This window comes from Paenibacillus glacialis, assembly GCF_001637205.1.
In the GTDB taxonomy this organism is placed as follows: Bacteria; Bacillota; Bacilli; order Paenibacillales; family Paenibacillaceae; genus Paenibacillus_AQ; species Paenibacillus_AQ glacialis.
This window is the reverse complement of the sequence record NZ_LVJH01000001.1, coordinates 1-83,983: the sequence shown is the minus strand read 5'-3', so window position 1 is coordinate 83,983 and position 83,983 is coordinate 1. Positions and strand designations below refer to the sequence as shown.

The 83,983-nt window shown below is 41.1% G+C and carries 77 protein-coding genes, 2 tRNA genes, 1 rRNA gene and 2 other annotated features; of the genes, 74 read left to right on the top strand and 6 right to left on the bottom strand.

Annotation, left to right across the window (positions count from 1 at the left end):
* The 10 genes from PGLA_RS00400 to PGLA_RS00350 form a co-directional block, all read left to right on the top strand.
* On the top strand, window positions 1-1,023 hold a 1,023-nt coding region (locus PGLA_RS00400), incomplete at its 5' end, for a WIAG-tail domain (RefSeq protein ID WP_145939445.1).
* 185 nt (window positions 1,024-1,208) lie between these two features.
* Window positions 1,209-2,021: a glycosyltransferase family 2 protein gene (locus tag PGLA_RS00390; RefSeq protein WP_084410625.1), complete on the top strand. Its 813-nt coding sequence runs from the start codon at window positions 1,209-1,211 to the stop codon at window positions 2,019-2,021.
* Between the two features lie 3 nt (window positions 2,022-2,024).
* Window positions 2,025-2,912 carry a glycosyltransferase family 2 protein gene (locus PGLA_RS00385; RefSeq protein ID WP_084410623.1) on the top strand — a complete coding sequence of 296 codons (888 nt, stop codon included), beginning with the start codon at window positions 2,025-2,027 and terminating at the stop codon, window positions 2,910-2,912.
* Window positions 2,909-3,673 carry a glycosyltransferase family 2 protein gene (locus PGLA_RS00380; protein ID WP_068527182.1) on the top strand — a complete coding sequence of 255 codons (765 nt, stop codon included), beginning with the start codon at window positions 2,909-2,911 and terminating at the stop codon, window positions 3,671-3,673. Before PGLA_RS00385 ends, PGLA_RS00380 begins: the two co-directional genes overlap by 4 nt.
* 85 nt (window positions 3,674-3,758) lie before the next feature.
* On the top strand, window positions 3,759-4,124 hold the full coding sequence (locus PGLA_RS00375) for a hypothetical protein (protein WP_068527181.1): 366 nt from the start codon (window positions 3,759-3,761) through the stop codon (window positions 4,122-4,124).
* Window positions 4,125-4,342: 218 nt separating this feature from the next.
* Complete coding sequence (locus PGLA_RS00370) at window positions 4,343-5,242, top strand: YhcN/YlaJ family sporulation lipoprotein (protein ID WP_068527179.1); 900 nt, start codon at window positions 4,343-4,345, stop codon at window positions 5,240-5,242.
* Between the two features lie 252 nt (window positions 5,243-5,494).
* On the top strand, window positions 5,495-5,719 hold the full coding sequence (locus PGLA_RS00365; protein WP_068527177.1) for a helix-turn-helix domain-containing protein: 225 nt from the start codon (window positions 5,495-5,497) through the stop codon (window positions 5,717-5,719).
* 292 nt (window positions 5,720-6,011) lie between these two features.
* Window positions 6,012-6,968, top strand: a complete 957-nt coding sequence (locus PGLA_RS00360) for an ABC transporter substrate-binding protein (RefSeq protein ID WP_068527175.1) — start codon at window positions 6,012-6,014, stop codon at window positions 6,966-6,968.
* On the top strand, window positions 6,949-7,725 hold the full coding sequence (locus PGLA_RS00355; protein ID WP_068527173.1) for an ABC transporter ATP-binding protein: 777 nt from the start codon (window positions 6,949-6,951) through the stop codon (window positions 7,723-7,725). The genes PGLA_RS00360 and PGLA_RS00355 overlap by 20 nt, the downstream gene beginning before the upstream one ends.
* Window positions 7,719-8,471, top strand: coding sequence for an ABC transporter permease (locus tag PGLA_RS00350; RefSeq protein WP_068527171.1), 753 nt, complete (start codon window positions 7,719-7,721; stop codon window positions 8,469-8,471). The genes PGLA_RS00355 and PGLA_RS00350 overlap by 7 nt, the downstream gene beginning before the upstream one ends.
* 90 nt (window positions 8,472-8,561) lie before the next feature.
* Here the strand turns inward: PGLA_RS00350 and PGLA_RS00345 are convergent, their stop codons facing one another.
* Window positions 8,562-9,371 (bottom strand): TerC family protein, encoded by an 810-nt coding sequence (locus PGLA_RS00345; protein WP_068527170.1) that lies wholly within the window; start codon window positions 9,369-9,371, stop codon window positions 8,562-8,564.
* A gap of 354 nt (window positions 9,372-9,725) precedes the next feature.
* Here PGLA_RS00345 and PGLA_RS00340 point away from each other — a divergent pair, with 354 nt between their 5' ends.
* Window positions 9,726-10,712, top strand: a complete 987-nt coding sequence (locus tag PGLA_RS00340) for an MBL fold metallo-hydrolase (RefSeq protein ID WP_245699639.1) — start codon at window positions 9,726-9,728, stop codon at window positions 10,710-10,712.
* Window positions 10,713-10,925: 213 nt separating this feature from the next.
* Here PGLA_RS00340 and PGLA_RS00335 read toward each other — a convergent pair whose 3' ends face one another.
* Window positions 10,926-11,657 (bottom strand): methyltransferase domain-containing protein, encoded by a 732-nt coding sequence (locus tag PGLA_RS00335; protein WP_068527168.1) that lies wholly within the window; start codon window positions 11,655-11,657, stop codon window positions 10,926-10,928.
* A 285-nt stretch (window positions 11,658-11,942) separates the two neighbouring features.
* Here PGLA_RS00335 and PGLA_RS00330 point away from each other — a divergent pair, with 285 nt between their 5' ends.
* From PGLA_RS00330 to galE, 3 genes are all read left to right on the top strand, one after another.
* Window positions 11,943-12,716: a hypothetical protein gene (locus PGLA_RS00330; RefSeq protein WP_068527166.1), complete on the top strand. Its 774-nt coding sequence runs from the start codon at window positions 11,943-11,945 to the stop codon at window positions 12,714-12,716.
* A gap of 12 nt (window positions 12,717-12,728) precedes the next feature.
* Entirely contained in the window at window positions 12,729-15,728 is a 3,000-nt protein-coding gene (locus tag PGLA_RS00325) for a glycosyltransferase (protein ID WP_068527164.1), read from the top strand.
* A gap of 111 nt (window positions 15,729-15,839) precedes the next feature.
* Entirely contained in the window at window positions 15,840-16,844 is a 1,005-nt protein-coding gene (gene galE / locus PGLA_RS00320; RefSeq protein ID WP_068527162.1) for a UDP-glucose 4-epimerase GalE, read from the top strand.
* Window positions 16,845-17,109: 265 nt separating this feature from the next.
* On the opposite strand, the gene PGLA_RS00315 is transcribed toward galE, so the two are convergent.
* Entirely contained in the window at window positions 17,110-17,685 is a 576-nt protein-coding gene (locus tag PGLA_RS00315; protein ID WP_068527161.1) for a phosphatidylglycerophosphatase A family protein, read from the bottom strand.
* Between the two features lie 122 nt (window positions 17,686-17,807).
* On the opposite strand from PGLA_RS00315, the gene PGLA_RS00310 reads away from it, so the two are divergent.
* The 3 genes from PGLA_RS00310 to PGLA_RS00300 all read left to right on the top strand — a co-directional run bounded on the left by PGLA_RS00310 (window position 17,808) and on the right by PGLA_RS00300 (window position 20,358).
* Window positions 17,808-18,878, top strand: a complete 1,071-nt coding sequence (locus tag PGLA_RS00310) for a GerMN domain-containing protein (protein WP_068527159.1) — start codon at window positions 17,808-17,810, stop codon at window positions 18,876-18,878.
* A 93-nt stretch (window positions 18,879-18,971) separates the two neighbouring features.
* Window positions 18,972-19,733 (top strand): ribonuclease PH, encoded by a 762-nt coding sequence (rph, locus tag PGLA_RS00305; RefSeq protein ID WP_068527157.1) that lies wholly within the window; start codon window positions 18,972-18,974, stop codon window positions 19,731-19,733.
* 1 nt (window position 19,734) lies between these two features.
* Window positions 19,735-20,358, top strand: a complete 624-nt coding sequence (locus PGLA_RS00300) for an XTP/dITP diphosphatase (protein ID WP_068527154.1) — start codon at window positions 19,735-19,737, stop codon at window positions 20,356-20,358.
* A gap of 80 nt (window positions 20,359-20,438) precedes the next feature.
* Here PGLA_RS00300 and asnB read toward each other — a convergent pair whose 3' ends face one another.
* The gene (gene asnB, locus PGLA_RS00295; RefSeq protein ID WP_068527152.1) at window positions 20,439-22,283 is read right to left on the bottom strand and encodes an asparagine synthase (glutamine-hydrolyzing); all 1,845 of its coding nucleotides are present in this window, start codon (window positions 22,281-22,283) and stop codon (window positions 20,439-20,441) included.
* A gap of 156 nt (window positions 22,284-22,439) precedes the next feature.
* Between asnB and PGLA_RS00290 the strand changes: the two genes are divergently transcribed.
* The 5 genes from PGLA_RS00290 to PGLA_RS00275 all read left to right on the top strand — a co-directional run bounded on the left by PGLA_RS00290 (window position 22,440) and on the right by PGLA_RS00275 (window position 26,469).
* Window positions 22,440-22,769: a hypothetical protein gene (locus tag PGLA_RS00290; protein WP_068527150.1), complete on the top strand. Its 330-nt coding sequence runs from the start codon at window positions 22,440-22,442 to the stop codon at window positions 22,767-22,769.
* A 76-nt stretch (window positions 22,770-22,845) separates the two neighbouring features.
* Window positions 22,846-22,977 carry a hypothetical protein gene (locus tag PGLA_RS29320; RefSeq protein WP_281197246.1) on the top strand — a complete coding sequence of 44 codons (132 nt, stop codon included), beginning with the start codon at window positions 22,846-22,848 and terminating at the stop codon, window positions 22,975-22,977.
* 129 nt (window positions 22,978-23,106) lie between these two features.
* Window positions 23,107-23,180 (top strand) — tRNA-Arg (locus PGLA_RS00285).
* Between the two features lie 594 nt (window positions 23,181-23,774).
* Window positions 23,775-24,746, top strand: a complete 972-nt coding sequence (locus tag PGLA_RS00280; protein WP_068527148.1) for an ABC transporter substrate-binding protein — start codon at window positions 23,775-23,777, stop codon at window positions 24,744-24,746.
* Between the two features lie 106 nt (window positions 24,747-24,852).
* The gene (locus PGLA_RS00275) at window positions 24,853-26,469 is read left to right on the top strand and encodes an AraC family transcriptional regulator (protein WP_084410621.1); all 1,617 of its coding nucleotides are present in this window, start codon (window positions 24,853-24,855) and stop codon (window positions 26,467-26,469) included.
* 573 nt (window positions 26,470-27,042) lie between these two features.
* Here PGLA_RS00275 and PGLA_RS00270 read toward each other — a convergent pair.
* Entirely contained in the window at window positions 27,043-28,209 is a 1,167-nt protein-coding gene (locus tag PGLA_RS00270) for an amidohydrolase (protein ID WP_068527144.1), read from the bottom strand.
* A gap of 335 nt (window positions 28,210-28,544) precedes the next feature.
* On the opposite strand from PGLA_RS00270, the gene PGLA_RS00265 reads away from it, so the two are divergent.
* The 6 genes from PGLA_RS00265 to PGLA_RS00240 all read left to right on the top strand — a co-directional run bounded on the left by PGLA_RS00265 (window position 28,545) and on the right by PGLA_RS00240 (window position 33,733).
* Window positions 28,545-30,002, top strand: coding sequence for an LpqB family beta-propeller domain-containing protein (locus PGLA_RS00265; protein WP_068527142.1), 1,458 nt, complete (start codon window positions 28,545-28,547; stop codon window positions 30,000-30,002).
* Window positions 30,003-30,032: 30 nt separating this feature from the next.
* Window positions 30,033-30,893 (top strand): phosphate ABC transporter substrate-binding protein, encoded by an 861-nt coding sequence (locus PGLA_RS00260; protein WP_068527140.1) that lies wholly within the window; start codon window positions 30,033-30,035, stop codon window positions 30,891-30,893.
* A gap of 80 nt (window positions 30,894-30,973) precedes the next feature.
* Window positions 30,974-31,924: a phosphate ABC transporter permease subunit PstC gene (pstC, locus tag PGLA_RS00255; RefSeq protein WP_068527138.1), complete on the top strand. Its 951-nt coding sequence runs from the start codon at window positions 30,974-30,976 to the stop codon at window positions 31,922-31,924.
* Window positions 31,921-32,802 carry a phosphate ABC transporter permease PstA gene (pstA, locus tag PGLA_RS00250; RefSeq protein WP_068527136.1) on the top strand — a complete coding sequence of 294 codons (882 nt, stop codon included), beginning with the start codon at window positions 31,921-31,923 and terminating at the stop codon, window positions 32,800-32,802. The genes pstC and pstA overlap by 4 nt, the downstream gene beginning before the upstream one ends.
* A gap of 253 nt (window positions 32,803-33,055) precedes the next feature.
* Window positions 33,056-33,508, top strand: coding sequence for a GreA/GreB family elongation factor (locus tag PGLA_RS00245; protein WP_068527134.1), 453 nt, complete (start codon window positions 33,056-33,058; stop codon window positions 33,506-33,508).
* A gap of 27 nt (window positions 33,509-33,535) precedes the next feature.
* A complete protein-coding gene (locus PGLA_RS00240) occupies window positions 33,536-33,733 on the top strand; it encodes a sporulation protein Cse60 (RefSeq protein ID WP_068527132.1) in 198 nt (65 codons plus the stop codon).
* 419 nt (window positions 33,734-34,152) lie between these two features.
* Here the strand turns inward: PGLA_RS00240 and PGLA_RS00235 are convergent.
* Window positions 34,153-34,226: transfer RNA gene (locus PGLA_RS00235), tRNA-Arg, on the bottom strand.
* A gap of 122 nt (window positions 34,227-34,348) precedes the next feature.
* Here PGLA_RS00235 and PGLA_RS00230 point away from each other — a divergent pair.
* The 46 genes from PGLA_RS00230 to PGLA_RS28470 all read left to right on the top strand — a co-directional run.
* Entirely contained in the window at window positions 34,349-35,311 is a 963-nt protein-coding gene (locus PGLA_RS00230; RefSeq protein ID WP_425415324.1) for a hypothetical protein, read from the top strand.
* Window positions 35,312-35,430: 119 nt separating this feature from the next.
* Entirely contained in the window at window positions 35,431-36,762 is a 1,332-nt protein-coding gene (gene tig, locus PGLA_RS00225; RefSeq protein ID WP_068527130.1) for a trigger factor, read from the top strand.
* 227 nt (window positions 36,763-36,989) lie between these two features.
* Window positions 36,990-37,580 carry an ATP-dependent Clp endopeptidase proteolytic subunit ClpP gene (gene clpP / locus PGLA_RS00220; protein WP_068527128.1) on the top strand — a complete coding sequence of 197 codons (591 nt, stop codon included), beginning with the start codon at window positions 36,990-36,992 and terminating at the stop codon, window positions 37,578-37,580.
* A gap of 11 nt (window positions 37,581-37,591) precedes the next feature.
* Window positions 37,592-38,866 carry an ATP-dependent protease ATP-binding subunit ClpX gene (gene clpX / locus PGLA_RS00215; RefSeq protein WP_068527126.1) on the top strand — a complete coding sequence of 425 codons (1,275 nt, stop codon included), beginning with the start codon at window positions 37,592-37,594 and terminating at the stop codon, window positions 38,864-38,866.
* Between the two features lie 119 nt (window positions 38,867-38,985).
* On the top strand, window positions 38,986-40,095 hold the full coding sequence (ispG, locus tag PGLA_RS00210; protein ID WP_068527124.1) for a flavodoxin-dependent (E)-4-hydroxy-3-methylbut-2-enyl-diphosphate synthase: 1,110 nt from the start codon (window positions 38,986-38,988) through the stop codon (window positions 40,093-40,095).
* Between the two features lie 203 nt (window positions 40,096-40,298).
* Window positions 40,299-42,035 carry an ATP-dependent protease LonB gene (gene lonB, locus PGLA_RS00205; RefSeq protein WP_068527122.1) on the top strand — a complete coding sequence of 579 codons (1,737 nt, stop codon included), beginning with the start codon at window positions 40,299-40,301 and terminating at the stop codon, window positions 42,033-42,035.
* Window positions 42,036-42,123: 88 nt separating this feature from the next.
* Window positions 42,124-44,460 carry an endopeptidase La gene (gene lon, locus PGLA_RS00200; RefSeq protein WP_068527120.1) on the top strand — a complete coding sequence of 779 codons (2,337 nt, stop codon included), beginning with the start codon at window positions 42,124-42,126 and terminating at the stop codon, window positions 44,458-44,460.
* 17 nt (window positions 44,461-44,477) lie between these two features.
* Window positions 44,478-45,110 (top strand): ribosome biogenesis GTP-binding protein YihA/YsxC, encoded by a 633-nt coding sequence (gene yihA / locus PGLA_RS00195; RefSeq protein WP_068527118.1) that lies wholly within the window; start codon window positions 44,478-44,480, stop codon window positions 45,108-45,110.
* Between the two features lie 209 nt (window positions 45,111-45,319).
* Window positions 45,320-45,907, top strand: coding sequence for a non-ribosomal peptide synthetase module (locus PGLA_RS00190; protein WP_068527116.1), 588 nt, complete (start codon window positions 45,320-45,322; stop codon window positions 45,905-45,907).
* Window positions 45,908-46,181: 274 nt separating this feature from the next.
* Window positions 46,182-46,583 (top strand): adenosylmethionine decarboxylase, encoded by a 402-nt coding sequence (gene speD, locus PGLA_RS00185; protein ID WP_068527114.1) that lies wholly within the window; start codon window positions 46,182-46,184, stop codon window positions 46,581-46,583.
* Window positions 46,584-46,693: 110 nt separating this feature from the next.
* Complete coding sequence (locus tag PGLA_RS00180) at window positions 46,694-47,215, top strand: hypothetical protein (RefSeq protein ID WP_068527112.1); 522 nt, start codon at window positions 46,694-46,696, stop codon at window positions 47,213-47,215.
* Window positions 47,216-47,422: 207 nt separating this feature from the next.
* Window positions 47,423-48,817: a glutamyl-tRNA reductase gene (hemA, locus tag PGLA_RS00175; RefSeq protein WP_068527110.1), complete on the top strand. Its 1,395-nt coding sequence runs from the start codon at window positions 47,423-47,425 to the stop codon at window positions 48,815-48,817.
* Window positions 48,818-48,833: 16 nt separating this feature from the next.
* Complete coding sequence (gene ccsA / locus PGLA_RS00170; RefSeq protein ID WP_068527108.1) at window positions 48,834-49,661, top strand: cytochrome c biogenesis protein CcsA; 828 nt, start codon at window positions 48,834-48,836, stop codon at window positions 49,659-49,661.
* Between the two features lie 10 nt (window positions 49,662-49,671).
* Window positions 49,672-50,319, top strand: a complete 648-nt coding sequence (locus PGLA_RS00165; protein ID WP_068527106.1) for a precorrin-2 dehydrogenase/sirohydrochlorin ferrochelatase family protein — start codon at window positions 49,672-49,674, stop codon at window positions 50,317-50,319.
* A 3-nt stretch (window positions 50,320-50,322) separates the two neighbouring features.
* Complete coding sequence (hemC, locus tag PGLA_RS00160; RefSeq protein ID WP_068527105.1) at window positions 50,323-51,279, top strand: hydroxymethylbilane synthase; 957 nt, start codon at window positions 50,323-50,325, stop codon at window positions 51,277-51,279.
* A 13-nt stretch (window positions 51,280-51,292) separates the two neighbouring features.
* Entirely contained in the window at window positions 51,293-52,849 is a 1,557-nt protein-coding gene (cobA, locus tag PGLA_RS00155; protein ID WP_068527189.1) for a uroporphyrinogen-III C-methyltransferase, read from the top strand.
* A gap of 316 nt (window positions 52,850-53,165) precedes the next feature.
* Window positions 53,166-54,167 carry a porphobilinogen synthase gene (gene hemB, locus PGLA_RS00150; RefSeq protein WP_068527102.1) on the top strand — a complete coding sequence of 334 codons (1,002 nt, stop codon included), beginning with the start codon at window positions 53,166-53,168 and terminating at the stop codon, window positions 54,165-54,167.
* A gap of 30 nt (window positions 54,168-54,197) precedes the next feature.
* The gene (gene hemL / locus PGLA_RS00145; RefSeq protein ID WP_211269477.1) at window positions 54,198-55,499 is read left to right on the top strand and encodes a glutamate-1-semialdehyde 2,1-aminomutase; all 1,302 of its coding nucleotides are present in this window, start codon (window positions 54,198-54,200) and stop codon (window positions 55,497-55,499) included.
* Complete coding sequence (locus PGLA_RS00140; protein WP_068527100.1) at window positions 55,496-56,395, top strand: RluA family pseudouridine synthase; 900 nt, start codon at window positions 55,496-55,498, stop codon at window positions 56,393-56,395. The genes hemL and PGLA_RS00140 overlap by 4 nt, the downstream gene beginning before the upstream one ends.
* A gap of 128 nt (window positions 56,396-56,523) precedes the next feature.
* A complete protein-coding gene (locus PGLA_RS28695; protein ID WP_068527098.1) occupies window positions 56,524-57,708 on the top strand; it encodes a LysM peptidoglycan-binding domain-containing protein in 1,185 nt (394 codons plus the stop codon).
* Between the two features lie 121 nt (window positions 57,709-57,829).
* Window positions 57,830-58,109, top strand: a binding site (T-box leader).
* A gap of 60 nt (window positions 58,110-58,169) precedes the next feature.
* Entirely contained in the window at window positions 58,170-60,836 is a 2,667-nt protein-coding gene (locus tag PGLA_RS00125; protein WP_068527095.1) for a valine--tRNA ligase, read from the top strand.
* 37 nt (window positions 60,837-60,873) lie between these two features.
* Complete coding sequence (locus PGLA_RS00120) at window positions 60,874-62,250, top strand: bifunctional folylpolyglutamate synthase/dihydrofolate synthase (RefSeq protein ID WP_068527093.1); 1,377 nt, start codon at window positions 60,874-60,876, stop codon at window positions 62,248-62,250.
* A gap of 7 nt (window positions 62,251-62,257) precedes the next feature.
* Window positions 62,258-63,631, top strand: coding sequence for a UDP-N-acetylmuramate--L-alanine ligase (gene murC / locus PGLA_RS00115; RefSeq protein WP_068527091.1), 1,374 nt, complete (start codon window positions 62,258-62,260; stop codon window positions 63,629-63,631).
* A gap of 193 nt (window positions 63,632-63,824) precedes the next feature.
* Window positions 63,825-64,997, top strand: a complete 1,173-nt coding sequence (locus tag PGLA_RS00110; RefSeq protein ID WP_068527089.1) for an SPOR domain-containing protein — start codon at window positions 63,825-63,827, stop codon at window positions 64,995-64,997.
* Window positions 64,998-65,117: 120 nt separating this feature from the next.
* A complete protein-coding gene (locus PGLA_RS00105) occupies window positions 65,118-65,360 on the top strand; it encodes a DUF4321 domain-containing protein (RefSeq protein WP_068527087.1) in 243 nt (80 codons plus the stop codon).
* 23 nt (window positions 65,361-65,383) lie between these two features.
* Window positions 65,384-65,986 (top strand): Maf family protein, encoded by a 603-nt coding sequence (locus tag PGLA_RS00100; protein ID WP_068527085.1) that lies wholly within the window; start codon window positions 65,384-65,386, stop codon window positions 65,984-65,986.
* A 56-nt stretch (window positions 65,987-66,042) separates the two neighbouring features.
* Window positions 66,043-66,717 carry a RadC family protein gene (gene radC / locus PGLA_RS00095; protein WP_211269478.1) on the top strand — a complete coding sequence of 225 codons (675 nt, stop codon included), beginning with the start codon at window positions 66,043-66,045 and terminating at the stop codon, window positions 66,715-66,717.
* Window positions 66,718-66,755: 38 nt separating this feature from the next.
* Complete coding sequence (locus PGLA_RS00090; RefSeq protein WP_068527081.1) at window positions 66,756-67,778, top strand: rod shape-determining protein; 1,023 nt, start codon at window positions 66,756-66,758, stop codon at window positions 67,776-67,778.
* A gap of 54 nt (window positions 67,779-67,832) precedes the next feature.
* Complete coding sequence (mreC, locus tag PGLA_RS00085; protein ID WP_068527079.1) at window positions 67,833-68,705, top strand: rod shape-determining protein MreC; 873 nt, start codon at window positions 67,833-67,835, stop codon at window positions 68,703-68,705.
* The gene (gene mreD, locus PGLA_RS00080) at window positions 68,705-69,235 is read left to right on the top strand and encodes a rod shape-determining protein MreD (RefSeq protein WP_068527077.1); all 531 of its coding nucleotides are present in this window, start codon (window positions 68,705-68,707) and stop codon (window positions 69,233-69,235) included. The genes mreC and mreD overlap by 1 nt, the downstream gene beginning before the upstream one ends.
* Before the next feature lie 81 nt (window positions 69,236-69,316).
* A complete protein-coding gene (minC, locus tag PGLA_RS00075; protein WP_068527075.1) occupies window positions 69,317-69,979 on the top strand; it encodes a septum site-determining protein MinC in 663 nt (220 codons plus the stop codon).
* Window positions 69,980-69,982: 3 nt separating this feature from the next.
* Entirely contained in the window at window positions 69,983-70,780 is a 798-nt protein-coding gene (minD, locus tag PGLA_RS00070) for a septum site-determining protein MinD (RefSeq protein WP_068527073.1), read from the top strand.
* Window positions 70,781-71,060: 280 nt separating this feature from the next.
* The gene (locus PGLA_RS00065; RefSeq protein ID WP_068527071.1) at window positions 71,061-71,867 is read left to right on the top strand and encodes a M23 family metallopeptidase; all 807 of its coding nucleotides are present in this window, start codon (window positions 71,061-71,063) and stop codon (window positions 71,865-71,867) included.
* Window positions 71,860-72,720, top strand: a complete 861-nt coding sequence (locus PGLA_RS00060; RefSeq protein WP_068527069.1) for a M50 family metallopeptidase — start codon at window positions 71,860-71,862, stop codon at window positions 72,718-72,720. The genes PGLA_RS00065 and PGLA_RS00060 overlap by 8 nt, the downstream gene beginning before the upstream one ends.
* Window positions 72,721-72,802: 82 nt before the next feature.
* Window positions 72,803-74,047: an Rne/Rng family ribonuclease gene (locus PGLA_RS00055; protein WP_068527067.1), complete on the top strand. Its 1,245-nt coding sequence runs from the start codon at window positions 72,803-72,805 to the stop codon at window positions 74,045-74,047.
* A gap of 58 nt (window positions 74,048-74,105) precedes the next feature.
* Window positions 74,106-74,191, top strand: a sequence feature (ribosomal protein L21 leader region).
* A 13-nt stretch (window positions 74,192-74,204) separates the two neighbouring features.
* Window positions 74,205-74,516, top strand: a complete 312-nt coding sequence (gene rplU / locus PGLA_RS00050; protein WP_068527065.1) for a 50S ribosomal protein L21 — start codon at window positions 74,205-74,207, stop codon at window positions 74,514-74,516.
* Between the two features lie 14 nt (window positions 74,517-74,530).
* Window positions 74,531-74,863 carry a ribosomal-processing cysteine protease Prp gene (locus PGLA_RS00045; protein WP_068527063.1) on the top strand — a complete coding sequence of 111 codons (333 nt, stop codon included), beginning with the start codon at window positions 74,531-74,533 and terminating at the stop codon, window positions 74,861-74,863.
* A 17-nt stretch (window positions 74,864-74,880) separates the two neighbouring features.
* Window positions 74,881-75,186 carry a 50S ribosomal protein L27 gene (gene rpmA / locus PGLA_RS00040; RefSeq protein ID WP_068527061.1) on the top strand — a complete coding sequence of 102 codons (306 nt, stop codon included), beginning with the start codon at window positions 74,881-74,883 and terminating at the stop codon, window positions 75,184-75,186.
* A gap of 154 nt (window positions 75,187-75,340) precedes the next feature.
* Entirely contained in the window at window positions 75,341-76,081 is a 741-nt protein-coding gene (locus PGLA_RS00035; protein WP_068527055.1) for a Spo0B domain-containing protein, read from the top strand.
* Window positions 76,082-76,094: 13 nt separating this feature from the next.
* The gene (obgE, locus tag PGLA_RS00030) at window positions 76,095-77,405 is read left to right on the top strand and encodes a GTPase ObgE (RefSeq protein ID WP_068527053.1); all 1,311 of its coding nucleotides are present in this window, start codon (window positions 76,095-76,097) and stop codon (window positions 77,403-77,405) included.
* Between the two features lie 147 nt (window positions 77,406-77,552).
* A complete protein-coding gene (locus tag PGLA_RS00025) occupies window positions 77,553-77,990 on the top strand; it encodes an ACT domain-containing protein (RefSeq protein ID WP_068527051.1) in 438 nt (145 codons plus the stop codon).
* A gap of 50 nt (window positions 77,991-78,040) precedes the next feature.
* Window positions 78,041-79,327: a homoserine dehydrogenase gene (locus PGLA_RS00020; RefSeq protein WP_068527050.1), complete on the top strand. Its 1,287-nt coding sequence runs from the start codon at window positions 78,041-78,043 to the stop codon at window positions 79,325-79,327.
* Window positions 79,328-79,534: 207 nt separating this feature from the next.
* On the top strand, window positions 79,535-80,503 hold the full coding sequence (gene thrB / locus PGLA_RS00015; protein WP_068527048.1) for a homoserine kinase: 969 nt from the start codon (window positions 79,535-79,537) through the stop codon (window positions 80,501-80,503).
* Window positions 80,500-81,402: a prephenate dehydratase gene (pheA, locus tag PGLA_RS00010; RefSeq protein WP_068527045.1), complete on the top strand. Its 903-nt coding sequence runs from the start codon at window positions 80,500-80,502 to the stop codon at window positions 81,400-81,402. Before thrB ends, pheA begins: the two co-directional genes overlap by 4 nt.
* A gap of 382 nt (window positions 81,403-81,784) precedes the next feature.
* Window positions 81,785-83,227: a LysM peptidoglycan-binding domain-containing protein gene (locus PGLA_RS00005; RefSeq protein ID WP_068527043.1), complete on the top strand. Its 1,443-nt coding sequence runs from the start codon at window positions 81,785-81,787 to the stop codon at window positions 83,225-83,227.
* A gap of 445 nt (window positions 83,228-83,672) precedes the next feature.
* Window positions 83,673-83,983, top strand: a 16S ribosomal RNA gene (locus PGLA_RS28470); the annotation flags it as partial.

Genomic DNA, 83,983 nt, shown 5'->3' with positions numbered 1-83,983 from the left:
AGTGGGCGGCATCTTCAGCCTAGTTCTGTGTCCTCTGAACATATTGAAGATAATTCGGTCACCCTTTCGCATCTGAGCGATGAGTTGAAATCTGGACAATGGCTTCCTAAAGGTAGTATTGATGGGGATAAATTGCAATCTGCTTCACTAGCTACCTCCCACTTTCAAAGCGGTGTCGTAGACAGTGATATCTTGAAGGAACAGGCCGTAAGCTCGGATAAAATTCAGCCGGGAGCGATTCAATCAGAGCATTTATCGAAAGACATTGTACAAAGTGAGCATCTCAGTAATGGATCAGTTACAGCAAATCATCTTCAGACTCAAGCGATTTATTCGCATCATCTTCAACCAGAGCTGATAACGGAATCTCATCTGCAAGCGGGATTGATCCATTCTAAACATCTTCAGGAAGGTGTCATTCTTTCTCATCATATTCAAGAGCAACTCATTAGTGGGCGGCATCTTCAGCCTGGTTCTGTGTCCTCTGAACATATTGAAGATAATTCGGTCACCTGTGATCATATTCAGGATGAAGCGGTGTATGGTCCCAAAATTGCTGCTCAAGGAATCTATGGTGAGCATTTGGCAATAAATTCGGTAGACAGTAAACATCTTGTGCCTGGAGCTGTAGGAACAGAATCTTTAGCCGATAATAGTATCAATCATGAGAAGTTAGCCGATGGAGCGGTGCAAGGTGCCAAATTGGCGGACAATACCGTGTCCTTGGCACATTTAGCATTTGCTCCAGTAATCAGTAGTATAGGTGCTCCGTCGATGCAGCAGTTTGGAATGACCGCTTTCGTATTCACAGGTGATGAGAGTAGTGTAGAGGTTGATGTGCGGTTCGATCAAGCATTCGACAGTATCCATTATGTTATTGTTGCGATGTGTAGTCATCCCTTCTTCTATGCGGCACTGAAGTCTCAGCAAGAGGACTCGTCAGTTATTGAAGTCGTACGTAATCAAGGTAGCCGCCATAAGTATGGTTTTGTTTCGTGGATCGCCGTAGGTCCGTCTATCTAAGATTCTTCATATAAATGATTAAGCACGGGAAATATGACTCCGTGCTTTTTTTTGCGATCCTCATGTGGGTATTGTTACTAGCTAATTGCACATATGCCGTTACCATACGCGGAGGTAGAAACATAAAATGTGAAGAGAACAGCATAAATATTGCTACCATTTCATGTTGGAGGAGGAAATTGGCCATGCAGAGAAGGCTCCGGTCCAAGACAAGGCATCGGCCTCAGGCAACAATTAAAATTAAACCAGTGGTCATTAGAAATCATAAGTTGCCAGTGGTATCTGTCATTATACCAGCTCTGAACGAGCAAAGAAGGATAGAAGCAGTCATACGTGAAGCGGCTCGTGTTCATCCGAGTACGGAAGTTATAGTTGTAGCCAATGGCTCCACAGATGGTACAGACAGGATAGCTACTAGACTTGGAGCTATCGTCATTCATGGAGAAGATCCATTAGGGCATGATGTGGGACGATTTGTTGGAGCCCAAGCGGCAAAGGGGAAGGTGCTTTTATTTATTGATGGAGATATGGTTATTCCATCATTCCAACTTGCACCGTTTGTTAGGGCAGTATTATCTGGTGTGGATTTCGCACTGAATGATTATAGAGGACCTATTCATCATATACCGGTGCATCGTGTGATATTGTCCAAGCACGTATTAAATGTTATGTTGGGGCGCTCTGATCTAAAAGGAGCCTCACTTACGACTGTTCCTCATGCAATTAGTCGAAGAGCACTAAAGGAGATAGGTGCAGAGTCTTTGGCTATTCCTCCACTTGCTCACACTATAGCGATATCCAAGGGATTGAAAGTTAAGCCAGTTCATTCTATACAGGTCGGGAAATTAAATCCTCGTCGCGTAAAAAAGAATAATGTTGATCCTTTAGAAGCGATGATAACAGGAGATCATCTGGAAGCCATCAACTGGTTGATGAAACAGAAGGGACCTCGTGCAGGGTACTCGGATCTACAACGTAAGCGGGATAAGGTGAGGTGAGAGATGAGAAGGAAACGAATTGCTGTCAAAACACGTATCAAGTTGAGAAGAAGAACGAGATATATTAAACGCCCTTGGCATCAACGCATTAGTAAAGCGCAACCGGAAAATAACCTTCGTATGAAGGAGGAAATGAGTGAATTAACACATTCTGCATCAGTAGTGATATCGGTGTGTAACGAAGATAAGACCATAGGGCAAGTATTACAGGAGCTGGAAAAGCTACCTATTTCCCAAATCGTGGTTGTGTTAAATGGCTGTACAGATCAGAGCTTTCAGGTAGCAAGAAGAAGCTCGAAGGCAATGGTTATTCACTATCCTGATCGAATAGGTCATGATGTCGGGCGGGCAGCAGGAACGAAATTGACGAATACGGATATCGTTCTTTATATGGATGGGGATATAGTCATTAGTGCAAGTGAACTCATGCCGTTCTTGATCGCTGTAGATCAGGGGGTAGACGTTGCATTAAACGATATTTCTGCTTGGGTCCCTCCCTTTTACCGGCAGGATAGTGTAACACGGTGTAAAAGTTTCCTTAATCGAGTATTAAATAGAGATGATTTGCAGGCAAACTCACTAACAGCTGTACCCCATGCATTATCTCGTCGCGCCATTCAAATGGTAGGGGTAACGTCATTGATCGTTCCTCCGAAGGCTCAGGCATTAGCTATTATGAAAGGACTTAAGGTAGCTTGCGTCCACCGAGTTGATGTGGTGAATCATAATCGTGTGAGAGCTAGAAATATAGGTCTGGATAATGACGTTACTCAACTCATTATGGGGGATCATATAGAAGCATTAAGTGCGGTCATGGAAATGACGGGTACGAGGCTTCAATTGCCAAACGAGTCAAGATCTCAACTTGCGAAGCGGAGGAATCTAATATGAGCGTTACTAGTATTATAATTCCAACGTTTGATGGATTACCTTTGTTAATTTCTTGTGTAGAATCTATCCGCTTATATACAGATTTACCCTACGAAATTATTGTAGTTGATAACGGATCGAGTGATGGTACGCTTGAGTATTGTCTAAATGAGAAGATTCTATTCATATCTCTTCCTAATAATACAGGCTTTCCGATTGCGTGTAATCTGGGTATGTCAGCCGCGAGTGGAGACCAGATTCTTTTGCTGAACAATGATGTGATTGTATCACAAGGATGGCTGAATAATATGCTCAATGCTTTGTACAGTGAAGAAGAAATCGGGATTGTAGGTCCGGTAACTAGAAATATGAGCGGGATACAAAAAGTGGCGTGTGACTATGAAGATATGCAACAATTCCACCAATTAGCGAGCCAATGGAACATCCCAGATTGTTCAAAATGGCAAGTTGTGGAGCGAATTGTTGGGTTATGTTTCTTGTTCCGAAGGGAACTCATGGATAGGATTGGCATGCTGGATGAACGCTTTTCTCCAGGACACTTTGAAGATGATGATTACTGCTTTCGTGCACGCTCACATGGATATAAGTTATTAATATGTGGTGATGTTCTTGTTCATCATGAGGGAAGTGCTAGCTTTAAGAAAAGATATCCAGAAGGATGGCACGATCTGATCATAAGGAACCATCAACTATTTATCGATAAGTGGCAAGTCGATCCTTATGATTTTTTATTGCCTAATAAAGAAGAAGATGGAACGTAAAAGATCTCATATTATTTAAAATTCAGGAACCGTCTCAAGACCTCAGCATATGCTATAGCAAGCATGCGCTAGGAGGTGCATTATAATGAGGATGATTAAGAAAAAGGTACAGTCCAGATCGAAAAGAACATATGCCCCATGTAAAGTAAGCACGAGGGCGTTGAAATTAAAGAAGTATAAAGCATGGAACGCTCGATATTATCGAGTATTCGGATCAACTAGAAGAAAACAACAGACGTTACTTAGTAAGAAAAAACGCCATGCCCCAACACCTAAGATTGCTGCAATTCCAGTAGTACCTGTGCAGACAACGACTACTGAGATTGGTAAGGGTTTATCAAATAGTAAAAGTTACGATGAAGCATATAATAAAGGTTTTAATACTGGATTTGCCCAAGGATTTGCCCAAGGATTCGAAGATGGTAACCAGTTAGGATATAAATCTCAATAGCGCTTTTTGTGATAAGCTGCATTCGTGCAGCTTTTTTGATATACAGATTGTCAATCCAAGTGCGACAGAGCTTGATAATCTGTCATATGTATTAAAAAGGACAAGTGCCGTTGTGGTTTTTAGAATAGATACAAAACCTTTCCAGCATAGCTCTGAACAGTAACGAGCATTCTATATGATGTTAACATTAGATTTTTACATCATAAGGAGGCGTTAGAATGCGAGCAAAAACAGTTAGTTTGTCCTTACTATCGGCAACACTTCTTTTGGGAATGACCGTTACTGGATTAACAGGGTGTGGGATGACGAAAAAAACAAACGATACAGTACGTACAAAAAGTGTGAAGTATAATACAAATCATATGATTGACGGTGTCAATCGATACGGTACGAGATCTGTGAATGACGGTGTCAATCGATACGGTACGAGATCTGTGAATGATGGTCTCCATACACGTAGTAATACCACTATGGGAAATCTAAGGCACAGCAAAGAAATATCAGATAAAATCGTTAAATTGAAAGAGGTTAACTCAGCAAATGTCATGTTAACGGACCACAACGCTTATGTTGCTGTATCGATAAATGACCATAATACTTTGCGTGGCACATCAACGAACTTGAATCGGACAAGAGGTACTGGGATAAGTAATTTGGGTAATGACGGAAACATGATGGGCGTTGGAGCACCATCAATATCAGATAGAGGGTCTAATGTGAGAAATCAAACGGGTGGTAATTACCCAGCAAATATAAACAATGGATATGGAACAGTTGGGACCCATAGCAATGGTTTAATGCGCGGGTTAACGACTACTTCCCCTAAATCAGGTAGTAATGTCGTGAGGGATGAGGATCAGTATATGACTCAAGAAGTGAAGGATAAAATTGCCGATCTTGTTAAGAAGAGTGATCCTAGCGTAAAGAATGTTTACGTATCAGCGAACCCAGACTTTGTGGATCGCGTTGGTAATTTTGTAACAGATGTGTCCAATGGTCATCCAATTAGTGGTGCAGCAGAAGAATTTCAAGTGTTGGTTAATCGGATTTTTCCGACTGCATCAGGGAACCATGTGAATAATGCACCTGTAAACAATGTAAACAACATGAGTCGCTAAAACATAATAAGATGAAGGAAATGAAATGCCAAGAATCCTGAGATCATGAATCAGGTGCCTTGGCATTTTTCTATTGCTTCCTGAACATGATTCTATCGAATTCAAATGTGAGATGATGATAGATTAACAATTGAATAAGCCTATTTTTATGTATACAAAGCACCATTACCCCATGCTATTCATAGAATGAGTTGACTGTATCCCTTTACCTTGTTATACCATAAAAAACCCGAGCAAGGAGGGGTGACACCATTGAAGGGAAACGAGCACAATAGCAAATTTTTGTTGACCCACCGTGAACGTGAAGTTTTTGAACTGCTCGTTCAGGACAAAACGACACGCGACATCGCCGGGCTTTTATTTATAAGCGAAAAAACGGTGCGTAACCACATCTCCAATGTCATGCAAAAACTCAATGTCAAAGGCCGTTCGCAAGCTGTAGTTGAGTTAATTAAGCAAGGCGAACTCATTATTTGAATCATGCCTTCAAAAAAGCACCCTCGACCTTCTGCCTGTGTCTTCTTTCGATTTGGAAGGCATAGAGGGAAGGTTTTTTTGTGGTATTGTGGTACCTAAATCGTCAAATTACTTTAAATTAAAATATACAAAATATAACGTTTAGTGTAAAATGGCATTACTTACGCTTCATAGATAAGACATCTAGGGACGACATCTTCTTGCTTGTGAATAAATGCGCAAAGATACAATTGAGAAGCGTAAAAAGATTTATTAGATTGTAATAGACATAATATGGAGGCTAGCGAGAGTTATGGAGAGAAGACAGACGAAAAGGTTTTTGATGTTATTTATGCTGGTGGTTCTTATCAGCGCACTTGGTGTTGGCTGCAGTAAGACTTCGAAAGAGGCAGAAGGTGTATCTTCATTAACGCTGGGCTTGTTACCTTCAATTGATGCCATTCCGTTCATGATTGCTCATGAACAGGGTTTTGATAAGAAACACGGAGTGAATCTGGATATTCAGACGTTCAAGAGCGCAAAAGACCGTGATGTGGCATTTCAAGCGAACAAGCTGGACGGAATCAGCGCCGATCTAATTGCCATTGCCATTTATAATGAGGCAGGACTGGATGTTAAAGTGACCAGTACAACCTTCGGCGAGTTTGATTTATTAACAGGGAATGATGAAATAAAAGAAGTTAAGGATTTAAAGGGCAAGTCCGTTATTCTATCAAAGAATACATCTACGGAATATACGGTTGCTACAATGCTGAAAAAGGCGGGTTTGACTGAAGAAGATATTACTGTAACAGAAGTTCCGCAGATACCGACAAGATTAGAGTTGTTGAAAAACAATAAGGCGGACGCAGCTATTTTGCCTGAGCCTTTTGTCACAATGGGCAGATCAGCGGGTTTGCGCGTACTAAGCTCAACGAAGGATGCTGGAGTGAATCCGTTTGTTCTAGCTTTCCCGCAATCGATCATTGACACGAAGGAGAAAGCTATTCAGGCTATGTATGCGGCATATGATGAGGCAGTTACATATATGAAATCCCATGAACAATCGGAATACATTGATCTCATTATTAAAGAAGTAGGTTATCCTGAGACCCTGAAAGACGATATTATCGTGCCAGACTATCTTCCTTCGAATCAAGTGAACGTACAAGAGGTAGAAGCGGCTTTTACATGGGCGAGGGAAAAAGGATTACTCAGCAAAAATATATCGCCTGAAGAAGTGATCTCTGATGTCGCTTTCAAGAAATAGTGGGCTTAACATTAAGGATCTTACGGTTGCATATAAGGGAGGGCAATTGGCGCTGGAACGTGTCAATTTAACTGTACCAGAGCATAGCATTTACACCATTATCGGCCCTTCTGGTAGTGGGAAGTCAACGTTATTGCGTGCCATTGCTGGCTTAATAAAAGACTATCAAGGAGAAATCCTCTTTCAGGGATCATCCGTGCATACAAAAGAAACGTTGATCGGACTTGTACCACAAAGTTACGGACTTCTTCCGTGGAAAACGGTTCATTCTAACATACACATGGCGATGAAGATTAGTCATCCTGATAGAACTCAGAAACATAATCAAGAACAGACGATCCAACACTGGCTTGAAGCTATGGGTATTGAAGATTTAGCCAAACGCTACCCATTGTCACTCAGCGGTGGCCAGCAGCAGAGGGTGGCGATCGCCAGAGCCTTTGCACTTGTGCCAACGATCATGTTGTTGGATGAACCCTTTTCAGCATTAGATGCAGTCACACGTGAAACGATACAACGACTCTTTTTAGAGAATTGGAAAGCGAATCCGGCTACGACGTTATTTGTTACGCATGACGTAGAAGAAGCTATTCTACTCGGAGAAAAAATAATCGTAATACCTTCTGATAAGGGTAAATCGCCAGTCACTATCGATAATGATCATGTATTTCATATGAAACATGAGGACAAGCGTGATAGTGACGATTTCTTTCAACAGATGAAGAGGATTAGAAAGGTAATACAAGAACAATGGTGAACAAAAAGAAGAGACATCATTTGTTAAGGCTGTTACTCGTGTTTTTCAGTATGAATGTGGTTTGGTATATCGCTTACTTACTGATTAACCATACCATTCTTCCAAGCCCACTTGCTGTATATTCCGCTTTGATTCATTTGGAAGGCAAAGAGATCTGGCTTCATGTTTGTTACAGCCTGTTTCGTATTTTTGCGGGTGTATTATTGGCGTTAATGATTGGAATGTCCATTGGATTGATCATGGGTAGATCTCGTATCTGGAATAAGATTCTAGATCCAGTTGTCTATTTGACATATCCCATTCCCAAAATCGCCTTATTACCTGTAGTGATGCTATTTTTCGGACTTGGTGAGATATCCAAAATTCTGATGATCATGTTGATATTACTCTTTCAAGTCATTATATCTGTACGTGATGGAGTAAAGGCGATTCCAGACAACACATATGATGTCTTAACAAGTATTGGTGCAAGTACAACTCAGAAATTCTGGCATGTAACGTTACCTGGTGCGTTATCCGTAATCCTTAGTACGATTCGTATTTCACTCGGTACGGCTATATCCGTACTTTTTTTCACAGAAATTTATGGAACGGAACATGGCATGGGCTTCTTTATTATGGACGCATGGTTAAGGATGGATTATACAGAGATGTATGCTGGTATTATGCTGTTTAGTCTGGTCGGCTTTGTACTATTCCTATTGGTAGACTATCTCGATTACAAGTTCATGAAGTGGCGGAATTAATGGTTTATCGCGTAACACAAAAGGGATCGATTTCCGCGGGCTAATATCTAACCACGGAAATCGATCCCTTTTGTTTATTTCTGTAAATATTTAATGACCTAGTTGTTTATCAGCTTCAGCGATATTTTCATCACTTTTATCTTCATTCTTACTGCTCGTAAACCAACCAACAACTGCAATCAATATGAGAACAATATAGAATGTCGCTTTCCAAGCTGTACTATGGGCAAATGATTCAGGTAGTACACCGAGCGAAGGGTGAGCAAGTGTAATGATAGCTAACTTCACGCCTACCCAACCGACAATGACAAATGCGGCAATTTCTAGTCCAGGACGGGAATGTAGCAACTTAACGAAATAAGATGCTGCAAAACGCATAATGATTAATCCGATTAATCCACCTGCAAAGATGACAAGGAATTGTCCACCATCCAAGCCTCCAATATTTCGAATTCCACTTGGAGGTAATGCTACTGCAAGAGCTACTGCGGCAAGAATTGAATCAACGGCAAAAGCAACATCCGCTATTTCGACTTTGATTACTGTAATCCAAAATCCAGATTTCTTTTTCTCATTAGAGTTAGCTTCAATGGCGCCATCTGTTTTAGGTTTGGTGATGACCTTTCTAATGATATGATTCACAGCGATAAACAGTAAGTAAAGTGCTCCAATAGCTTGTACTTGCCAGATATCGACTAGGTATGAAATGATAAAGAGTGAGCCGAATCGAAGGACAAATGCCCCCATTAGTCCATAAAACAATGCTTTCTTTCTTTGCTCATCAGGTAGGTGTTTCACCATAATGGCCAGCACCAGTGCATTATCTGCTGCGAGAAGTCCTTCTAATCCTACGAGTACGAGAAGAACCCAACCGTATTCCAATATCAATCCAAAATCCATTTCTTCTCCCCCTTAGTGTCTTTATTATGTTTCAAAATACTATAAGAAAAACGTCAATTGACGTACTTTCAACGATGAACATTAAAAAAGACCTTTACCAAAAAGGTGAAATCCTTCTAAAAATAAAAGGTTTTCCCAAATTGGTAAAGGTCTCGCTAACAATTTCAAAATGACAATTGCCAATAAAGCCGGAGAACAATCTCTCGTATTGACGACTTTATCTAAACAGCTACTCCCCTTTACGGGTATATATATCGTTACCGTATATGTTAGAATAATATAGCAAAATCATATATTTTTTTAGGGTTATTGTCAATAGTGGCTAATAATTTAATGGGAAGAAGGTCATTATAAGTGAACATACCGGAAATAACGACTTGGGATCACGGAATTAGTCAAGTTAAAATATCGATGTCCTACCCGTTGCGATGGATGAACAGTTATGTGTTACACAGCGCATCCGGTGTGGTTATTATTGACCCAGGACCACACAATAGCGTAACGGAAGAAGAGTGGAAGAAAGCGCTCGAGCATTTAGGTTATACACTTGAGGATGTAAGTGGAATATTTGTGACTCATCATCATCCCGATCATTATGGATTGGCGGGTTGGTTTCAATCTCAGTGTGGCGCTCAGGTATACATGTCTCAAAGAGCCTATGATGAGTCTCTGCTTATGTGGGGAACTGATACCGATATCAATGTTAAATTAAAGTTATGGTTGCAACAGCATGGATTGCCTGATGAATTGGCAAGTCAGATTGAGCAACATTTACTTGATTTCATCCCTCAAGTTTCACCAATGCCTGATATTACAATAGTAGAAAAGGAAAGTCATCTGGGTTTGGGTGGTCTTTCTTGGTTAGTCATTGAGACTGGGGGACATGCACCAGGACATCTATCTTTATATAACGAAGAATTTGGTATTATGATGTGCGGTGATGCTGTATTACCCCAGATTTCACCGAACGTCAGCCTCATTCCGGGGAGTGATCCTGAACCGCTGTATAGCTTCATGAATGGTTTGATGAACCTTAAGCAATATGAGGTCAATCAAGTCTTTCCAGGGCATAGGCATCCCTTCTCTACGTTTCAGAAACGAATAGATGATCTACTTGCACATCACGAACAGCGGTTAATTGAAGTCGAGAAGCTTCTCATTCAATCTCCGCAAAATGGTTATGAGATTTGTACTACCCTATTTCCTAATAAACTGTCCCTTCACCAAATGAGGTTTGCTATGTGTGAAGCGCTGGCTCATCTACAGGAATTGGTGCGTCGTGGTAAAGTACAATCGTCAATTTCCATTTTGGATGGGGGCATCATTTTTACCACAACGTAAACTTCCAAGTTAACTTCGAAAAGTGGTGTGGGAGGTTTATTGTTGTTGACCAGACTAACTAGAGCTTTGCTAGCTCCCCTAACTTAATTGAGGGCAATGAAAAAGGATAGGTTTTTCTACAATTGTAGGAAAACCTATCCTTTTTGCTTCCAACGATTTTCAGTGCCCTCAGACATACTTGGTATCCTTATCGCATTCATCTGGGTCAGCGGCTTACTTATCTTTAGCTTTGGCAATATGTGTGATAGAGTTACTAATTTTACTATCATGAGCAATCCAATCATACTCTATATGACTAATGACAGCGAATATGGTGGATAAATGCTTGTCGACCTCGTTATCAATGGTCCAGTCGATGAAGCTGACCCGAAGCTGAAAGTATTCAAGCAATTGTTTAAGTTCGCTTTTACTCCACTCTCTGACATGTGCCGTATTTGTGGGGGGGCCTGTATGTTGATATCCATAAACGAGCTCGCGATCTGGCGTAGAAAGAATGCAGAACTTTGCATGTTTCATTAGTTGGGAAATATTCACTAACAAGGATGAGGGGTCCTTCAGGTGCTCAATGACATCAGCACATACAATCACAGAGGATTGCAATACAGATCTTTCTAGTTGAATGAGAGAGGGCTGCTCTAAATCCTGCTCAATCCATTGGCCAAAGGGGTATTCATGCTTGCAATAATCCAAATTTGATCCGTAATCGACACCAATAATTTGAAATTGAGGATGCCATTGTACTAGCTTAGTGGCGGTCCCACAGCCAATATCAATCATTGAATTGCACGAGAATTGACTACCTAAATATGAAGCGATTTGATATACCTGCGGCTGCCATATTACAGGATAATAATCGTAACAATATTGATTCTCTAATCGTTCTTCATAAGCTCTAGGAAGAAAAAAATCAACTGACTTCGCATTTCGTTCAAACGGTGTACTCACTCTAATTCATCTCCTTTTTATCAAATAAATCAATTAAAAATTAAATGGTATCACCAATATGAATATGTGGATCGAAAAAATAGGTGTGGACTTATTTCTGACAAAAAAGCTAGAACCTAGTTGGTTATCCAGTTCATTTCTGAATGATTGACATATTAATGTTATTAACTTGATAGTTGCAAAAAGATTGTCATGTCGTCAAGCATGTGGCTTATCTACCGTTGTTGCTTTAAAGCGAACCGCAAGATCAGGTTATTCATCCCTTTTAATTAGGAAGGTGTCCTTATGATTTGTTTCCTTATATTGGCTCATTACGCAGAGGACGTATTACAGGATCAAGTGAATAACATTCGTAGGCTAGTTCCGGGTTCTAAAGTGATTGTATACAACGGGGGACTCGATCCTGATTTCGGCAAAAACTGCTCAGTTGATGTTTGTCCTAAAAGCAGTTTTGTTCAAAAACCAAAGTTAGCGAGAGTACTCTACGATACGATGTGTTGGCTGGAAGAAATGGATGAAAACTATGATTATCTTGTCTACATTGATTCAGATATGCTGTTCATTAATGATGGATTCGAGGCTTATATTGAGAAACTGATGTTAAACCATGATTGCATAGCGCTTTATCTGCGGAAAATCGATGAGCTTGACCCTAATGCATGGTGGGGCCCAGCTCGTACGATGTGGCAGGAATGGGAACGCTGGAAAAGCTTCTTTGGAACTGATTATTTCATGGGTTGTCTGAACGCCATGCAGTTATTTCGGAAGTCAATCGTACAGAAGATGCTTTCATCGTTCAATTCCGATGAACTTGAAGAATTATTATTCCATACCGATGTATATGCGCTTGAGGAAATTGTTCACGTCACGTTAGCTGCTAGATGTGGGGCAAGATATCGGTCTTACCCCAAAGAATGTGAAGAGTATATGATCTTAGATCGTTCTTTAACTGTTGAAGATATCCAAGTTGCTATAACTAAAAAAGATGTCTATTTTGTTCATCCTATAAGTAGGGTTATAACCGATGAAGCAAGGGTTTGGATTAATCAAAACGTATAGAAAGGGGTACTCATGAGATCTAATGAGAAGTACGATGATCCGGCTATCTCTGTCGTTATAACCTGTTATAATTATGGCCAGTATGTTGAAGAAGCAGTGGCGTCTTGTTTGAATTCCACTTTTCAAGACTTTGAGATTATCATTGTTAACGATGGTTCTACGGACGCTTATACGCTAGAACTCTTGGAACGATGGAAAATACCGAAAACTAGAGTCATACATCAGCATAACCTAGGATTACCCGCAGCGCGAAATCGAGGAATTCGAGAGGCAAGAGGGAAGTATGTCTTTCCGCTGGATGCGGACGATAAGATCCATCCAACGCTATTAGAAAAAGGTTATTGGATAATGGAGACACGACCAAGTTTAGGATTTGTAACGACTTGGTTAAAGCATTTTGGAGACGAAGACTGGATTTGGAGACCACCTTCTTTTCATTTTTATCAACTTCTACAAGATAATATTGTGGTTGGGAACTCCCTGATTCGTAAATCAGCTTGGGAATCGGTTGGAGGTTATAATGAAAGTATGACTCAAGGTTATGAGGATTGGGATTTTTGGATCAAGTTATCAGCTGCGGATTGGCGTGGTTATCAAATACAGGAACCCCTTTTCTTGTACCGCAAGCACGGGAATACTATGCTGAAGCAATCTAATGTTCTCCGTATGGAGTTAACGAATCGGATCAAAGCTAATCACGCGAACCTTTACGAACCGGATAGGTTGGAGGAAATTAAAAAATTGAATTCTTCAACTTCTACCATTCCATGGAACAAGCCGTTTGTTTACGATGTGAAAAGAAGCTCATTGAAAAAGATTCATGTCTTGTTTATTATGCCTTGGCTTAAGGTGGGTGGAGCAGAGAAAGTTATACTTGATGTCATAAAATCGCTACCTAAAGACCTATTTGAAATATTGATTGTAACGAGTCTTGACGCTACCAATGAATGGGCTACACAGTTTGAAGAAGTTACTTCGGATATTTATTATTTAAACAACTATTTTACAAATAAAATGTCTATGGACAATATCGTTATTCACCTTCTTGAAACCCATGATATTGATATCGTTAATCTATGCAACAGCGAACTAGGGTATGATATCCTCCCTTCTTTAAAGAAAAAGTACCCTCAAATCATCTGTGTATCATTTTTACATGCATATGTACCTGATTTAGATTGGGATTACGTTCGTAAAGCCGTGGCTAAGGACGCGTATCTGGATCATCATATCGTCATTAAACAATCGATAAGGGATATTATGGTAAATAAGTTCTGCATTGACGAGGGTAAAATATCAGTAATTCCAAATAGTGTAAATACGACTTTGTTCTCACCAATCTCAAACGAAGTAGAAAAAAGTAAATTGAAGCAATCGCTTGGATTTTCTAAAGATTCGTTAGTCGTAAGTTTTTTTGGTCGTTTAGAAAGTGATAAAGATCCGCTTACATTTGTTCAAGTGGCTGAGAAGATATCGGAATTAGATAAGGATAACCGAATCCAATTTCTAATGGTGGGAACTGGACAGTTAAAGAAACATGTTATTCAGAAATTACAAGAAAGAATACCGAATCATAAGTACGTATACCTTGAGCATAGCGGTAACATTAACCAACTCTATAAAATTACAGATTTACTTATTTCTACTTCTCCTAGCGAAGGGCTTCCACTTGTAGGCCTGGAAGCGATGTCTACGAGTATTCCTGTATTAGCCTATTGTGTACCTGGATGGGAAGAACTTGTTCAAAATCATAAACATGGTAAACTCATACAGTGCTCTCAACATGGTGTCGAGGAAATGGCTATGTCTGCTATGGAACTACTACAGGATGATGGATTGAGAATGAAAATGGGCGAGCAGGGCAGAATTCATGTGAAAGAGTACTATGATTCTGCTTATTTATTAAACAAGTATCTCTTGTTGTATCAAAAATTGATCAAGGAATCAGGGTCAATATTCAACGCTGAGCAACTTGCGGAACTACCATGGCCCCCTCTTGTTAATGTTGTCATCACTTCTAATAATCCGGGGGCCTATTTATATCATGCGATCCGAAGTGTAATTAATCAATCATCGACTAGTTGGAGAATCATATTAGTCGATGATGCATCAACAGATGACAGCTTGAAGATTATTAGGAATTTACTGAATGATGCCCGTATTACACTTATTAAGAATGAAAGTAACCTCGGACAATCCAAATGTCTTAATATTGGGCTTTCGCTAACAGAAACTCCGTTTATACTTCAATTGGACGCAGACGACTGGCTTGAGTTGGATGCAATTGAAAGCCTCCTTTCGATTGCTACAGTGGAAGGCGTGTCTGAAGACATCGCTGTATTCGGTGGGAATTTACGAATCGTTGATGAAATACATGGAACGACGGGGGAGTTGAAAGGATCTTCGTATACTGACAAGCTGGACTTTCTATTTGCCAGACAGTCGCTTTGGCCTCGATTCTATCGAACATCAGCGCTACGGGAGATTGGAGGATGGCCGACAGACGACCAGTATGAAGGTCGCTATATGGAGGATAAAAGGATATTAATTAAATTAATGGAAAATTATGAAATATATTCAATCGATAAAATGATTTACAATCATAGAAGACATGATGCGAATCTTTCGAATAATGTTCAACAAATGTCAGAAATATATGAACAAACCATTGTGAATACGATTGAGGGCTGGTCCACTTCCTTAAAGCCAGTCTTTGGTAATGATCCTCATGGATACCGAGAATTGCTTTGTATAACCAAGGCGGAGAATCAGGAACGGATCAAAAGACTATTAATTGATAACCGATCCCCTCAAGGTGTAGAGGTGAATCCCAAAAATGAAGCTAGAACTAAAATAAGAAGGAAGAAGATATACAGATATAGCAACACGATGAACAAGATTAAGAAAAAGATAAAAATAAAGGAAAAGAAAAAGATAGAGATAAATAAAAAGATAAAAATAAAGAAAAGGAAAAAGATAGAGATAAAGAAAACAAAGAGAGAAAATCGATAATCTTATAAATCAAGGATTCATGGAAGTACTATAATTGTTTGAGTTACTCTTTTGCCCACATCCGAATCATTCCTGCAGCATATATTGTAGTACGCTAAGGAGGGGGACTCGGTGTCGATATTAGTTACTGGAGGAGCTGGGTACATTGGTAGTCATATCAGTGTTGAATTACTAAATTCTAATTATGATGTCATCATAATAGATAATCTATGTAACAGTAAGATTGAAACAATTCGAAGGATTAAGGAGATAACTGGAAAGGGACTTAAGTTTTATCATAAGGACTTATTGGATCAAAATAGTCTAGACTTACTATTTCAAATGAATAACATCGACGCCGTTATACATCTGGCTGGTTTGAAAGCCGTTGGAGAATCAGTGCAGTTTCCTCTCATGTATTATCGCAAAAACATCGTTAGCACGATGAATTTATGTGAAGCAATGCAAACGCACAATGTAAAGAGGTTAGTTTTTAGTTCATCGGCAACTGTATATGGAGCCGCAGCTCGTGTCCCCATTCAGGAGGACGAGATCATACAACCGACAAATCCTTACGGGCGTACGAAAGCAATCATCGAGCAAATGTTGTATGACCAGTATACATCGGATAAAAGTTGGAGTATTGCTATACTACGTTACTTTAATCCAATCGGTGCACATGCTAGCGGGCTAATAGGGGAAGATCCCAAGAGCATCCCTAATAATTTGTTACCATATATTAGTCAGGTCGCTAGTGGCAAACTAAAAAAATTAAATATATATGGTAGGGACTATCAGACACCTGATGGGACGGGGATTAGAGATTATTTACACGTAACAGACCTCGCCAAAGGCCATTTACGCGCACTAGAGAAGGTAATGTCCAGTACAGGCACAGATACCTATAATCTAGGAACGGGAAACGGATATAGTGTTTTAGACATGATTTTAGTCTTTGAAAAAATATCTGGTATTCCGATTCCTTTTCAATTTGTAGAAAATAGGCAAGGGGATGTAGCGATTAGCTTAGCAAGTCCAGAAAAGTCCAAGATAATATTGGGTTGGGCTGCTGAGAAAGGAATCGAAGAAATGTGTAGGGATGCTTGGCATTGGGAGCTAAATAATTCAAGTGAATAAGGCAGTAGTTTGATAAAGGAGACTTCCAGTGGTCATGGCAGTTTCCTTTTTACGTCCAACGATTTTCAGTACCGACAGTTAATTCGCTTGTTTTTAACTCCATAGTGTCAAACGCGCAAAAAAGGTAGCTATGTCATCAACAAAACGAGTAAGGGATGCTTTAAAGTCCTTACTCGTTTTGTTTTTGTTGTGATCACATCAGGGATTAACTTAATCACCATGCTAATCCTTATTTGTTTCCAACGAATTAATTGCTCACCAAAGATTACTCTGGTGTTCCTTTTGCAAGAGGATCAAATTTGTTACGTTCTTCAGCGTAAATAGCTTCTTTCTCAGCTTGCTTCCGGTGAGCAATACGGCTACTAGCTGCAGCTGCAACTGCACCTACAATATCATCAAGGAAGGTATGCACTTGTCCTGATGTTTTATCATTAAGTCTTTCTAACACGCCAGGTTTCAACTTGTCGACATATCCGTAATTCGTAAATCCGATACTTCCATACACATTGACGATAGAAAAGGCTAATATTTCATCCACGCCATAAAGCCCTTCGTCATTGACTAGCATCTCCTGTAATGGGGAGATTAACTTACCCTCTTCTGCTAATACATCTAATTGGATTCCTGTTAGGACAGCATTCTGGACTTCACGTTTGCTTAGGACCATCTCAACATTATGCACGCATTCCTCGATCGTTAGCGTAGGATAGTACTTTTTTTGTAGCAACATGACGAGTTCAGCAATTTCAAGAATATTGACACCTCGTTTATGAAGCCATTCAAAAGTTGTATCTGAAACTGCTTTGCTATTCAAATAATATGGATTGTGTACATCTGTCATAACCCAACACCTCATTCTTTGTAATGTGATGAAAATTTTCTTTTCCAGTTATTTTTTAGAAAAGGGCTCGTATATATACTAGTACAAACTATATCTAAAATCGTTAGGGAGGTACATAGATTATGTCAAAAAAAATGAAGATTCGCAGCATCTCTGCTGTTGGATTGTTAGCTGTTCCTATTATATTATCTGGATGCGGAGGTTTTACTAAACAATCGATGGACATTGATCCACCACCGGCTCAAATTGAAGCGGAAATGCTACAGGCTGTGAATGGTAGTATTACGCCGACACAACAAGGTACTGCGTTGACACCAACGTCCACTGTCTATTTAGCGGATCAATACGGACTTTTAGCTCCGGTGTCTTTAGGACTTCCACCATTAGAGAATAAAGATAATATGCTCCTCCGTCAATCTCTTGAAGTCATGGTCAAAGACGGACCTTATGCAGCATACTTGCCAGAAGGTTTTAATGCCGTATTACCTAAAGGTACTGAGGTGAAGACGGTCACGATTGAGAAAGAGAAAAAGCTTGCAGTTGTAGAATTTAACAAATCATTTACGCAATATGATGCACAGAATGAACGGAAAATGTTAGAAGCTGTAACGTGGACCCTCACGGGTAATTCTAATATCAATCAGGTTCAATTCTGGGTAGATGGGGAGAAAATTACCGAGATGCCTCTCCAGCATACTCCACTCGATCAACCACTTGGTAGAAGCATGGGAATAAATTTGGAAAAAGGGAACGGGGCAACGTTTACCCGCTCTAGCGCTGTAACGGTATATTTCTCTTCTGAATCACCTGCGGGCGTACAATACTATGTGCCTGTAACTAGGCTAGTGGAACCTGGACAGGATACACTAAAGGCAGCGCTTCATGAACTTATTCGTGGTCCACAACCAAGAGGAGGCTTAGAGCAGGTTATGACATCAGCTACTTCCTTAGAATCAGTGAAGATAGCGAAAGACGGTACAGTCACAGTATCTCTCAAAGAAGATATGTTTATTAAGGGGGAGAAGATTCCTTCTCAATTACTGCAGTCTGTCGTATTAACCGTTACAGAAAATGTAGGAGGCAATAAGGTTAAAATACAAATGAATGGTGATTCTAAAGTTGTAAGTGATGATAATAATAATTACAGTGAGCCTGTATCGAGACCACAGTATATTAACGAAATACCCATTTAAGAGCGATTCCTCCTTCAAAAGGTGCTTTTATTCCTACACTTTGATAAAATAAGGTTTGCAAAATAGGGACGCTAATGATGTAGGAGGCAGATAATAGTGAGATCAAACGGACGGAATAACGATCAACTTCGTACAATGAATATAACAACAAATGTGAATAAATACGCGGAAGGTTCTGTGTATATAGAAATGGGAGATACTAAAATACTCTGCACAGCAACTGTAGATGAGAAAGTACCTCCATTCTTAAAGGGGCAAGGAAAGGGCTGGGTAACAGCAGAATATTCCATGTTGCCTAGAGCAACTCATTCACGTAATCAACGTGAGGCCAATCGTGGTAAGCTAACGGGTCGTACTATGGAAATTCAACGCTTAATTGGGAGAGCCCTTCGTTCCGTAGTGAATTTACACGCTTTAGGTGAACGTACGATCACACTCGATTGCGATGTCATTCAAGCAGATGGGGGTACTCGTACGACCTCTATAACAGGATCCTTTGTAGCGCTCTGTATTGCGGTTAACAAGATTGCTCAGCAGCATAAACTGCCTGTATTCCCAATTACTGATTATTTGGCTTCGGTTAGTGTAGGCGTTGTAGGTGGCCGCACGTTGCTAGATCTGAATTATGAAGAAGACTCCAAGGCTAAAGTGGATATGAACCTGGTAATGACAGGAAGTGGACAATTCGTTGAGCTACAAGGAACGGGTGAAGAAAGTCCATTCTCACGTCAGGAATTAGATTCATTACTTCAGATTGGGGAACAAGGTATCCGCGACATTATCACATACCAACAAGAAGTACTCGGTCCGATTGCTCTTCTTATTGGTTCTGGTACAGTAGGAAAAGGAGTCTAACATGAAGCTAGATCAAGATATCGTCATTGTTGCGACTAAAAACAAAGGGAAAGTCAGAGAATTCGAACATGCTTTTGCACAGCTTGGTAAGCAAGTGAAAAGTATGTTTGACTATTCGGATTTACCAGATGTCATTGAGGACGGACTTACTTTCGCAGAGAATGCTCTTAAGAAAGCTAAGACCGTTGGTGATGCATTGGGACTGCCCGTGCTTGCTGATGATTCAGGTCTATGTGTAGAGGCTTTGGATGGACAACCGGGTGTATACTCCGCTCGTTATTCGGGTGAGCATGCAACTGATCAGTTGAACAACGAGAAGCTATTACAAGAGCTGGGACAATTGAAGTTGGGTGAAGATACAGAACAGTCCTTATTAAGCCCGGCAAGCTTCATTTGTTCCTTGGTACTGTACAACCCTTCTTCAGGTGATCATATCGAGACGAATGGTTCCGTGTCCGGCTGGATCACTTCAGATGTAGCGGGTGTTGGGGGATTTGGTTATGATCCACTCTTTTATCTTTCACAGTATGATAAAACAATGGCTGAGCTATCATTAGAAGAAAAGCAGTCCATTAGTCATCGTGGTGTAGCGTTACGTGAGTTAATAGCGCAATTGAAGAAATAAAGGGATAGTTTAAGCCGAAGTGTATGACAAAGTTATAACTAAATAATAAAAAGGCTGCCTTTGGGCAGCCTTTTTATTATTTAGCGAATGGATACGTGATATGTGCGGAGCCAATAATCAACTTGAGCCAAATAGGCGAATAACTGTGGACCTGACATCAATTGACCGAACCATGGCAGATTCGAAGAAGCATCTGGGGAAGTGGCTATTTCTCGAATTTTGGCAACATCTATGAGGGGGAGTAGTGGAGACGTAGGGTCATCTAGAATGGTGAGTAATTGTTGCTTCACAGTTTTAAGAAAATTAGGATTGTGTGTTTTGGGATAGGGACTCTTTTTACGATAGAGAACATCATCAGGGAGTACACCTTCTAAAGATTTACGAAGGATACCCTTCTCACGATCACCTGTCATTTTGATGTCCCATGGAATATTCCATACATATTGTACTAATCGATGGTCACAATAAGGAACACGTACTTCTAGTCCAACGCCCATACTCATTCGATCCTTACGATCCAGTAATGTAGGCATGAAGCGCGTAATATTAAGATAGGACATGACTCGCATCTTAGCCTGTTGGGCGGTCTCACCTGCAAGCTTAGGTACTTCATTAACAGCTTCTGAGTATTTGTCACCTAAGTAATCAAGCGGAGAAATCCAATTCCTAATTTCAGGAGATAAAAGACTCGCTCTCATATCAGGAGCAACTGCCCAAGGGAATGTTCCAGAATTCAACATTTCTTCACGGTGAAACCAAGGGTAACCACCAAATATTTCATCAGCTGCTTCACCAGAAAGAGCAACGGTAGCCTCTTTTTTGATTTCTTTGCAGAATAAATAGAGAGAGGAATCCACATCAACCATTCCTGGTAAATCACGTGCCCTTGTTGAGGCGTCAAGCGCACCTACTAACTCAGGAGTATCAATCTCAATATAGTGATGCTTGCTTTTAAGCTCATCGACCATTCGTTTTATCCAAGGCGCATCTGCCCCTGGTTGGAATGTATGTGATTTGAAATGTTTATTATTATCCACGTAATCAACAGAATAGGTGTGTAGTTGGCCTTGCCCTGAACGACGATAGTAGTCAACAGCTAATGCAGATAATGCACTGGAATCTAATCCACCTGATAAAAGTGTACATACAGGTACATCAGATATTAATTGACGTTCAAGTGTATCTTGAAGTATTTCCCTTAACTTAAGCGCAGTAGTAGCCTCATCATCTTCATGTATATAGCTTTCTAGCTTCCAATAGGCGTAGGTACGAAGCCCAGAACGGTTAAAGATCATGGCGTGCCCAGGACGAAGCTCATTTACATTCCGGTACACCCCGTGTCCGGGTGTGCGCGCGGGTCCAATAACAAAAATTTCTGCTAACCCTTCAGGACCAACAATAGGTTCCACTTTAGGATGCTGTAGAAGTGCTTTGGGTTCGGAACCAAAAATTAGCGTATCATCGATATGACTATAAAAAAGTGGTTTAACACCTACTCTATCGCGTGCAAAAAAGACTTGTTGTTGCACGCTATCCCATATTCCAAAGGAGAAAATACCATTGAAACGATCAACACAATCGGGTCCCCACTCCATATAAGACACCAACAATACCTCAGTATCGCAACGAGTACGGAACTGATACCCACGATTGCGTAGTTCTTTCGTAAGTTCTGCTGCATTATATAGTTCGCCGTTATAAACAATGGCGTATACGTCATCATCTTGATGTATGATCATAGGTTGAGCACCATTCTCAGGGTCAATGACGCTCAGTCGTCGATGTCCAAAAGCACAAGGATTTGAGATCCATGTTCCGGATGCGTCAGGTCCGCGCTTATCTAAGCTATCAGTCATCTGGACGAGTAATTGCGAATCCTGTGTTAAATCGCCGTTCCATTGTATAAATCCTGTTATTCCGCACATGACGGTTCATCCTCTCCTTGTCGGTTGTCCATATCTGTCCTTTCTTTTACCAAAGTCATATAGAATATGCCGAAGGAAGGCATAAAATGTCTGTCCTTTAAGGAAAACTATAGGCGAGTACAAAGTTCGAAGAGTCAAAAAAAGGGGGAAGTTGTCGTGAATAAACATAAGTATTTTGTATCCGTACATGGAAGATCCGTTCTATTGGACAGAGGTGCGACGACTTATGAATGGGAAATCGAAGCGACAGAAGAACAAGCACAGGAAATTAGGGATTTGATGGGCTTAGTAAAGGAGAACGAAGAAAATGCTTTTCTAGGATTTGTATTTCCGTGGCCAGATGAGCCGGAACGTGTTGTAAATGTGACATATCAGAATGCACTTGATGATGTATATCAGAGAATTTATGAGTATGGGTCGATCGATACTCGCAAGCAGATGAAGGAATCAGGTGTGAACGCATTTCGCCATTCATATGACGGATAGTAACAAAGCATCCAAATAATATTACTCATATCCGCCCCTCGGTGTAACCATACTAAATACATAGGAGGTGATAACGATGGCGGAAAAATTCAAAAAAAATAAAGGGAACAAATATGCACATAATAGTGAATTTGCCGAAGAGGTAGTAGCGAAGAATGCAGCTATGCATACAGAAGATAAAACAAATTGGCGTCGTGGGAATAAATAAGAAATACACGTAATAGATATAAGAATGAAATAATTTTTAAATTAGGTATTGATTTATTCTAGGGATGCGTTATAATAAATAACGCACCCTTTTTAAAAGATATGAATTTAAAAATCTTATCATGATTATGTCTTAGTAGCTCAGCTGGATAGAGCAACGCCCTTCTAAGGCGTCGGTCGGGGGTTCGAATCCCTCCTGGGACGTTACAAAAAAAGTTCTCCTTTATGGAGAGCTTTTTTTTATGTAACAGGGGGTAGGAACCCCCGTAGGGGGCGTCGGAGCATAAGCATCGTTAGCATACGCTTCGCAGTCTCGATCAAAGGGAGAGTATCCCTCCTGGGACATGCAATAAGACATTTTAGAAAATTCAAGAAATTTATAAACCGCTAGAAACGTTGTACTAACAACGTTTCTAGCGGTTTATTGTTTTTGGAGAAGTCGTTAGAAAACGATAAAAAGAGAAATCAGTATACTCAAATTTAACTCGATCACTTCCTCGAAAGTACGATTGCACTCTCACATCACGTATACGAAATTCTTTAATGATGTGTACATAATATTTCAATGTAGTGTCAATATCTTTAGCTTCTTTTTTATGATTGACTTTATTAGGGAGTCTTTTTGACGCACCTGATTTTTGACTCAATCGTTGTATTTGTGCAAAATGTAGTTGGATATGTGCATTGAGATCGTTATATGGAAAGAATACAATGAGAGTTAGGCGGAGTGATAATGATTATCATTGATAAATATATTTATTTCGTTACAACTAGTAACTAGAGGAGTGAGCATATAATATGGCGGTGCAAACAATAGGAAGTATACGGAAGATACGTTGGCTGGTCGTACTGCTGGCCATTATGGTAAGTTTGGCAGGCTGTGGCGATGCAAAGGAAACATCGACGAATGAAGAAAAAAATAAGCAAGAAAACAGTGATACAAGGAAGGTTAATGATGCTTTTGGCGAAGTAGAAGTTCCTGTCAAACCGAAGAGAGTAGCAGGCATTTACTTAGAAGATTATATGTTGGCGTTGGGTGTGGAACCGATTGTGCAATGGTATCATCCAAGCTGGGGTAAACAAGATTATTTAGGACTGACGGATGTTCCGTTATTCGATATCACGGGCAGTTTGGAGGCTATGATTGAAAATAACCCTGACTTAATTATATTGAACGGGGGAATGGATGATAGTTATCAATTGTATTCCAAAATCGCTCCTACTTATCGCCTGCCTGATGAAGTGATTGGGAATGCAGAAGAAACGCTAAAAACAGTTGCTGATTTACTCGGCATTCCAGAGAAGGCTACTAGCGTATTAGAAGACTATAAACAGAAGATTACCGATACCAAAGAGAAGTTAGAAGAGGCTATTGGCCGCCAGACCGTTGCGGTCGTGCGCCTCGATGTCGGGGACAAGCCGGAGCTGCGTCTGTTCGGTCTGAATAATGCATATACAGGTAGTATTTACAGAGACCTTGGTTTGGAGCCGTTCCCGTGGGTGAAGAACATCGAGGCCCACGATGTTATTTCACAAGAAAAAATACCGGAGCTTACTGCTGATCATATTATCATCTTCCCCTCTGATGGTACATGGGACTCCAAGTCCAATGAGAAGGCGGTTGCCCTGCTTGATGACCCATTATGGAAAAACATCCCCGCTGTCAAGAACGGCCATGTTTATCAACTGGAACGATCGCATTGGCAATCAGGGGCGATTACAGCGAATACGATGAAAATGGATGATTTGCTGAAATTTTTAGTGAAGTAAATAGCTTTAGAAATGTTACAAATAAGAAAGCTCTTTAGGTTTTATTGAAGAGCTTTATTTTTTGCGTTACACTAGTAATATTGATTCTCATTATCAAAGGAGGGGCATGATGAGTATTGAGGTAGCATCTTCCTGCTGCCCGTCCATCATTTATATGATGACAGGCATCCGGTATCTCCAATTGGACGTATTGACTAGCGAGGAATTTATTGGGGCTGAGGAGTACATGCTGTTTGCTGTTACGGATGGCATAGCAGAAATAGATACTGGGCATGGTACTCAGGAAATAGTCAGAGCAAGTCTGGCTATTGTGGAACCAGATCAAGCCATTCATATCCATACATATAAAAACAGTATCTCTTTCTACGTTATTACGTTTAAAGCGATTCGGATTCCAGATTTGAACACCTCGGAGCATAAACAACAGCAAGCTATTTTTCCGTATAAGGGTATCTGGAACCGCGTACCGTTCGCACGATGCATTGATTTGCTGGAGGAGATTTACTTGCATAGTCACGATAAAGAAGAATTCATGCGGTTTTTCAATCATGTGCGGTTTGAGGAATTCCTTCGCTATGTGCTACAGCAAAATAGTAGTTTGGCCCCCGTACGGGATTTGAAGAGTGCTGTGAAAAGCTCAATCGATTATTTAAGTGATAACTACGCTGAGCAAGTGACAGTGGCGCAGTTGGCTGCGGATGTGGATGTGTTCCCATGGCAATACTCGCAAATGTTCAAGGAGCTTACAGGTCAAATTCCACTTAGTTTTGTAAATAAACTACGGATCGACCATGCGAAGCAGCTACTCTTAAAAACAGAGGATCGAATTCATGAGATTGCCCAATATGTAGGCTTTAACAATGAATTTTATTTTAACCGCCGTTTTAAGAAGTCGGTCGGAGTGGCTCCAGGTCAGTATCGTAAACAACAGCGAAGTACGGTGCGTGTTGTGTCTCTATATATGGAAGATTTATTGATCACATTAGGTGTTATTCCTGTTGTGCAATGGTCTCATCCCGGATGGGGGCGGCAAGAATATCTTGGACTGAAGCATGTTCCGACATTTAATGTTTTGCAAGATAGCTATGAATCACTTTCAGAGTACGAGCCGGATCTAATTATTGCACGTAGAAGTGATTACGAGCTTCGTACGAATCAATATGAGCAATGCAAGAAATTCTTGGATACCGATGTCATTATACATGATGATATGGACTGGCATTCAACATTACGAACGCTAGCGGAACGGTTGGAACGGGTTGATCAGGCGGAGTATGCCATCCAGCAATATGAGGATAAAGTATCCAGGGCAAGAAAATTATTGTCCGGCTCAATGAGGAATCGGACGTATGTCTTTTTGCGTATTGCAGCCGATTGCATCAGCGTCGATCAGAAATATACGAAGCCATTTCTATGGAAGGATTTAGGTATAACTCCCCATCCGATGGTACAGGCGTTAACCCATGAAGCAGGTAGACAAGGCGTAACGTGGGAATGGTTGAACGGGTTAGATGCGGATTATATTTTCTTTGCGTTCGATAAATGGCATGAACACGTAGCAGGATCAGAAAGGCAGCAGATTGATCATCCCATGTGGCAAACAATTCCCGCCGTTCGAAATCGCCGTGCGTTCGAAGTTGACTTTATGACATGGATGAACCAAGGTCAACTCCTTGCCAATAGCAAAAAAATTGATGATGTTCTGAGAATGGTAGCACATTAAAGGTTCAAAATTGACTGCAAGAGGTTCGGATTTTGTTAAACCTTAATGCCATATTGAAATGGATACCACATAGGGTACTCAATTATAGACGCAAAGAAGCCACAGTTGTCGTAGCTGCGACAACTGTGGCTTCTTTGTGTTTGAAAATAGTTGTGAAGGCAAGCTCTAAAAGAGATTGAAGGAAAGTTTCATCAAAATGAAGTAATAAACGCCCTATTACTTGCTCGCTAATCGAGAATGCGAGGGCCTTCAATTGTTAGCTTATGACAAAGCAACCAAGGCATAGCGAATACACTTATTATTTCAGAAAAAAGGTGAAAAGCCATGTGTCCAATATTTCAAGTGAAATGAATATGCAAGATCGGACAAATGCTGTTGTGTTTGCACTTAAAAATGACTGGGTGTAAACGATAAACTAAATTGGCTCTTAAGCTCTTTTGGTGAGTGCATCTTTTCAACGTTTTCCGGGTAAAGGAATACTAAAACGGAAAGGTTGACAATGATCAATATCATCATAATTTATCTCCCTTGTTTCACAGGTATTCTATTTAATAAGGGGAATGGCTAGGACTTCTATGCTAGCTTCTTCAACGCGGCTTCTGCCAGCAAAGCGAAATAACGTGAAGTGGGTAATAATGCTTCTTCATCTACATCAAACTGAGGATGATGTAGCCCATAAGCCCCATTGGTTCCGATATTGACGAAGGCTCCAGGGATTTGCTGGAGGTAGAAGGAGAAATCCTCACCACCCATTCGTGGAGATAAATCAAGCACCTTATAGTCTGCAAGGGCTGCAATTTCTTTGGTAAAGTCCGCCCAATTCCCATCGTTAACTGTGGCTGGAGGACCTGGATACCAATGTAATTCGGCTTCTGCTCCAGCGGCAGCTGCGATTCCATTAATAATCTGCTTTATTTTCTCTGGGATGAGATGTCGAATTTCTTCATTATAGGTTCTCACTGTTCCTTCTAACTCAACAGCTTCAGGTAATACGTTCCAGGTATTTCCACCGCAGATTCTTGTCACGCTGACAATCACAGGTTCAGTAGCACTTGTGATTCGGCTGGCAATGGTCTGTAACGAAAGGATAATTTGTGCAGCTGTCACGATGCTGTCTACACCGTTCTCAGGGTAGGCAGCATGGGCTCCTATACCTCGAATCGTTATTTCAAACCGATCAACGCCAGCTGTTAAAGCACCTGTCCGAGTTCCAAATGTTCCAACGGGTAAGTCAGGGTTATTATGCAGACCAAAGATGGCGGATACGTCATTAAGACCACCTGAGGCTAATACGGATGTTGCACCATGTCCTGTTTCTTCAGCGGGTTGAAACAAGACACGAACGGTGCCGGTCAACTCCGCTTCGCGAGCTTTCAATAAATAAGCTGCACCGAGGATTGCTGCCGTGTGGAAGTCATGACCACAAGCATGCATTTTTCCATCAATCTCTGAAGCAAATGGCAAATTGGTCTGTTCTTTAATGGGTAAGGCATCGATATCACAACGGATAGCCACTATTGGACCTTCACCCGAACCAATTTCAGCGATTAATCCGGTAGCTAGTGGAACATCGAGAATGCGAATGTTCGCTTCAGTCAGCCATTCACGGATCTTTGCGGTCGTTTTATATTCTTCATTTGATAATTCAGGTTCCTGGTGAAGATTACGTCGAACTTCGATTAGGTGTTGAGATAAGGCTTGTTCTGAAGCTACATTTTTTAAATTAGGCACATTAGTCATGGGATAGTCCTCATTTCTTTAGGTTATATAACCGTAATAATCACTTATCTATATTATAATTCAAAGTTATCCGATAAGAATTTTTAGTTTGTATGGTACTCCTTTTATAGATCACTTGTCAATACAATTGAAGAATTTAGTGGGGAACATCAAAGGTTCTAGTATTAGTCATTTGTATGTTCCTTCTATATAGAAGGTATTAATTTATATGAATAGTAATTGGAATATAAAAAAATATTCATTTTACATTACCATAACATTCCAGTGGTTCAGATTTAACACTTATATACGACAATGAACCTATAGCTTTTATGACAAGAAAAGGGTGAATCTAATTGAAAAACGGTAAATTAATGACGATTATGGTCGCAACTACACTAGTTACATCCGCTTTAGCAGCTGGAACGGCAGGAGCAGCAAGTGCCAAGCCTACAAGTCAGACCGTGAAGAAAGCAGTAGCCAAAAAAGCAGAAGCATACAAAGTAGTCGATTCATCTTTCAACGTGAATGGTACGAACGTTACTTTGAAATCTATTCTGGTTAATCAAAATCCGCTGTATGCGGTAAGTGATCTTGCGAAGGTGTTGAATGCTACAGCAACACTCTCCAAAGGAACGATTACAATAACGGATGCCAAATCTCTTCATTCGGTTAGCATTCAACCACAGTCACTGAAATATTTAGTGGATAGCGCGAATCTTACATTTAAGACTGCACCGATCACTCAAGATGGAAGGACATATGTTGAACTTAGTGCAGTGGTAGGAGCGCTAGGTGGCGAAGTGATTACAGGGCAGACTGATAAAGTGAATCATATCCTAAGTGCAAAAAGACTTAGTGGAGCATTTGATACGCTTCATTGGGACGCAACTGGAAATATCGTAGTAACGAAAGAAGATGGAGAGACAGCTCAACTTTACAAGCTTAACAAATCAACCTATGGATCTGAGTTGTTGTCTACTTCTGCTAGTGAAGGTTCAATGACAGTTTCACCTAATGGGCAGTTGGGAGCATTCATTGACGATAACAATCTGCTATCCCTTTTGATGATTAGTAGCGGGCAAGTTCAAGTCCTCGGTTCTGATACATCAGTCAAAACAGATTTGAGATGGTCTGCTGATAACAAAAAGGTATATTTCATTCAAGGTGACAAACAAGAGAAAATTTCCTACATAAGTCTAGACACAGGCAAAATCACGCAAGTATTAGCGGATAAAGTAGAGAATAAGTCTGATGTTCGTGTATCTTCTGATGATACGAAGATCGTCTATATCGTAAATATTACGGGTGTTGCTAAAACTGATAAAGACAGCACAGAGGAATCGTTAACGATCGATTACTCTGATGCAGGTGCACAACTCTTTTCTCTTGATATCGCTACAAAAGATGCTAAACCCGTTCAATTAACGAAGAGCAATGATAATAAGTTATATCCTGCACTATTAAGCGGTGGCAATGTCGTTTATATGAGCGCTGATGCAGATAATGTAAGTGCGACTAACGTAATAAAATTAGTTACAGCTGATGGGAAGTCTCAGGATTTAGTTAGTAATATTGATGTTACGTTTGAAGATGTCTCTTATGACGGAGTTATCATTGTAGTTGGAATTGCTAAAGACGGAAGTACAAAAGTGATTAAGGTTGATGCAAGCGGAACGCAAGCAGAACTATTCAGCACTACGAACGATATTTCGGAAGTCGCTCTTTCGCCAGATGGTACACAATTGGCAGTTATCTCCGATGGTAAAGTAATCGTAATTACGAACGGTCAACAAATTCAGCTTACACAATAAAATGAGGTTTAAATGAGAGGGGTTTTTTAAGTGAAATTATTCAAAAAAATATCATTAGTAGCAGTTACATCCGTTATGTTGGTGTCATCAGCTCTAGCCGGTGCAGCTTCAGCAGCTCCAAGTCAACTGAGTGGAAAAATTACAGTAAATGGTTCAACGGCACTATTGCCATTGACACTTCAAGCTGCGAAAGAATTCCAAAAATTGAATCCTAAAGTGAAAGTTGCTGCTTCCGGTAAGGGATCTGTTACTGGTCCACAAGCAGTGAAGAAAGGCATTGCTGACATTGGTGCTTGTGACTGGGATGCAAGTATGGATGTTCCTGGATTTAAAGCCTTTTCTGGTCAAGTAGCTAATAAAGTAGCGGTGATTCCTTTTGCTACAGTCGTTAACAATAATGTACAAGTTACTGATCTTTCCACGGAGCAATTGAAAGGTATTTACTCAGGTAAAATCACGAACTGGAAAGAGGTTGGTGGAGATAGTGCAGATATCGTTGTCATCACCCGCGCTTTCGGATCAGGTACTCGTGTAAATTATCAATCTAAAGCACTTAATGGTGGAGACATCACAAAGAAAGAAAAGAACTATAAAGAAGTAGGATCAAGTGGTGACATGAAAACAGCTGTTGCTACTACACCGAACTCTATCGGATATATTGACCTTGTGTATGTGACAAGTGATTTGAAGGCTGTGAAATTTAATGGCGTAGCAGCATCAACAGATAATGTTATTAATGGTAGTTACAAAATATGGGCATATGGCTACTATATGACTAAGGGTCAACCAACAGGCGCAACGAAAGCTTTCATTGAATATGTTCAAAGCTCCAAATTCCAACAAAGTTCATTGAAGAAATTGAAATTCATTCCGATTTCTGCAATGAAATAAGGATTGTAAAGTGAAAGGAAAGATCATTATGCAGCCAGCTCTAGGAACATTGGAGCTGGCTGCTTTCTGGGAGGAATATGATGGGTACGCCTGCACAACCATTCGCGACTAAAGATGAATTGCTACCTAAACCTATAGGCTCAAACCGGTTTAACAGATATGCGAGGGTGCACTTTACCAATAAGATGTTCAAATTTTATGCGCTCTTCAGCATATTTGCTCTATGTTTTGTGCTGGGACTTGTTATTTTCTTCATTGGAAAGACAGCACTGCTGACATTTCAACATGTCTCTGTTGCAGAATTCTTCTTCTCTTTCGATTGGACACCTGAGGAAGGGCGCTTCGGAGCGGCTCTGTTTATCATTAATACACTATCATTGACAGGTCTTACTCTCTTGATTGCAGTGCCTATATCCGTAGGTATGGCTATTTTGATCGCTGAGATTGCACCGACTTGGTTTAAGAATATAGTGCGCCCTGTACTTGATCTATTGGTAGGTATTCCATCTATTGTATACGGTTATTTGGGATTGACGGTGCTCATACCCTTTCTTCGTGAAATAAGTGGTGAGAACCTTGGGGATGGTCTGCTTGCAGCAGCGCTGGTTCTAACTCTAATGATCCTACCTACGATATGTAGAATTAGCGATGACGCAATCTCTTCGGTACCCAAGAAATACCGTGATGCTGCATACGCTATGGGATCTACACGTATCCAAGTTATTATGAAGGTGATATTACCAGCAGCGGGCAGAGGGGTAGTTGCGGCAATTATTATGGGGATGACGCGTGCTATCGGTGAGACAATGGCTGTTGTGATGGTTATTGGAAATACAGCGCAGTTAGCTAAGTCATTCTTCTCCCCTACTTCAGTATTGACGAGTAATATTGTTATGCAAATTTCGAATGTCGATTTTGATTCTCCTTGGAACTATGCATTGCATATGATGGCATTCTTGTTACTACTCATATCATTTGCTCTTATCTTATTCATACGCTTTCTAGGTAGAAAGGGAGGGGATGTCACATGAGTGGTTTTACGAGAACTCCGAAAATAACTCGTTCAATTAGGCTGAACAAAATAGCAACGGGTGGTTTTTATACGCTAGGAGTCTTAGTTCTAATGCTTATATTTTGGCTTCTCTATACGATTCTAAGCAAGGGATTGCCTAGCTTGTCATGGGGCTTCCTGACGAAACTTCCTGAAGAAATGGATGTTGGCGGTGGAATTGGCCCTGTGTTATTTAATTCATTCTATATTCTAGGGATTTCATTAGCCCTATCCATCCCTATAGGGATCGGAGCTGGGATCTACATGGCTGAATATGCTCCCAAGAATAAGTTTACCGAAGTATTGCGGATATGTGTCGAAAGCTTGGCTTCTGTTCCTTCTATTGTATTTGGGATGTTAGGTTTAGCTATCTTTGCCTCTTATTTTCAAGTGGGACTTACCATATTAGGTGGGGCTGTCAGTCTGGCCTTTCTAAATCTACCAATGCTTGCTCGTGTCACAGAAGAATCTATTCGAGCTGTACCGGTTGATGTTCGTAACGCTTCATATGCACTAGGGATGACAAAATTCCAGTGTATTCGCACTGTCGTGCTACCTATCGCTATGCGGGGGATTGTTACGGGTATTTGTTTGGTAGCGGGCAGGGCATTTGGAGAATCAGCCGTCATCCTCTTAACTGCGGGTCTAAGTACCTCAGGGGAGATGTGGGACTTTAATCTCTTCTCGCCTGGAGAGACGCTTGCCGTACATCTATGGTATGTACAATCTGAGGCCATCGTGGAGGATGCCAAGCAGATCGCAGATCGATCAGCAGCTGTGTTAGTCATCGTTGTGCTGCTTATTAATCTTCTATTCCGAATTCCATTATGGATAAGCAACCGTAAATTGAAGATGTAGTAAGCTTATTTCATCTCGCAAATAGGCTGATCCTTCAGGTCGGATATGACCTGAGGGATCGGCCTATTTGATTATGATCTCTACATAAAGATTATATGAAACATTCTTTAACATTTGATTAAATGTAAATATTTGATAAGATACGATAAAGGCCTCCTTACACGAGGTCTATATTTTTATGGAGGGATTAATATGGGTAAGTATTATCGTGGTTTAGAAAGGGAGAAGTTTCTTACAGGGGGTGAAATCTACTATGAACCATAGTGCCCTCCTTCAAGGTTCCAATACCCAATTAGTGAATCAGCTTGTATTCTTTGATGAAGAGAAGCAATCCTTCTTGAAGAAATATATACCTGATGATGCTAAAGAGCGAAATAAGGTTGATCAAGTTCTTAATATGTATACGGCCTCACTTGAGAATATTATTGCTGAGAGCAGCCGAGAGTCTTTGAATTCTAAGGTTCTCATTGGGAGTCAAGTTACTCTCCGTTATCTGGATGATGGTTATGAGGAGCAGTATAGTATCGTGTTTCCTCATATGACAGATCCAAGCAAGAACTGGATTTCATTCTTATCCCCGATTGGATTGCAACTCTTAATGACTACAATGGGTGAAGTGTGTGAATTTATCGTTCCTTCTGGTTCTATTGAAGTAACAATTACAGAGATTAAATACATGAATTCTGGTGAGATAAACAAGTACTAATGCTTGTAACATAAAGGAGAATGTACAATGATACAGGTTAAAGAGTTTGTAGATTCAGATAATTCTTATGCAGAGAATAAGGCCAATCAGTTCTTAGCTGGTTTAAAAGATGAGCAAGTCATTAATATCTGTTATGAATCTGTAGTTAAGACCAATAGTTCAAAAACAGAACGGCAAAGAAGCACTATACTGGTCGTTTACAGAATAGACGATAAAGTGGAATAGCAAGGAAAGGAGTTTTTAGCGTGAGGAAGTACCAACCTTCCCCCAAGGAAGGAATGGATGATGTTGAGAACCAACAGGATAAGAAGTATAGAATGTTTTTTTTATGCCTATCGTCTATTTCGAGCGTGTGTATAGTGATATCTATCATTTGTTGGTTGATCTACGCTATCATTCGATGAGATATTAAAAACATTATGCTAACCATAAAAAGAGGGACTACTTTTCTGTAAATAGAAAAGTAGTCCCTTAATTTGCTCATTGGAAGGTAGATCCTACTAGAGAATACAAGAAGGACTCTCCCTATGGTCGAGACTGCGAAGGTAATGCTAACGATGAATAAGTTCCGACGTGCCCTATTGGGTGTTCTCACCCTCTGAAACAAAAAAAAGGCTCCCCCGAAGGAGAGCCTTTATTCTATATGTCCCAGGAGGGATTCGAACCCCCGACCGACGCCTTAGAAGGGCGTTGCTCTATCCAGCTGAGCTACTGAGACGCGAAAAACGAACAATTAATAATATATCATGAGGAACATGGAATGGCAAGCATTATTTATTAATAAATGAAAATGATGTGATAAAGGTGACTTTTTAAAACTTAGAAGAGGTGTGATATAATTTGAATCACGAGATATATAAGAGAGGAGGAGTACATATAAACGACACTAATTCCCCTGCCAAAGATAATATCGTGCTTTTTCCGAAGACGTTGGATTATTACCAGATTCAACTTACGGTCATGCTTGAAAGCGAACGATATGGAGAAGCGATGGAGCTACTTCGGTTTCTACTTCAATGCCAAGGGCAGGAAGAGCAACATGTGGATGAATGGCAGGCGTTACTCGAATGGTTAGAGACTGCGTTCCCTCACTATATTGAGGGTGAGGATAATGAACTATCTCACTTGGAAAAAGAGATTGATTTAGATGAAGATGAGTTAACCAGGCTTAAAGTGCAAGGTAAACTTGCTGAAGATGCCGATTACGCTAACAAGTTGCTCTACAAAGTCATGCATGATCCCTTGTCTGAACAAACCATGTTGGCATTGGAACAGCTTTCCTATTTGAATGGCGATGATATAGATCGATCTTTGACTGAATGGTTACAGACTAGAGAAATGCACTCATTACTACAATATCGGGTACTGCAGACGCTACATAAGCGAGGTATGCAAGGTTGCGTTATTTTGGTACGAGGACAGGAACAAGTAGAAATTGAAATTGAGAATGTTCCACTGAAAGATAGCGACTTCCCGCTCGTTGTACAGGACATTGTAGATCGGGTTGCACAGCATACGGAGGTTCAGGAGCCTACTCTTTATTATTTCGCTCAAGAGCTATGGATACAATTTATTAAAGCTGTATACGGGACAAATATCTATCAGTCTTTGCTAATAGAAGAAGATTTGGTCATGGATATTTGGGCGGCTGCTCTTCATCAAACCGTATCTGAAAGTCTAACAGGAAGTCGAAATGAAGAAGTGACGCGTGCTATATATGGGATAACAGAGCATATTCGGTTCCAATTCGAACAAGCCTATCGTTCTTTAAAGCAATTTATTTCTGAGGGGATATCGGATTAAAGGTAACCCTGCTCTTGAAAAAGAATTCAATGTTGTTTATACTAAAATGGTTGTTCTATGCGTGAATTTATGTAGATAATGATAAATAATTGAAATATTTTTGGAGGGGAAAGCATAAAATGAAAGCAACCTGGGAAAAAATAGAGAAGAACCTTGGGGTTCTTGAAGTAGAAGTAGAAGTAGAGCGTGTAACTGAGGCGCTTGATAAGGCTTTTACTAAAGTATCTAAGAAAGCAAATGTACCTGGATTCCGTAAAGGTAAAGTGCCACGTTCTATCTTTGAATCGCGTTACGGAGTAGAAAGTCTGTATCAAGATGCTATCGATATCTTGCTTCCAGAAGTTTACACACAAGCGGTTGATGAAACAGACATTTTCCCTGTAGATCGTCCGGAAATTGATATCGATCAATTTGCTAAAGGTCAAGTTTTTAAATTCAAAGCCAAAGTAATTGTTAAACCTGAAGTAACTTTAGGTCAATACACAGGCGTAGAAGTTCCAGCACAAGCAATTGTAGTAACTGAAGAGGAACTAAACGAAGAGTTGGGTCGTTTGCAAGAACGTCATGCTGAGCTAGTAGTTATTGAAGAAGGCGTAGCAGCGAATGGCGATATCACTATTCTTGACTTTGATGGATCTGTTGACGGCGTTCCTTTTGACGGCGGACAAGCTGAACGTTATTCTTTGGAACTTGGAAGCAACACATTTATTCCAGGATTTGAAGAACAAGTTGTAGGATTAGCTACAGGCGATCTTAAAGATGTTGAAGTTACTTTCCCAGATACTTACCATGCAGAAGATCTAGCTGGTAAACAAGCAATCTTCAAAGTGAAAATTCATGAAATCAAACGTAAACAACTTCCAGTATTGGATGATGAGTTTGCTAAGGATGTTAGTGAATTCGAAACATTGGTTGAGTACAAAGAAGATTTGAACAAACAACTTGTGTCTCGTAAAGAGCAAGAAGCAAAAGGAGTTCGCGAAGGTCTTGTCGTGGATAAAGTTGCTGAATTAGCTGAAGTTGAGATTCCAGAAGCGATGATCGCTAGTGAAGTTCAAAGTATGATGCGTGATTTTGACAATCGTCTTCGCGCTCAAGGCATGAATCTTGAAATGTTCCTGAGCTTCTCGGGTCAGACTACCGAAGATCTTCAAGAACAAATGAAAGGTGATGCTAACAAACGCGTTCGTAACAATCTTGTTCTTGAGCAAGTATCTAAAGCTGAGAATATTGAAGTTACGGATGAAGATATCACTAAAGAATTGGACGCAATGGCTGATTCCTACAAACGTTCTCCTGAAGAACTTCGTAGCATTCTAGAAGCTAATGGTTCATTGAATAGTCTACGTGAAGAAATTTCCTTGCGTAAAACAATTGATTTCCTACTGTCTAACAGTAAAGAAGTCGCTGCTGTAGAAGTTAAAGAAGAAGCAACTTCAGAAGAAGCTTAATAAGAAGTTTGCTATACGATAAGGCGCGTAAGTATTTACGTGCCTTATTTTTACCTAATGCAATCCAAATTATGGATAAAACATGTGATGATTGGATGATTTGCAAATACATATTTATTTAACAGGAAATACAATTAGAGTTGAAAAAATGACATCGTGCTTCTAACATGTTAAAATACTGTTGAAAGCATTGGAATGTATCTTTAAATGGAAAAGAGGTTGGACAAATGAGTCTGGTACCTATGGTTGTAGAACAAACCAATCGAGGAGAACGTTCTTCTGATATTTACTCCAGATTGCTTAAGGATCGCATTATTTTTCTAAGTAATGCAATTGATGATGATGTTGCCAATCTCGTCATAGCACAGCTATTATTCCTAGCTGCTGAAGACCCGGAGAAAGACATAAGTCTATACATTAACTCACCGGGTGGCTCTGTTACAGCGGGAATGGGTATATACGATACAATGCAATATATTAAACCGGATGTTTCCACGATTTGTATGGGAATGGCGGCAAGTATGGGATCATTGTTACTAACGGCAGGAGCGAAAGGAAAGAGATTTGCTCTAGCTAATAGTGAAGTGATGATTCATCAGCCATTGGGTGGGGTTCAAGGTCAGGCCTCAGATATTTTGATTCATACAGATTGGATCATTAAAACAAGAGAAAAGCTCAATCAAATATATGTTGAACGTACGGGTCAACCCCTCGAAAAAATCGAACGGGACACAGATCGTGATTTCTTCATGAGCGCCGAAGAAGCGGTGTCTTACGGACTTATTGACCAGGTTCTCTCTTCACCGATCAAATCTTAAGGGGTGGTAATATGTTTAAATTTAATGATGAGAAAGGGCAACTTAAATGTTCTTTCTGTGGTAAAACGCAGGAGCAGGTGCGCAAACTAGTTGCTGGTCCTGGTGTTTATATATGTGACGAGTGCATTGAGTTATGCACTGAGATTGTGGAAGAAGAACTTGGACACGAGGAAGAAGTGGACTTGAAGGATATTCCGAAGCCTAAGGATATTTGCGATATTTTGGATCAATACGTTATTGGACAGGATCAAGCTAAGAAATCTTTATCTGTAGCTGTGTATAATCATTACAAGCGGATTAATACACAAAGTAAGATTGACGATGTAGAGCTTACAAAGAGTAATATTCTTTTGTTAGGTCCTACAGGATCTGGTAAGACATTACTTGCTCAGACGATGGCTAAAATTCTGAACGTTCCTTTTGCCATTGCAGATGCTACTTCATTAACAGAAGCGGGATATGTAGGTGAAGACGTTGAGAATATTCTATTGAAACTTATCCAAGCTGCAGATTATGATGTTGAGAAAGCCGAACGTGGTATTATTTATATCGATGAAATCGATAAAGTGGCACGTAAATCGGAGAATCCGTCTATTACTCGTGATGTGTCTGGTGAGGGAGTGCAGCAAGCCCTTCTAAAAATTCTCGAGGGTACGGTTGCGTCTGTACCTCCACAAGGTGGACGTAAGCATCCACATCAGGAATTTATCCAAATCGACACTACGAATGTATTGTTTATTTGTGGCGGCGCATTTGACGGCCTAGAACAATTAATCAAACGTCGGATTGGTAAGAAAGTCATCGGATTTAATTCAGGTTTAGAAACTCAGAAGGAGCTACAACCAGGTGAATACCTATCGATGGTTCTTCCTGAGGATCTATTGAAATTCGGTCTGATTCCTGAATTTGTAGGACGCTTACCAGTCATTTCGAGTTTGGAACCGTTAGATGAGAATACGCTCGTTCGGATTTTATCGGAGCCGAAGAATGCATTGACTAGACAATATCAAAAGCTACTTGAAATGGACAATGTGAACCTGAAATTTGAACCAGATGCATTGATTGCTATAGCTAAGGAAGCTATTAAGCGCAAAACAGGTGCTCGTGGTTTGAGAGCTATCATTGAAGGAATTATGTTGGACTTGATGTTCGAGGTTCCGTCTCGTGATGACATTAAAGAATGTATCATCACTGAGAAAGTAGTGAATGAAAAGATCGTTCCGGAATTACATGCAAATAATGAAGCGAACGATAATGATAGTAAGAAGCAGGAAGAAAGCGCCTAAAGGAATAAATCCTTAGGGCCTTTGTAAACTGATGCCGAAGTTCCACTTCTACCCTGTGCCGTGCAAATCTTGACGTCAGGGTTAGGAGTGGAGTTTTAGCGTTATAGGGGAGGTTAACCATGTTTTCGAGAAAAGACACACGTCCTGTCAAAGTTGGAAACCTAATCATAGGTGGAAGTAACGATGTTATTATTCAAAGTATGTGTACAACGAAAACTGCTGATGTGGATGCGACAGTAGCTGAAATATTGCGCTTAGAAGAAGCAGGTTGCCAAATGGTGCGTGTTACCGTTAACAATGAGGAAGCGGCAGCTGCAATTAAGGAAATCAAGAAACAGATTCATATTCCGCTTGTTGCAGACATTCATTTTGATTATAGATTAGCTTTGGCGGCTATTGAGAATGGGATTGATAAAGTTCGGATTAATCCAGGTAATATCGGTCGTCGTTCGAAAGTAGAAGAAGTTGTTAAAGCTTGTAAGGCACGTGGGATTCCTATTCGTATTGGCGTTAATGCGGGTTCATTAGAGAATCATTTGCTTGAGAAATATGGTTACCCGACACCGGATGCTATGGTTGAGAGTGCGCTATTTCATATCGGAATTTTGGAAGAGTTAGACTTTCATGATATTATCGTATCTCTAAAAGCTTCAGACGTACCTATGGCGATTGAAGCTTATCGTAAGGCAGCAGAGGTTATCCCATATCCGCTACATCTAGGTATCACTGAAGCAGGAACGTTGTTCTCAGGTACGATTAAGAGTTCTGCGGGCATTGGTGCTCTACTCTCTCTGGGAATTGGGAATACGTTACGAATTTCACTTAGCGCAGATCCAGTAGAGGAAATTAAGGTAGCACGCGAGATTCTGAAGTCATTTGGTCTAATCTCTGATGCTCCAACACTCATTTCGTGCCCTACCTGTGGAAGACTCGATATTGATTTATTCTCTATTGCTAATGAAGTAGAAGAGTATATCTCTAAATTGAAGGTACCTATTAAAGTCTCAGTACTTGGATGTGCCGTGAATGGTCCGGGGGAAGCGCGTGAGGCTGATATTGGTATCGCTGGTGCTCGTGGGGAAGGAATGCTTTTCCGGTATGGAGAAATTGTCCGCAAGGTTCCTGAGGCTGATCTGGTTAGTGAATTGAAGAAAGAGATTGATCACATCGTTGAAGTATATGAAGCAACGGGAGAAATTCCTGGTCGCAATCATCAACATCAATCATAATATTGTTATGAAGAGCTGCAAGCCTAAGTTATTGGCTTGCAGTTTTTTTGATGTGTCCAAGAGAACGTCGCTACGATGATGGTGAGATACCCATATTTGAAGGTTCCTTTTGAAATTCATAACAATTTGCGTTTATTGGATGAGGAAAAGGCAATACTATCAAGTATTAACCTAATGATAGTTAGAGAAACGGGAGGATGACCATGAATTTTTCTATGATATTTATGCTAGTTCAATTGTTCTTTGGTGTTGTAATCGGAATTTACTTCTGGAATCTATTGCGTGGTCAGAAGACCAACCGTACAGCGGTCGACAGGGAGTCGAGGAAAGAGTTAGAGAAATTACGGAAACTAAGATCTGTTTCACTCACCAAACCTCTTGCAGAGAAAACCCGACCTCAATCGATACAGGATATCGTAGGGCAAAAGGATGGACTGCGTGCTTTGAAGGCGGCATTATGCAGTGCTAACCCTCAGCATGTCATTATATATGGACCGCCGGGAGTAGGGAAAACAGCTGCAGCACGTGTAGTTATGCAGGAGGCGAAGAAGAATCCAGCATCTCCTTTTAAAAGTGAAGCTAAATTTACGGAAATAGATGCAACAACGGCTCGTTTTGACGAACGCGGAATTGCAGACCCCCTCATTGGGTCTGTTCATGATCCAATCTATCAAGGTGCAGGTTCTATGGGCGTTGCAGGTATACCTCAACCTAAACCAGGAGCAGTGACTAAGGCACATGGTGGGATATTGTTTATCGATGAAATTGGCGAATTGCATTCCATCCAATTAAATAAATTGTTAAAGGTACTAGAAGACCGCAAGGTTCTCTTAGAGAGTGCATATTATAACTCTGAGGATAATAATACGCCAGCATACATTCATGATATTTTTCAGAATGGGTTGCCTGCGGATTTCAGACTTGTGGGGGCAACGACTCGTTCTCCACATGAAATCCCTCCGGCGCTTCGGTCTCGTTGTATGGAAATTTACTTCCGTCCCTTATTAGTGGAGGAAATCGGTAGGATTGCGGAAGATGCCATCCAGAAGATTGGCCTTACTCCGTGTCCATCTGCTGTAGAAGTAGTGAAACAATATGCTACGAACGGAAGAGAGGCTGTCAATATTATTCAACTTGCGGCAGGATTAGCTCTTACGGAGAAGAGAGATTCATTGGAAGCATCAGATGTGGAGTGGGTTGCCAACAGTAGCCAACTTCAACCTCGTCCTGATCACAAAATCGCCATGTATCCTCAAATAGGTGTAGTTAATGGACTTGCGGTCTACGGGCCGAATATGGGTACTTTACTCGAAATTGAAGTATCTGCTACACAAGTTCCTAAGGGACAAGGCACATTTAATGTAACGGGTGTAGTTGAAGAGGAAGAAATCGGCGGAGCTTCACGGACGATCCGTCGTAAAAGTATGGCTAAGGGCTCTGTAGAGAATGTGCTTACCGTTCTTCGTTTAATGGGTCTTGATTCAAGTGATTATCAACTGCATATTAACTTTCCAGGGGGCACGCCAATTGATGGACCATCTGCGGGTATTGCAATGGCTACAGCTATCGTGTCAGCTGTGAAACGGATTCCTATTGATCATCGTATTGCCATGACCGGTGAGATCAGTATCCACGGAAAGGTAAAGCCGATTGGAGGGGTTATTGCCAAGGTTGAAGCTGCATTTCAAGCTGGTGCAACAACCGTTTTAATACCTAAGGACAATTGGCAATCGCTGTTTGCGGGTCTTAATGGATTACAAGTTATCCCAGTAGAATCTATTCAGGAAGTTTTTCAGCATGTATTCGGTAAAGAGTTGGTTAATAATTTAAATGAAACGTTACTCCCGGAGATTGCGGATGGTTTTGCAGATGTCCCTTCGTCGTATCTCCATGCTAAATTAGTTCGACCTGGTCAAGTAACAGATTCGGGAAGCTTTTAATACAGCAGTTTATTGGTGTTTCAAGTTGTTTTTTGTTAAAATATATAAGATGCATAACCTAAAGAGAGCAACTGGAGGTGCGAAAGCGATGGGTACTAGTAAACCCAAAGGTCGTCGTTTTCCGTTATTGCCTTTGAGAGGACTTCTTGTATACCCAAGCATGGTGCTTCATCTCGATGTGGGTCGCGAGAAATCGGTCAAGGCTTTGGAGAAAGCTATGATAGAAGATAACTTGATTCTCCTTTGTTCTCAATCCGAAGTGAACATTGAAGAACCAACACAAGATGATATATTTCGAATTGGTACAGTGGCGAAAGTGAGACAAATGTTGAAACTTCCGAATGGAACCATTCGTGTGCTAATAGAAGGAATGGAGCGAGCGGAAGTTCTTCAGTATACAGATAACGAGGAGTATTACGAGGTTATTGCTCGTGAACTTCCGGAGCAGGAGAATGATGATCCTGAAATAAATGCTTTGATGCGTACCGTGCTCAGTCAGTTCGAGCATTATATTAATTTATCAAAGAAGGTTACGCCAGAGACGCTAGACGCTGTCTCGGATATTGAAGAACCAGGTCGATTATCGGACGTTATTACGAGTCATTTGACGCTGAAGATTAAAGATAAACAAGAAATTTTAGAGACGATTGATGTTCGACAACGGCTCGAGAAATTACTTGATATTCTGAATAATGAACGTGAAGTACTTGAATTGGAGCGTAAAATCAGCCAGCGGGTTAAGAAGCAGATGGAAAAGACCCAAAAGGAATATTATCTACGTGAACAAATGAAGGCGATACAGAAAGAACTAGGTGAGAAGGAAGGTCGGGCTGGCGAAGTTGATGACCTTCGTGGGCAGTTAGAGGAGAAGGACCTTCCAGAGAAGGTGCAGGAGAAAGTTGAGAAGGAAATTGACCGACTTGAGAAAATGCCAACAAGTTCAGCAGAAGGCGGAGTGATCCGTAACTATGTGGATTGGTTATTAAGTTTACCTTGGACGAACAAGACGGAGGATGATCTCGATATTCAGAAGGCGGAAGATGTTCTGAATGAGGATCATTATGGTCTTGATAAACCGAAGGAACGTGTTCTAGAGTATCTTGCTGTTCAGAAGTTGGTTAAGAAAATGAAGGGGCCTATTCTTTGTCTTGTTGGTCCTCCGGGTGTTGGGAAAACATCACTAGCACGTTCGATAGCTCGATCTTTAGATCGTCAATTTGTCCGTATGTCTTTAGGTGGCGTAAGGGATGAAGCGGAAATTCGAGGGCATCGTCGTACGTATGTGGGTGCTATGCCGGGGCGTATCGTTCAGGGAATGAAGACGGCTGGTTCGCTAAATCCGGTATTCCTTTTAGATGAAATTGATAAAATGGCGGCTGATTTCAGAGGAGACCCTTCCTCGGCTCTGCTTGAAGTGCTTGATCCAGAGCAGAATAATACGTTTAGCGATCATTTTATTGAAGTACCTTTTGACTTATCTCAAGTCATGTTTATTACGACAGCCAATGCCATACACAATATCCCAAGACCTCTTCTGGATCGTATGGAAGTACTTCATATACCAGGATATACAGAGCTTGAGAAGTTACAGATTGTTAAGCGGTACTTACTGCCGAAGCAAAAGCGCGAACATGGGCTAGAGGCTGATCAGTTACAGATTGAAGAAGATGCATTACTAAAAGTGATACGTGAATATACTCGGGAATCTGGAGTGCGGAACCTAGAACAGCAAATTGCGGCATTGTGCCGTAAAGCTGCCAAAATAATCGTGTCACAAGAGGAATCCATTATTTCTGTGACATCAGATGACGTTAAAGTCCATCTAGGTATTGCTAAATTCCGTCATGGTGTTGCTGACCTTGAGGACCAGATTGGAACGGTGGCAGGGCTTGCTTGGACAGAGGTTGGCGGGGAGACTCTTATGATTGAGGTGACAGTTGTCCCGGGTTCGGGTAAACTGACGTTAACAGGCCAATTGGGTGATGTGATGAAAGAATCAGCACAAGCGGCATTTAGCTATACTCGTTCCAAATCAGAAGAGTTAGGTATTCAAGCTGATTTTCATGAAAAAAATGATATTCACATTCATATTCCTGAAGGAGCCATTCCCAAGGATGGGCCTTCAGCAGGGATTACCATTGCGACTGCTTTAATATCTGCTTTGACGAAGAGGCATGTATCCAAGGATGTGGCTATGACAGGTGAAATCACCTTGCGTGGACGTGTATTACCCATCGGTGGACTGAAAGAGAAATCACTTGCCGCTCATCGTGCAGGCTACAAAAAAATTCTACTCCCTAAAGATAATGAACGGGATTTAAGTGAGATTCCAGACAGCATAAAGAATGAAGTGGAATTTATACCTGTATCGCATATGGATCAGGTTCTGCAACATGCGCTTGTGGACCATACGGGAGTGAACTAGAGAGGAATTATTAAATTATGAAAGTAACTAAATCCGAGTTTGTGATTAGTGCTGTAGGCGCTAGTCAATACCCGGAGGACGCCTTGCCAGAGATTGCTCTGGCAGGGCGTTCCAATGTGGGTAAGTCGTCACTCATTAACAAAATGATCAATCGTAAGAACTTAGCGCGTACAAGTTCTACACCGGGTAAAACCCAGCAATTAAATTATTACCGTATTAACGATGAACTGTATTTGGTCGATTTTCCCGGCTATGGATTTGCCAAGGTGTCCAAAACACAACGGCAGGCATGGGGAGCGATGATTGAAGGATATCTATTAAATAGAGATCCATTAAAGTTACTGTTACTTATTCTGGATTTAAGGCATCCGCCATCCAAAGACGATATGGTTATGTATGATTGGATATCGCATTATGATTTGCCTGTTTGTGTTGTGGCTACGAAAGCGGACAAGATTCCACGCAGTCGTTGGGCGAAACATATTAAGCAAATGAAAGAAAGCTTGAGTCTGAGAATTGACCATCCTATGGTCTTGTTTTCATCTGAGACGGGCTTGGGTAAAGATGAGCTATGGGGCATTATTAATGCTCATGCAAAGGCGACAATTCATGAGGAAGAAAGCTCCCCAGAAGCTTCTCCTGAACTATAGAATGACTATTTTTCATTGGATGACGTAGGGATTCAGCGTTTTTCAGCTATGAAAGTGAGCATCCTATATGAAATTCATAATATAATCGGGATTAATGCGGTTTTTTTATGAAATATGGTGGAAAATCAATGATTTGTTAACAAGAAATATATTATAGGATTGCTGTATAATAATATTAAGTATTGAGACAAAGAATTGAGGAGATTTTTATGGCTCAGCGGTTAGCCACAGAATATGTAAAAGCCAATTTACAATTAACAGAACTTCAAATGAATCAGTTACTGAATTCGATGGAACACTTGTTTGTACATCCTAAAGTGAAAGTGTTAGAAAGCGGAGAACAAGAAATTGTGCTCGTGGATGTGAGTGGGGAGGAAGTTCATTTACCTATTGTATGCAAGGATGGTGTATACCTCTGTGAGTTATCATGCCGCTTGGTAAACCCTCGATTAACTAATGCGGTCCGTAAACTTTTCATGACTTATAAAGGTGATGGAGTCGTTAATCGTATTTATCAAGGATTCACAATGAAGTATTATTATGTGCATGGATCGGTGCAAAGGATTGAAGAAATTACTTCTGAAGGTATCCGTTTAGTATTTGAACATAAACAAACACTGAATGATCTGGAGCAATTGTTTCAGAAAACAGGAGTAGAAGAAGAAATTACTGTAACTTACAAAGATATTGATTTTTGGCTTGATCAACGCAATAAAGCTGTTAGCAATAATGAGATTAAATTTATTGATGAGAAGCTTCGATTGGGTACTGCCAAATGGTTTGCAATGGAAGCTTGATATAACGATTTATATAAAGGGAACTCTTTTCGTTTGCGAAAGGAGTTCCTTTTTTATGGTGTTAGCATAGTATAAATATGAAATTCTTTAAAAAAGGTATTGCATTTAATAGCAATAGATGTTATTTTTAATCTCGTTGAAAAGAATATTAGGAACCAGGATTCACTCAGGACATTATGTTACGAGAGATTATTCCCTCGAGAAGTGAATGACGTAGGTCCTAGCGGATGAAATTTTTCAAACATTTTATTCCTAGGAAGGGGGAAACCGAAAGATGGAATATTCGACTTTCGGAAGACACGTTGCTGTAGATGCTTGGGGTGTCGATTTTGAAATGCTTAACAGTGCAGAATTTCTGCAGAATCAAATGGTGGAGGCTGCGGAGGCATGTGGGGCAACGGTAATGTCCGTGCAATCTAAGCAGTTTGAACCACAAGGTGCTACTGTACTAGTATTACTATCAGAAAGTCATCTCTCGATTCATACTTATCCTGAGAGAGGTTTTGCAGCTATTGATTGTTATACCTGCGGGGAAACGGTAGATCCACAATTGGCTATTGATTACCTGGTATCCGTATTGAAACCGGACAAAACTTATGCTAAAAAGCTTGTGCGTGGTTTAGGAGAAATGACGGTAGAAACACCTGGAATGCAACCGGTCGAGCTCGTAAAATAACGTCACTATAATTCTTATATACAATGACCATGGAGATTCCATGGTTATTTGTTTTTTTACACCCCCATACAATGTTAAATAGGTATTTATGAGACAAGGGGGCGTTGAGATTGAAACGTAGAAAGAACAAGGATTTCTTATTCCTTTGTGTGATATTGATATTAGTTGGAAGTCTACTTTATCAGGGGTATCGGATGTTCAAGCCAAATGAGGAGAAAGTGGATGCTAGTCAGATGCTCTTTGAGGTCGCTGACTTCCAAATGGGGATATTGAATTCATCCTTGATGGAGGCTGTTCATATGAGTGCTACGGGACAGTTAGCTGGGCTTAAATTGGCTGCTTACGCCGCTAACTTTAGTCATGAACGTATGGTTAGAGCGTTTGGGGTGAATGAACTGGAATCTTTACCAGCCATTAGTGAATTGGTAAATCTGATTACAAGTTGGCAGATCGGTGGAGAACGTCCGCTTAGTCAAAAGGAACGCGATTTTCTTGTGGACTTCAGCACCAAATTTGCTGAAGTGTTACCCATTTACAGTCTTCTTGTAAATAGTAGTAATCATATTGATTCGACTCAATCCGATCAATTAAATCAGTTGGGAAATCAATTAGACGAGCTTACATTGAAATAGATATGTTGGGTTAGGGTGAGAGGTATAGATACAGAAAATACTACTAACAATAGGGAAGAAGAATGGGTTCATAAACATGTCAAAAAATCGACATGACGTGTTGAACAAGTGTGATATAATTAACATAATGATTCTAAAAATAAAAGTTTGAATTTTCGATATAATATTCCAAATATCTCATTATAGTTGAGGCAGGTGACAAACGTAATGCACATCGTCGTTGTAGGATTAAATTATCGCACGGCGCCTGTGGAAGTGAGGGAGAAATTTACATTCGCAGATAAAGATTTACCGGAGGCTTTGCGCCATTTAAAACTAACTAAGAGTGTCTTAGAGGGAGTCATTGTTGCAACTTGCAATCGCACAGAAATTTATGTGGTCGTTGATCGGTTACACATGTGCGGCTACTTTATACGTAGTTTTATGGAGCAATGGTTCGGAATCTCACGTGAAGAATTTACGAGTCATCTATATATATATGAAGATGAACAGGCGATTTCTCATTTGTTCCGGGTGACATGTAGTCTAGATTCCATGGTTCTTGGAGAAACACAAATTTTAGGCCAAGTCCGGAGTGCTTTTTTACAATCCCAAGAGAATAATGCTACAGGTGTTTGGTTCAATATGTTATTTAAACAAGCGGTTACCCTTGGTAAAAGAGTTCATTCTGAGACAACTATTGGAGAAAGCGCAGTATCCATAAGTTATGCTGCGGTGGAACTGGGTAAACGGATTTTTGGTTTGTTTACAGATAAGAAAGTGTTAATTCTTGGTGCCGGTAAAATGAGCGAGTTAACGGTGAAACACTTGTATGCCAATGGTGCTGATGAAGTGATTGTGGCAAACCGTACACTGTCTAGAGCAGAAGAGGTAGCCATTAAATTCAACGGAACGCCATGTACGCTTGAAACAGCCGTCAACCGTTTGGATGAAGTCGATATTCTAATTAGCTCTACGGGTGCTAAAGAATATATATTGACGTCTTCACAGGTGAAGGAAAGTATGAAGAATCGGCAATCACGTCCACTCTTTATCATTGATATTGCGGTACCGCGGGACATAGATCCAGTCATTGGTGATCTTCAGAATGTGTTTCTATATGATATTGATGATTTAGAAGGTATCGTGGAGAGTAATCTTGAAATGCGTCGTGGGGAAGCGGTTAAGATTGAAATGATGATCAAGGAAGAGATCATTGTGTTTCATCAGTGGTTGAAGACACTTGGTGTTAGACCGGCCATTAGGGCTCTACAAGAAAAGTCTAACTCTATTCATGAAGATACGATGGAAAGCTTATTCAATAAACTCCCAGAACTGGATGATCATCAACGAAAGGTGATTCGTCGGTTAACGAAAAGTATAGTGAATCAAATGATGCATGATCCGATAAATCGAATTAAGGAAATGACAGGTGAGAAGCAGGGAAATGAGGCGTTGGATTTCTTTACGCAAATATTTGCTTTAGAGGATCAGATGAGTGATAAAATCGATGATAAAGATCTAATGGTTGTTTCCAAAAAGTCAGCTGTAAGTGCTTCAAGCAAATCTTCTGAGATCATGTCATCTCTCTCTAAGGCATCCCTGATGCCGGCCAGCCTGTAAAGGCGGGTGAATGAAAATGTGGTTAGTAAGTATGATTTATGATATAGGCATTTATATTTATGCCCTGAGCCTTCTGTTTTTTTTCTCGGATTGCATTCGTCGCAATTCGAGTGCGAAGCGGATGGGCACAGGGCTTCTTATTATTGTGTTAGTATTGCAGGTTACGGTTTTGGGGATTCGAACTTGGCAGGAACGAGTCGTACCCATTGTGACGCTCTATGACTTCTTATTCATGTTTGCTTTTATTCTTGTAGTGGCTTCATTGCTGATGAGCTTCATTCAGAAATCTGAAATTACAGTCCTTTTATTTACTGTGATTGGTTTCTGTGTTCTTGTGCTCAATCATTTAAGGTTTGACTTCAGCAATAATCCATTAAGCAATTGGCAAGGGGTGCACGGATTGTTAGTGTTTCACATTATCCTGGCCAATCTGAGCGTTGTGTCATTTACAGTGGCAGCTGTGTTTGCTGCTATGTATTTATTTCTTCATAAGAAATTAAAGAACAAGAAATGGAATGACACGATGAGACGCCTGCCAAGTCTTGAAATGATGGATAAATTGTCCTACTATGGCATGTTGGTAGGAACCCCTCTCTTAGCGGTGTCACTAATTGTAGCTGTACTCTCAATTGTTTCTGAAGGGAGATTGGAGTTGCTATTGGATTTTAAAGTAGTAACGACTTTCATAGGACTAGGTATTTTTAGTTATTATTTTGTTAAAAGAAGATCTAAGCAAAATTCAGGTGTCATGATGTCTAAATGGGCATTATTTGGATATGTGATTATCATCATCAATCTCTTGTTAAATTCATGGTCTAATTTTCATTGGTGGACGGGAGTGTGAGGAGAGTGCTATGGCGGGGTATATTCCTATATTGTTAGACTGTGAAGATCACCCCTGTCTTGTTGTAGGTGGGGGAATGATTGCAGAAAGAAAGACCCAAGCACTCCTTGAAGCAAAAGCTAAGGTAACCGTTATTAGCCCAGAACTCACTCAAGGGTTATTCATGTTATATGTTGCTAACCGCATTGTGTGGGAAGCAAGAGTGTTTGCTGGCGGTGATACAAAGAGGTATTGGATTGTACATGCTGCAACAGACCAAGCGATGGTGAATCAGCAAATAGCTGAGGAAGCTAAGATGAACGGGATTCCCGTTAATGTTGCAAGCCATGTAGAGGAGAGTACGTTTATAAATCCGGCAGTCATGAGGCGAGGACGGCTAACTATTGCTGTATCCACTGAAGGTGCGGGACCGGTAGTAGCGAGTAGTATTTGTAAGCTTTTGAATGAACAATATGGGGATGAATATGAGATTTATCTAGAGTTCCTTTACATGATGCGTACAGAGATTAAGAAACGGGTGGATTCACCCAAGCGACGCCATACGTTATTAAGAAAATTAACAGAATATCCTATTCTTGAGGAGATCAGACATGGCATCTTCAAGGCGTGGAATGAAACTCAAATACAACGATGGATTGTGAAGAATGAGGAGGATTAAGTAATGCGGACGATTGTGGTAGGTAGCAGACAAAGTGTACTGGCTTTAACGCAAACAGGACAAGTCATTGATGCGTTACAGAATCTTAGTGATGAGCATGGGTTCGATTTTCAATTCGAAGTTAAAAAGATTGTTACGAAAGGAGATCGCATTCTAGATGTAACTCTTTCAAAAGTTGGCGGTAAAGGTTTGTTTGTTAAGGAGATTGAACAGGCGATGCTTGATAAAGAAATCGACATGGCTGTACATAGCATGAAGGATATGCCCTCAGAGTTGCCGGACGGTCTGATCAATGGCGCTATCCCAGTTCGTGTAGATTCACGTGATTGTCTCATCTCCGTAGGAGGTTTGAATCTAGACCAATTACCTCAAGGAGCTAAGGTTGGTACAAGTAGTTTACGACGTTCTAGTCAGCTCAAGGCATATCGCCCAGATTTACAATTAGAGTTTATCCGAGGCAATATTGACTCTCGACTTCGCAAACTTGAGAATGGAGAATTCGACGCTATCCTACTTGCTGCCGCGGGCCTTTATCGAATGGGTTGGGAAGACCGTGTCACATCGTATCTTTCGGTAGATGTATGTCTTCCAGCTGTAGGCCAAGGTGCGCTAGGTATTGAATGTCGTGAAAATGATGATGAACTTCGCACACTTCTTTTACTTTATAATGATGAACTTACTTCGCTGACGGTAGCGGCAGAACGGACGTTTCTAAGCGCACTGAATGGTGGATGCCAAGTTCCGATTGGTGCTCATGCGGTGTGGGTGAACGATCCATCGGATCATTCCCAAACGGGATCCAAAGTTATACAATTAACGGGTATGGTGGGTTCTCCTGATGGGGACATCATTTTAAAAGAGACTGTAACAGGAATAGATCCCGAGAAGCTTGGACTTGAAGTTGCAGATCGATTAATTGCTCAAGGAGCGGAGAATATATTGGCACAAGTTAGGGGATAACGTAATGTCGTTAATGAATGGGAAAGTGTATCTAGTTGGGGCAGGACCGGGAGATGCTGGTCTGATTACAGTCAAAGGATTGGAATGTATCAAGAAGGCAGATGTGGTTGTGTATGATCGGTTGGCAAATCCAAGATTGTTACAATCCATGAGATCTGGTGCGGAGAAGGTATATGTTGGTAAACTTCCAGACCGTCATACGATGAAGCAAGAAGAGATTAATCAATTGTTGGTCGATCTTGCTTTGGAGGGTAAAACGGTAACAAGGTTAAAGGGCGGAGACCCAACTGTTTTTGGACGTGTTGGTGAGGAAGCAGAACTACTTAGAGAAAATGGAATACGATATGAGATCATTCCGGGCATAACTTCGGCGATAAGTGTGCCAGCGTACGCAGGTATTCCTGTGACTCACCGTGATATGGCTTCTTCATTTTCGATTATTACAGGGCATGAGAGCCCTGATAAGCTCGACCGAATGATTCAATGGGACAAGTTAGCGAATGCTACAGGTACGCTCATTTTTTTGATGGGGGTTGCCAAAATAGGATACATTAGTCAGCAATTGATCGCGAATGGACGCCAAGAGACTACCCCGGTTGCGCTTGTGCGATGGGGAACTCGTGCGGAGCAGGAGACACTGACTGGGACGCTTGCGGATATTGAAGATAAGGTGAAAGCTGCGAATTTCCAGGCTCCTGCCGTTATCGTCGTGGGTGACGTAGTATTGCAACGTGAAAAGTTAATGTGGGCAGAATACATGCCACTCTTCGGCAAACGAATACTCGTGACCCGCGCTCGTTCGCAAGTAAGTGAGCTAGCGAATAGAATTGAAGAACTAGGCGGGGAATCCTATGAGTTTCCAGTCATAGAGACGGTAAAACCGTCAGATCCGATTGAAATATTAAATATAGAAAAGTCATTTTCCAAATTAGATACTTATGATTGGATTTTCTTTACGAGTGTGAATGGCGTGGAGTTCTTCTTTCAACATTTACAAGAGCATGGGCTAGATATTCGTTCATTACATCGGGCTAAGATTGTAGCCGTAGGTCCAGCTACAGCTAAGGCTTTAAAGGTCCGTTCAATCATCCCTGAACAACTCCCTGAGAGATTCCAAGCAGAAGGAATAGTAGAGATGTTCGGGGATCGATTAGAGGCAGGACAAAAGGTTCTTCTGCCACGAGGGGATAAGGGTAGATTGTGGCTCCCTGAGAAGCTTACGGAGATGGGGCTGGATGTAACAAATACGGTGACATACCATACCGTTATTACGGGTGAAGATGATGATGAATTGTTAAGAATGTTTAATGATAGTGGCATTCATGCTATTACTTTTACTAGTTCTTCAACGGTAACCAATTTTCTTGCCATTATGAAACGTATGGGTATTCAAGACCCTATTAAACATTTGGAAGGTGTTGAAACCTTCTGTATTGGAGAAATTACTGCTAAGACCGCAGAGGATGCGGGACTAACGGTTGGCCGAATTGCGGAAGAAGCGACGATTGATAGTCTGATTCAGTCATTATGTGCTTGGAATGCTTTAGGTGATAGACCTAGCGAACTGTAGAAGCGATAGCGTTCGCCTACAAGCTTTTCTTGGGAAAGCTACATCGGAAGCATAAGCTTGACATTGGATTTCTACAGCTAAAGGCGGTATCCAATCAAGAAATCAGAGGGCAACAGCGATCGGAAGGACAATCCGTTACCGTAGTGGTGATCTTACACGAATCTGTTTCTAAATACTAAATACATGCTTTCGAAGTATTTTTCTCGAAGTACCCAAGAAGCATATGCTCGAAAAATTTAAATACATGCTTCCGAAGTGAGTTTTTCGATGTGAAGCACGAAGATTACGCTAAAAAACTTTCAGGAGGTCAACAACTATGAGCTTTCCATTAGTGCGACATCGTCGCTTACGTCAATCTGTGGGTATACGTAGTATGGTGCGGGAGACGGTTCTAAATGTACAGGACTTGGTACAACCTATCTTCGTAACGCACGGAACGAATATTAAGAACGAAATTTCATCCATGCCTGGCGTGTATCATTTCTCTCTTGATACGTTGAAGAGTGAAGTGGATTACATTGCGTCATTAGGGATTCCAGCTGTACTATTGTTCGGTATTCCGGCAACAAAGGATAGTATCGGATCTTCTGGATTTGCTGACGATGGTATCGTACAAGAAGCAACACGTCTAATAAAAAGTTGGTATCCAGAATTGCTGGTTATTGCGGATACATGCTTGTGTGAATTTACGGATCATGGACATTGTGGAATGGTACATACGTTTGAACATGATGGCCATATCCATGGAGATGTGCTAAATGATGAGTCTCTTGGTCTGCTTGTTAAGACCGCTGTATCTCAAGCGAAAGCGGGAGCGGATATCATCGCTCCTTCTAATATGATGGATGGATTTGTACAAGCGATACGTGAAGGTCTTGATGAAGCGGGGTTCAAAAACATCCCGATCATGTCTTATTCAGTAAAATACGCATCTGCGTTCTATGGCCCATTCCGAGAAGCAGCTGATTCGGCTCCCCAGTTCGGAGATCGTAAAACATATCAAATGGACCCTGCGAATGCAAGAGAAGCGCTCAGAGAAGCGGAGTCAGACGTGCTTGAAGGTGCTGACATGCTGATGGTGAAGCCGGCGCTAGCCTATTTGGATATCATCCGAATGATTAAGGATCAATTCGATCTCCCTCTAGTTGCTTACAACGTCAGTGGTGAGTATTCGATGGTGAAAGCTGCAGCACAACAGGGTTGGATTAATGAGAAAGCCATTGTACAGGAAATGCTTACAGGCATGAAGCGCGCGGGTGCAGACATTATCATCACATACTTCGCTAAAGACATGGCTGGTTGGTTGACTGAGAAGTAGATTTCACTATGAATGATAGGAGTGGCGAGAATGAGCAATTTGTCTGGGAATCGTAAAGAAGAGGCTTCAAGTGCCGCCTTTGAAATAGCTAAAAAGTATATTCCAGGGGGAGTTAATAGCCCTGTTCGTGCATTTAAAAGTGTAGGATTAACTCCGATTTATGTTGAGCGTGGGGAAGGTTCTCGTATTTATGATATCGATGGCAATAGTTTTCTTGATTACGTGTGTTCATGGGGGCCTTTGATTATGGGTCATGCCCATCCAGAAGTAATCTCTGCCATTCGGGAAGTTGCCTTGAAAGGGACGAGCTTTGGTGCACCAACCTTGATAGAGACCGAGATGGCGAAGACAGTATGTGAGAGAGTTCCTTCGATCGATATCGTACGGATGGTTAATTCGGGTACCGAAGCTACGATGAGCGCGATTCGCCTTGCTCGTGGTGTAACGGGTAGGAGCAAAATTTTGAAATTTGAAGGTTCTTACCACGGACACGCTGACAGTCTTCTGATCAAAGCAGGTTCTGGTGTAGCGACATTAGGATTACCTGATAGTCCTGGTGTACCGGAAGGCGTTGCGTTAAATACGATTACGGTTCCTTATAATGATCTTGAATCTGCGAAGGTAGCATTTGAGCATTTCGGTGAAGAGCTCGCATGTGTCATTGTTGAGCCGATTGCCGGTAATATGGGGGTTGTACCTCCGCTACCTGGATTTCTACAAGGGTTACGTGATCTAACGACGAAATATGGTAGCTTACTCATCTTTGATGAAGTCATGACAGGGTTCCGTGTGGACCTTGAGTGTGCACAAGGATTATTTGGAATAACGCCAGATCTAACATGCCTTGGAAAAGTAATTGGTGGGGGACTTCCAGTAGGTGCCTATGGTGGTAAACGTGAAATTATGGAACAGGTTTCTCCATCAGGACCGATCTATCAAGCAGGAACACTAAGTGGGAATCCGTTGGCTATGGCTGCTGGTTACACGACACTTAAGTTACTCACGCCGGAAGTATATAAGCAATTGGAAGAACGTGCGGCTCGGTTACAGGCTGGATTTGAACGGAATGCTAAAGAACTTGGAATTCCGGTTACAATCAATCGCGTAGGATCTATGATATGCCCATTCTTTACGGATGCACCAGTGACTAACTTTGATACTGCGAAGAGTAGCAATAGCGATATGTTCCGTCGTTATTTTGCGGCTATGATTAACAATGGTGTGAGTGTTGCTCCATCACAATTCGAGGGAATGTTCGTATCAGCAGCACATAGTGTTGAAGATATCGATTTAACGATTGAAGCGAATTATAACGCGCTTAAGGCTCTATGAGAAATCAAGTTAAATGGACGCGGCGTGGGGAATGGTTAGAACTCAATCCCGGAAAAGCTATCCTTGAAGCTGAAGACCGTGACGCGGAGACAATGATATGGTTAACCAACGCCGTTGGTATGCCTGAGAAGTTATTACGAAGACTTACACATGAGAAGAAGATTCAATGGAGTGGAGCTCGGCTACGGCTGGCTCTTTTTCCTTCTCGTCCTCTAGGTATCGATTCGATCTGGCAGGAGCTAGAGGTTCTTTATGAGGATGATTTCTGTTTAGTAGTACACAAACCAGCTGGAATGACGATTCACCCGGATGGACGCAAGGGTGAGGTTACACTCGATCATGTTGTTGCTGCGCATTTTGAAGGAATGGGTGAAGAGGTAGCGGTTAGACATATTCATAGACTTGATCAGGATACGTCTGGACCCGTACTCTATGCAAAGAATGAATGGGCTCAACTGAGGCTAGATGAAGACATGCGCTTGAAGAACATTGAGCGAAAGTATATCGCCTTTGTTGAAGGAAATGTCAGATCAAGTTTATCGGTGATTGATCTACCGATCGGCAAGGATCGACACCACGCTCAGCGCAGACGTGTTTCTCCTACAGGGCAATCTGCGATCACTCGTGTACGTGTCGAAGAGAAATTCACAGGTGCAAGTCTTGTTCATCTTGAACTGGATACGGGGCGTACGCATCAAATACGTGTCCATTTGAGTCATTTGGGTCATCCTTTGTTAGGTGATTTGTTGTATGGAGGTAGTATTGGGCTTATTAAAAGGCAAGCACTTCACGGAGAGAAATTATGTTTCACTCATCCATTTACGAGAGAGTATATAGAAATTGATGATCCGTGGCCTACTGATCTGAACGATTTACAGAATATTCTACGAACGTAAACCAAAGGATAATGGTAAAAAAGGCATGCTCTACTTTTTATAGCATATAGATAAAATGAGTTAAGAATAATGGGCTCATGCCGTGAGTGAACTCATGGTTATAATATGCCGAAAGGAGGACGTTACCTGTGTTTGACCAGTCCTACGGTTTGCGCTTTGATATTTATGAACGCGTTCAACTGTCAGAAGAAGTGGCTGGAATTGCGGAGCTTGAAGAGATTGAGCTGTTACCGTATATTCAGGTGATTAGCCAGGAAGATCAAGCTGCACTCCGAGGTCATTTGATACTAACAGGTTTGTACAGAGGTGAAGGTGAGGAGAACGCTACTGAACGGTTGGAACATTATATTCCAGTTGAAATAACCGTTCCACTTAACCGTGTAACCTCTTTGGATGAGATTGGTGTTGAAATTGAAAATTTCGATGTGGATCTATTGTCCAAGAGGAGTCTTAACATTACAGGTGTGCTATCTTTGCGGGGGATTGAATCTTTCGTAAATGATGCGGCATCCTGGAATGCGGAAGATTTCACAGTAGTTCATTCTCCGGATCTGCATTTGGATCACAGCGAGTCTTCTCGACCTTTAGTAGAAGATGTAGCTTATGGGAATGTGGTATCATCGGAGGAGCAAGTGTTAGGGATAAGCGGATCTGAAGTGTTGGTTTCTCGAGATGATCATGGCACTGAAATGGATAGTACATCGGTGCTACATACGGAGGACGAACTTGCTCGTCAGAAAGACCACTCTAATGTGTGGAATATTGGATTGAAAGATGACAAGGAACATTTTACGGTAAACGAAATCGTTGTAGAACCAATCTTGCATGATGAGAATGAACATTCCACCCTACATTCGTTAGACAATGAATTGTTGGAGGAGGATCTAACTCCTGTTGTTGAATCTCCTGAATTCGTACAGAACGAAGAGAAAGCAGAGTTGAGAATCGGTTTAGGCAGCAAAAAAGAATTGCCAGCAACTTCGCAAGATAACGTTGGCTTATCTTCAATACTGACCTCTAGTCGATTACGAACGTTAAGAGATCAGGAGCTACAAGCACATGAGGAACAGCTCATAGCGCAGGAAAACAATCAAGATCATTCTATTCGTGAAGATGTGCAGTGGAAGAGCCTTTTCCTTGGTGGTACCTCTGAGAAAACACCATTCAGTAAGGTCCGTCTGTGTATCGTACAAAAAGAAGAGACGCTTGATCTTATTGCTGACCGTTATCAATTGAGTCCTAGAGAACTGTTGTTATATAATCGTTTATCAGAGCAGACGATCGAAGAAGGACAAATTCTTTACATTCCATAACATGTATATGTATTTCTAGTTAGGATGAACCCCCGTACATTTTCTCATGTGCGGGGGTTTTGAGATGGAAGGAAGTTGACTACTAGCCATATGAACGTTATTATAACAATAGAATATTTAACAATAAACTGTGAACGGGAAGAGTAGTTGGTATGCCCTACAGAGAGCGGAATTGCAACGCTGGAAGATTCCGCAGGATGCAGACAAGCGAAAGTCGCCCTGGAGTTGCCTTTTTGAATCCATGAGGATATCCTCATGTTTAGAATATGGCCGGTAGCAGCCGTTATCTGTATGAGTGTCGTGATTTGTATGTTTATAAGCTTGGGTGGGATATACCGGCTTATTATTCAGCATACACGAAACAAAGGTGGTACCGCGAAAGTTAACCTTTCGTCCTTTGAGGGCGATAGGTTTTTTTGTGTTTTTAGATATTCTGAAGATGTAATGGAGGGTAACTTAATATGACGGATAATGAGACGAAGACAACGATTGAAATGCCAACAACGTATGACCCGAAATCTGCCGAGAATAAATGGTATAAATATTGGATAGAGGGTGAATTTTTCAAAGCAGGTCAACGACCAGAAGCAGAGCCTTATACGATTGTCATTCCGCCACCTAACGTGACAGGTATGCTTCATATAGGTCATGCTATGGATTTCACGATGCAGGATATTCTAATTCGTACGAAACGGATGCAGGGCTATGACGCTTTATGGCTTCCTGGAACCGACCACGCCGGTATCGCTACACAGACGAAAGTTGAACAGAAGTTACGTGCGCAAGGATTATCACGTTATGATTTGGGAAGAGAAAAGTTTCTGAATCAAGTGTGGGAATGGAAGGATCAGTATGCCAATACAATCCATGAACAATGGGCGAAGATGGGCTTATCTCTTGATTACTCCAAGGAACGCTTCACATTAGATGAGGGTCTTTCCAAAGCGGTTCGTGAAGTGTTCGTGAATCTTTATAAGAAGGGTCTTATTTATCGAGGTAAATATATCATTAACTGGGATCCCGTTGCACGGACGGCTCTTTCTGATATTGAAGTAGAGCATAAAGAGGTACAAGGACATCTCTATCATCTGAAATATGCCTTGAAAGATGGTAGCGGTCATATTACTGTCGCAACTACACGTCCTGAGACGATGTTAGGTGATACGGCTATTGCTGTTCATCCTAAGGATGAACGGTATAAAGATATGATTGGCAAAATGGTTCTTCTCCCGATCGTTGATCGTGAAATACCGATTATCGCTGACGAATATGTTGATCAAGAATTCGGAAGTGGTGCAGTTAAGATTACCCCTGCTCATGATCCAAATGACTTTGAAGTAGGACAACGTCATCAATTGGAGCAGATTAGTGTAATGGACGATACAGGCACAATGAATGGTTTAGCCGGTCCATATGAAGGTTTGGATCGTAGTGACTGCCGCAAGCAGATCGTTAAGGATCTACAAGAACAAGGTGTCCTAATTAATATCGAGGATCATGTTCATCAGGTTGGACATAGTGAACGAACAGGTGCTGTAGTAGAACCTTATCTCTCTACGCAATGGTTTGTTAAGATGAAGCCATTGGCAGATAAGGCCATTGAAGTACAGAAGTCAGGTAAAGGTGTCAATTTCGTACCTGACCGATTCGAGAAGACCTATTTAAATTGGATCGAGAATGTACGCGATTGGTGTATATCAAGACAACTTTGGTGGGGGCATCGCATCCCAGCTTGGTTCTGTGAATCTTGTGATGAACTTCATGTAGCCCATGAGGAAGTAACGGTATGTTCCAAATGTGGAAGTACTGAACTAAGACAGGATGAAGACGTACTTGATACGTGGTTCAGCTCAGCGCTGTGGCCGTTCTCAACGCTTGGATGGCCTGACGATACGGAAGACTTGAAACGTTACTATTCCACGAATGTGCTTGTTACTGGATATGACATCATTTACTTCTGGGTAGCGAGAATGATCTTTACCGCGCTTGAATTCACGGATGAGATTCCATTCAAAGATGTATTGATGCATGGTCTTGTGAGAGATTCGGATGGACTGAAAATGTCTAAGTCTCTCGGTAACGGAGTGGATCCATTAGAAGTTATTGAGAAATATGGCGCGGATGCGATGCGTTATATGATTTCAACAGGTAGCACACCGGGTCAAGATCTTCGTTTCCGCTGGGAACGTGTAGAACAGGCCCGTAATTTTGCCAACAAAATATGGAATGCTTCTCGATTTGCTCTCATGAATCTAGAAGGTTTCAAATTCGAAGATATCGATATCAGTGGAGATTTACAAACGTCTGACCGTTGGATTCTTCATCGATTAAACGAAACTTCACGGGATATCACGCGTCTAATAGATGCTTACGACTTTGGTGAGACAGGACGACTGTTGTACAACTTTATATGGGATGACCTTTGCGATTGGTATATTGAGATTGCTAAATTGTCCTTATACGGTGAAGACGAAGTTGCTAAGAAGAATACGAAATCAGTTCTTGCGTATGTCCTTGATCGTACCCTTCGTTTGATTCATCCATTTATGCCGTTCATTTCTGAAGAAATATGGCAGCATCTTCCTCATGAAGGGGATACAATTACACTGGCTGCATGGCCGGAGTATAACTCGTCTTTTGAGAATGTAGAATCGGTTAACGAAATGAACATGTTGATGGATATCATCCGCACGGTGCGTAATATCCGCGCTGAAGTTAATGTACCGATGAGTAAAAAAGTGGAATTAATCGTTAAAGCAGGAAGTGCAGACGTGTTCGGCATTGTGAGTCGTAATGAGAATTACGTGAAACGTTTCTGCAACACATCTAGCTTTGAAGTAGGTGTTGATATTCCAGCTCCAGAGAAATCCATGATAGCTGTTGTGAGCGGTGCTGAATTGTACTTGCCTTTGGCTGGATTAATTGATATCGCGCAAGAGATTGCACGTCTTGAAAAAGAAGTGCAAACATTAAATGATGAGGTAGATCGGGTTGAGAAGAAACTCAGCAATCAAGGGTTTGTCGCTAAGGCCCCTGCCAAAGTTATTGATGAGGAACGTGCGAAACAAGCAGATTATTCAGATAAACGCAGCAAAGTGTTGGCTAGAATCGAAGAACTCAAAGGATAACATAGCAACCATTTCATAGACCTGAAGGTGAGATAGTATGGGGGATCATATTGGAGCCGCAAGTAAGACTCCTCTTACAACTTATGAAGAAGCAGTTAATTGGATTAATGGTTTAATCCCTTTTGGGATCAGACCAGGCTTGTCTAGAATGGAAATGATGATGGAACAACTTGGGCAACCACAGCGTAGGCTCAAATTTATTCATGTAGCGGGAACGAATGGGAAAGGCTCTACTTGTGCCTTTTTAACTAAAGTCCTGTTAGAAACAGGATATTCTGTAGGAACGTTCACATCGCCATACATCACGAAATTCACCAATCGCTTTCAATATAATGGCGATGATATTCCCGAAGATACATTGCTTGATCTCACGAATCGTTTGCGTCCTGTGGTAGACAATATAGCGCTAACAGATCTTGGTTCACCGACGATGTTTGAGGTGTCCACGGCCCTTGCTATTCTGTATTATGCAGAGATTTGCGTACCTGACGTTGTGGTATGGGAGACGGGTCTTGGGGGTAGACTGGACGTAACAAATATTGTGAATCCGGTTGTTTCGGTTATTACGAATGTGGGCTTAGATCATACGGATATTCTAGGAGATACGCTACAAGAAATTGCTACGGAAAAAGCGGGAATTATTAAACATGGTGTTCCCGTTGTTAGTTGTGCGAATCAGCCTGAGGTTGTAGAGGTGCTAAGAGCAGCAGCTAAAAGAAACCATTCAACGTTATATCTAGCGGGAGAGCAATTCTCGTATGAACAGCTAAACTATGAGTCTAGTATGCAATCTTTTCATTTTAGTGGACCTTTCCGCTCGATGGATATCGAGATTGGAATGAAAGGTGAGCATCAGATCGCGAATGCTTCAGCTGCTATGATGGTGCTTGAAGTTCTTAGACAGTACATGGCATTCGTTATGGATGATGAAGAGGTCCTTCAAGGATTCCGAAGTACGGTATGGGCAGGACGACTAGAGGAAATAGGGACATTTCCAAGGATTGTACTGGATGGAGCGCATAATCCAGAGGGTGCAGAGACTCTTGTGAAGAGTCTTCCTCAGTACTATGAATATCAATCATTAAATTTGATGATGGGGATGTTGTCAAATAAGCATCATGAATCCTACTTGAAGCATATACTTCCTATAGTGGATACGCTTATTCTGACTGAACCGGATTTTCGCAAGAAAATGGACGTGAATAAGCTGTTAGAGATTGTGGAACAGCTGAAGCCTATATACGGCAAACCTAACTTGCAAATTATAGTAGAACCTGATTGGCGAATAGCGTTAGAGAAATTAAAGTTACGGACGGAAGAGGCGGATCTTGGAGTGGTATCCGGTACATTATATTTAATTGCCGACGTGCGAGGGTCTCTCTTAAATCTATCCGATTCTGAAAAAGGTTGGTGAATAACTGTTGAATACATCAGAACATGTTCATTTTATTGGTATTGGTGGCTACGGAATGAGCGCCATTGCAAGAGTCATGTTAGAAATGGGGCATACAGTCACAGGGTCTGACGTGGTGTCTCAGGAATTGACGGAAAAGTTGGCAGCTAAAGGAGCCAAAATTTATATTGGTCATACCGCAGAACAAGTACATGGTGCTGACTTGGTCGTATATTCTACGGCATTATCCAAGGATAACGTGGAACGAGTGGAAGCGGAACAGTTAAACATTCCGACGTTACACCGTTCACAAATGTTGGCTAGACTGCTTAATGAACGTAAAGGCGTAGCTGTTGCAGGTGCGCATGGTAAGACGACTACGTCATCGATGATAGCATTAGTCATGGAGAAGTGTGGCGTGGACCCTACATATATTATTGGTGGGGAAATTATGAATGTGGGAACGAACGCTAAAGCAGGTCAAGGGGAACATGTTGTTGCTGAGGCGGATGAAAGCGATGGTTCGTTCCTTCATTATCACCCATGGCTGGGTGTAGTAACCAATCTTGAAGCGGATCATCTGGAAAATTATAACGGTGATTTCGAACAGTTAAAAGGAGCATATGTTCAATTTCTGAATCAGATTCGGAAAGATGGGACTGCTGTTGTCTGTGGAGATGATCATAACATTCAGTCAATCTTGCCTCAGCTAGATTGTTCAATTGTTACCTATGGTATTAAATCAGAGGCAGATTATATGGCGAGTGACATTGTTCTTGGAGATCGCCAAGTTTCATTCATGTTGAGTCATCGTGGTGAGAAGCTTGGGACTGTAGCTTTGTCTGTTCCAGGTCTTCATAATGTGTATAATGCGATGGCAACCATTATTGTCTGTTTGACATCGGGTATTTCTTTCGATTCGATTGTACAAGGAATATCGGAGTTTAATGGTGCTAAGCGGCGATTCCAGGTTCTAGGTGAGGAGAACGGCATTCTTATCATCGACGATTATGCACATCATCCAACGGAGATTGAAGCTACGATTAGTGCAGCTAAGGCAACAGGTAAACGAATTATTGCGGTATTTCAACCACAGCGATATTCGCGTACGTTCTTTCTACTCGATGCTTTCAGCCGAGCTTTCAGTGAAGCGGATGAGGTTATTATTACGGATATCTATTCACCTGCGGGGGAGAAGCAAATTGAAGGCGTTCATTCTTCCAAATTAGTCGAGCTTATCGTACAGAACAGTAATGCTAGGGCAAGATATCTTCCGACGAAGGAAGATGTAATGCTAGATTTGAAGACAAGAGTGGCATCTGGAGATGTAGTGCTAACGATGGGAGCAGGAGATATCTGGAAAGTTGGAGCTGAATTAGCTAAAGATTTGAATAAGAAATAAGGTTAGTGTTTATATATTTCTAAAAAAACGGCAGACCAAGGAGTTGATCCTTGATCTGCCGTTTTGCTGTTTAGCGACTATTAACATTAGACATTTATATTTTTTCATATTTACAGAACCTTGCTGAACATATCTTTCTTAAATCTATCATATATCTAAATAATAGATGATGAGACAAGGTGAGGTGGTAATCGTGAATAAAGGAAGAATGACATTTCGATTTGACGTAGGTGAACGGCACTTGGAGCAGACTAAAGGTAGTTCCAAAGTGGAGAAGTCCATGGAAAGTGTAGTTGGAAGTGAGTCAATAGATGAATCTGGAGATATAAGTTACCCAAGGTTAACGGTTGTACCAGAGCCAATAGACGGATGGGGAGATCCATTTAGTAAGAATGAGGCATGGGAAGAGTTGATGACAAACCGTTATCAAAGAGTTACTCCATTAGAAGATACATTCGATGATTTTCGCGACAACGTAGGTTTAAACGAAGGAATCATAGGACCTGATGACGAGCATAATTATGCCGAGTATCGTCCTCGTCGACCTACTCCAATGTGGAAAGTAGTTGGCACCGTAACGGCAGCGGTAGTCACAGGAGCATTATTCGGCTTCGTGGTCCTTTCCTTCTTTGATGTAGGAAGTATATTTTCTACTGGTTCAGAAAAAAGCGCAGTTATTGAAAGTATACCGGTGAGTAATAATATACCCGTCGAGACCGAAGGCCAGATCGCAGCGGTTGCAGTAACGATTGAACCACAGACGTATTATATGTTGCAATATGGTGTGTTCAGCAATGCTGAACGTGTGGAGACAGCCAAGCAGGAGCTTCAGAAGATTGGTCTCGCTGCAGGAGATGACCCAGATCTGGGATATCGGGTATATGCGGGTATATCTACTGATCGTGAACAAGCTAAATTACTTAGTAATCAGCTGAAGACACAAGGTGTGGAGCTCTACGTAAGGGAGATTACGCTTCCCTCAGCCAATGAGCTTACTTTCTCGGGGGATGCTGAAAGTCTTAAATCTTACTTTGCTGTTAGTACGGATCTTATCTCTTCTTTAAGTACCCATTCGGCATCTTTGCTTGGAATGGAACGCCCGATACCTCTTAGTAATAGTGAAATGGCCGTACTAACTGAACTGCACAGAGTATGGACAGGATCGATAAAAACGTTACAAGCGGGTCTTAGTCCCGAGGTAGTTGCGATAGGGAAAAAGATGGAACAAACCATGAATAGCGCTCTATCATCCGTGACGGAGTACAATAGAAACACATCAAAAGGTCATTTGTGGGAAATACAGTCTTACATGATGGAATATATGATGGGGCAAAAAGAAATTATTAATATGATGAAAAAGAATTAAATAGATCATGTATCCGGTAGGGAAATTGGAAATACTTCCCCTATCGGATTTTTGTTTGTATTGAGCTAGAAATAACCGTATAATAATGTGAGTGTCAAAAAATGGCGAGGGAAGATATGAATGAAGAGAAACGTAGGAATGCTTATATTGTTTCTGCTGCTTGGCTGGTTGGTAGGAGCATGGATTGCCATAGCGCTTGAGCCTGTTCAAAGTCTATCTTTTCTTACTGCATCAAAGGTGATTCGATGGTCACCACAAGCTGACTTGAATATTATTAGTTATGATTTCACCATTCAATTGAAACTATGTTTGCTTAGCTTGATTAGTATGATTATCTCCGTGTGGCTGTACCGTAAGCTATAATCGAAGATAAAGGAGAACTCTATTTGAATTCACAACACTCACACCGAATTATTCTGGCATCGACATCCCCGCGTCGGCAGGAGCTAATCTCCTCTCTACGTATTCCATACGAAATTAAACCCAGTCATGCAGAGGAAGATACACCTGAGGACTGGACCCCTCGTGAGATCGTAGAGGGATTGGCCCTTCGCAAAGCGGAAGCTGTGCATCAGACATTCTTGGGGCAGACAGAACTTTCTATCATTGTAGGTAGTGACACGATTGTGCTATTAGACAATCAGGTACTTGGTAAACCTAAGGATGGTCAAGAAGCTTATTGCATGTTATCTTCTCTCCAAGGTAGGACCCATGAGGTATATACAGGCGTAGCGTGTATAGATGTAATGACAGGAAGAACGTTGATCAGTCATAGGGTGACTTCGGTTACCATGAAACCTTTGTCTGATCATAAGATTCAAGCATACGTAAATAGTGGAGAACCTTTTGATAAAGCGGGCTCTTATGCGATACAAGGACTCGGAGCAACGCTAATTGACAGTATTCATGGATGTTATTTCAATGTCGTGGGATTGCCGCTTTCTCTCCTCTCCGATATGTTGTCGGAATTAGGGATGGATGTCTTGTAGTCTGTTTGAATGTTTGAATTGAGCGGAAAGAGGGGAATAGAGTGGAGTCGCAATCAATGCTATTGCGCGACCTCCCCCATGAAGAACGACCAAGAGAACGCATGATGCATTATGGGGCAGAGGCTTTAAGCCACGCTGAATTGTTAGCAATACTGCTACGAACAGGATCTCATCAAGAATCGGCCATCCACTTGGCAGAGCGGATCATGAATAAAGTTGGCAGTATTCGTAATCTAGTTGACCTCAGCATCGATGAACTTACACAAATTAAAGGTATCGGAAATGCGAAGGCAGTTCAGCTCAAAGCTGGAATTGAACTAGGACAACGATTGGCTAGAGCTCGTATGGGCGATACGGTGACTATTCGTAGTCCTCGTGATGCATTCGATGTACTGAGTGAACAATTGAGATATTTACAAAAAGAACATTTCGTTTGTTTATTTCTAAATACAAAAAATCACATCATAGCTCAAGAAACACTTTCTATGGGTAGTTTGAACGCTTCTATAGTTCATCCACGAGAGGTGTTTCGGGCGGCAATTAAATGTAGTAGCGCATCGATAGTATGCGCACATAACCATCCTAGCGGAGATCCAACACCTAGTCCGGAGGATATAGCTCTGACTTCTCGTTTAGTAGAAGCGGGTCAAATCATTGGAATTGATGTATTAGATCATGTCATTATTGGCGATGGCGATTTTGTGAGTTTGAAGGAACAAGGCTTCATGTGATATATTGCTAAGATTGACACAGAAAGGGAGTTTACAGCATGTTTGGTGGGTTTACGAAAGATTTAGGGATTGATTTGGGGACAGCAAATACACTCGTTTATGTCCGTGGTAAAGGAATTGTTGTTAGAGAACCTTCAGTTGTAGCGATTAGATTGGATACGAAAAGCATTGAGGCTGTTGGGGAATCTGCTAAAAAGATGATTGGTCGTACACCTGGTAATATTCAAGCGATACGCCCTATGAAAGACGGCGTTATTGCAGATTTTGATATTACAGCAACGATGATTAAATATTTCATTAAGCAAGCTCAGAAGCAACGTTCTATGTTTCAACGTCATCCTAATGTCATGGTATGTGTTCCTTCAGGAATTACAGCTGTGGAACAACGTGCTGTTGAAGATGCAACGAAGCAAGCAGGTGCACGTGAAGCTTATATTATTGAAGAACCTTTTGCAGCGGCTATTGGTGCGGATCTTCCGGTTTGGGAACCAACGGGTAGCATGGTTGTTGACATCGGTGGAGGTACAACGGAAGTTGCAGTTATCTCTCTTGGAGGGATTGTAACAAGTCGTTCAGTTCGTGTCGCTGGGGATGAAATGGATGAGTCTATTATCCAATACATCAAACGACAATATAACTTGATGATTGGTGAACGTACATCTGAACAGTTGAAGATGGAAGTCGGCTCTGCTCTACCACTAGACCAAGTGGAAACGATGGAAATTCGCGGTCGTGACTTGGTGACAGGATTACCGAAGACCATCACGATTACTTCTGACGAAATTAGCGAAGCACTAGGCGATACTGTGAATGCTATTATTGAAGCAGTGAAGGTAACACTCGAGAAATGTCCACCTGAGCTTGCAGCAGATATTATGGATCGTGGAATCGTATTGACTGGCGGAGGCGCTCTATTGCGTAACTTGGACAAGTTACTTGCACAAGAGACCGGAATGCCGGTTATCGTCGCAGAGAACCCGTTAGATTGTGTAGCTATTGGTACAGGTAAGGCGTTAGATAACATTCATTTGTTTAAAAGTTCGGCTAGATCAAGACGTTAGATTAAGAATATGAATGTACCCCTGATATGGGATAGAAATAAGCAATGTTAGAGGGTGTTGAAACTGTTTAAGTTGCTTGGAAACAAACGATTGTTTGTTATATTAATTGGCCTTGTTATGTTCATAGCTTTAATGGGATTTACACTTGGGCCTAGGACAACTTTGTCTTGGCCTGAGAAATTCCTAAGAGATACGGTCGGTTTTGTGCAAAACATCTTTTATAAGCCCGCTGGCTACATAGCGGGCTTGTTTGAAGATATCGGTAACATGAAGGATATTCATAAAGAGAACGAGGAACTTAAAATCGCTCTCGCACAGTATACACGCGAGAAAGCACGATTTAACTTTATGGAATCTGAGAATATAGAGCTCAAAACCGCCCTTAATTTCACAAAAGCACAACTTGAAAAAAATAATTATGAACACCACATTGCACAGGTGGTTAGTGTGAATACGGATCCCAATAATCGTTCATTGGTTATAGATATTGGGGAACGTGATGGTGTGAAGGTCGACATGTCTGTTACTTCTGTAGATGGCCTCGTTGGAGTCGTAAGTAAAGTTAGTAACTTTACTTCAACGGTGAAGCTGATTACGACCATGGATGTTAAGGATCCTAATACAAACGCGATTGCAGTAACATCTCTTAATAACCATAAGACCTTTGGTATTATTGAGAGTTATGACGAGAAGACGGATACATTACTTATGACAGGAATTAAAGAGGATGATCCACTGAAGGAGAAGGATACGATTGTATCTTCAGGAAGTGGTGGACTGTATCCACAAGGAATGATCATTGGAACTGTGGATAGCGTTCAAGTCGGAGAAATGGGACTGCTGAGAACAGCGACGATTTCGCCTTCTGCAAACTTTGTGGATTGGAAACAACTATTTGTCGTGTTTACACCGGAGGTTCTTGAATAGTGATGATGCGTAGGCCTGTTCTTATTCTGTTGTTATTCATACTTTTCATATTAGAAGGAACTGTTGTACCATGGCTTATTCCTGATTCTTGGCAGACTAGAATCGTACCAAATTTGGTTTACATAGTGATTCTGTTTGTATCGATCTATAATCATCGTCATACGGCATTAGTACTTGGAATCGTATTTGGTATCATGCATGATATTGTTTTTTATGGACAGATCATGGGAACGTATTCCTTTGCGATGGGGTTGTCAGCCTATCTAATGGGCTTCATATTTCAAGCTCCAAGGGCACCTATGCCTATTATGATGACGGCCATAATTCTGGGAAGTCTGCTATTAGACAGCACCTTATTTGGGATATATAAGTTATTTCAATTGAATCATACGTCATACGATTGGGCTTTAGTGCATCATATCCTTCCTGACTTGTTCGTTCACTTTGTTTTTGGATTAATGATCTATGTTCCTCTAAGATCTCAACTAGAGAAGATTAGTAAACTTAACCAAAAAGAGAAGGCAGCTTAGGCTAAATTCGATTATTTAGAGATCAAAGCAGGAACTTGGGACTCTGGGGACGAAATGAAAGAAGATGGGAGGGGCAGGCTTATGACTGTAAAATCCAATCACGTCACGATTAAGGGCATCAAAGATGGCCTGGTATTCCTACTTGAGGACGAATGTGATTTCGAGGATTTATTGACCGAACTTCGCTATAAACTGGAGCATAGCCATACCAATATTTTAGCTGGTCCAATTATACATGTTGATATAAAACTGGGTTCGCGGTTTATCACCGTAGAGCAGAAGCAGGACATCCTCGAGATTATGAAGCAAAAAGGCAATCTGTTGGTACGGTCGGTTGAATCGCCAGAATTACAACTGGAAGAGGTCCTAGGAAGCAACATTACTGTGATGAGCGGAATGGTACGTTCCGGTCAAGTTCTTCATCATGATGGAAATCTATTGTTTCTTGGAGATGTGAATCCAGGAGGTTCTGTGACATGTACTGGGGACATTTATATTTTAGGCGCATTACGTGGAATGGCTCATGCGGGTTTTGAAGGTAACGAAGAGACTGTTATAGCTGCTTCTCATTTTGCTCCAACACAATTACGGATTTCTGATATGATCAGCCGTCCACCTGATGAGTGGGAGACATGGGAGACTCGTATGGAATTCGCATATTTGCAAGATGGAGTTATGCAGATCGATAAGATGAGTAACATTGTACGATTACGGCGAGATTTTAATATGTTTAAGGGGGTGTAGTACATGGGAGAGGCTATCGTTGTCACTTCTGGTAAGGGTGGAGTGGGTAAGACAACCACAACAGCCAATATTGGAACAGCACTTGCTTTGCTTGGCAAAAAAGTATGTTTAGTGGATACCGATATAGGTTTGCGTAATTTGGATGTGGTCATGGGCCTTGAGAATCGTATTATTTATGATCTGGTCGACGTAGCTGAGGGAAGATGTCGGCTTGGGCAAGCGCTAGTGAAGGATAAACGTTTCGATGAATTATATATGCTCCCAGCGGCACAGACCAAAGACAAAGACTCGATTAAACCTGAGCAGGTAAGAGACATTATTCTTGAACTTAAGAAGGAATATGAGTACGTGATCATCGATTGCCCAGCGGGTATTGAACAAGGGTTTAAGAATGCGATTGCTGGAGCAGACAAGGCTATTGTGGTTACGACACCTGAGAATGCCGCAGTTCGAGACGCTGATCGAATTATTGGACTACTAGAAAGTTCCCATGTGGAATCTCCAAAACTCGTTGTGAATCGCATACGGCATAATATGGTTAAGTCTGGTGATATGCTAGATATTGAGGATATCCTTCAAGTTTTGAATATTGATTTGATTGGGATCGTACCCGATGATGAGTATGTGATTAAAGCAGCCAATAACGGGGAACCAACGGTGATGAATCCGGATTCTAGAGCTGCGATTGCTTATCGCAATATTGCTCGTCGAATTCTTGGGGATACAGTACCTCTGATGCAAATGAATACTGAACAGGGTGCGTTCAAACGTTTTAAAAAGTTTTTTGGAATGGGAAAATAATAGAGTAATATAATTAGGAACTGTCCAAAAGTAGTTTTTTCTACTCTAGGGAGGGTTCCTTTTCTAATACTATAAGAAAGTTAAAGTTTCACTTGATATTCTACTTCTTATATTTCCGAAGATTCGGATACCCGTTCTTAATGGACGGTGAAGCTGTTTCTTCTTGGTTAGTTCTTCATATAGATCGTACTATTCATTCGGGTAGAAGTAAGCTTGTTCTAAATAGATGGACATCCCTCATAAAATAGGTGAAAAGAGCCTCGTTAGGGGGAGTGACGAAATGGATGATAAATCAGCATTGAAACAACGCCGAGAGGAGAGAATTCAGGAATTATTAGACTATAATCAGCTTCCACTCGATACGAAGAAGTTACCCAAGGGTTATCCTATAGTTCAGGAACCAGATCCTGAAGCAATGTGGAAAAAGGAACGTGGCCGTTTACATGAATTAAATGGAGATGTTAAGAAAAATCATTTCTTTTCGAGCTTTATTTGGCGATTGTTACTTAGTGGCTTGTTATTTGGATTGATCGTTGGAGTATACCGGTTCGAACAGCCTTGGGCAGTTAACGTTCAACAATATATTGCACAGTCACTGAACCGAGAAATGGACTTTCAAGCAGCAGAGGCTTGGTATGTTTCCCATTTCGGAGAAGTACCTACGATTATCCCTATCTTCAAGGAAAGCCAGAATGATCCACAGAAAGTCATCGCATCACTTTCATTGATTACTCCAATGAAGGGAAATATAACAATGCCATATTCTGTGGCTCTTAAAGGAATTGAAATCACTCCTAATGGCGATTCAAATGTTAAACAACAGGTTAAAAGCGTAGCAACGGGACGTGTTATTGAGGTGCTGACAGATTCGGAATTGGGTAAGACGTTAAAGGTTCAACATGCAGGTGGGATGGTGACCATTTATGGGCATTTAGATACGACATTGAAAATAAATGATTGGATCGAAGCTGGCGATTCACTTGGATTATTATCTACTACTCCAACCGAGCAGTTACCATTCTTATATTTTGCTATCTTGCAAGGTCAAGAATATATCGATCCCACGGAAGTGATGTCTTTTGATTAATATCCGTGGGGTAACACTATCGTTGCATCCTCTTTTTGTTATTGTAATGTTAATGTCAATTCTGACAGGTAGTTTTATTGAGCTAATTACACTTTTCGTTATCGTGCTTATACATGAGATGGGACATATGAGTGCTGCGGTAGTAATGGGTATTAAGGTCCGATCTGTTCAGTTACTTCCTTTTGGAGGCGTTGTGTCTATTGAAGACCACGGGAAACTCACAGCATGGAAGGAAATTATTATTGCCTTGGCAGGACCTCTTCAGAATGGGATCATGATGGTTATTGGAATGACCTTTATGGCAGTAGGATGGGGGAATATCGAGTTTATTTCTTATATCGTGCATGGTAATATGGTTATTGCTGTATTTAACTTGCTACCGATTCTCCCACTTGATGGGGGTAAAATATTACAGTCTCTAGCCAGTCGTTATTATCCTTATCATTTTACTTTGCTATGGTCTTCAAGAGTGAGTATAGTTACTAGTATGGTCGTGATCTTGTTTTCATTGCTTCCTCTAATTAAGGGAGAAGGAATCATCCAGCTAAATATATTGATGATTGGAATATTTCTTTTCTATTCAAATCTTATAGATTATCGCAATCTTCCATACCGCTTTATGAGGTTTTTGATGAATAGAGACTCGATTCATATAAAATATTCCGCAAAAGGTACTAATGCCCATCCGATTATTGTGGACGCGGCGAAACATTTAGAGAATATTTTGCGTCTATTTAAGAGAGAGAAATATCATTTAATCTATATAATGGATAAAAATGGTAAAATTATTGTGGTTTTACCGGAGCAACGTCTTATTTCAGCCTATTTTTCTCAGGGTCGTCGCCTTCCTTAACAGTGAAGAGACCAAATTATACAAAATTCATTAGAGATTTCATGCACTATGAAGTGAAATGTCTTCTAGCAGAGGTGAAGCCATGAAACAGATGATCGTTAACTGTGAACCTAAGTTTACACAGATGGCTCTCATAGAGGAAGGAAAGCTTATTGAGTTTGCAACGGAACGCAGCCAAAGTGAAAGTTTAGTAGGTAGTTTCTATAAAGGAAAAGTTGTTAATGTATTACCTGGTATGCAGGCTGCATTCGTTGATATTGGACACAAGAAGAACGCCTTTCTGTATGTTGATGATGTGCTACACCCCCATCTTGAGAAGCAACCGAAGATTAAACCTTCGATAGAAGAATTGTTGAAAGTAGGACAAGAGGTTGTTGTCCAAGTGATGAAAGAATCACTTCGTGGGAAAGGGCCGCGTGTGACTACTCATTATTCGCTCCCTGGACGTTGGGTCGTTTATATGCCGATATCAGACTATGTGGCTGTGTCGAAGAAGATTCAAAGAGAGAGCGAACGTACGCGACTCAAGATTTTATGTGAACAAATGCGATTCCGCGGAGAAGGAATTATTGTGAGAACAGTATCGCAAGATGAACCTCGTGAGGCCATTCAAGGCGACCTGAATTTCCTGCGTGCGCAGTGGGAACTCATCCAAGAGCGTGCGAATCAAGCGGAAGCTCCTAGTCTACTACATCGAGACTTGAGTATCGTGCAGCGTCTGATTCGTGATGTGTTAGACCCCATACAAGATGAACTTGTTATTAATAATGCTAAGGAAGCAAATGAAGCAGAAGCGTATCTGTCTGAAATGTCGAATGGTATACATATACCCGTGAAGGTGTATCATGCTGCTGAATCCATATTCAAGGCGTATGGTATTCTTGAGCAATTAGACAAAGGACTTTCTCGAAAAGTCACACTTTCAAGTGGTGGAACCATTGTATGGGACCATACAGAAGCACTAACGGTCATTGATGTAAATACAAGTAAATATACGGGTGAGTATAGTTTGGAAGAAACAGTAACATTGACGAACTTACAAGCCGCTGAAGAAATTGCTAGGTTGATCCGTCTAAGAGATGTGGGCGGAATTATCGTTATTGATTTTATTGATATGGAGCAAGAAGTTAATCGACAGAGTGTGGTGGAAATTCTAGAGTCTGTTATGAAAAAAGACAGAGCCAAAAGTCAAATTGTGGGCTGGACGAAACTTGGTCTACTAGAACTCACACGTAAAAAGGTTCGAGAAGATACATCTGTTATGTTTGATAAAACATGTGATAGTTGTAGTGGTACGGGTAGAATAAACGTAATTACAATTCATTGACTATGCGCAGGGATTATGGTATCATCTATGAGTATGTGTCTGGTGATTGTTTGTCCTACACATGCTGTAACCGCTCCGGTCGGGTTGTGAAGTGCAGTGTTTTTACAGTACTGTCACCTAGATTAGGCGAGTCTGAGACATGAGGAGGTGCAAGAATATGTACGCTATTATCGAAACAGGTGGTAAGCAATACAAAGTGCAAGAAGGCGATGTGTTGTTCGTTGAGAAACTATACGCAGAAGACGGAGAAAGTATTACTTTCAACCGTGTACTAGCAGTATGTGATGACAATGGATTGGTAGCAGGTACACCGTTACTTTCCGGTGCAACTGTAGCCGCTACAGTTGAGAAACATGGTAAAGGTCATAAGGTTGTTGTATACAAATACAAACCTAAGAAGAACTATCATGTGAAGCAAGGTCATCGTCAACCATACACTAAAGTAACTATCGGAAAAATTCAGGCGTAAGAAGGTGCGATCAAGTGATTGTCGTACGAATCTTTCGTAATCATAGTGGTATAATCCAGAGTTTTAAGATCAAGGGACACGCGAATTATGCGAAGGCTGGAGAAGATATTGTATGTGCCGGAGTATCGGCCGTTACTGTTGGAACCGTCAATTCGATTGAAACGTTAACTGGTATTACTTTGAATTGTGATATGCATAATGGTTTCTTAAGTGGAATGATTCCTCTTATTGAGGATGATGCTACTGGAAGCAAAGTGCAGTTACTACTGGAATCTATGCTAGTTATGTTGAATAATATTGCTGAATCCTACGGTAAGTATATTTTAATAGAAGAAGCTATTCTTTAAAGAAGGAGGTAGACAACATGTTAAAGTTGAATCTTCAGTTATTCGCTTCGAAAAAAGGTGTTGGGTCCACAAGAAACGGACGTGATTCCCAATCGAAGCGTCTTGGTGTGAAACGTGCAGACGGACAAACGGTTACTGGCGGAAGTATCCTAGTTCGTCAACGCGGAACTAAAATTCATCCAGGTACGAATGTTGGTATCGGTAGTGACGATACTTTGTTCGCGAAAGTGGAAGGCGTTGTGAAATTTGAACGTTGGGGCCGCGATCGCAAGAAAGTAAGCGTCTATCCGGTAGCTCCTGTAGCGGCAGCAGTGGAAGCTTAATTGCTATTGAAACAGTTGTGAACTGATAAAAAGCCTCCGGCCAATAAGTGCCGGGGGCTTTTTTGTAGGTTTTAGGATGATTTGGTAAATGATTCTGTGCTATACTATGAAGTGGTTAAAATACCCAATAGGTGATTAGGAGCGAGGAGAAGCTGTGAAATCGTGGAAAAAGTTATGGGCTTTAGCTATCATCTCAACTTGGATTCCTTTGTCATTAGTCATATGGTATCCAGCGTTAGTATGGTACATCTTGCTTACGCTTTGGATGGCAACAGTACTTTGGATCGTGATCGCATCTATTCATAGACAGAATGAAAGAGAGCAGCGGCTAGTCGTTCAAAGTATTGAACAAGCGGCTATTAAGACCTTGAATCATCATCGGCATGATTGGATGAATGATTTACAGATTTTGTATGGTTATATGCAGTTGGGAAAGCATGATAAAACGATCGATTGTGTGGGAAGAATAAAAGAGCGGATGTACCTTGAAGGTAAAATTGCGAAACTTGGTATTCCATCTTTAGTGTTCTATCTACAATCCTTTCGTACCATAGGAAGTAATGTGGAACTTGAAGTCAATATAGCAGATGACTTATACCTTGGTGGGCGGATGAAACCGGATGACACGCAAGAGTGGGTATCTGCCATTGTGGAGTCTATTCGAGCATTTCAATATGGTGAACTGTCATCTTGGGGTGAGACTCGAAAGCTTACTCTTAGTCTTTATGAGGAAGATGGAGAAGTCGTCGCATTTTTTGAAGGTGAAGGTTCACATGTGGACCCAGAAATTCTTCAGCAACAAATTCATAATGTGGTACGTAGCCATCAGGTAAAGGCCGAGCAGATTTACTCCACTCAAGGTTCTTTCCAGCTACGAGTACCGTGTGATACATGAGGAAGGTGAAGTTATGTTTGTAGATAAAGCGAAGATTTACTTGAAAGCTGGCAATGGGGGTGACGGACTCGTTGCTTTCCGTAGAGAGAAGTTTATACCAAATGGTGGACCTGCGGGTGGCGATGGTGGTCGAGGTGGCGATATCATTTTTCGAGTAGATGAAGGACTTCGAACATTGATGGATTTTCGTTACCAGCGTCACTTTAAGGGGAATCCGGGAATCAAGGGGCGGAGTAGGGGCCAACATGGTGCTAATGCGGAAGATTCATATATACGTATTCCACCAGGAACCATTATTATGGACGATAATACTGGGGAAGTGATTGCGGATTTAACCAGACACGGACAGCAAATTGTTGTAGCTCGTGGTGGACGAGGTGGTAGAGGTAATATTCGGTTCGCATCGATCACTAATAAAGCTCCCGAAATTGCTGAGAATGGCGAAGAGGGTCAGGAACGTTATATTTTATTAGAATTAAAAGTGATGGCGGATGTTGGACTTGTGGGCTTCCCGAGTGTTGGTAAATCTACATTGTTGTCTGTCGTTTCAGCTGCTACACCTAAGATTGGTGCTTATCATTTCACAACGATTACGCCAAATCTAGGTGTGGTTGATGTCGGGGACAGTCGTAGTTTTGTTATGGCTGATCTACCAGGGCTAATTGAAGGAGCACATGAAGGCGTTGGGCTTGGACATGAATTTCTTCGTCATGTTGAAAGGACTCGTGTCATTATTCATGTGGTGGATATGTCTGGCTCTGAAGGCAGAGATCCTTTTGAAGATTGGGTTAAGATTAATGAGGAATTGAAATTGTATAACCCAGGTCTTGAGAAGCGTCCACAAATTGTAGCTGCAAATAAAATGGATATGCCTGATTCCGAACAATTGTTAGCGTCTTTCCGTGAACAAGTTAAGGCAGTGAGACCGGATATAGAGATCATGCCTATCTCATCCTTGACTCGTAAAGGAATACAGGAACTGCTATATCGCGCAACAGATTTGCTGGATCAACTTGTAGTTGAGCCTGTTGTAGAGGATGTTCCTGAAATTAAGGAAAGAAAAGTATTTAAATTGGATCCTAAAGATGATGATTCGTTCACGGTTGTTCGTGAGAATGATGAATTCATCATCCGTAGTGAGAAGATTGAACACATGATGAAGAGAATGCAGCTTAATTCACATGAAGCTATCCTCAAATTAGCTCGAATTCTTCGGGCAATGGGTGTAGATGAAGAGCTTCGTAAACGTGGAGCGGTAGATGGGACGATCGTTCGTCTTGGTGATTTTGAATTCGAGTTTGTTGAAGGAAGTAGTTATTACTAAAGAATATAGAGCGACCGTATTCAGTACTTTTAAAGTACAGTTTACGGTTTTTTTTGCGATAAGGGCTTCTATCTCTTGACCCTCAAAGGACAAATATAATATAATGTCCACTATACACAAACAGTAGTCTTTGAGGAGAGGACGTTCTTGAAAGAACGCTATTATTTAGTTCGTGAAGATATTTTGCCAGAAGCGGTTATAAAGACGATGCAAGTGAAGCAATTGCTCGCTGCTGGAGATGTTAAAACGGTTCATGAAGCCGTAGAACAAGTGGGTTTAAGTAGGAGTGCATTTTATAAATATAAAGATGGAATTCATCTTATTAATCAGCTGGAACGTGAAAGAATTGTTACGATATCGATTGATTTGGAACACCGTGCTGGGATGTTGTCAAAAGTATTAAGTCTTGTTGCAGGGTTGGGTGGTAATGTTCTAACCATGCATCAAAGTATACCGTTACAAGGCATTGCTAATGTGGTCATATCTGTAGAAATCTCACGGCTTAGTGAAGAACTTGGTGGCATGTTAGAAGGTATGAAAGGTGTATCAGGAGTTAAACGTGTCCATATGATTGGACAAGGGTAGGGACAAATGGACAAATAAAAACGAATGACGTGGTCGAGGGGGATAAATTAATGAAACCAGTAAAAGTGGGTCTATTAGGGTTAGGAACAGTGGGTACAGGGGTTGTTCGAATTGTAGAAGGAAATCAGGAGGATTTAAGCAGCCAAGTGGGTTCTCCAATTATTATTTCTAAAATTGCTGTGAAGAATAGTGATAAACCAAGGGACATATTTATTGATCCCGCAATACTGACAGAAGATCCATGGGATGTTATTCGTGATCCCGAGATTGATGTTATTGTGGAAGTGATGGGTGGCGTAGAGCAAACTAAAGCTTATATCTTAGAGGCTTTAGAGCGTGGAAAGCATATCATAACTGCAAATAAGGATTTAATGGCATTATATGGTTCTGAAATTTTAGCTAAGGCACAAGAGAAACAGTGTGATGTATTCTACGAAGCGAGTGTAGCCGGTGGTATTCCGATTATCCGTACGCTAATTGAAGGATTTTCATCGGATCGTATTTTGAAAATAATGGGTATCGTAAATGGCACAACTAATTTCATTCTGACTAAGATGAGTAAAGAAGGTGCTTCTTACGATGATGTATTACAAGAAGCGCAACAACTTGGCTATGCAGAGTCAGATCCAACCTCGGATGTTGAAGGACTGGATGCTGCGCGGAAGATGGCCATTCTGGGAACGCTTGGCTTTAGAACTAATGTGGAGCTGAAGGATGTAAGTGTGCGTGGCATCTCTCAAGTGACCAAAGAAGATATTGCGTATGCTAAGCGTCTTGGCTACGAAATGAAGTTGTTAGGAATCGCGGATCGTGAAGATGAGAACATTAGTATCAGTGTTCAGCCTACAATGGTACGTAGGAGTCACCCGATTGCAGCCGTGAATGGTGTGTATAATGCGGTGTATGTGTATGGTGAAGCTGTTGGAGAGACGATGTTCTATGGAGCTGGAGCTGGGGCTATGCCTACTGCAACCTCGGTAGTAGCTGACCTTGTGGCAGCGATCAAGAACTTAAAACTTGGAGTAAATGGCTTAAAAGCCATCGTTCCATATAAACAGAAGAAACTCAAAGATGATGAACAAATTAAGTATAAAAACTTTATTCTCCTACATGTTGATGATAAGGCAGGAGTACTTGCACAAATCACACAAGCGTTTGCTCAATTTGATGTAAGTTTAGAGTCCGTTGTGCAACAACCCAACGAACATAATCCTTATGCAGAGATTATTATCGTAACACACGATGCAAGCAAAGCTCGTATGAACAAGGTATTGGAGCATTTTGAGGGGCTTGAAGTCATTCGTACAATTAAAAGTGTTTATCGTGTTGAGGGATAAACTTAGAGAATATATTTAAGAAACGACTCCTTCAGTATCTATTGCTTATGCGGAACTGAAGGAGTCTATAAATCGAATTGCTAAGGATACTTCCTAGGTGCAGAAAGAGTAGTATGTGTGCTTAACATTTATTACACAGCCTATTGTTGTAGAGGCTATGAAGCAACAGTTACGGATGATATCGCTTAAGCTGGAAGAGGAACAGGTATGATTAGAAATGAAGGGGTTCGTGTGAAGGTGCCAGCTAGTACGGCGAACTTGGGACCTGGATTTGATACGTTAGGGATGGCCTTACCTATATATTCATGGATTGAGATGAAAGAGTCGGAGTGTACACAGTTTCATTTATATGGCGACCAAATGAATGGATTATCTAAGGATAAATCCAATTTAGTGTACCAAGTCGCACAACTAGTCTTTGATGAGGCGGGTGTTTCAGTACCGGAGATTGAAATCTCTATGTATTCTGATATCCCTTTAACGAGAGGTCTGGGTAGTAGTGCGTCAGCTATCATTGGGGGAATGGTTGCGGCGAATGCTTTAATTGGCTCACCGCTTTCCAATGATAAGTTATTCGATATGGCTACAAATTTAGAAGGTCATCCTGACAATGTGGGAGCATCCTTGTTTGGCGGAATTATCACTGCTGTATGGGATGGAACACATGCTGATTATATAAGATTGGAACCTGATAACAATTTAGAGGTACTTGTCGTTATTCCGGAATTTCAACTATCCACCTCGGAAGCGCGAAGTGTGCTACCTGATCAAATAAGTCGTGAGGATGCTGTTTATAATATCAGCAGATCATCGCTGCTCGTAGCTGCGCTCTCACAGGGGAGATTTGAGCTGATTGGAAGAGCTATGTCTGATCGTTTACATCAGCCATATCGTGCAAGCTTAGTACCTGGTATGTCTCGTATCTTAGAAGAGGCTCCCAACCGTGGAGCTCTTGGCGTCGCTTTAAGCGGAGCGGGTCCTACTTTATTGGCTTTAGTAGATCGTCGTAATCTACGTAAAACGGATTTAGAAACATATTTATTGGATACGCTGCGGGAATATGGAATTGAAGCGTCTGCCAGATGGCTTGATCCTGCAAACGATGGCGTTATTATTAGTGAGAATATACGATTTAACTCATTTTTGGATATGATAAAAGGGGAAGTTGAAGCATGAAACGAATTGCATTACTACCAGAAGGATCTGTCTCTCATGAGGCAGTAGTTCATTTGTTCGGTGATGAACCTGTGGAATTGCTCTACTATAAGCAGATTTCCGATGTGTTTCGTGCAACCGTTCTAGGCAAGAGTGATTACAGTGTAATTCCCATCGAGAATACGATAGAAGGCTCAGTGAGCCTACATATGGATTGGCTCGTGAATGAAGTGGATGTTCCTATGCAATCGGAGTGGGTGTATCCTTCTATACAGAATTTAATTGGTGATCGGAAGGAGTTTCTTTCAGAAGATGGAGGAATAGATTACAGTAAAATAACTAAAATTCTTTCTCACCCAGTGGCCGCAGCGCAATGTCTACAGTTTATTCGTGAGCATGCTCCACAAGCTGAGATAGAGAATGTAGGAAGTACTTCAGAGGCTGTTCATATCGTCAAAAATAACCCAGGACAAGGATGGACTGCCATCGGTACAGCTCTTGGGGCGTTAACTCATAACTTAGATGTGATGGCCGAGCGAGTCACGGATCATGATAACAACTTTACTAGATTTGTCCTGATTGGTCCTGATCCAGTAGGTCTTCAGCTAGAAAGTAATCAGATGAAAACGAGTATTACAGTAACACTTCCAGAAGATTTCCCGGGAGCGCTTCACCAGGTTCTTTCTGCATTTGCATGGAGAAGGCTTAATTTATCGCGAATTGAATCCCGCCCCACGAAGAAGAAACTGGGTAATTACTATTTCTACATTGATGTTCTGGCTGAGGATAGTGCAGTGTTGTTGCAATCAGCCATTTCAGAGATTGAGGCTTTAGGATGTCAGGTGCGTGTATTAGGTTCTTATCCTTGTTACACCTATAAAAGACATTCGGATGTGAACCAATCAATATCAGAGCAATAGATTTACCTAGACGGACAGTATGTTGCGAAAGTGAATGCAAAAGCATCTGTGATTGATGATGGTTTTTTCTGGCGATAATTGAATTGTGTGAATTCTTAGGAAGTAAGCTTAAAGAGGAATCGTTTACGATGCGTGATGATACTTTGATGAGAAAGTCTTTCTCACAGGAATGGCTGTAGAGGTTATTGTTGCGGGAGAAATCGATGGAAGAGTCATAATTCTCACAAAAATAAGGTTGTTCTTAGTAAAAATCCTCTCATGGTTAAGTCATGAGAGGATTTTTTTTGTCGTCAATGATGTCATCCGCCTAACACTTGCATAAGATGAGAGTAACGAAGGCGGGCATATGCCGTCTATAAGAAGTTTAGGAGGTTTTTTCCACGTGAAAATACACATGGTAAAGAAGGGCGACAGTTTATACACGTTATCTAAGAAGTATGGGATGTCTCTAGAAAAGCTAATTGAGGCAAATCCGCAGCTGAATGATCCGAACAAATTAAACATAGGTGAAAAGGTTAAAATTCCGACGGAACCCATGTCTACTCCAGTGCCTGATCATATTATTCACAAGCATGTTGTGAAGCAGGGAGATAGTCTTTGGCAGTTATCTAAAGCATGGGGAGTAACATTAAGGGAAATGATTGATGTCAATCCTCAATTGAAAAACCCGAATGCACTGCTTGTAGGGGAAATCGTGAACATTCCTAAAGTTGGAATGAAAGAGGTAGTAAATGGAGAATTGGTAGCTGAGAATGATATCCACAATAAAACAACTTCGGGAGGGAAAACTCACACGGGGCCGAAAGCAAGCACTTCACCAATTCAGATTCCACCACAAGTTATCCCACAACTTCCACAAATTCATGACAATGCGCCAATGCCAAACGCACCAATGCCAAACGCACCAATGCCAAACGTACCAATGCCAAATGCTCCAATCCCTAATGCACCAGCTCCAAACAACGCACCAATTCAACATATTCCTCCGCAACAAGTACCTATGCCACTTCCAGAATTACCAGTTGTAGAAGAGAAAATAGAAATGAAACAACACCTGTATATACAGTATTCCGTCCCTACTCAAGAAGTTGTGGAAAAGGCTCCAATGATGGAGAAATCTAATCCGTGCCCGCAGGTGTCAGAACATATGTGTTATCCGGGTATTACAGAAGGTTATTCATGGAATCAACCACAATGGGAACAACAAGGTTATGAACAACAACCGAATTGGGCTCAGCCGCAGTTTGAGCAACCGTGTTATCCTGTGATGCCACAAATGGTACAGGGAGGCAATCCTAACTTTTCACCTTACGGTACACAATTTAATGGAGTTGTATCAGGTTATGGAGGGGGTAATCAAGGATTCTCACCATTATCAAATAACATGGCGCCACCAGAGAATAATTCTGTGACTTGCTCAAATGTATATTCCTGCACGGCTCCTTATGAATGGACGTTCCCGCATTCGATGATGCAAGGGCAAGGTACTGAATATCCGGTACAACAACCGATTATGTCATATGGATATTCACAACCTAAAGCTCAAGTTCAAAAGGATTGTGGATGCCATGGCAGAGATGCGAGTGTCCAAGAATTATCACAAGTTCGTATTGAAGCAGAAATTTCGGAAAAAGCTGTTATAGGCAATGATGTAAGTAACTCGATTTTAGAGTCCAGTGAATCTATTATTGAGACGAAATTGAAGAAGGTCAAAACTTCAAGTGTGAATACAAGCAAAGGTAAATTGGCGAATCAAGCCAGAGATCGAAAGAGAGAAACAAGAGTCAGACAACAGAAGCGACGTAATCCTTGGATGAAAAATTAAGTACTTCACGATCAGGGCAGACGATGTGTTCGTAGTTTGCCTTGATCTATTTTTTTGTATATTATTTGCAGTTGCCAACTTAGTGAAATATATGTTAAGTTATTAATCCAGCCGAAAGATGATTGTGGTTGGGTCGTATAATAGAATGAATTGATGGGAAAAAAATTCCGTATAAAAAATCATTCCGAAAAAAACTCTTGCATTAATTTAAACAGCATGATATGATATAAAAGTTGTCACTGAGACGAACTGGTGCTAACAAAACGAAATCATTGGTCTTTGAAAACTGAACAACGAGTGAGTAGATTTCACGAAAGTGAAATCAAAACAAATGAGAAATCATTTGATAGAGAATGAAAATTCTCGTCAGTTTGTTTTAAAAGAGCATATCGCTCTTTTCATAGATCGTTCCAATTCACTGCAAAGCTGATTTGAAACGACCTACTATATGGAGAGTTTGATCCTGGCTCAGGACGAACGCTGGCGGCATGCCTAATACATGCAAGTCGAGCGGAGCTGTTTTGGAAGCTTGCTTCCAAAACAGCTTAGCGGCGGACGGGTGAGTAACACGTAGGTAACCTGCCTATAAGACTGGGATAACTACCGGAAACGGTAGCTAATACCGGATAATTTATTTCTTCTCATGAAGAGATACTGAAAGGCGGAGCACGCTGTCACTTATAGATGGGCCTGCGGCGCCTTCGCCGGTTGGTTAGGGTAAGGGCCACCAGGGCGCCGGTCGCTGACAGACGTGAG

Excerpts from the sequence above, each read along its gene's own strand:
- PGLA_RS00090 (WP_068527081.1), top strand. The coding sequence starts at position 66,756 with ATGTTTGGTGGGTTTACGAAAGATTTAGGGATTGATTTGGGGACAGCA.
- PGLA_RS00355 (WP_068527173.1), top strand. The coding sequence starts at position 6,949 with ATGTCGCTTTCAAGAAATAGTGGGCTTAACATTAAGGATCTTACGGTT.
- PGLA_RS00120 (WP_068527093.1), top strand. The coding sequence starts at position 60,874 with ATGGGGGATCATATTGGAGCCGCAAGTAAGACTCCTCTTACAACTTAT.
- PGLA_RS00065 (WP_068527071.1), top strand. The coding sequence starts at position 71,061 with ATGGATGATAAATCAGCATTGAAACAACGCCGAGAGGAGAGAATTCAG.
- PGLA_RS00245 (WP_068527134.1), top strand. The coding sequence starts at position 33,056 with ATGAACCATAGTGCCCTCCTTCAAGGTTCCAATACCCAATTAGTGAAT.
- hemL (WP_211269477.1), top strand. The coding sequence starts at position 54,198 with ATGAGCAATTTGTCTGGGAATCGTAAAGAAGAGGCTTCAAGTGCCGCC.
- hemA (WP_068527110.1), top strand. The coding sequence starts at position 47,423 with ATGCACATCGTCGTTGTAGGATTAAATTATCGCACGGCGCCTGTGGAA.
- PGLA_RS00330 (WP_068527166.1), top strand. The coding sequence starts at position 11,943 with ATGATTTGTTTCCTTATATTGGCTCATTACGCAGAGGACGTATTACAG.
- hemB (WP_068527102.1), top strand. The coding sequence starts at position 53,166 with ATGAGCTTTCCATTAGTGCGACATCGTCGCTTACGTCAATCTGTGGGT.
- lonB (WP_068527122.1), top strand. The coding sequence starts at position 40,299 with ATGAATTTTTCTATGATATTTATGCTAGTTCAATTGTTCTTTGGTGTT.
- PGLA_RS00325 (WP_068527164.1), top strand. The coding sequence starts at position 12,729 with ATGAGATCTAATGAGAAGTACGATGATCCGGCTATCTCTGTCGTTATA.
- pstA (WP_068527136.1), top strand. The coding sequence starts at position 31,921 with ATGAGTGGTTTTACGAGAACTCCGAAAATAACTCGTTCAATTAGGCTG.
- pheA (WP_068527045.1), top strand. The coding sequence starts at position 80,500 with ATGAAACGAATTGCATTACTACCAGAAGGATCTGTCTCTCATGAGGCA.
- PGLA_RS00105 (WP_068527087.1), top strand. The coding sequence starts at position 65,118 with ATGAAGAGAAACGTAGGAATGCTTATATTGTTTCTGCTGCTTGGCTGG.
- PGLA_RS00370 (WP_068527179.1), top strand. The coding sequence starts at position 4,343 with ATGCGAGCAAAAACAGTTAGTTTGTCCTTACTATCGGCAACACTTCTT.
- PGLA_RS00360 (WP_068527175.1), top strand. The coding sequence starts at position 6,012 with ATGGAGAGAAGACAGACGAAAAGGTTTTTGATGTTATTTATGCTGGTG.
- PGLA_RS00275 (WP_084410621.1), top strand. The coding sequence starts at position 24,853 with ATGATGAGTATTGAGGTAGCATCTTCCTGCTGCCCGTCCATCATTTAT.
- PGLA_RS29320 (WP_281197246.1), top strand. The coding sequence starts at position 22,846 with ATGGCGGAAAAATTCAAAAAAAATAAAGGGAACAAATATGCACATAAT.
- PGLA_RS00125 (WP_068527095.1), top strand. The coding sequence starts at position 58,170 with ATGACGGATAATGAGACGAAGACAACGATTGAAATGCCAACAACGTAT.
- PGLA_RS00385 (WP_084410623.1), top strand. The coding sequence starts at position 2,025 with ATGAGAAGGAAACGAATTGCTGTCAAAACACGTATCAAGTTGAGAAGA.
- PGLA_RS00380 (WP_068527182.1), top strand. The coding sequence starts at position 2,909 with ATGAGCGTTACTAGTATTATAATTCCAACGTTTGATGGATTACCTTTG.
- minD (WP_068527073.1), top strand. The coding sequence starts at position 69,983 with ATGGGAGAGGCTATCGTTGTCACTTCTGGTAAGGGTGGAGTGGGTAAG.
- PGLA_RS00375 (WP_068527181.1), top strand. The coding sequence starts at position 3,759 with ATGAGGATGATTAAGAAAAAGGTACAGTCCAGATCGAAAAGAACATAT.
- PGLA_RS00300 (WP_068527154.1), top strand. The coding sequence starts at position 19,735 with ATGAAGCTAGATCAAGATATCGTCATTGTTGCGACTAAAAACAAAGGG.
- minC (WP_068527075.1), top strand. The coding sequence starts at position 69,317 with ATGACTGTAAAATCCAATCACGTCACGATTAAGGGCATCAAAGATGGC.
- tig (WP_068527130.1), top strand. The coding sequence starts at position 35,431 with ATGAAAGCAACCTGGGAAAAAATAGAGAAGAACCTTGGGGTTCTTGAA.
- PGLA_RS00165 (WP_068527106.1), top strand. The coding sequence starts at position 49,672 with ATGGCGGGGTATATTCCTATATTGTTAGACTGTGAAGATCACCCCTGT.
- PGLA_RS00140 (WP_068527100.1), top strand. The coding sequence starts at position 55,496 with ATGAGAAATCAAGTTAAATGGACGCGGCGTGGGGAATGGTTAGAACTC.
- clpX (WP_068527126.1), top strand. The coding sequence starts at position 37,592 with ATGTTTAAATTTAATGATGAGAAAGGGCAACTTAAATGTTCTTTCTGT.
- rplU (WP_068527065.1), top strand. The coding sequence starts at position 74,205 with ATGTACGCTATTATCGAAACAGGTGGTAAGCAATACAAAGTGCAAGAA.
- PGLA_RS00280 (WP_068527148.1), top strand. The coding sequence starts at position 23,775 with ATGGCGGTGCAAACAATAGGAAGTATACGGAAGATACGTTGGCTGGTC.
- asnB (WP_068527152.1), bottom strand. The coding sequence starts at position 22,283 with ATGTGCGGAATAACAGGATTTATACAATGGAACGGCGATTTAACACAG.
- yihA (WP_068527118.1), top strand. The coding sequence starts at position 44,478 with ATGAAAGTAACTAAATCCGAGTTTGTGATTAGTGCTGTAGGCGCTAGT.
- lon (WP_068527120.1), top strand. The coding sequence starts at position 42,124 with ATGGGTACTAGTAAACCCAAAGGTCGTCGTTTTCCGTTATTGCCTTTG.
- cobA (WP_068527189.1), top strand. The coding sequence starts at position 51,293 with ATGAATGGGAAAGTGTATCTAGTTGGGGCAGGACCGGGAGATGCTGGT.
- ccsA (WP_068527108.1), top strand. The coding sequence starts at position 48,834 with ATGTGGTTAGTAAGTATGATTTATGATATAGGCATTTATATTTATGCC.
- thrB (WP_068527048.1), top strand. The coding sequence starts at position 79,535 with ATGATTAGAAATGAAGGGGTTCGTGTGAAGGTGCCAGCTAGTACGGCG.
- PGLA_RS00240 (WP_068527132.1), top strand. The coding sequence starts at position 33,536 with ATGATACAGGTTAAAGAGTTTGTAGATTCAGATAATTCTTATGCAGAG.
- PGLA_RS00315 (WP_068527161.1), bottom strand. The coding sequence starts at position 17,685 with ATGACAGATGTACACAATCCATATTATTTGAATAGCAAAGCAGTTTCA.
- PGLA_RS00020 (WP_068527050.1), top strand. The coding sequence starts at position 78,041 with ATGAAACCAGTAAAAGTGGGTCTATTAGGGTTAGGAACAGTGGGTACA.
- speD (WP_068527114.1), top strand. The coding sequence starts at position 46,182 with ATGGAATATTCGACTTTCGGAAGACACGTTGCTGTAGATGCTTGGGGT.
- obgE (WP_068527053.1), top strand. The coding sequence starts at position 76,095 with ATGTTTGTAGATAAAGCGAAGATTTACTTGAAAGCTGGCAATGGGGGT.
- PGLA_RS00350 (WP_068527171.1), top strand. The coding sequence starts at position 7,719 with ATGGTGAACAAAAAGAAGAGACATCATTTGTTAAGGCTGTTACTCGTG.
- PGLA_RS00310 (WP_068527159.1), top strand. The coding sequence starts at position 17,808 with ATGTCAAAAAAAATGAAGATTCGCAGCATCTCTGCTGTTGGATTGTTA.
- PGLA_RS00270 (WP_068527144.1), bottom strand. The coding sequence starts at position 28,209 with ATGACTAATGTGCCTAATTTAAAAAATGTAGCTTCAGAACAAGCCTTA.
- clpP (WP_068527128.1), top strand. The coding sequence starts at position 36,990 with ATGAGTCTGGTACCTATGGTTGTAGAACAAACCAATCGAGGAGAACGT.
- PGLA_RS00345 (WP_068527170.1), bottom strand. The coding sequence starts at position 9,371 with ATGGATTTTGGATTGATATTGGAATACGGTTGGGTTCTTCTCGTACTC.
- pstC (WP_068527138.1), top strand. The coding sequence starts at position 30,974 with ATGGGTACGCCTGCACAACCATTCGCGACTAAAGATGAATTGCTACCT.
- radC (WP_211269478.1), top strand. The coding sequence starts at position 66,043 with ATGCTATTGCGCGACCTCCCCCATGAAGAACGACCAAGAGAACGCATG.
- hemC (WP_068527105.1), top strand. The coding sequence starts at position 50,323 with ATGCGGACGATTGTGGTAGGTAGCAGACAAAGTGTACTGGCTTTAACG.
- PGLA_RS00190 (WP_068527116.1), top strand. The coding sequence starts at position 45,320 with ATGGCTCAGCGGTTAGCCACAGAATATGTAAAAGCCAATTTACAATTA.
- rpmA (WP_068527061.1), top strand. The coding sequence starts at position 74,881 with ATGTTAAAGTTGAATCTTCAGTTATTCGCTTCGAAAAAAGGTGTTGGG.
- ispG (WP_068527124.1), top strand. The coding sequence starts at position 38,986 with ATGTTTTCGAGAAAAGACACACGTCCTGTCAAAGTTGGAAACCTAATC.
- PGLA_RS00390 (WP_084410625.1), top strand. The coding sequence starts at position 1,209 with ATGCAGAGAAGGCTCCGGTCCAAGACAAGGCATCGGCCTCAGGCAACA.
- PGLA_RS00055 (WP_068527067.1), top strand. The coding sequence starts at position 72,803 with ATGAAACAGATGATCGTTAACTGTGAACCTAAGTTTACACAGATGGCT.